The sequence below is a fragment of the Streptomyces clavuligerus genome, from assembly GCF_005519465.1.
Taxonomy (GTDB): Bacteria; Actinomycetota; Actinomycetes; order Streptomycetales; family Streptomycetaceae; genus Streptomyces; species Streptomyces clavuligerus.
Genome location: NZ_CP027858.1, coordinates 5,562,672 through 5,678,014, shown reverse-complemented (window position 1 = coordinate 5,678,014; position 115,343 = coordinate 5,562,672). Strand labels below are relative to the sequence as shown.

At 72.6% G+C, this 115,343-nt stretch carries 93 protein-coding genes, 2 tRNA genes and 2 pseudogenes (1 of these 97 only partly in view); 38 read left to right on the top strand and 59 right to left on the bottom strand.

Going from position 1 to position 115,343, the window contains the following annotated elements:
* The 5 genes from CRV15_RS23960 to CRV15_RS23940 all read right to left on the bottom strand — a co-directional run.
* Positions 1-487, bottom strand: partial view of a helix-turn-helix transcriptional regulator gene (locus CRV15_RS23960; protein WP_003958008.1) — the 5' portion only. Its footprint begins 470 nt before the window's first position; only the first 487 of its 957 coding nucleotides appear in the window; the start codon lies at positions 485-487; its stop codon lies beyond the left edge, outside the window.
* A gap of 218 nt (positions 488-705) precedes the next feature.
* Positions 706-1,077 carry an FKBP-type peptidyl-prolyl cis-trans isomerase gene (locus CRV15_RS23955; RefSeq protein ID WP_003958009.1) on the bottom strand — a complete coding sequence of 124 codons (372 nt, stop codon included), beginning with the start codon at positions 1,075-1,077 and terminating at the stop codon, positions 706-708.
* Positions 1,078-1,252: 175 nt separating this feature from the next.
* Positions 1,253-2,212, bottom strand: coding sequence for an FKBP-type peptidyl-prolyl cis-trans isomerase (locus CRV15_RS23950; protein ID WP_003959848.1), 960 nt, complete (start codon positions 2,210-2,212; stop codon positions 1,253-1,255).
* A 183-nt stretch (positions 2,213-2,395) separates the two neighbouring features.
* Complete coding sequence (gene pafA, locus CRV15_RS23945) at positions 2,396-3,757, bottom strand: Pup--protein ligase (protein WP_003958011.1); 1,362 nt, start codon at positions 3,755-3,757, stop codon at positions 2,396-2,398.
* An 82-nt stretch (positions 3,758-3,839) separates the two neighbouring features.
* Positions 3,840-5,135 carry an MFS transporter gene (locus CRV15_RS23940; protein WP_003959849.1) on the bottom strand — a complete coding sequence of 432 codons (1,296 nt, stop codon included), beginning with the start codon at positions 5,133-5,135 and terminating at the stop codon, positions 3,840-3,842.
* A 137-nt stretch (positions 5,136-5,272) separates the two neighbouring features.
* Between CRV15_RS23940 and CRV15_RS23935 the strand changes: the two genes are divergently transcribed.
* Positions 5,273-6,391, top strand: a complete 1,119-nt coding sequence (locus tag CRV15_RS23935) for a LacI family DNA-binding transcriptional regulator (RefSeq protein ID WP_003959850.1) — start codon at positions 5,273-5,275, stop codon at positions 6,389-6,391.
* 162 nt (positions 6,392-6,553) lie between these two features.
* Here the strand turns inward: CRV15_RS23935 and prcA are convergent, their stop codons facing one another.
* The 6 genes and pseudogenes from prcA to arc all read right to left on the bottom strand — a co-directional run bounded on the left by prcA (position 6,554) and on the right by arc (position 12,473).
* Positions 6,554-7,366, bottom strand: coding sequence for a proteasome subunit alpha (gene prcA, locus CRV15_RS23930; RefSeq protein WP_003958014.1), 813 nt, complete (start codon positions 7,364-7,366; stop codon positions 6,554-6,556).
* Between the two features lie 51 nt (positions 7,367-7,417).
* Entirely contained in the window at positions 7,418-8,263 is an 846-nt protein-coding gene (gene prcB, locus CRV15_RS23925) for a proteasome subunit beta (protein ID WP_003958015.1), read from the bottom strand.
* Positions 8,215-8,406, bottom strand: a pseudogene (locus CRV15_RS23920) (endonuclease domain-containing protein); the annotation flags it as partial. The pseudogene CRV15_RS23920 and the gene prcB, both read right to left, overlap by 49 nt.
* A 160-nt stretch (positions 8,407-8,566) precedes the next feature.
* The gene (locus tag CRV15_RS23915) at positions 8,567-8,785 is read right to left on the bottom strand and encodes a ubiquitin-like protein Pup (protein ID WP_003958017.1); all 219 of its coding nucleotides are present in this window, start codon (positions 8,783-8,785) and stop codon (positions 8,567-8,569) included.
* 151 nt (positions 8,786-8,936) lie between these two features.
* Positions 8,937-10,448 (bottom strand): depupylase/deamidase Dop, encoded by a 1,512-nt coding sequence (gene dop, locus CRV15_RS23910; protein ID WP_003959854.1) that lies wholly within the window; start codon positions 10,446-10,448, stop codon positions 8,937-8,939.
* 258 nt (positions 10,449-10,706) lie between these two features.
* A complete protein-coding gene (arc, locus tag CRV15_RS23905; RefSeq protein WP_009995599.1) occupies positions 10,707-12,473 on the bottom strand; it encodes a proteasome ATPase in 1,767 nt (588 codons plus the stop codon).
* 263 nt (positions 12,474-12,736) lie between these two features.
* Between arc and CRV15_RS23895 the strand changes: the two genes are divergently transcribed.
* A complete protein-coding gene (locus CRV15_RS23895) occupies positions 12,737-13,048 on the top strand; it encodes a ferredoxin (RefSeq protein WP_003959856.1) in 312 nt (103 codons plus the stop codon).
* A gap of 108 nt (positions 13,049-13,156) precedes the next feature.
* On the opposite strand, the gene CRV15_RS23890 is transcribed toward CRV15_RS23895, so the two are convergent.
* The 3 genes from CRV15_RS23890 to CRV15_RS23880 form a co-directional block, all read right to left on the bottom strand.
* Positions 13,157-13,735, bottom strand: a complete 579-nt coding sequence (locus tag CRV15_RS23890; protein ID WP_009995601.1) for a hypothetical protein — start codon at positions 13,733-13,735, stop codon at positions 13,157-13,159.
* A 245-nt stretch (positions 13,736-13,980) separates the two neighbouring features.
* Positions 13,981-14,871, bottom strand: a complete 891-nt coding sequence (locus tag CRV15_RS23885; protein WP_003959858.1) for a tRNA (adenine-N1)-methyltransferase — start codon at positions 14,869-14,871, stop codon at positions 13,981-13,983.
* A 132-nt stretch (positions 14,872-15,003) separates the two neighbouring features.
* Positions 15,004-16,254 (bottom strand): site-2 protease family protein, encoded by a 1,251-nt coding sequence (locus CRV15_RS23880; RefSeq protein WP_003959859.1) that lies wholly within the window; start codon positions 16,252-16,254, stop codon positions 15,004-15,006.
* Between the two features lie 91 nt (positions 16,255-16,345).
* Here CRV15_RS23880 and CRV15_RS23875 point away from each other — a divergent pair, with 91 nt between their 5' ends.
* On the top strand, positions 16,346-17,224 hold the full coding sequence (locus tag CRV15_RS23875; protein ID WP_230864098.1) for a RecB family exonuclease: 879 nt from the start codon (positions 16,346-16,348) through the stop codon (positions 17,222-17,224).
* Positions 17,225-17,297: 73 nt separating this feature from the next.
* Positions 17,298-17,972: a response regulator gene (locus CRV15_RS23870; RefSeq protein WP_009995606.1), complete on the top strand. Its 675-nt coding sequence runs from the start codon at positions 17,298-17,300 to the stop codon at positions 17,970-17,972.
* A 113-nt stretch (positions 17,973-18,085) separates the two neighbouring features.
* Here CRV15_RS23870 and CRV15_RS23865 read toward each other — a convergent pair whose 3' ends face one another.
* From CRV15_RS23865 to metH, 4 genes are all read right to left on the bottom strand, one after another.
* Complete coding sequence (locus CRV15_RS23865; protein ID WP_009995607.1) at positions 18,086-19,672, bottom strand: ABC transporter substrate-binding protein; 1,587 nt, start codon at positions 19,670-19,672, stop codon at positions 18,086-18,088.
* A gap of 547 nt (positions 19,673-20,219) precedes the next feature.
* Complete coding sequence (locus CRV15_RS23860) at positions 20,220-20,951, bottom strand: HAD family hydrolase (protein ID WP_003959863.1); 732 nt, start codon at positions 20,949-20,951, stop codon at positions 20,220-20,222.
* 209 nt (positions 20,952-21,160) lie between these two features.
* Complete coding sequence (locus CRV15_RS23855; RefSeq protein WP_009995608.1) at positions 21,161-23,215, bottom strand: glycosyltransferase family 4 protein; 2,055 nt, start codon at positions 23,213-23,215, stop codon at positions 21,161-21,163.
* Between the two features lie 245 nt (positions 23,216-23,460).
* Complete coding sequence (gene metH / locus CRV15_RS23850; RefSeq protein ID WP_003958472.1) at positions 23,461-26,985, bottom strand: methionine synthase; 3,525 nt, start codon at positions 26,983-26,985, stop codon at positions 23,461-23,463.
* 250 nt (positions 26,986-27,235) lie between these two features.
* Here metH and CRV15_RS23845 point away from each other — a divergent pair, with 250 nt between their 5' ends.
* The 5 genes from CRV15_RS23845 (at position 27,236) to CRV15_RS23825 (ending at position 33,356) form a co-directional block, all read left to right on the top strand.
* On the top strand, positions 27,236-28,000 hold the full coding sequence (locus CRV15_RS23845) for an IclR family transcriptional regulator (RefSeq protein WP_009995612.1): 765 nt from the start codon (positions 27,236-27,238) through the stop codon (positions 27,998-28,000).
* A 425-nt stretch (positions 28,001-28,425) separates the two neighbouring features.
* Complete coding sequence (locus CRV15_RS23840) at positions 28,426-29,211, top strand: MIP/aquaporin family protein (RefSeq protein WP_003958474.1); 786 nt, start codon at positions 28,426-28,428, stop codon at positions 29,209-29,211.
* A gap of 71 nt (positions 29,212-29,282) precedes the next feature.
* Complete coding sequence (gene glpK, locus CRV15_RS23835) at positions 29,283-30,824, top strand: glycerol kinase GlpK (RefSeq protein ID WP_003958475.1); 1,542 nt, start codon at positions 29,283-29,285, stop codon at positions 30,822-30,824.
* Between the two features lie 15 nt (positions 30,825-30,839).
* A complete protein-coding gene (locus CRV15_RS23830) occupies positions 30,840-32,450 on the top strand; it encodes a glycerol-3-phosphate dehydrogenase/oxidase (RefSeq protein WP_003959867.1) in 1,611 nt (536 codons plus the stop codon).
* 201 nt (positions 32,451-32,651) lie between these two features.
* Entirely contained in the window at positions 32,652-33,356 is a 705-nt protein-coding gene (locus CRV15_RS23825; RefSeq protein WP_009995613.1) for a FadR/GntR family transcriptional regulator, read from the top strand.
* Positions 33,357-33,384: 28 nt separating this feature from the next.
* Here the strand turns inward: CRV15_RS23825 and CRV15_RS23820 are convergent, their stop codons facing one another.
* From CRV15_RS23820 to CRV15_RS23800, 5 genes are all read right to left on the bottom strand, one after another.
* A complete protein-coding gene (locus CRV15_RS23820) occupies positions 33,385-34,410 on the bottom strand; it encodes an ABC transporter permease (RefSeq protein WP_003958480.1) in 1,026 nt (341 codons plus the stop codon).
* 121 nt (positions 34,411-34,531) lie between these two features.
* A complete protein-coding gene (locus CRV15_RS23815) occupies positions 34,532-36,145 on the bottom strand; it encodes a sugar ABC transporter ATP-binding protein (protein WP_003959869.1) in 1,614 nt (537 codons plus the stop codon).
* Complete coding sequence (locus CRV15_RS23810) at positions 36,142-37,182, bottom strand: sugar ABC transporter substrate-binding protein (RefSeq protein WP_003959870.1); 1,041 nt, start codon at positions 37,180-37,182, stop codon at positions 36,142-36,144. Before CRV15_RS23810 ends, CRV15_RS23815 begins: the two co-directional genes overlap by 4 nt.
* A 92-nt stretch (positions 37,183-37,274) precedes the next feature.
* Positions 37,275-38,063, bottom strand: coding sequence for an SDR family NAD(P)-dependent oxidoreductase (locus CRV15_RS23805; RefSeq protein ID WP_003958482.1), 789 nt, complete (start codon positions 38,061-38,063; stop codon positions 37,275-37,277).
* On the bottom strand, positions 38,060-39,379 hold the full coding sequence (locus CRV15_RS23800; protein WP_003958483.1) for an enolase C-terminal domain-like protein: 1,320 nt from the start codon (positions 39,377-39,379) through the stop codon (positions 38,060-38,062). The genes CRV15_RS23805 and CRV15_RS23800 overlap by 4 nt, the downstream gene beginning before the upstream one ends.
* Positions 39,380-39,831: 452 nt before the next feature.
* Here CRV15_RS23800 and CRV15_RS23795 point away from each other — a divergent pair, with 452 nt between their 5' ends.
* Positions 39,832-41,031 carry a PAC2 family protein gene (locus CRV15_RS23795; protein ID WP_003959871.1) on the top strand — a complete coding sequence of 400 codons (1,200 nt, stop codon included), beginning with the start codon at positions 39,832-39,834 and terminating at the stop codon, positions 41,029-41,031.
* Between the two features lie 116 nt (positions 41,032-41,147).
* On the opposite strand, the gene mshC is transcribed toward CRV15_RS23795, so the two are convergent.
* The 4 genes from mshC to CRV15_RS23775 form a co-directional block, all read right to left on the bottom strand.
* A complete protein-coding gene (mshC, locus tag CRV15_RS23790; RefSeq protein ID WP_003959872.1) occupies positions 41,148-42,377 on the bottom strand; it encodes a cysteine--1-D-myo-inosityl 2-amino-2-deoxy-alpha-D-glucopyranoside ligase in 1,230 nt (409 codons plus the stop codon).
* Between the two features lie 844 nt (positions 42,378-43,221).
* On the bottom strand, positions 43,222-44,043 hold the full coding sequence (locus tag CRV15_RS23785; protein ID WP_044972154.1) for an SCO1664 family protein: 822 nt from the start codon (positions 44,041-44,043) through the stop codon (positions 43,222-43,224).
* Positions 44,007-44,597: a DUF3090 domain-containing protein gene (locus CRV15_RS23780; protein WP_003959874.1), complete on the bottom strand. Its 591-nt coding sequence runs from the start codon at positions 44,595-44,597 to the stop codon at positions 44,007-44,009. The genes CRV15_RS23785 and CRV15_RS23780 overlap by 37 nt, the downstream gene beginning before the upstream one ends.
* Positions 44,598-44,660: 63 nt before the next feature.
* Positions 44,661-45,359: a histidine phosphatase family protein gene (locus CRV15_RS23775; protein ID WP_003959875.1), complete on the bottom strand. Its 699-nt coding sequence runs from the start codon at positions 45,357-45,359 to the stop codon at positions 44,661-44,663.
* 96 nt (positions 45,360-45,455) lie between these two features.
* Between CRV15_RS23775 and CRV15_RS23770 the strand changes: the two genes are divergently transcribed.
* On the top strand, positions 45,456-46,460 hold the full coding sequence (locus CRV15_RS23770) for a magnesium and cobalt transport protein CorA (protein WP_029182858.1): 1,005 nt from the start codon (positions 45,456-45,458) through the stop codon (positions 46,458-46,460).
* Between the two features lie 24 nt (positions 46,461-46,484).
* Here CRV15_RS23770 and CRV15_RS23765 read toward each other — a convergent pair whose 3' ends face one another.
* Together CRV15_RS23765 and CRV15_RS23760 are read right to left on the bottom strand one after the other, a co-directional pair.
* A complete protein-coding gene (locus CRV15_RS23765) occupies positions 46,485-47,273 on the bottom strand; it encodes a ferritin-like domain-containing protein (protein ID WP_003959877.1) in 789 nt (262 codons plus the stop codon).
* Between the two features lie 167 nt (positions 47,274-47,440).
* Complete coding sequence (locus tag CRV15_RS23760) at positions 47,441-48,490, bottom strand: LLM class F420-dependent oxidoreductase (protein ID WP_003959880.1); 1,050 nt, start codon at positions 48,488-48,490, stop codon at positions 47,441-47,443.
* A 187-nt stretch (positions 48,491-48,677) separates the two neighbouring features.
* Here CRV15_RS23760 and CRV15_RS23755 point away from each other — a divergent pair, with 187 nt between their 5' ends.
* Together CRV15_RS23755 and CRV15_RS23750 are read left to right on the top strand one after the other, a co-directional pair.
* Positions 48,678-49,658, top strand: a complete 981-nt coding sequence (locus CRV15_RS23755) for an aldo/keto reductase (RefSeq protein ID WP_003959881.1) — start codon at positions 48,678-48,680, stop codon at positions 49,656-49,658.
* Complete coding sequence (locus tag CRV15_RS23750; RefSeq protein ID WP_003959882.1) at positions 49,655-52,441, top strand: helix-hairpin-helix domain-containing protein; 2,787 nt, start codon at positions 49,655-49,657, stop codon at positions 52,439-52,441. Before CRV15_RS23755 ends, CRV15_RS23750 begins: the two co-directional genes overlap by 4 nt.
* 101 nt (positions 52,442-52,542) lie before the next feature.
* Here the strand turns inward: CRV15_RS23750 and CRV15_RS23745 are convergent, their stop codons facing one another.
* The gene (locus tag CRV15_RS23745; protein WP_003959883.1) at positions 52,543-53,328 is read right to left on the bottom strand and encodes a hypothetical protein; all 786 of its coding nucleotides are present in this window, start codon (positions 53,326-53,328) and stop codon (positions 52,543-52,545) included.
* 47 nt (positions 53,329-53,375) lie between these two features.
* On the opposite strand from CRV15_RS23745, the gene CRV15_RS23740 reads away from it, so the two are divergent.
* Positions 53,376-53,564: a DUF5703 family protein gene (locus CRV15_RS23740; protein WP_003959884.1), complete on the top strand. Its 189-nt coding sequence runs from the start codon at positions 53,376-53,378 to the stop codon at positions 53,562-53,564.
* 129 nt (positions 53,565-53,693) lie between these two features.
* Here the strand turns inward: CRV15_RS23740 and CRV15_RS23735 are convergent, their stop codons facing one another.
* From CRV15_RS23735 to CRV15_RS23725, 3 genes are all read right to left on the bottom strand, one after another.
* Positions 53,694-54,494, bottom strand: coding sequence for a chaplin (locus CRV15_RS23735; RefSeq protein WP_003959885.1), 801 nt, complete (start codon positions 54,492-54,494; stop codon positions 53,694-53,696).
* Between the two features lie 136 nt (positions 54,495-54,630).
* Positions 54,631-54,864 carry a chaplin gene (locus CRV15_RS23730; protein ID WP_003957548.1) on the bottom strand — a complete coding sequence of 78 codons (234 nt, stop codon included), beginning with the start codon at positions 54,862-54,864 and terminating at the stop codon, positions 54,631-54,633.
* A 178-nt stretch (positions 54,865-55,042) separates the two neighbouring features.
* On the bottom strand, positions 55,043-56,368 hold the full coding sequence (locus CRV15_RS23725; protein ID WP_003959886.1) for a M20/M25/M40 family metallo-hydrolase: 1,326 nt from the start codon (positions 56,366-56,368) through the stop codon (positions 55,043-55,045).
* A gap of 226 nt (positions 56,369-56,594) precedes the next feature.
* Here CRV15_RS23725 and CRV15_RS23720 point away from each other — a divergent pair.
* Together CRV15_RS23720 and CRV15_RS23715 are read left to right on the top strand one after the other, a co-directional pair.
* Positions 56,595-56,682, top strand: a tRNA-Leu gene (locus CRV15_RS23720).
* A gap of 64 nt (positions 56,683-56,746) precedes the next feature.
* Positions 56,747-57,676, top strand: coding sequence for a pseudouridine synthase (locus tag CRV15_RS23715; protein WP_003957546.1), 930 nt, complete (start codon positions 56,747-56,749; stop codon positions 57,674-57,676).
* On the opposite strand, the gene CRV15_RS23710 is transcribed toward CRV15_RS23715, so the two are convergent.
* The gene (locus CRV15_RS23710; protein ID WP_003957545.1) at positions 57,660-58,289 is read right to left on the bottom strand and encodes an MBL fold metallo-hydrolase; all 630 of its coding nucleotides are present in this window, start codon (positions 58,287-58,289) and stop codon (positions 57,660-57,662) included. The two genes, CRV15_RS23715 and CRV15_RS23710, sit on opposite strands and share 17 nt — an antisense overlap.
* Entirely contained in the window at positions 58,289-59,374 is a 1,086-nt protein-coding gene (locus CRV15_RS23705; RefSeq protein WP_003957543.1) for an S-(hydroxymethyl)mycothiol dehydrogenase, read from the bottom strand. Before CRV15_RS23705 ends, CRV15_RS23710 begins: the two co-directional genes overlap by 1 nt.
* 230 nt (positions 59,375-59,604) lie before the next feature.
* Between CRV15_RS23705 and phsA the strand changes: the two genes are divergently transcribed.
* The gene (gene phsA / locus CRV15_RS23700; protein WP_003959887.1) at positions 59,605-61,533 is read left to right on the top strand and encodes an O-aminophenol oxidase PhsA; all 1,929 of its coding nucleotides are present in this window, start codon (positions 59,605-59,607) and stop codon (positions 61,531-61,533) included.
* 242 nt (positions 61,534-61,775) lie between these two features.
* On the opposite strand, the gene CRV15_RS23695 is transcribed toward phsA, so the two are convergent.
* Positions 61,776-63,236 (bottom strand): amino acid permease, encoded by a 1,461-nt coding sequence (locus CRV15_RS23695; RefSeq protein ID WP_003957538.1) that lies wholly within the window; start codon positions 63,234-63,236, stop codon positions 61,776-61,778.
* Positions 63,237-63,695: 459 nt separating this feature from the next.
* Positions 63,696-64,418: a FadR/GntR family transcriptional regulator gene (locus CRV15_RS23690; protein WP_003957536.1), complete on the bottom strand. Its 723-nt coding sequence runs from the start codon at positions 64,416-64,418 to the stop codon at positions 63,696-63,698.
* Between the two features lie 153 nt (positions 64,419-64,571).
* On the opposite strand from CRV15_RS23690, the gene CRV15_RS23685 reads away from it, so the two are divergent.
* Both CRV15_RS23685 and CRV15_RS23680 read left to right on the top strand, forming a co-directional pair.
* On the top strand, positions 64,572-65,090 hold the full coding sequence (locus tag CRV15_RS23685) for a gluconokinase (RefSeq protein WP_003957534.1): 519 nt from the start codon (positions 64,572-64,574) through the stop codon (positions 65,088-65,090).
* Positions 65,091-65,234: 144 nt separating this feature from the next.
* Complete coding sequence (locus tag CRV15_RS23680; protein ID WP_003957533.1) at positions 65,235-66,632, top strand: GntT/GntP/DsdX family permease; 1,398 nt, start codon at positions 65,235-65,237, stop codon at positions 66,630-66,632.
* A 114-nt stretch (positions 66,633-66,746) separates the two neighbouring features.
* On the opposite strand, the gene CRV15_RS23675 is transcribed toward CRV15_RS23680, so the two are convergent.
* Positions 66,747-68,402: an FAD-binding dehydrogenase gene (locus CRV15_RS23675; RefSeq protein ID WP_003957532.1), complete on the bottom strand. Its 1,656-nt coding sequence runs from the start codon at positions 68,400-68,402 to the stop codon at positions 66,747-66,749.
* Between the two features lie 256 nt (positions 68,403-68,658).
* Here CRV15_RS23675 and CRV15_RS23670 point away from each other — a divergent pair.
* The 5 genes and pseudogenes from CRV15_RS23670 to CRV15_RS23650 form a co-directional block, all read left to right on the top strand.
* Positions 68,659-69,174, top strand: a pseudogene (locus tag CRV15_RS23670) (NUDIX hydrolase); the annotation flags it as partial.
* A gap of 208 nt (positions 69,175-69,382) precedes the next feature.
* Positions 69,383-69,781: a YidH family protein gene (locus CRV15_RS23665; protein WP_003957530.1), complete on the top strand. Its 399-nt coding sequence runs from the start codon at positions 69,383-69,385 to the stop codon at positions 69,779-69,781.
* Positions 69,778-70,110: a DUF202 domain-containing protein gene (locus CRV15_RS23660; protein WP_003959893.1), complete on the top strand. Its 333-nt coding sequence runs from the start codon at positions 69,778-69,780 to the stop codon at positions 70,108-70,110. The genes CRV15_RS23665 and CRV15_RS23660 overlap by 4 nt, the downstream gene beginning before the upstream one ends.
* A 177-nt stretch (positions 70,111-70,287) precedes the next feature.
* The gene (locus tag CRV15_RS23655) at positions 70,288-71,310 is read left to right on the top strand and encodes a phosphotransferase family protein (RefSeq protein ID WP_003957528.1); all 1,023 of its coding nucleotides are present in this window, start codon (positions 70,288-70,290) and stop codon (positions 71,308-71,310) included.
* 9 nt (positions 71,311-71,319) lie between these two features.
* Positions 71,320-72,534: an acyl-CoA dehydrogenase family protein gene (locus tag CRV15_RS23650; RefSeq protein ID WP_003957527.1), complete on the top strand. Its 1,215-nt coding sequence runs from the start codon at positions 71,320-71,322 to the stop codon at positions 72,532-72,534.
* A 56-nt stretch (positions 72,535-72,590) separates the two neighbouring features.
* Here CRV15_RS23650 and CRV15_RS23645 read toward each other — a convergent pair whose 3' ends face one another.
* Together CRV15_RS23645 and CRV15_RS23640 are read right to left on the bottom strand one after the other, a co-directional pair.
* A complete protein-coding gene (locus tag CRV15_RS23645; protein ID WP_009995632.1) occupies positions 72,591-73,184 on the bottom strand; it encodes a TetR/AcrR family transcriptional regulator in 594 nt (197 codons plus the stop codon).
* A 137-nt stretch (positions 73,185-73,321) separates the two neighbouring features.
* Positions 73,322-74,104 (bottom strand): SDR family oxidoreductase, encoded by a 783-nt coding sequence (locus CRV15_RS23640; RefSeq protein ID WP_003959895.1) that lies wholly within the window; start codon positions 74,102-74,104, stop codon positions 73,322-73,324.
* A 210-nt stretch (positions 74,105-74,314) separates the two neighbouring features.
* Here CRV15_RS23640 and CRV15_RS23635 point away from each other — a divergent pair, with 210 nt between their 5' ends.
* Together CRV15_RS23635 and CRV15_RS23630 are read left to right on the top strand one after the other, a co-directional pair.
* A complete protein-coding gene (locus CRV15_RS23635) occupies positions 74,315-75,589 on the top strand; it encodes an exo-beta-N-acetylmuramidase NamZ family protein (protein ID WP_003957523.1) in 1,275 nt (424 codons plus the stop codon).
* A 129-nt stretch (positions 75,590-75,718) separates the two neighbouring features.
* Positions 75,719-77,107 (top strand): hypothetical protein, encoded by a 1,389-nt coding sequence (locus CRV15_RS23630; RefSeq protein ID WP_003959896.1) that lies wholly within the window; start codon positions 75,719-75,721, stop codon positions 77,105-77,107.
* A 539-nt stretch (positions 77,108-77,646) separates the two neighbouring features.
* On the opposite strand, the gene CRV15_RS23625 is transcribed toward CRV15_RS23630, so the two are convergent.
* On the bottom strand, positions 77,647-80,535 hold the full coding sequence (locus CRV15_RS23625) for a penicillin acylase family protein (protein WP_009995634.1): 2,889 nt from the start codon (positions 80,533-80,535) through the stop codon (positions 77,647-77,649).
* Positions 80,536-80,798: 263 nt separating this feature from the next.
* Between CRV15_RS23625 and CRV15_RS23620 the strand changes: the two genes are divergently transcribed.
* Positions 80,799-81,410 carry a hypothetical protein gene (locus CRV15_RS23620; RefSeq protein WP_003957518.1) on the top strand — a complete coding sequence of 204 codons (612 nt, stop codon included), beginning with the start codon at positions 80,799-80,801 and terminating at the stop codon, positions 81,408-81,410.
* 254 nt (positions 81,411-81,664) lie between these two features.
* Here the strand turns inward: CRV15_RS23620 and soxR are convergent, their stop codons facing one another.
* Entirely contained in the window at positions 81,665-82,165 is a 501-nt protein-coding gene (gene soxR, locus CRV15_RS23615) for a redox-sensitive transcriptional activator SoxR (protein ID WP_003957517.1), read from the bottom strand.
* Between the two features lie 164 nt (positions 82,166-82,329).
* Between soxR and CRV15_RS23610 the strand changes: the two genes are divergently transcribed.
* The gene (locus tag CRV15_RS23610) at positions 82,330-82,791 is read left to right on the top strand and encodes a MaoC family dehydratase (RefSeq protein ID WP_003957516.1); all 462 of its coding nucleotides are present in this window, start codon (positions 82,330-82,332) and stop codon (positions 82,789-82,791) included.
* 85 nt (positions 82,792-82,876) lie between these two features.
* Here the strand turns inward: CRV15_RS23610 and CRV15_RS23605 are convergent, their stop codons facing one another.
* Together CRV15_RS23605 and CRV15_RS23600 are read right to left on the bottom strand one after the other, a co-directional pair.
* Positions 82,877-83,506 (bottom strand): TetR/AcrR family transcriptional regulator, encoded by a 630-nt coding sequence (locus tag CRV15_RS23605; protein WP_003957514.1) that lies wholly within the window; start codon positions 83,504-83,506, stop codon positions 82,877-82,879.
* Between the two features lie 317 nt (positions 83,507-83,823).
* Positions 83,824-85,317 (bottom strand): CitMHS family transporter, encoded by a 1,494-nt coding sequence (locus CRV15_RS23600; protein ID WP_003957513.1) that lies wholly within the window; start codon positions 85,315-85,317, stop codon positions 83,824-83,826.
* Positions 85,318-85,655: 338 nt separating this feature from the next.
* On the opposite strand from CRV15_RS23600, the gene hmgA reads away from it, so the two are divergent.
* The 3 genes from hmgA to CRV15_RS23585 are packed head-to-tail and all read left to right on the top strand — an operon-like array spanning position 85,656 to position 89,057.
* The gene (gene hmgA / locus CRV15_RS23595; protein ID WP_003959901.1) at positions 85,656-87,014 is read left to right on the top strand and encodes a homogentisate 1,2-dioxygenase; all 1,359 of its coding nucleotides are present in this window, start codon (positions 85,656-85,658) and stop codon (positions 87,012-87,014) included.
* 49 nt (positions 87,015-87,063) lie between these two features.
* On the top strand, positions 87,064-87,816 hold the full coding sequence (locus tag CRV15_RS23590) for a GntR family transcriptional regulator (RefSeq protein ID WP_003957510.1): 753 nt from the start codon (positions 87,064-87,066) through the stop codon (positions 87,814-87,816).
* A complete protein-coding gene (locus tag CRV15_RS23585; RefSeq protein WP_003959903.1) occupies positions 87,813-89,057 on the top strand; it encodes a CaiB/BaiF CoA transferase family protein in 1,245 nt (414 codons plus the stop codon). The genes CRV15_RS23590 and CRV15_RS23585 overlap by 4 nt, the downstream gene beginning before the upstream one ends.
* Before the next feature lie 80 nt (positions 89,058-89,137).
* On the opposite strand, the gene CRV15_RS23580 is transcribed toward CRV15_RS23585, so the two are convergent.
* A complete protein-coding gene (locus tag CRV15_RS23580; RefSeq protein ID WP_029182860.1) occupies positions 89,138-89,401 on the bottom strand; it encodes a hypothetical protein in 264 nt (87 codons plus the stop codon).
* A gap of 392 nt (positions 89,402-89,793) precedes the next feature.
* Entirely contained in the window at positions 89,794-90,603 is an 810-nt protein-coding gene (locus tag CRV15_RS23575; protein WP_003959906.1) for an SGNH/GDSL hydrolase family protein, read from the bottom strand.
* Between the two features lie 250 nt (positions 90,604-90,853).
* On the opposite strand from CRV15_RS23575, the gene CRV15_RS23570 reads away from it, so the two are divergent.
* Positions 90,854-91,990, top strand: a complete 1,137-nt coding sequence (locus CRV15_RS23570) for a DUF5925 domain-containing protein (RefSeq protein ID WP_003959907.1) — start codon at positions 90,854-90,856, stop codon at positions 91,988-91,990.
* An 825-nt stretch (positions 91,991-92,815) separates the two neighbouring features.
* On the opposite strand, the gene CRV15_RS23560 is transcribed toward CRV15_RS23570, so the two are convergent.
* Positions 92,816-93,193, bottom strand: coding sequence for a GntR family transcriptional regulator (locus tag CRV15_RS23560; RefSeq protein WP_003957505.1), 378 nt, complete (start codon positions 93,191-93,193; stop codon positions 92,816-92,818).
* Positions 93,194-93,351: 158 nt separating this feature from the next.
* Between CRV15_RS23560 and CRV15_RS23555 the strand changes: the two genes are divergently transcribed.
* On the top strand, positions 93,352-93,852 hold the full coding sequence (locus tag CRV15_RS23555) for a ribonuclease FAU-1 family protein (protein WP_003957504.1): 501 nt from the start codon (positions 93,352-93,354) through the stop codon (positions 93,850-93,852).
* Positions 93,853-93,925: 73 nt separating this feature from the next.
* Here CRV15_RS23555 and CRV15_RS23550 read toward each other — a convergent pair whose 3' ends face one another.
* The 3 genes from CRV15_RS23550 to CRV15_RS23540 are packed head-to-tail and all read right to left on the bottom strand — an operon-like array spanning position 93,926 to position 96,963.
* Positions 93,926-95,419 (bottom strand): tripartite tricarboxylate transporter permease, encoded by a 1,494-nt coding sequence (locus tag CRV15_RS23550; RefSeq protein ID WP_003957503.1) that lies wholly within the window; start codon positions 95,417-95,419, stop codon positions 93,926-93,928.
* Positions 95,420-95,422: 3 nt separating this feature from the next.
* Entirely contained in the window at positions 95,423-95,983 is a 561-nt protein-coding gene (locus tag CRV15_RS23545) for a tripartite tricarboxylate transporter TctB family protein (RefSeq protein ID WP_003957501.1), read from the bottom strand.
* A complete protein-coding gene (locus tag CRV15_RS23540; RefSeq protein WP_003957500.1) occupies positions 95,980-96,963 on the bottom strand; it encodes a Bug family tripartite tricarboxylate transporter substrate binding protein in 984 nt (327 codons plus the stop codon). Before CRV15_RS23540 ends, CRV15_RS23545 begins: the two co-directional genes overlap by 4 nt.
* Positions 96,964-97,090: 127 nt before the next feature.
* Here CRV15_RS23540 and CRV15_RS23535 point away from each other — a divergent pair, with 127 nt between their 5' ends.
* Positions 97,091-97,780, top strand: a complete 690-nt coding sequence (locus tag CRV15_RS23535) for a response regulator (protein WP_003959911.1) — start codon at positions 97,091-97,093, stop codon at positions 97,778-97,780.
* 75 nt (positions 97,781-97,855) lie between these two features.
* On the opposite strand, the gene CRV15_RS23530 is transcribed toward CRV15_RS23535, so the two are convergent.
* Positions 97,856-97,930, bottom strand: a tRNA-Val gene (locus CRV15_RS23530).
* A gap of 151 nt (positions 97,931-98,081) precedes the next feature.
* A complete protein-coding gene (locus CRV15_RS23525) occupies positions 98,082-98,510 on the bottom strand; it encodes a pyridoxamine 5'-phosphate oxidase family protein (RefSeq protein ID WP_009995646.1) in 429 nt (142 codons plus the stop codon).
* A gap of 941 nt (positions 98,511-99,451) precedes the next feature.
* Here CRV15_RS23525 and CRV15_RS23520 point away from each other — a divergent pair.
* From CRV15_RS23520 to CRV15_RS23510, 3 genes are all read left to right on the top strand, one after another.
* On the top strand, positions 99,452-100,429 hold the full coding sequence (locus CRV15_RS23520; protein WP_003959914.1) for a lytic polysaccharide monooxygenase auxiliary activity family 9 protein: 978 nt from the start codon (positions 99,452-99,454) through the stop codon (positions 100,427-100,429).
* A 284-nt stretch (positions 100,430-100,713) separates the two neighbouring features.
* Positions 100,714-101,811: a hypothetical protein gene (locus CRV15_RS23515; protein ID WP_003959915.1), complete on the top strand. Its 1,098-nt coding sequence runs from the start codon at positions 100,714-100,716 to the stop codon at positions 101,809-101,811.
* Positions 101,812-102,032: 221 nt separating this feature from the next.
* On the top strand, positions 102,033-102,899 hold the full coding sequence (locus CRV15_RS23510) for an alpha/beta fold hydrolase (protein ID WP_078564411.1): 867 nt from the start codon (positions 102,033-102,035) through the stop codon (positions 102,897-102,899).
* A gap of 81 nt (positions 102,900-102,980) precedes the next feature.
* Here the strand turns inward: CRV15_RS23510 and fxsT are convergent, their stop codons facing one another.
* From fxsT to fxsA, 5 genes are read right to left on the bottom strand one after another with little or no spacing between them, the layout of a single operon-like run.
* Positions 102,981-106,925 (bottom strand): FxSxx-COOH system tetratricopeptide repeat protein, encoded by a 3,945-nt coding sequence (gene fxsT, locus CRV15_RS23505; protein ID WP_003959917.1) that lies wholly within the window; start codon positions 106,923-106,925, stop codon positions 102,981-102,983.
* Positions 106,909-108,309: a TIR-like protein FxsC gene (locus tag CRV15_RS23500; RefSeq protein WP_003959918.1), complete on the bottom strand. Its 1,401-nt coding sequence runs from the start codon at positions 108,307-108,309 to the stop codon at positions 106,909-106,911. The genes fxsT and CRV15_RS23500 overlap by 17 nt, the downstream gene beginning before the upstream one ends.
* A 44-nt stretch (positions 108,310-108,353) precedes the next feature.
* The gene (locus CRV15_RS23495) at positions 108,354-109,286 is read right to left on the bottom strand and encodes an AAC(3) family N-acetyltransferase (RefSeq protein WP_003959919.1); all 933 of its coding nucleotides are present in this window, start codon (positions 109,284-109,286) and stop codon (positions 108,354-108,356) included.
* Positions 109,279-111,912: a radical SAM/SPASM protein FxsBH, inactivated beta-hydroxylase extension form gene (gene fxsBH / locus CRV15_RS23490; protein WP_003959920.1), complete on the bottom strand. Its 2,634-nt coding sequence runs from the start codon at positions 111,910-111,912 to the stop codon at positions 109,279-109,281. The genes CRV15_RS23495 and fxsBH overlap by 8 nt, the downstream gene beginning before the upstream one ends.
* A 20-nt stretch (positions 111,913-111,932) precedes the next feature.
* Positions 111,933-112,094 carry an FxSxx-COOH cyclophane-containing RiPP peptide gene (gene fxsA / locus CRV15_RS23485; protein ID WP_009995654.1) on the bottom strand — a complete coding sequence of 54 codons (162 nt, stop codon included), beginning with the start codon at positions 112,092-112,094 and terminating at the stop codon, positions 111,933-111,935.
* Between the two features lie 227 nt (positions 112,095-112,321).
* On the opposite strand from fxsA, the gene CRV15_RS23480 reads away from it, so the two are divergent.
* Entirely contained in the window at positions 112,322-113,275 is a 954-nt protein-coding gene (locus CRV15_RS23480; protein ID WP_003959921.1) for a DUF4231 domain-containing protein, read from the top strand.
* 97 nt (positions 113,276-113,372) lie between these two features.
* On the opposite strand, the gene CRV15_RS23475 is transcribed toward CRV15_RS23480, so the two are convergent.
* Together CRV15_RS23475 and CRV15_RS23470 are read right to left on the bottom strand one after the other, a co-directional pair.
* A complete protein-coding gene (locus CRV15_RS23475; protein WP_029182861.1) occupies positions 113,373-113,858 on the bottom strand; it encodes a hypothetical protein in 486 nt (161 codons plus the stop codon).
* A 162-nt stretch (positions 113,859-114,020) separates the two neighbouring features.
* Positions 114,021-115,280, bottom strand: a complete 1,260-nt coding sequence (locus CRV15_RS23470) for a S1 family peptidase (RefSeq protein WP_009995657.1) — start codon at positions 115,278-115,280, stop codon at positions 114,021-114,023.
* Between the last annotated feature and the right edge of the window lie 63 nt (positions 115,281-115,343).

Below are 115,343 nucleotides of genomic sequence, written 5' to 3'. Positions count from 1 at the left end.
TCACGGGCCTGCGGTCACGGCAGGCGAGCATCAGCGGCTCGAACGCGGCCTCGTGCACGGGGATGCGCGGCTCCAGGGCGCTCTGCCGGTCGTCGAAGGCGTCCTCGGCCTCCGGCATGCCCGCCGCGCGCAGCTTCTGGAGCGCGCCGCTGGCCGCGCCCGCGAGCCGCGCCTGCTGCCACACCCGGGCGGCGAGCCCGAGCGCCGCCGCCTCCTCCACGTCCAGGGTGATCGGCGGCAGCCGGTTGCTGTCCCGGCGGGCCAGATAGCCCACCTCGCCGTCGAGGTTCTCGACGGTCTCGATCACCAGCCCCAGCTCGCGGAGATCGTCCTTGTCCCGCTCGAACATCCGGTTGAAGGCGTCGTCGGACGCCGCCTCCAGATAGGCCTCGATGGACGCCCGCAGCTCCCGCTTGCTGAGCGGACGCCGTGTCCCCAGCAGGCACAGTGCCAGATTCATCAGCCGCTCGGCCTTGGCAATGGCCATCGACGCCCCGCACCTCTTCCATCGAACCGCTTCCGCCCCGGACGACCGTACCGCCCACGGGTCCCGGGACAAAGCCGAGGCCCGTGCTCCGGTGGAGCACGGGCCTCACACATTCCTCCGCACCGCGCGGACCAGCGGGAATCCACCGAGGGCGGGCGGAAGCGGTGCCGAGGGCGCGCCGCGGCCGGGGCCGCGGCGGTTCACCCCTGGGGCGTGGATCAGACGGCGAGCAGGTCGACCACGAAGATCAGCGTCTCGCCCGGCTTGATGGCGCTGCCCGCGCCGCGGTCGCCGTAGCCCAGGTGCGGCGGGATGGTCAGCTCGCGACGGCCGCCGACCTTCATGCCCACGACACCCTGGTCCCAGCCCGCGATGACCCGGCCGCCGCCCAGCGGGAAGCGGAACGCCTGGCCGCGGTTCCAGGAGGCGTCGAACTCCTCACCGGTGGAGAAAGCCACGCCGACATAGTGGACCGAGACCGTCTGGCCCGGCTGGGCCTCCGCGCCGTCGCCCTCCCAGATGTCCCTGATCTTCAGCTCGGTCGGCGCCTCGCCACCGGGGAAGTCGATCTCGGGCTTCTCGATGCTCACGGACACTGCTCCTTGATAGATCTGCACGAACAACCGGGACAGTCTGCCACCTCGGGCGGGCGCGCCCCGCCCCGGCACGGCCCGGACCCCGCCGGACCACCGGCCACAGGCCCGTCGGGGCCGCCCCGCCGCGCTCCCGCCGGACCCGGTCGCACCGGCCCGGCGGGCCCCGGGGTCAGCCCTTGTCCAGCAGATCCACCACGAACACCAGCGTCGAGTCCTTCGGGATGTTGTTCTGCTGCTTGTCGCCGAAGCCCTGGTCCGGCGGCAGCACCAGCAGCACCCGGCTGCCGACCTTCTTGCCCACGAGCCCCTGCTTCAGCCCCGGCACCGTCACCTGCGCCAGCGGCCAGGTCGGCGTGGTCTGCGTACGGTAGGTGCTGTCGAACTGCTCGGCGCCCTTCCAGACATAGCCCTGGTAGCGCACGAGCACACTGTCGGTCTCGGTCAGCTCGGGGCCCGAGCCCTCCAGGACGTACTCCGCCACCAGCTCCTTCGGCGGCGTCGACGACGGGATCTTCACCGAAGGGGCCTGGCCGTCGGTGTTCGTCCCGACCACCGGGAGCGCGCTGTCGGTCTGCGGCACCTCGGTGCCCTTGGCGGAGAGCGGGATCGACTTGGCCTCCACGATGTCCATCACGAACACCAGCGTGGAGTTGGCCTTGATCCCGGGCTGCTCCTTGTCCTTGTAGGCCAGGGCCGGCGGGATCGACACCTCCAGCCTGCTGCCGACCTTCTGTCCGTCCAGCGCCTTCTGCCAGCCCTCGATGACCCCCTGGCCACCGACCGACACCTCGAACGGCTGCTTCCGGTCAAAGCTGTTGTCGAACGGCTCCGTGCCGTCCCAGACCTGGCCGAGGTAGTTCACCTTGGCCAGGTCGCCCTTCTTGAGGACGGCGCCCTTGCCCTCGGAGATGACCTCGATCTTCAGCTCCTTCGGGGGCGCCCCCACGCCCTTCGCCAGCGTCGGCTTCTCCCCGAACTTCGCACCCGCGGTGATCGCGGGCAGACCGCCCTGCGCCACCGCGCCGCTCGTGGACGGGTTGGAGTCGGAGCCCTTGTTCTCCTCGCTGCCGCACGCCGCGGTCGACAACAGCAACGCGGGGACGAGCAGCAGACCGGCGATTCGGCGCACGTGTTCCTCAGATCTCAGATGTCGGATGGATCATCCCCGACACTCTAGGACGTGACCGGGGCCCGGCACGAGAAACGCACGGGGCCCCGGTCGCGTTCCCACCCGAGGGCACGCACGGGCACACGGACACACGAGAACCGGACATCCGAGCGGAGCCCGTTCCGCGCCGGGCGGCCGCCGGTCTCACATTCCGGCGATCAGCTTCTCCACCCGGTCGTCCACCGAACGGAACGGGTCCTTGCACAACACCGTCCGCTGCGCCTGGTCGTTGAGCTTCAGATGCACCCAGTCGACGGTGAAGTCACGGCGCTGCTCCTGCGCCCGGCGGATGAAATCGCCGCGCAGCCGGGCCCGGGTGGTCTGCGGGGGCACCGACTTGCCCTCGAAGATCTTCAGATCGTTGCAGATCCGCGCCGCCTGGCCCTTCCGCTCCAGCAGGTAGTACAGCCCCCGTCGACGGTGGATGTCGTGATACGCGAGATCTATCTGCGCCACCCGGGGGTGCGACATCGTCATGTTGTGCTTCGCCCGATAGCGCTCGATGAGCTGGTACTTGATGACCCAGTCGATCTCCGTCGCGATCCGGTCCAGATCCTGGGTCTCGATCGCGTCGAGCGTACGGCCCCACAGCTCCAGCACCTGTTCCACGGTGCCGGTGCGGATGCCCCTGCGCTCCACGAAATCCACGGCCTTGTCGTAGTACTCGCGCTGCACCTCCAGCGCGGACGCCTCCCGGCCGCTCGCCAGCCGCACCTTGCGCTGCCCCGTGATGTCATGGCTGACCTCGCGGATCGCGCGGATCGGATTCTCCAGCGTGAGGTCCCGCATCACCGTGCCCGCCTCGATCATGCGCAGCACCAGATCGGTCGCCCCGACCTTCAGCAGCATGGTCGTCTCGGACATGTTCGAATCGCCCACGATGACATGGAGCCGCCGGTAGCGCTCCGCGTCCGCGTGCGGCTCGTCCCGGGTGTTGATGATCGGGCGCGAACGCGTCGTCGCCGAGCTGACACCCTCCCAGATGTGCTCCGCCCGCTGGCTGACGCAGTACACCGCGCCCCTCGGCGTCTGGAGCACCTTCCCCGCCCCGCACAGCAGCTGCCGGGTCACGAGGAAGGGAATGAGAATGTCCGCGAGCCGGGAGAACTCACCGTGCCGGGCCACCAGATAGTTCTCGTGGCACCCGTAGGAGTTCCCCGCCGAGTCGGTGTTGTTCTTGAAGAGATAGACGTCTCCCGCGATCCCCTCCTCGTGCAGCCTGCGCTCGGCGTCGACCAGCAGACCCTCAAGAATCCGCTCGCCCGCCTTGTCATGCGTGACCAACTCGGTCACATTGTCGCATTCCGGTGTTGCGTATTCCGGGTGCGAACCCACATCGAGATACAGACGGGCACCGTTCCTCAGGAACACATTGCTGCTGCGGCCCCATGACACGACTCGGCGGAAGAGGTACCGCGCCACTTCATCAGGGGACAGCCGGCGCTGTCCCCTGAAGGTGCACGTGACGCCGTACTCGTTCTCCAGCCCGAAAATGCGGCGGTCCATGTCTGAACATTACGCCTCAGAACCAGAGCTGAAACCGGGTTCGGCGGCCGCATTACGATCATTTTCCGCTGACCTGGCGGCGTCAGTGCCCCGGGACGCCCCCCGACGGGGCGGCGGCACCCCGGGAAGCCGCCGGAACGGTGAGCACCCGCGCCGTCGCCAGAAGCACCAGCAGCGCGGCCACGCCGCCGCCGCCCGCCACGGCGAAGCCCCACGCCGTCGCGGCGCGTTCCACGACCGGGCCCGCGACCGCCGTGCCCGCGGCGGCGCCCACGCCGAAGGCCGTCACCAGCCAGGAGAACGCCTCCGTCACCGTCCCCTTGGGGGCGTGCCGGTCCACGACCACGAACGCGCAGGCCAGCGCCGGTGCCAGAAACAGGCCGGAGACCGCCGCCAGCACCATCATGGGCGCCACGCCCGGCGTCAGCGTCAGCGGCAGATAGCCCACCGCGAGCAGCGCCACCAGCACCCGCAGCCGCCGCTCCGGGGCGCCCGCCCAGGAACGCGCCCCATAGGCCACACCGCCCACCAGCGCGCCGAAGCTCAGCGCCGCCAGCAGCCCGCCGTACACGGCCTCCCGCCCGTGGTCGTCCGCGTAGGCCACCCCGGCCACGGTGATCGCCCCCAGCGCCGTCCCGACGAAGAAGAACGAGCCCAGCAGCGCCAGCAGCCCGCCCGAGCGGAGCGCCCCCAGCCAGTGCGCCTCCCGGGGCGCCGAGCGCCACACGAGCGACGGCCGCGAGGTCACCACCGCCAGCACGCCCGCCACCCCGATCGCGTTGATCACCAGCAGCGCGGCGCCCGCCGACCACCAGGAGACGAAGAGGGTGACGAGCAGGGGTCCGACGGTGAACATGACCTCCTGCGCCACGGCGTCCAGCGCGTAGGCCCGGTGCACCCGGTCCTGGCGCACCAGCACGCTCGGCCACAGCGCCCGCAGCCCGCCCTCCAGCGGCGGCGTGAACAGCCCGGCGACCACCACGGCCGCGTACGCCAGCGGCAGCGAGTCCATGCCCGCGACCGCCAGCGCCACCATCCCCAGCGCCGACAGCACCACGGCGGGCAACTGCACCCGCAACTGTCCGTACAGGTCCACCGCGCGCCCCAGCAGCGGCTGGCCCACGGCCGTGGCGATCCCGTACGCCGCCGCCAGACCGCCGGCGAGGCCGTAGCCACCGCCCTCGGAGCGGGTGAACAGGACGAGGGCCACCGGGCCCGTCACATGCGGCAGCCGCCCCACGAGCGTGCCGGTGAGCAGCCGGGCGGCGTACGGGGCCCGCAGGACGGCGCCGTAGCCGACGGCCCCGCCGTCGCCGCCCTCCCCGGCGGCGGGGCCGCCTCCGGTGTCCTCGGTGGTCCCGACGGCGCCCGCACCCATCCCGTACCCCTCTCCACTCCCCGGCCCACCCGGAGTTTTACGTATAACGTCGCAGGGTCCATACGTACCATGAGCCCAGTCCACGGGTCCACAGCACACAGCGGGTCCACAGCACAGCAGGAGAGGGAGCCGGCGTCATGACACACGGGGCCCGACGGCTCGGCGACGGGCGGGAGCGCGCGCCCGCCCCCGGCGACGGCACCGGCACCGGCACCGGCGGCCCGGCGCACGCGCCCGGGGACGGGGCCCGGGCCGCCCGGCCCACCAGCCGCGACGTCGCCCGCGCCGCGGGGGTCTCCCAGGCCACCGTCTCCCTGGTCCTCGGCGACAAGTGGCGCGGCCGGGTCTCCGAGCGCACCGCGGACACCGTCCGCGACGCCGCCCGCGCCCTCGGCTACCGGCCCAATCTCGCCGCGCGCCAGCTCCGCCTCGGCCGCACCCGGACCGCGCTGCTGGTGATCCCGGCGCTCACCAACGAGTTCTTCGCCCGTGTCTACACCGGGGCCGCCGGGGTCGCCGACCGCCATGGCTTCGGCGTCGTCGTCTACCCCTCCCCCGATGTCGTCGGCCCGGCGAAGGACCCGTTCCCCTCCGCCCGTACCGCCCTCGACGGGGTGATCGCCTCCTCCATGGCCGCCTCGGTGCTCAGCGCGCTCCACGACAGCGGTCTGCCGCTGGTGATGCTGGACAGCGACCCCGCCGACCCGGGCGCCGCCGCCCACGTCAACCTGGACATCGCCGACGGCGTCCGCCAGGTCGCGGGCCATCTCCTCGGCCTCGGCCACCGCGAGATCCTGCACCTCGCCTCGGACATCGACTCGTGGACGTTCCACACCCGCGCCCGCGCGCTCGCCGCCGCGCTCGGCGCCGTCCCCGGGACCACGCTGCGGACGGTCCGGTCGCCCTTCACCGTGGCCGCCGCCCGCCGGGCGGCCGAGCACGCCCTCACGGTCCCCGGGTCCCGGCCCACCGCCGTCGTCTGCGACGGCGACACCCAGGCCGCCGGGGTCTGCAAGGCCGCCCGCAGGCTCGGGCTGCGCGTCCCGGAGGACATCTCCGTCACCGGCTTCGACGATCTCGCCCTCGCCACCGCCGTCGAACCGGAACTCACCACGGTCCGGCTGCCCGCCGAGGAGGTCGGCGAACGCGGGATGCGGGCCCTGCTCGACCTCCTCGACCGCCGCCCGCCCACCGGCGGCGACCTCCCGGTCGGCCTCGTCGTGCGGGGCTCCAGCGGCCCCGCGCCCCGGCGCTGAACCACGCCGCCGCGCCCCCTCGGCCGCACCGGACCCCTCGGGCCGCCGGAGGCGGGGCGCCACCGGACACGGCGATGCCCCGGCTCCGGGCTCGTGACCACGAGCCGGAACCGGGGCATCCGCCGAGATCGGCCGGAGTGCCGGAAGGGCCGGTCGAACGGGTTACGCCCCGCTCCCGCCGCCCTCCGGCGCGTCCGGCGCACCCTCCGCCGGGGCATCCGCCGAGGCGTCCGGCGCGGCATCCGCCGACGGGTCCGCCTCCTCCTCGCCCGCGCCCTCGCCCGCCAGCAGCCGCGTCAACTGCCGGCCGGTGATCCGCTTGAACTTGCGCTGCTGCGGACGCGTCCGGTCCAGCACCGCCACCTCCAGCCGGTCGGCCGGGATCTCGCGATCCGCGCCGTTCGCCTGGTTCGACAGCGCCTGTACGGCCAGCTTCAGCGCCTCGGCGAGCGACATCCCGTCCCGGTGCCGCTGGTCCAGGAACGCGCTGATCTGCTCCGCGTTCCCGCCCACCGCCACCGAGCCGTGCTCGTCCACGATCGATCCGTCGTGCGGCAGCCGATAGATCTGGTCACCCTCCGGAGTCGCGCCGACCTCCGCGACCACCAGCTCCACCTCGTACGGCTTCTCCGCCGCGCTGGAGAAGATCGTGCCCAGGGTCTGCGCGTAGACGTTCGCCAGACCGCGGGCGGTCACATCGTCGCGGTCGTAGGTGTATCCGCGCAGATCCGCGTAGCGCACCCCGCCGATCCGCAGATTCTCGTACTCGTTGTACTTCCCGGCAGCCGCGAAACCGATCCGGTCATAGATCTCGCTGAACTTGTGCAGCGCCCGGGACGGGTTCTCACCGACAAAGACAATGCCGTCGGCGTACTGCAGCACCACCAGGCTGCGGCCACGGGCGATGCCCTTCCGAGCGTATTCCGCCCGGTCCTGCATGGCCTGTGCGGGCGAAACATAGAACGGCGTCGTCACCGGTTATCCGTCCCTTTCTGTCTTCAGTGGCTGAGGAAACATCCGCACGGCTCAGAGCAACGCGGCACGCGGCCCGTCGGGCTGGTCGAGGCGGCGCTCCACGACCGCGCGCGCCACCGCGGAGGACTCCTCCTCCGAGAGCCTGCGCGCACCCTCGCCGTCGATCACCGTGACGAGCGGATAGATCCGCCGGGCCACGTCCGGACCGCCCGTCGCCGAGTCGTCGTCCGCCGCGTCGTAGAGCGCCTGCACCACCAGTGTGGTGGCCTGCTCCTCCGTCAGATCGGGGCGGTAGAGCTTCTTCAGCGAGCCCCGGGCGAAGACCGAACCCGAGCCGGTGGCCGCGAAGCCCTGCTCCTCGGAGCGCCCGCCGGTCACGTCGTACGAGAAGATCCGGCCCTTCTCACGGTCCACGTCGTACCCCGCGAAGAGCGGGACCACGGCGAGGCCCTGCATCGCCATCCCGAGATTGCCCCGGATCATGGCCGACAGCCGGTTGGCCTTGCCCTCCAGGGAGAGCTGGGTGCCCTCCACCTTCTCGAAGTGCTCCAGCTCCAGCTGGAAGAGCTTCACCATCTCCACCGCGAGACCGGCGGTGCCCGCGATGCCCACGGCCGAGTACTCGTCGGCCGGGAAGACCTTCTCCATGTCCCGCTGGGCGATCATGTTCCCCATCGTCGCCCGCCGGTCACCGGCGAGGACCACGCCCCCGGGGTACGTGGCCGCGACGATCGTGGTCCCGTGCGGCGCCTCGAAAGCGCCCTGCACCGGGGGGAGCGCTCGCCGTCCGGGCAGCAGCTCCGGGGCGTGGTCCCCCAGGAAATCCATGAAGGAGGAGGAGCCAGGCGTCAGGAAGGCAGCTGGTAGACGCCCGGTGCCACGAGTATTGGCTTCCACGGGTTCCCTTCCGAGTAGGCGGCAGCCCGGCGGACGGCGCCGGGGTCGTCCCCCAACGTGCCGATGGCCGAATTGCAGTTGAAGCACAGTACGCCACGGACCTTACCCGTCCGACGGCGATGATCCACATGTGCGGGTGGGGCGGTCGCCCCGGGAGCGGGGCCGGTGGCCCGCCCGCCGGTTTCCGGATTCCGATGTGCGGCCCCCGGATTCCGGATTCCGGCCGCGGGGGACTCACGGGAGCGGAGGAGTCCGCCCACGGCCCGTGCGCCACCCCTCGACCATTAAAGCGGACATACCGCCTTATTCTCCACCCTTTTGCACAAATGACCGCACGAAGTCCTCAGCATTTTCCTCCAGGACATCGTCGATTTCATCCAGCACCGATTCGACGTCGTCGGACAATTTCTCCTGGCGTTCCTTGAGGTCTTCCGAAACCTGCGCATCCTGCGCCTGCTCCTCGACCTCCTCCGTGGAACGCGTGGCCTTCTGCTGTCCGCCGCCGGTGTCCTTGGTCGCCATGTCCCTCACCCCGCTCGCTCTGCCCTGACGTGAGTTCGTTCCTGTCGAGATCAGACCCTACAAGCCAGGTCCGACATCGGCCCCGCACTTTCCACAACGTCCGGAGACCCTTCGGATGATTCCCGGAGATGATTCCCGACCGGAGGCCCTTTTAGCCGCCCGAAAGCACCCGGACCAGATCTTCCGCGGTCCGGCACCGGTCCAGCAGGTCCTTGACATGGCTGCGCGTGCCGCGCAGCGGCTCCAGGGTGGGGACCCGTTGCAGGGAGTCACGGCCCGGCAGATCGAAGATCACCGAGTCCCAGGAGGCGGCGGCCACGTCGTCGGCGTACTGCTCCAGACAGCGCCCCCGGAAGTAGGCGCGGGTGTCCTCGGGAGGCCGGGTACGGGCCTCGGTGACGGCCTCCTCGTCCAGCAGCCGCTTCATCCGGCCCCGGGCCACCAGCCGGTTGTAGAGGCCCTTCTCGGGGCGTACATCCGCGTACTGGAGGTCGACGAGGTGCAGCCGGGCGGCGTCCCAGCCGAGGCCGTCGCGGCGGCGGTACCCCTCCATCAGCTCCTTCTTGGCGATCCAGTCCAGCTCGCCGGAGAGGCTCATGGGGTCGTTCTCCAGCCGGTTGAGCGTGTCCTCCCAGCGGGCGAGCACATCCTTGGTCTGGTCGTCGGCGTCCGCGCCGAACCGCTCCTCGACATACTTCCGCGCCAGCTCGTAGTACTCCATCTGGAGCTGGACGGCGGTGAGTGTCCGGCCGCTGCGCAGCGTGACCAGGTACTGGAGGCCGGGGTCGTGGGAGATCTGGTGGAGGGTGCGGACGGGCTGGTCGACGGCGAGGTCCACGGCGATGAAGCCGTCCTCGATCATGGAGAGCACCAGTGAGGTGGTGCCCAGCTTCAGATAGGTCGAGATCTCCGAGAGATTGGCGTCCCCGATGATCACATGGAGGCGCCGGTACTTCTCGGCGTCGGCGTGCGGCTCGTCGCGGGTGTTGATGATCGGGCGTTTGAGGGTGGTCTCCAGACCCACCTCGACCTCGAAGTAGTCGGCCCGCTGGCTGATCTGGAAGCCGTGCTCGTGGCCGTCCTGGCCGATGCCGACCCGGCCGGCGCCGGTGACGACCTGGCGGGAGACGAAGAACGGGGTCAGATGGCGCACGATGTCCGAGAACGGGGTCTCCCGCTTCATCAGGTAGTTCTCGTGCGTGCCGTAGGAGGCGCCCTTGTTGTCGGTGTTGTTCTTGTAGAGGTGGATGGGCTGGGCCCCGGGGAGCTGGGCCGCGCGCTCGGCGGCCTCGGCCATGATCCGTTCGCCCGCCTTGTCCCAGAGGACGGCGTCCCGGGGGTTGGTGATCTCCGGGGAGCTGTACTCGGGGTGGGCGTGGTCGACATAGAGCCTGGCCCCGTTGGTGAGGATCACATTGGCGAGGCCGATGTCCTCGTCGGTGAGCTGGCTGGAGTCGGCCGACTCCCGGGCGAGGTCGAAGCCCCGGGCGTCCCGCAGCGGGTTCTCCTCCTCGAAGTCCCACCGCGCCCGCCGCGCCCGGTGCATCGCCGCCGCGTAGGCGTTGACGATCTGGGACGAGGTGAGCATGGCATTGGCGTTGGGGTGCCCGGGGACGGAGATGCCGTACTCCGTCTCGATTCCCATTACGCGCCGTACGGTCATGCGGCCCTCCTTGCCCTGCGCCGCGCCCGTCCGGGGGCGGCGCTCAAGTACCGCTGGTGCTCCGGTGCGCCTGCGGTGCCCGTCCCCGCGGTGCGCGACCCGGCGGTACCGAAGAGCCTAGAACGGCTCCGTGCTGCTGGGGAGATCGTTTCCGTCTTTCCGCGCGGTGGCCCGTGGGGCCCGGCGGACCGGTGCGCCGACCGGGGGAAAGACACCGGCTGCGGGTGCCCCGGCCGGGGCACCCGCAGCCGGTGTGCATTACAGGTACTGGCCGGTGTTCGCGACCGTGTCGATGGACCGACCGGTGTCCGCGCCTTGTTTTCCGGTGACCAGGGTACGGATGAAGACGATCCGCTCGCCCTTCTTTCCGGAGATCCGGGCCCAGTCGTCGGGATTGGTGGTGTTCGGCAGGTCCTCGTTCTCCTTGAACTCGTCCACGCATGCCTGGAGGAGATGGGAGACGCGGATGCCTTTCTGGTGGTGGTCGAGAAATGCCTTGATGGCCATTTTCTTCGCCCGGTCCACAATGTTCTGGATCATCGCTCCGGAGTTGAAGTCCTTGAAGTAGAGGACTTCCTTGTCCCCATTCGCGTAGGTGACCTCCAGGAAGCGGTTCTCCTCGGTTTCCGCGTACATCTGCTCCACGACCGACTGGATCATGGCATGGGCGGCGGCTTCCTTGGAGCCATTGTGCTCCGCGAGGTCGTCCCCGTGCAGCGGCAGGGTCGCGGTGAGGTACTTCGCGAAGATGTCCTTCGCGGCCTCGGCGTCTGGGCGCTCGATCTTGATCTTCACATCGAGGCGGCCGGGGCGCAGGATCGCGGGGTCGATCATGTCCTCGCGGTTGGAGGCGCCGATGACGATCACGTTCTCCAGGCCCTCGACGCCGTCGATCTCGGCGAGGAGCTGGGGGACGATGGTGTTCTCCACGTCCGAGCTGACACCGGAGCCACGGGTGCGGAAGAGCGATTCCATCTCGTCGAAGAAGACGATGACAGGGGTGCCCTCGCTCGCCTTCTCCCGGGCCCGCTGGAAGACCAGCCGGATATGGCGCTCGGTCTCGCCGACGTACTTGTTGAGGAGTTCGGGGCCCTTGATGTTGAGGAAGTAGCTCTTGCCCGCGGGCTGCCCCGTCACCTCGGCGACCTTCTTGGCGAGGGAGTTGGCGACCGCCTTGGCGATGAGCGTCTTGCCGCAGCCGGGCGGGCCGTAGAGCAGGATGCCCTTGGGGGGCCGCAGCTCGTGTTCCTTGAAGAGGTCGGGGTGGAGATAGGGGAGCTCGACCGCGTCGCGGATCAGCTCGATCTGGTCGCCGAGGCCGCCGATCTTCTCGTAGTCGACGTCGGGGACCTCTTCGAGGACCAGTTCCTCGACCTCGCTCTTGGGCACGACCTCGTAGACGTAGCCGGAGCGGGGTTCGAGGAGGAGGGCGTCCCCGGGGCGGACGGTGGTGCTCAGCAGGGGCTCCGCGAGGCGGACCACGCGCTCCTCGTCGGTGTGGCCGACGACCAGGGCGCGCTCGCCGTCCTCCAGGACCTCCTTGAGGGTGACGATGTCCCCGGCGCGCTCGAAGGCCATGGCCTCGACCACGTTGAGCGCCTCGTTGAGCATGACCTCCTGGCCCCGGCGCAGCTCGTCCACGTCCACACTGGGGCTGACGTTGACCCTGAGCTTGCGGCCTCCGGTGAAGATGTCGCAGGTGTCGTCCTCGTTGGCGTGCAGGAAGACTCCGAAGCCGGCCGGCGGCTGGGCGAGCCGGTCGACCTCCTCCTTGAGGGCCACGATCTGGTCGCGGGCCTCACGGAGGGTGTTCGCGAGCCGTTCGTTCTGTGCGGACACGCCGGCCAGGTTGGTCTGGAGCTCGACGATGCGCTCTTCGAGAATCCTCGTGTGGCGCGGAGAGTCGGCGAGCTTGCGGCGCAGGACGGCGATTTCCTGCTCCAGATAGGCAACCTGACCGGCGGGGTCTTCGGACCCCCGCCCCGGCCGGATGCCGCGGTCGATGTCGTCGTCGTGGGCTGCCACGGTCCTCACCTCCTCCAAGGGGAGCTGGACGCTTTCTGACCCTACCTGCGTGGGTGGTGATTGAAACCCATAGATCAGAAAGACGGTAGGGGCGTGTCCGATCTTCACCCTTGCGCTTCCCTCACCCGAGGGGAATACCCACCCACCAACATCGGAAAGCGGGCGGTTGTAAGGTCGAAGTGTTCAACACCCGTCAGGGCTGGCGCGACTTGCTTCACAGCGGGTCGGGCAGGTCCGGTCCGACGCAGGAAACGGCAGGAGATATGACCGTGCAGCACGAGGCCCCGTCCGATGGCCCCGCGGAGGCTCTGGAGGTCTGGATCGACCAGGATCTCTGCACCGGGGACGGGATCTGTGCTCAGTACGCCCCCGATGTGTTCGAGCTGGACATCGACGGTCTGGCCTATGTGAAGAGCACGGACGACGAGCTGTTGCAGGAGCCGGGGGCGACGGCGCCGGTGCCGCTGCCGCTGCTGCGGGACGTGGTCGACTCGGCGAAGGACTGCCCCGGGGACTGCATCCATGTCCGCCGGGTCGCGGACCGGGTCGAGGTGTACGGGCCGGACGCCGAGTAGCCGCGCGGGCACACGGCGTTCGACAGGGGCCTCGTGCCGGGTTTCTCCCGGGGCGGGGCCCCTGGCCGTGCCTCCGGTGTGCCCCTCCGGGGTCCCGCCGGACGGGGCTCAGAGGGCCTGGGGCGGGCGCTGGAGGGTACGCAGGAAGCTGCCGTCCTGCCAGGTCCACCGGGCACGCTCGGTCAGGTCGGGGCAGCAGCTCGGGACGTCGGGGGACGAGTAGCCGAGCAGGGTCGCGGTGACGGCTCCGTCGCGGACCGCCAGGCTCTGGGCGGTCTGCCGGCTCTCGGGGGCGAGCAGGGTGGCGACGAGGCGCGGGGCGCCGGTGCGGTCGGCGGTAAGGACATAGACGCCGGTGGGCGGGGTGCCGGAGCCCGCGGCGCAGCGGGCGGCCACGACGGTCTCGGGGCGGCGGTCGCCGTCGAGGTCACCGGTGGCCCGGCCGACCAGGGTGCTCTTGATGTTTCCGCAGTTCAACGGGAGGGTCACGGCCGAGGGGTCGGGGGCGGCCGGGGTGGCGGCCGGGCTCGGGCCGGGGCGCTCGGCCGCGGTGTCCTTCGCGGTGGCGGGGTCGGGCTGGAGCAGCGCGGCGAGGGCGACGACGGCGGCGGTGGCGGCCGCGGTGGCGAGCCAGTGCGCGGGGCGGGTGCGGGTGTGTGCGAGGTCCGGGGCGTCGGCGGGCTGCACGGGTGAGGATCTCCTGTGACAGGGGTGGCCTGCGGGGCGGTGTCGGGTGGGAGATCTGCATCGTGCCACAGCGCACGGCCGCGGGACGGCCCGGGGACACGGGCCCCGTGTCAGGGTTGTGTAACCGTCCCGGCCGGTGAACGCGCGGCCGCCGCCGCCGAGTTCCCCCTGGCGCGGGGGAACTCGGCGGCGGCGGCACGGTGTTGTCCGGTCATCCGGTCCGGGCAGGCCCGGCACCGGGGTGTTCAGCTGTTCTTGTTGGGGCCCTCGTAGTCCTCACCGTAGGCGCCCTTGGCGGGACGGCGGCGGCGCATGGGCGGCTCCACCCCGTCGGCGAGCCGGCGGGCGGTGACGAGGAAGCCGGTGTGGCCGATCATGCGGTGATCGGGGCGGACGGCCAGGCCCTCGACATGCCAGTTGCGGATCATGGATTCCCAGGGCTGCGGCTCGGCGAAGCACCCGATCTCCCGGATGGACTCGACGGTCCGGGCGAGCTGGGTGGTGGTGGCCACGTAGCAGCAGAGGATGCCGCCGGGGACGAGCGCCTTGGAGACGGCCTCCAGGCACTCCCAGGGGGCGAGCATGTCGAGGATGACCCGGTCGACCTCGGTGTCGCTCAGGTTGTCCTGGAGGTCGCCGACGGTGAGCTGCCAGGCGGGGTGCGGGCCGCCGAAGTAGCGCTCGACGTTCTGCTGGGCGATCTCGGCGAAGTCGGCACGGCGCTCGTAGGAGTGGAGCATTCCGTGGTCGCCGATGGCGCGCAGCAGGAAGGCACTGAGGGAGCCCGAGCCCACGCCGGCTTCGACGACACGGGCGCCGGCGAAGATGTCGGCGAAGGCCAGGATCTGCCCCGCGTCCTTGGGGTAGACCACGGCGGCGCCGCGGGGCATGGACAGGACGTAGTCGGGGAGCAGGGGGCGCAGCGCGAGGTAGGCGACGTTTCCCGTGGTTCGGACAACACTGCCCTCGGGGGAGCCGATCAGCTCGTCGTGCGGGAAGGAACCCTTGTGGGTGTGGAAGTTCTTCCCGGCTTCGAGCGTGAAGGTGTAGTGGCGTCCCTTGGGGTCGGTGAGCTGGACCTGGTCCCCGACTGTGAAGGGCCCGCGTCGGCGGGCGGCACCGGTCGGTTCGGACATGTGACCAGGGTACCGGGCGTGGGGCCGGGGTGTGGACGGGGGCGGCGGGGCCGCCGGGACGGGCCCGGTCGGGGCCGCCGGGACGGGCTGCTCGGGGCCGCCCGGCGGCCGGGCCGGGGCGGGCCGGACGGATCAGCGGGGGCGGGCCATGGCGGCGACGAAGGCGCGTTCCACATCGGCGGTGGAGAGGACCCCGTAGATCTCCCCGGTCTTCTCCACGACGAGGTACTCGGTGGCGGGGGACGCGCGGAGCCGGTCGAGCAGGTCCTCGCCGGAGAGGTCGGCGGGGACGCGCATGCCGTCGGTGAGGTCCTGGGCGAGCCCGCTCACCGCGACCCAGGGGCGGCGGTGCTCGGGGATGCCGACGATCGCGGTCTCGCGGACGAGGCCGGTGGGGTGGCCGTGGCCGTCGACGACGACGAGGGCGCGGGCCCCGGCCTCGTTGGCGCGGCGCAGCGCCTCGGAGAGGGGGGTGTCGGACTCGACGGGGACGGCGCGCCGGGTGAGGGTGCGGGCGGCGAGTTCGGGCAGGTGTTCGCGGAGCCGGGCCACCCGGAGGCTGTTGCCCGCGCCGGTCCAGATGATGGCGGCGAGGATGGCGGCGAGGAGCGCGTCGGTGACGGTCTGGGTGCCGCCGATGTCCTGGGCGGGGTTGCCGAGGGCGCCGGTGTGGGTGAGCAGGGGGAGGCCGATGAGGACGGCGACGGCGAGGGCGCGGCCGACCCAGGCGGCGGCGACGGTGCCGCTCATAGGCTTGCCGGTGATCTTCCAGACCACGGCGCGGAGCATGCGCCCGCCGTCCAGCGGCAGGCCGGGGAGCAGGTTGAAGACGGCGACGATCAGGTTGGAGATCATCAGTCCGGCGAGCAGGACACCGGGGACGGTGCCGGGTTCGACGGTCTGCATGCCGAGGTAGAAGACGCCCGCGAGGACGAGGGAGAGCAGCGGGCCGACGAAGGCGAGGACGAACTCCCGCCCGGGGGTCTCGGACTCCTTCTCGATCTCGGAGACGCCGCCGAAGAACTGGAGCTGGATCCGGCGCACGGGGAGCTTGAAGCGGAGGGCGGCGACGGTGTGGGCCAGCTCGTGGACGAGTACGGAGGCGTAGAAGGCGACGGCGAAGAAGAGCGAGACGAGGTAGCGCGCGTTGCCGAGTTCGGGCAGGACCCGGTCGAGCTGGCCGCCGAAGACCCAGGTGATCAGGGCGGCGACCAGGAACCAGCTCGGGGCGACGTAGACGGGCACACCGAAGATGCGGCCCATGAGGATGCCACCGCCGGGGCCGTCGGGGCGCTTGGGCCCGGTGCCGGGGCCGTCCGGCCCGGTGCCCTGGCCGTGGGCGCGGGCGCGCTCGGGCTGGTCGGGTGTGCCGTCCTCGTTCACGGGGTCCCTTCGGGGTGTGCGGGGCGATGCGGTACCTCTTCCGTCGATGGTATTGCGCCCGGTGTCAGTGGCGGGCCGTAGGGTCGTGGTCATGAGTACGGGTGAGGGGTCGGCCAGGGGCGCGGCCACGGGTGCGCCGCCGGTGTCGTTGTCGCCGTCGCGGGCGAGCGACTTTATGCAGTGTCCGCTTCTGTATCGGTTTCGGGTGATCGACCGGCTGCCGGAGCGGCCGAGCGCGGCGGCGACGCGGGGCACGCTGGTGCACGCGGTGCTGGAGCGGCTCTTCGACGCCCCGGCGGCGGAGCGGACGGCGGGCAGGGCGCGGTCCCTGGTGCCGGGCCAGTGGGACCGGCTGCTGGCGGACCGTCCCGAGCTGGGTGGGCTGTTCGAGGGCGATACGGGGGGTGAGCGGCTGGCGGGCTGGCTGGCGGAGGCCGAGGCCCTGGTGGAGCGGTGGTTCTCGCTGGAGGACCCGACGCGTCTCGAACCGGCCGAGCGGGAGATGTTCGTCGAGGTCGGCCTGGATTCGGGGCTGCGGCTGCGGGGCGTGATCGACCGGGTGGACGTGGCGCCGACGGGCGAGGTGCGGATCGTCGACTACAAGACGGGGAAGGCGCCCCGCCCGGAGTACAGCGAGGGCGCGCTGTTCCAGATGCACTTCTACGCGCTGGTGATCTGGCGGCTGAAGAAGGTGGTGCCGCGCCGGCTCCAGCTCGTCTATCTGGGCAGCGGTGACGTCCTCACGTACGACCCGGTCCCGGCGGACCTGGAGCGGGTGGAGCGGAAGCTGCTGGCGCTGTGGGACGCGATCCGGCGGGCGACGGAGACGGGCGACTGGCGGCCGCGGCCGACCAAGCTGTGCGGCTGGTGCGACCACCAGGCGGTGTGTCCGGAGTTCGGGGGCACTCCGCCGGTGTATCCGCTGAGCGTGGTCCCGGCGCCGTCCCCGGGCGGGGATGCGGAGGGCTGAGGCGTTTCCCCGGGCGCGGGCCGTGCGGGGGGGTCAGGGCAGAATGGGGGCGACCGAGTGTGAGGAGTTGCCCGTGGCCATCCGCGTCCTGCTGGTCGACGACCAGCCGTTGCTGCGTACCGGTTTCCGCATGATCCTGGAGGCCGAGCAGGACATCGCGGTCGTCGGGGAGGCCGGGGACGGCCTTCAGGCGCTGGACCAGGTGCGGGCGCTCCAGCCCGATGTGGTGCTGATGGACATCCGGATGCCCCGGATGGACGGGGTGGAGGCGACCCGCCAGATCACCGGTCCTGGCCGGGACGGTCCGGCGAAGGTGCTGGTGCTGACGACGTTCGACCTGGACGAGTATGTCGTGGAGGCGCTGCGGGCCGGGGCGAGCGGCTTTCTGCTGAAGGACGCTCCGGCGCATGAGCTGGTGCAGGCCATCCGGGTGGTCGCGGCGGGCGAGGCGATGCTCGCCCCGAGCATCACCCGGCGGCTGCTGGACAAGTACGCGGGCCATCTCCCCTCGGGCGAGGAGCCGGTGCCGGACACGCTGAATTCGCTCACCGACCGTGAGGTCGAGGTGTTGAAGCTGGTGGCGCGCGGTCTGTCGAACGCGGAGATCGCGGCGGATCTGTTCGTCAGCGAGACGACGGTGAAGACCCATGTGGGCCATGTGCTCACCAAGCTGGGGCTGCGGGACCGGGTGCAGGCCGCGGTGTACGCGTACGAGAGCGGGCTGGTGCGCCCGGGCGGCCAGCAGTAGTCAGCGGCCGGCGGCGGTCCTGTACGACGGCGGCGGCGGTCCAGGTGGACCGCCGCCGTCGTCGTGTACGGGTGCCCGCTCGGCCGGGGCTTCCCCCGGGTGCGGGCGGCGGGTCAGTTCCCGCTGTTGTCCAGCTCCCAGAGCTGGAGGTCGGAGCTGCCGTTGAGCAGCCGCTCGACGCCGTTGATGCCCTTGCGGGAGGCGACGTACTGCTTGCCCTGCCAGAGCGGGAGGACGGGGACGTCCTCGGCGACGATCTGCTGGAGCCGGGCGAAGGTCTCGGCGGCGGCGGTGCGGTCGGCCTGGCGGCGCGACTGGGGGATGAGCTTGCGGGCCTCGGCGCTGACGTACGGCGAGCCGAGGAAGTTGTCCTTCTCCAGGAAGGGCGCGATGTAGTTGTCCGGGTCCGGGAAGTCGGGGACCCAGCCGAGGCCGTAGACGGCGTAGTCGCCGCGCTGGCCGGCGGCGCGGAACGCGGACCACTTGTCCGTGCCCTTGGCGGTCGCCTTGAAGAGCCCGGAACGGTTGAGCTGGTCCCGGATGACCTCGTACTCCTTGGCGTTGTACCGGTCGGAGGCGTAGTGGATCGTCACCTCCACCGGGGTGCTGATCCCGGCGTCCCGGAGGGTGGAGCGGGCCTTGGTGATGCTCGGGTCGCCGTACTTGTTGTAGAAGGCGTTCTTGTGGGCGCCGACGCTCGCGGGGATGAGCGAGTACAGCGGCTCGGCGGTGGCGTTGTAGACCTGACCGGCGATCTGGCCCCGGTCGATCAGGGTGGCCATGGCCTGGCGGACGGCCTTGTCCTTGACCGACGGGTGGTCGGTGTTGAAGGCCAGGTACTGGATGGAGAGCCCGGGCAGCTCGGTGAGCTTGACGTCCTTGCTCTGGTTGTCCAGCATCTCCTTGATGTGGGCGGCGGACAGCTCCCGGGTGGCGACGTCGATCTCGCCCTTCTCCAGCGCGCGCCTCATGGCGCCGGAGTCGGGGAACACCCGCAGCTCGACCTTGTCGTTCCGCAGGTCGATATCGCCGGTGTAGTGCTTGTTCCTGCTGAAGACGACCTTGCTGACATCGCCCTTCTCGGCCTGCGTCTTCATCGTGTACGGGCCGGAGCCGTCGACCTGGAGGCCGTCGCGGAGCTTGGCGGCGTCGTACTTCTTCTTGCTGACGATGGCCGCGGCGGGGGTGGAGAGCTTGAACGGGAAGGTCGCGTCGGGCGTCTTCAGATGGAAGACGATCTCCCGCTCGCTCTTGACCTCGATGGTGTCGACGTTCGACAGCAGCGCGGCGGCACCGTTGCGGTCGTTGATGCCGATGATGCGCTCGATGGAGAACTTGACGTCCTCGGCGGTGACGGCGGAGCCGTCGGAGAACTTCAGCCCGGAGCGGAGCTTGCACCGGTAGCTCTGGGAGGCGTTGTCGGTGAAGTCGCAGGACTGGGCGGCGTCCGGGACGGGCGCGCCGCCGCCGCGCGGGGCGTGCATCAGCGTCTGGAGGGTCTGGCGGAGGACGTTCCAGGAGCCGGTGTCATAGGCGAAGGCCGGATCGAGGGGCGCGGGCGAGTCCTCGCCGACGGTGATCCGATCCGTGGTGCCCACGACCATGGCGTCACCGCCGCCGCTCTCCGTACTGCCGCAGGCGACGAGGACGGGGGCGAGCAGGCCGACCACGGCCGGCAGCACCAGAGTCTTACGGTTCATCCTGGACGTTCTCCTCATCCGGCACCGGGATTTCAGCCTGTACGGAAGGTTCCGCCACGACCGCCCGGTGGGACGGTCCGATCGGTCCGGGACGGCAGGGCTGTCGGCCCTGGTTCACGGCGGCGGTGCGACCGCCGAGGCGTGTCCGGGGTCGGGGTGCGGCGAAGACCCGCGATGAGATTAGTCGGCGTACGGAGAGGGGGTTGACCGGGCCGCCGAAGGGTCGTATGCGCTGGGTGACCGGCCGTGTCGACATATGGATGACGGCGTTCAAGAACGTTTCGTACACCGCTTGATGAATGCGGACACAACACCCCTCCCGGGGTGGCGCATGAAGAGCCCGCGAGAGGGGTCGGAGCCGGGCCGGGAGGGGGTTCGGTGACGAAAGTCACGCCGCCGATCTTCCCCAGGCACCTGGATCGGTGCAGTTCAGGGCGGTGCGGTGGGGAAGTGACCAGGGAACGGCGGAGTGCCGGAGGATACGGAGGGTGACGGGACGGCGCCGGGCTGACGCGCCCGCGGCCCGTCAGCCGGAGGCGGTGACCCGTCAGCCGGACGAGGTGACCAGGGCCCGGAGCACACCGAGGTCGACCTCTTCGAGGGAACGGACCACCAGCCGCCCCTCGGCGGGGGCGATCGGGGCGACGGAGGGAACGGCGACCACCCGGCAGCCCGCGGCCTCGGCGGCGGCGACCCCGGTCGCGGTGTCCTCGATCACGGCGCAGCGGACCGGGTCGGCGCCCAGGCGGCGGGCCGCGAGCAGATAGGGGTCGGGGTGCGGCTTGGTGCGGGGCACCTCGTCCCCGGCGACCGAGAAGGCGAAGTGCTCCGGGCCGAGGGAGGCGAGGACCCGGTCGATGATGCGGCGGTGGGAGGCGGAGACCAGGGCGGTGGGCACCCGGTGGGCGGTGAGTTCGGCCAGCAGCTCCCCCGCGCCGGGCATCAGGGGCACCCCGCGGCCGATCCTGGCCTCGAAGCGGTCGTTGAGCAGCACGGTCAGCTCGGGCAGGGCGATGTCGGCGCCGGTGGCCTCGATGAGGTAGCCCGCGCTGCGGCTCATGGGGCCGCCGACGACCACGTCCCGCCAGCCCTCGTCCAGCCGGTGTCCGAGGTCGGCGAAGACCTCGACCTCGGCGTCCCACCAGAAGCCCTCGGTGTCGACGAGGGTGCCGTCCATGTCGAGGAGGACGGCTTCCAGGCCCGGGGCGGCGCCGCGCGGCCGGCGGTCCGGGCGGACCTCGGCGGGGCGGGGCGGGGACACGGGGACCGTGCTGGTCATCGGCACACCTCCGGAAGGGACGAGAAGGCCGGTCCCGCTCCCGCGGCTGTTCCCGGGGGGCGGCGACCGGCCTGCGCTGGACCGACCAGTGTACGTCTCGTGCGTCCGGGGTGCGCTGCCGTGGCGCGAGGGGCCCGGCGGAGGCGGCGGCGGGCCCCCGGGGGCCCCGCTGGGACGTCTCAGGGCGCCTCAGTGTGTTTCAGGACATCTCAGGCGTCCGCCGGGGGCAGGTCGACCACGTTCACGGAGAGGTCGTTGTGGACGGTGTAGTAGGGCCGTACCCGGGCGCGGCCCCGGGAGGTCTCCTCGATCACCGTGATCGGGTAGACATGGACGTCCTTGCGGTCCTTCACATCGCCGAACCAGGCGCCCACCCGGACCGGGGCGCTCACCCCGTCCACGTTCAGATACAGGTCCCACAGGTCCTGCTCGGCGAAGCGGTGGGCGGCGGGGGCCCCGGTGTCGACCGTGAAGCGCACGGCGCCGTCCGGCAGGGTGGCACAGGGCAGCTCGATCGCCAGCTCGGCCCCGCCGCGCAGCCGCAGCACGGCGGAGCGGGCCGCCTCGGTGGTGCCGTAGAGACGGCAGGTGACGGTGATCCGTCCGTCGCCGACGTCGACGCGCTCGGTCTCCGCGTGGACGGGGGCCCGGCGGACCCGCAGGGCGAGGTAGCCGTCGACGGTGGTGTACGGCGTCCGGGCGGTCACGGGGGTGGTGGTCACGGGCGGCCGGTCCGTCACCAGGAGGCGGTTGTCCACCAGCCGGGAGCGCAGCCGGTTGCGGCTGCCGTCGGCGCGCAGCAGATGGAAGTCCCAGGTGTCCTGCTGGAGCGGGGTGCCGTCGGCGAGCTGGGCCGCCTGGCCCGCGGTGCTCTGCCGCACCGGCAGGGACACGGTGTCGACGCGCTGCTCGGCCTTCTTCTCGCCGCGCCGCTCCAGCAGGACGGTGCCGCCCACCGGGCGGGACTCGGGCGTGGGGCGGATGTCGATCGCGCCGGACCGGAGGCAGACGAGCGCCGCGGCGGCGGACTTGACGGGCTGGGGCGCGGCCGGGGCGGCGGCCGGGGCGGACTCGGCGGCGCGCGGCTTGAGCAGCCGCCGCAGCCCGCCGAGGGTGCGCCGGACCGGGCTGGTGCGGCCCTTGCGGAGCTGTTCGAAGAGTTCGTCGTAGCGGGCGGCGACGGCGGCGGGGTCGAAGCGGGCGGCGTTCCTGCGGGCGGCCTCGCCCATGGCGATCCGCTTCTTCTCGTCGCCGATGAGGTCGAGCAGGGCCGCGGCGATGGCGTCGGTGTCGCCGACGGGGACGAGCCGTCCGTCCTTGCCGTCCCGGATGATCTCCCGGGGGCCGAGCGGGCAGTCGGTGGAGACGACGGGGACGCCGCAGCGCATGGCCTCGACGATGGTCATCCCGAAGGACTCGCTCTCGGAGGTGACCGCGGCGATGGAGCCCTTGACCCACTCCGCCTCGATCGGGGAGGCGAGGCCCATGAGGTGGACCTGGTGGAAGAGGCCGAGTTCGTTGATGAGCTTGCGCAGCTTGGCGCGCTGGCTGCCGTCGCCGTAGATCCTCAGGTCCCAGTCGGGGTGTTCGGCGGCGACCTTGGCGAAGGCGCGGACGAGGTCGTCGTAGCGCTTGACGACAGCGAGCCGGCCGGCCGCGACGACGGTCTTCGGCCGGCCGGTGCCGGGGGCGACGAGGGGTTCGGGCACGCTGTTGGGTATGGAGAGCACCGGGAGGCCCGGGATCTTCATCTGGGCGCGGTAGTTGTCGGCGTCCGCCTCGGAGACGGTGACGAAGCCGTCGAGCCGGGGGTAGTGGGCGCGCAGCTCGGCCCGGAGCGGCTCGGGGTGCGAGGCGAGGGTGACGTGCTCCTGGCCGATGCGGAGGGTGTGTTCCTCGGTGAGGGCGGCGACATAGACGTTCATGCCGGGGCGGGTGCCGATGGCGACGTCGGGCTTGGCCTTCTTGAAGTACTCGGCGACCTTGCGGTCGCACAGGGCGCTGTACTGGCGGTAGCGGGTCTCGGACGTGGGGAAGATCTCCGCGGGGGTGTCGCGCGCGGCGGCGTGCTCCTCCGAGCGGGTATCGACGAGGGGGACGACCCGGACCCGGGGGTCGATGGGGAAGAGCGTGGTGTCGCGGTCGCGGAGGACGGACACAATCTCGACCTCGTGGTGGTCCGCCATCGCCGTGGCCAGGTTGATGGTGGTCCGGTTGGTACCGCCCAGGCCGTAGATGTTGTGTATCAGAAAAGAGATCTTCATCGGGTCTCCGCCGTTTTCCAGCCCCACGGTGCCGCCCGCCGCGGTCCGTGGGGGCTTCCGGCAGCCGAGCGGTGGACAGCCCGGGTCAGCGGGGGCTGCCACCTGGCGCGGATCTTACGTCAATGGTTCAGCTGTGCGATCCCCGGGCTTCCCCGGGGCCACGGCGGTCGCGGGGACCGCCGTGACCGCCGTGACCGCCGCGGCTCCCGGGGATCACTGGGGATCACCGGGGGCACCGGGCGTCCTCAGCGCGCGTTGAAGTACTTCGCCTCCGGGTGGTGGATGACGATGGCGTCGGTGGACTGCTCGGGGTGGAGCTGGAACTCCTCCGAGAGCTGGACCCCGATCCGCTCCGGCCGGAGCAGGTCGGCGATCTTCGCCCGGTCCTCCAGATCGGGGCAGGCCCCGTAGCCCAGGGAGAAGCGGGCCCCCCGGTACTTCAGGGCGAACATGTCCTCCACATCGGCGGGGTCCTCCCCGCCGAAGCCCAGCTCGGCGCGGACCCGTGCGTGCCAGTACTCGGCGAGGGCCTCGGCGAGCTGCACGGACAGACCGTGGAGTTCGAGGTAGTCGCGGTAGGAGTCGGCGGCGAACAGCTCGGCGGTGGCCTCGCCGATCCTCGATCCGACGGTGACGACCTGGAGCCCGACCACATCGGTCTCGCCGGACTCCTCGGGGCGGAAGAAGTCGGCCAGGCAGAGCCTGCGGCCCCGGCGCTGGCGGGGGAAGGAGAAGCGGGTGCGCTCGGAGCCGTCCTCGTTGAGGAGGATGAGGTCGTCGCCCTTGGAGACGCAGGGGAAGTAGCCGTAGACGACGGCCGCCTCCAGCAGACCGCGGGTGTGGAGCTGGTCGAGCCAGCCGCGCAGCCGGGGCCGCCCCTCGGTCTCGGCCAGCTCGGCGTAGTCGGGTCCGTCGCCGGTCCGGTTCTGCTTGAGGCCCCACTGCCCCTTGAAGAGGGCGCCCTCGTCCAGCCAGGAGGCGTACTCCTTGAGCTGGATGCCCTTGATCACCCGGGTGCCCCAGAAGGGCGGGGTGGGGACGGGATTGTCGATGGCGACGTCGGAGCGCACCGTGCCCTCCTCGGCCGGCTCCTCCACCACGACGGCGGTCGCGGCGGGGCGGACCCTGCGCTGCTTCAGCTCGGGGAGGGTGGCGCCGGGGACACCGCGCTTGACCGCGATGAGGGCGTCCATCAGGCGCAGCCCCTCGAAGGCGTCGCGGGCGTAGCGGACCTCTCCCTCATAGATCTCGTGGAGGTCCTGCTCCACATAGGCGCGGGTGAGGGCGGCGCCGCCGAGGATCACCGGGTAGTCGGCGGCCAGCTTGCGCTGGTTCAGCTCCTCCAGGTTCTCCTTCATGATCACCGTGGACTTGACCAGCAGGCCGGACATCCCGATGACATCGGCGCGGTGCTCCTCGGCGGCTTCGAGGATCGCGGACACGGGCTGCTTGATCCCGAGGTTGATCACGTTGTAGCCGTTGTTGGAGAGGATGATGTCGACGAGGTTCTTGCCGATGTCGTGGACGTCGCCGCGGACGGTGGCGAGGACGATGGTGCCCTTGCCCTCGGCGTCGGACTTCTCCATGTGCGGTTCGAGGTGCGCGACCGCCGTCTTCATGACCTCGGCGGACTGGAGGACGAACGGGAGCTGCATCTGGCCGGAGCCGAACAGCTCGCCGACGACCTTCATGCCCTCCAGCAGGGTCTCGTTGACGATGTCGAGGGCGGGCCGGGTCAGCAGCGCCTCGTCGAGGTCGGCTTCGAGACCGTTCTTCTCGCCGTCGATGATGCGCCGCCGCAGCCGCTCCTCCAGCGGCAGGGCCGCCAGCTCCTCCGCCTTGCCCGCCTTGAGGGACTTGGCGGTGGCGCCCTCGAAGAGCGCCATCAGCTTCTGGAGCGGGTCGTATCCCTCGGCGCGCCGGTCGTAGATGAGGTCGAGCGCGGTGGCGACCTCCTCCTCCTGGAAGCGGGCGATGGGGAGGATCTTGGAGGCGTGGACGATCGCGGAGTCCAGCCCGGCCTTGACGCACTCCTCCAGGAAGACCGAGTTGAGCAGGATGCGGGCGGCCGGGTTGAGGCCGAAGGAGATGTTGGACAGACCGAGGGTGGTCTGCACATCGGGGTGGCGGCGCTTGAGTTCGCGGATGGCCTCGATGGTGTGGATGCCGTCCTTGCGGGACTCCTCCTGCCCGGTGCAGATGGTGAACGTGAGGGTGTCGATGAGGATGTCCGACTCGCGGATGCCCCAGTTGCCGGTGAGGTCGGCGATCAGGCGCTGGGCGATCGCGACCTTGTGCTCGACGGTGCGGGCCTGGCCCTCCTCGTCGATGGTGAGGGCGATCAGCGCGGCGCCGTGTTCCTGGGCGAGCCGGGTGACCTGCGCGAAGCGGGAGTCGGGGCCGTCGCCGTCCTCGTAGTTCACGGAGTTGATCACGGCCCGGCCGCCCAGCTTCTCCAGCCCCGCGCGGATCACCGGGACCTCGGTGGAGTCCAGCACGATGGGCAGGGTGGAGGCGGTGGCGAAGCGGCCCGCCAGCTCCGCCATGTCCGCGACCCCGTCGCGGCCCACGTAGTCGACGCAGAGGTCGAGCATATGGGCGCCCTCGCGGATCTGGTCGCGCGCCATCTCCACACAGTCGTCCCAGCGGGCGGCGAGCATGGCCTCGCGGAACTTCTTGGAGCCGTTGGCGTTGGTGCGCTCGCCGATGGCCATGTACGCGGTGTCCTGGCGGAAGGGCACCGTCTGGTAGAGGGACGCGGCGCCCGGCTCGGGGCGGGGCTCGCGCACCGCGGGGACGAGCCCGCGGACCCGTTCCACGACCTGCCGCAGATGCTCCGGCGTCGTACCGCAGCAGCCGCCGACGAGGGAGAGGCCGTACTCGCGGACGAAGGTCTCCTGGGCGTCCGCCAGCTCCGCGGCCGACAGCGGGTAGTGCGCCCCGTTTTTGCCGAGGACGGGCAGGCCCGCGTTGGGCATGCAGGAGAGCGGGATGCGGGAGTGGCGGGCGAGATAGCGCAGGTGCTCGCTCATCTCGGCGGGGCCGGTGGCGCAGTTCAGCCCGATCATGTCGATGCCCAGCGGCTCCAGCGCGGTGAGCGCGGCGCCGATCTCCGAGCCGAGCAGCATGGTGCCGGTGGTCTCGACGGTGACGGAGACGATGAGGGGCAGCGTGGTGCCGGTGGCCTCCAGGGCGCGGCGGGCGCCGAGGACGGACGCCTTGGTCTGGAGGAGGTCCTGCGTGGTCTCGATCAGCAGCGCGTCGGCGCCGCCCGCGATCATGCCCTCGGCGTTGCTCTGATAGGCGTCGCGGAGGGCGGTGTAGGGGGCGTGGCCGAGGGTGGGGAGCTTGGTGCCGGGGCCCATGGAGCCGAGGACCCAGCGCTGGGCGCCGGTGGACGCGGTGTACGCGTCGGCGGTCTCCCGGGCGATCCGGGCGCCCGCCTCGGACAGCTCGTACACCCGCTCGGGGATGTCGTACTCGCCCAGGGCAGCGAGGTTCGCGCCAAAGGTGTTGGTCTCGACGCAGTCCACACCGGCGTCGAAGTACTCGGCGTGCACCGACCGCACGATGTCCGGCCGGGTGACGTTCAGGATCTCATTGCAGCCTTCCAGATCCTGGAAGTCCTCCAGTGAGGGGTCCTGCGCCTGGAGCATGGTGCCCATCGCCCCGTCGGCGACGACGACCCGGGTCGCGAGAGCCTCGCGGAGGGCATCGATCCGGGACCGGGCGTCGGCGGACGGGGCGGAAGGGGTCGGCAGCGTGGCCATGGAATGTGCTCCCTGGGATGCGACGGCTGTCGGCTTTGCGTCCTCCGGCGGGAGGGCGCACGGCCCCAGCCTAACCGGGCCGCGCGCGGGGCGGCCGGGGTGTCCCGGTGGACGGACACCTCGTGGCCTGGGGGTTCCCGGGGTTTCTGTGGGCGGCCGGTCGCGAGATACTTCACTCCACCATGACCATGGTCGACATCGACCAATGGTGTTCAGCATTGTCGAATCGCAGTGGGGAAGGGTCGATCCGATGGCGAAGAACATCCAGTCGCTGGAGCGCGCGGCGGCGATGCTGCGGCTGCTCGCGGGCGGCGAGCGCCGGCTGGGCCTGTCGGACATCGCCTCCTCGCTGGATCTCGCCAAGGGGACGGCGCACGGGATTCTGCGCACGCTCCAGGCGGAGGGGTTCGTGGAGCAGGACCCGGCGTCCGGGCGGTACCAGCTCGGCGCCGAGCTGCTGCGGCTCGGCACGGGCTATCTGGACGTCCACGAGCTGCGGGCGCGCGCCCTGGTGTGGACGGACGACCTGGCCCGGTCCAGTGGGGAGAGCGTCCATCTGGGCGTGGCGCACCAGCACGGGGTGCTGATCGTCCACCATGTCTTCCGCCCGGACGACAGCCGTCAGGTGCTGGAGGTGGGGGCGATGCAGCCGCTGCACTCGACGGCCCTGGGGAAGGTGCTCGCGGCGTACGACCCGGTGACGCACACGGAGGCCGCCGAGATGGAGCGGGAGCCCTTCACGCCCCGGACGGTGACGGAGACGGCCGCGTTCGAGTCGGTCCTGGCACTCACCCGGGCGCGGGGCTGGGGCTCCGACGTCGAGGAGACCTGGGACGGGGTGGCGGCGGTGGCGGCGCCCATCCACGACCGACGGCGGATGCCGGTGGGCGCGGTGGCGATCACGGGCGCGGTGGAGCGCGTCTGCGACGGCCGTGAGCTGCGGTCCGAGCTGGTGGCGGCGGTGCGGGACTGCGCCCGCGCGGTCTCGCGGGACTTGGGCGCGGGGCGGTTCTGAGGGTCGGGCCGCCCGGCCCCCGGTACGGGGCCGGTGCTCGACCGGTTCCCGCGCTCCGGGCCGGGCGGCCTGCGGGGCCCCGCGCCACAAGCCCGCGAGGGCACGGCTTCGCAAGGGTGATTTCCGGCCATACCGCCGGACGGCAGGGGCCGCGGCTCCCCCGGCTGCCACGGTGCCGCGCCGGGGATTCGGGGCCCTCGGGGCGCATCATCGATAACGATCAGGTTTTCGGTCACACGACCCTTGACGGCTTGTTTACGAGGGGTAAAACTGCCGTTCATCGGTCGGCATTGTCGAACACCTACCGGAAATACCCGTTAGAGTGTGGCAAGGGCCAAGGGCCGGCAACGCCCTCACCTGAGGGCGCGGACCACCGGAGGGACCCGGGGTTCGCCTTCCCCTGGACGAAGGACAAAGGAGTCGCGGTGTCCAGCTCCGACATCTTTATCGGCGAGACGATCGGAACGGCTGTTCTGATCCTGCTCGGCGGCGGCGTGGTCGCCGCCGTCAGCCTCAAGAATTCCAAGGCGCGTGGCGCAGGCTGGCTGGCCATCACCTTCGGGTGGGGCTTCGCCGTCATGACGGCCGTCTACATGACCAGCGCCCTGTCCGGCGCGCACCTCAACCCCGCCGTCACCTTCGGCATCGCCATCAAGGACGGGACCTGGGCCAACGTCCCCGTCTACATCGCCGGCCAGCTCCTCGGCGCGATGATCGGCGCCGCCCTGGTCGTGGTGGTCTACTACGGCCAGTTCATGTCCCACCTCAAGGACCCCGAGATCGTCGGCAGCCAGGCCGCCAAGCCGATCGAGGGCCCGCACGGCGGCACCAAGGCAGGCCCGGTCCTGGGCATCTTCTCCACCGGCCCCGAGATCCGCGTCGTCTGGCAGAACCTCGTCACCGAGATCATCGGCACCACCATCCTGGTCCTCGCGGTGCTCACCCAGGGCCTCAACGCCGAGGGCAAGGGCCTGAGCACCCTCGGCGCCCTGATCACCGCCTTTGTCGTCGTCGGTATCGGCCTCTCGCTGGGCGGTCCCACCGGGTACGCCATCAACCCCGCCCGTGACCTGGGCCCCCGTATCGTCCACGCCCTGCTGCCGCTGCCCAACAAGGGCCGCTCCGACTGGGGCTACGCCTGGATTCCCGTCGTCGGCCCGCTGGCCGGCGGTGCGCTCGCCGCGGGTATCTACAATCTCGCGTTCGCCTGAGCAGTGATCCGTATCCGTACTCCGTACCGGTACAGCCGTCGTATCCCCACCGACCTCAGCAGGAGCATTCCGTGAGCGACACCCCCACCACCGCCTCCCACGGGCACGGACCGTTCATCGCGGCCATCGACCAGGGCACCACCTCCAGCCGCTGCATCGTCTTCGACAAGGACGGCCGGATCGTCTCGGTCGACCAGAAGGAGCACGAGCAGATCTTCCCGAAGCCGGGCTGGGTCGAGCACAACGCCACCGAGATCTGGACGAACGTCCAGGAAGTCGTGGCGGGCGCCCTCGACAAGGCCGGCATCACCCCCGCCGACGTCAAGGCGATCGGCATCACCAACCAGCGCGAGACCACGCTGATGTGGGACAAGGCCACCGGTGAGCCCGTCCACAACGCCATCGTCTGGCAGGACACCCGCACCGACGCGCTCTGCAAGGAACTGGGCCGCAATGTCGGGCAGGACCGTTTCCGCCGGGAGACCGGCCTCCCGCTGGCGAGCTACTTCTCCGGCCCGAAGGTCCGCTGGCTGCTCGACAACGTCGAGGGCCTGCGCGAGCGCGCCGAGCGCGGCGAGATCCTCTTCGGCACCATGGACTCCTGGGTCATCTGGAACCTGACCGGCGGAGTCGACGGCGGAGTCCACGTCACCGACGTGACCAACGCCTCCCGCACCCTGCTGATGAACCTCCACGGCCTCCACTGGGACGAGAAGATCCTCAGCTCCCTGGAGATCCCGGCGGCCGTGCTGCCCGAGATCCGCTCCTCCGCCGAGGTCTACGGCCTCGCCAAGGGCGGCGTCCTGGACGGCATCCCCGTCGCCTCCGCGCTCGGCGACCAGCAGGCGGCCCTCTTCGGCCAGACCTGCTTCTCCGAGGGCGAGGCCAAGTCCACCTACGGCACCGGCACCTTCATGCTGATGAACACCGGTGGCACGCCCGTCAACTCGTACAACGGGCTGCTGACCACGGTCGGCTACCGCATCGGCGACCAGGACCCGGTCTACGCCCTGGAGGGCTCCATCGCGGTCACCGGTTCGCTGGTGCAGTGGATGCGGGACCAGATGGGCCTGATCAAGTCCGCCGCGGAGATCGAGACGCTGGCCCTGTCCGTCGAGGACAACGGCGGCGCCTACTTCGTCCCGGCGTTCTCCGGTCTCTTCGCCCCGTACTGGCGCTCCGACGCCCGCGGAGTGATCGCCGGACTCACCCGGTACGTCACCAAGGCGCACATCGCCCGTGCCGTGCTGGAGGCCACCGCCTGGCAGACCCGCGAGATCACCGACGCCATGACGAAGGACTCCGGCGTCGAGCTGGCCGCGCTCAAGGTCGACGGCGGCATGACCTCCAACAATCTGCTGATGCAGACCCTCTCGGACGTCCTGGACGCACCCGTGGTGCGCCCGATGGTCGCCGAGACCACCTGCCTCGGCGCGGCCTACGCCGCCGGTCTGGCCGTCGGTTTCTGGCCGGACACCGACGCGCTGCGCGCCAACTGGCGCCGGGCCGCCGAATGGACCCCGCGCATGGACGCCGACGTGCGCGAGCGCGAGTACAAGAACTGGCTCAAGGCCGTCCAGCGGACCATGAGCTGGATCGACGAGGAAGACTGACGAGGAGCAAGCCATATGACCACCCTGCAGAGCGTCCCCGCCCTCGGGACGCACCCGGCAGCGGGCTCCCTCCCGAGCCGTGCCGAGACCCGGGAACAGCTGTCCAAGGCGTCGTACGACCTGCTGGTCATCGGCGGCGGCATCCTGGGCATCTCCACCGCCTGGCACGCCGCGCAGGCCGGGCTGCGGGTGGCCCTGGTGGACGCCGGCGACTTCGCCGGCGCCACCTCCTCCGCCTCCTCCAAGCTGCTCCACGGCGGTCTGCGCTACCTCCAGACCGGCGCGGTGAAGCTCGTCGCGGAGAACCACTTCGAGCGGCGGGCGGTCTCCAAGGAGGTCGCCCCCCACCTCTCCAACCCGCTGACCTTCTATCTGCCGGTCTACAAGGGCGGCCCGCACGGCGCCGCGAAGCTGGGCGCGGGCGTCTTCGCGTACTCGGCGCTCTCCGCGTTCGGCGACGGCGTCGGCCATGTCATCAGCGCGGCCAAGGCCCAGCGCGACGTGCCGGAGCTGCGGACGGAGAACCTGAAGGCCGTCGCCGTCTACGGCGACGACCAGATGAACGACGCCCGTATGGCGCTGATGACGGTCCGCGCGGCCGTCGAGGCGGGTGCGACCGTCCTCAACCACGCCGAGGTCACGGGGCTGCGCTTCACCCAGGGCCGGGTGACGGGCGCGGAGCTGAAGGACCGTCTCGACGGCACCGAGTTCGGCGTCGGCGCCCGGCTGGTGCTCAACGCCACCGGCCCGTGGGTGGACCACCTGCGCCGGATGGAGGACCCGGACGCGGCCCCGTCGATCCGTCTCTCCAAGGGCGCCCACCTGGTGCTCAAGCGCACCTCCCCGTGGAAGGCCGCGCTGGCGACCCCGATCGACAAGTACCGCATCACCTTCGCCCTCCCCTGGGAGGACATGCTGCTGCTGGGCACCACGGACGAGGAGTTCGAGGGCGACCCGGCGGATGTGACGGTGACGGAGAAGGACACCGCCCAGATCCTGGACGAGGCCGCCTTCTCCATCCGCGACCAGCAGCTCTCCCGCGATCTGATCACCTACTCCTTCGCGGGTCTGCGGGTGCTGCCGGGCGGTCCCGGCGACACCTCGAAGGCCAAGCGGGAGACCGTGGTGACCGAGGGCTCCGGCGGCATGCTGTCGGTGGCGGGCGGCAAGTGGACGACCTTCCGCCACATCGGCCGCACCATCATGAACAAGCTCGCCGAGCTGCCCGGCCGGCCGCTCGCCGAGGACATGGAGCCGATGTCGCGGCTGCCGAAGAAGGTGCCGCTGCCCGGTATAGCCAACCCGGACGCGGTGGCGCACCGGTTGCTCGTCGACGGCGGTACGCCCGGTCCCCGGATGGCGGCGGACACCGCCCGCCACCTGGCGACCCACTACGGCTCGCTGGCGTTCGACATCGCCCGGCTCGCCAACGACGACCCGGCGCTCGCGGAGCGCGTCCACCCGGACGCCCCCGAGATCTGGGCGCAGGTCGTCTACGCGCGGGACCACGAGTGGGCCGAGACGGCGGACGACGTGCTGCGCCGCCGGACCACGCTGACGATCCGCGGTCTCGCGACGGACGAGATCCGCGGCAGGGTGGACGGTCTGCTCAAGGACCGCGCCTGACACGGACGCGCCACGGCCGGAGGCCGGGCCCGGGACACCGCTCCCGGGCCCGGCCTCCGGTCCGTCCGGGCCCCGTTGCCCCGGTCTCCCCCTCGTCGGCGGACGGGTCCACGCGCTGGTCCCGTCCGTGTCGGGCGCCGTCCCACGCTGTACGCTCAGACCTCCGATGACTCATGGTTCATGAGGACGAGGGGGCGCGGCATGGCGGTCACCGACGAGGCGATCGAGAAGATCAAGGGAATGATCGTCTCGGGGGCGCTGCGCCCCGGGGACCGGCTGCCCAAGGAGAGCGAGCTGGCCGCCGGTCTCGGGCTGTCCCGCAATTCGCTGCGGGAGGCGGTGCGGGCGCTGTCACTGATCCGGATTCTGGATGTGCGGCAGGGCGACGGCACCTATGTGACCAGTCTCGACCCGCAGTTGCTGCTGGAGGCGCTGAGCTTCGTGGTGGACTTCCACCGCGACGACACGGTGCTGGAGTTCCTGGCCGTACGGCGCATCCTGGAGCCCGCGGCGACCGCGATGGCGGCGGCCCGGATCTCCCGCGCGGAACTGGACGAGCTGAGCGCACAGCTCGACGCGCTGGGGCCGCAGCCGTCCGTCGAGGAACTGGTGGTGGCGGACCTGGAGTTCCACCGGCGGATCGTCCAGGCGTCGGGGAACTCGGTGCTGTGCTCGCTGCTGGACGGCCTCTCGGGGCCGACGACCCGGGCCCGGGTGTGGCGGGGGCTGACACAGGAGGACGCGGTGAGCCGGACCCTCCATGAGCACCGGGCGATCCTGGCGGCGCTGCGGGACCGGGACGGGGAGGCGGCGCGTTCCTGGGCGACGGTGCATGTGGCGAGCGTCGAGCACTGGCTGCGGTCGGCGCTGCGGGGCGCCGGTCCCGAGCCGGTCGCGGGGCTCTGAGCCCGGCCCCGGACGGGGACGGCGGGTGTCAGTCCTGCCGCTCCCCGCTGGCGTAGCGGGAGATGACGAGGGCGACGATGATGATCGCCCCGTTGAGGAACTGGTTCCACAGCGCGGGCACCCCGCCGAGGGTCATCACATTGACGACGAGTTGCAGGGTGAGCACGCCGGTGAGGGCGCCGAAGAGGGTGCCCCGGCCGCCCTTGAGGCTGATGCCGCCGATGACGGCGGCGGCGAAGACCTGGAAGATCCAGCCGTTGCCCTGGGTGGCGGCGACCGAGCCGTAGTGGCCGGTGTAGAGGATGCCCGCGAAGGCGGCGAGCACTCCGGCGGCGACGAGGACGGCCCAGACGATCCGGTCGGTGCGGATGCCCGCCGCGCGGGCGGCCTCGGGGTTGCCGCCGATGGCGTAGAGCGCGCGCCCATGGCGGTGGTAGGCGAGGAACAGCCCCCCGGCGGTGAAGAGGGCCAGGCAGATCCAGACGGCGGCGGGCGCGCCGAACCAGTCGGTCTTCCCGAGGTGGCGGAAGGACTCGGGGACATCGGTGATCGACTTGCCCTCGGTGATGCCGACATGGAGCCCGCGGAGCATGGTGAGCATGCCGAGGGTGGCGATGAACCCGTTGACGTGCAGTTTGAGCATCAGAAAGCCGTTGACGGCGCCGATGGCGGCCCCGGCGAGCAGACAGACGGGGATGGCGCTCCAGGGGGGCAGGGCGTCGAGTCCCGCGAACCGGCCCCCTTCGGCGGGCAGCACCAGCCACATGGCGAGGACGGGCGCGATGCCGATGGTGGATTCGAGGGAGAGGTCCATCCGGCCGCAGATGAGGACGAGGGCCTGGCCGAGGACGAGCAGGCTGAGTTCGGAGGACTGCTGGACGACGCCGATGAGGTTGTCCGCGGTGAGGAAGACCGGCGAGACGACGAAGCCGATCAGCATCAGGACGAGGACGACGGGGACGAGCGACAGATCGCTCCAGCGGATCAGGCTCAGCCGGGAGACGGCGGGGCCGGTCCGCCCGGCGGTGGTGGTGGTCGGTGTCGTTCCGGTCATCGCCGCTCCCGCGTGCTCGTCGCTGCCGTCGCCGCCCCGCGCGCCCGGCGCGCCCTGGCCGTCGGCCCCGCCGCCGTTCCCGCCGCCGTTCCCGCCGCCGCTGCCACCGCCACAGCCGCCGTCATGCCCGGTCCCGTTCGGTGGCGTCGTCCCCGGGTCCGGGCGGCCCGGTGACGGCGTCGGCCGCGCCCTCCATGGCGGAGACCAGCTCGCGGTCGTCCCAGTCGCCGTCGAAACGGGCCACCACCCGGCCGTGGAACAGGGCGAGGACCCGGTCGCAGACGCGCAGATCGTCGGGTTCGTCGGAGACGACGACGGCCGCGCGCCCCGCGTCGGCGAACTCCCGGACGACGGTGAGCAGCGCGTTCTTCGAGGCGACGTCGACTCCGGCGGTGGGCCGCAGGGCGATCAGGGCGCTCGGCCCCCGGGCCAGCGCGCGGGCCACGACGACCTTCTGCTGATTGCCCCCGGACAGGGCGTCGACGTCCTGTCCGGGGCCCTCGGTCCTGATGTCCAGCGAGGTGATCATCTCCTGGGCGAAGGCGCGGGCGCGCGCGGGCAGGACCATCCCCCAGGGGCCGAGCCGTCCGGCGACGGTGAGGGTGGCGTTCTCGGCGACGCTGCGGCCGGGGACGAGCCCCTGGTGGTGGCGGTCCTCGGGGACGCAGCCGATGCCCGCGTCGAGGGCGTCGGGCACGCTTCCGGGCCGGACCTCGCGGCCGTGCACGGCGACCCGCCCGGCGGTGGGGGCGCGCAGCCCGGCCAGGGTCTCCCCGATCGCGACGGTTCCGGAGGAGGCGCTTCCGGCGAGGCCGAGGACTTCCCCGGGACGCACGGCGAGGTCCAGCGGCTCGTAGACACCGCTGAGGGCGAGCCCTTCGGCCGCCAGCACGGGCACGGGCGCCTCCTCCCCCTGCTCCGCCGGGGACCGCCGGGCGGTGGTCCGGAAGCGGTCCCGGCCCGCCGCGCCGCGGGTGTCGCCGGTCATGGCGGCGATCAGCTCGGACCGGGCGAGGTCCGCGACGGGGGCGGTGAGGACATGGCGGGCGTCACGGTAGACGGTGACGGCGGTGCACAGCTCGTACACCTCCTGGAGGTGGTGGGAGATGAAGAGGAACGCCACGCCCCGGGCGGAGAGTTCGCGGAGCCGGGTGAAGAGCCGGGCGATGCCGGGGGCGTCGAGCCGGGCGGTGGGTTCGTCGAGGACGACGATCCGTGCGCCGAAGGACAGCGCGCGGGCGATCTCCACGAACTGCCGCTGTTCGACGGTGAGGTCCCGGACCCGCGCGCGGGGGTCGGCGTCGACCCCGTAGGCACCGAGGAGTTCCGCCGCGCGGCGCCGCAGCCCGCGCCAGCCGATGAAGGGCCGGCCGGGTTCGTAGCGGCCGAGGAAGAGGTTCTCGGCGACCGTGAGATCGGGGACGGTCATGGGTTTCTGGTGGACGCAGGCGACCCGGGCGCGCCAGGCCGCGGCGTCGCCGTGGGAGGGCGCGGGCGCGCCGCCGAAGCGGACCGTGCCCGCGTCCGGGCGGTGGAGCCCGGTGACGACGCCGACCAGGGTGGACTTCCCGGCGCCGTTGCGGCCGACGAGGGCGTGGGACTCGCCGGGGGCGACGGTGAGCCGTACCCCGTCGAGCGCGAGGGTGGGCCCGAAGCGTTTGACGATGCCCTCCGCGTGCAGGGCGGGCGGTCCCGCGAGGTGCCCGTGCGGTGGGTGCGGTGCGGGGCCGGTCACGGCCGCCCCGGCTTCTCCAGCCGGTTGGCCCAGAGCGCGGGGTCGTCCACGTTCTCCCGGGTGACCAGGGGCGCCGGGAGCTGGTCCTCCAGACCGCCGGGGATGCGCACGACGGTGGAGCCGTGGTCGGTGGGGCCGGTGCTGAACGTCTTTCCGTCCAGGGCCGCCCGGGCGTAGAACAGCGCGTACTCGGCGTACAGGTCGGCGGGCTGGGAGACGGTCGCGTCGATCTTCCCGGCGCGGATGGCGTCCAGTTCCTCGGGGATGCCGTCGTTGGACACGATGGTGAGGTGGCCGGGGGCGCCCGCGGGCTTGAGCAGCTTCTTCTGTTCGAGCAGGGCGAGGGTGGGCTGGAGGAAGACGCCGCCCGCCTGGAGGTAGAGGCCGTTCAGATCGGGATGGGCGGCGAGGGTGGCCTGGAGCTTGGCGGAGGCCACGTCGCCCTTCCAGTCGGTGGCCAGCTCGAAGACCCGGATGCCGGGGAAGTCCCGTTTCATACAGGAGCTGAACGCCTCGGAGCGGTCCCGGCCGTTGATGGACGAGAGATCGCCCTGGAATTCGGCCACCTTGCCCCGGCCGCCCAGCCGCTCGCCGAGGAACCGGCACGCCTTCTCCCCGTAGGCCCGGTTGTCGGCGCGGACGACCATGTAGACCTCCCCCTGGTCGGGGCGGGTGTCGACACTGACGACCGGGATCTTCCGCTCCGCCAGGGTCCGCAGCGACTCGGTGATCGCCCCGGTGTCCTGGGGGGCCATCACCACGGCCCTGGCGCCCTGGTCGGTGAGGGTCTGCACATTGGCGACGAGTCTGCCCACGTCGTTCTGGGAGTTGGTGAGGGGAAGCGCCTCGACGGTGCCGTCCTCGACGCCCTTCTCGATGTAGCCCTGGTAGGAGTTCCAGAAGTCGCTGTCGCTGCGCGGCAGATCGATGCCGACCCTGGCCGCTCCCGCGCCGCCGGGGTCCCGGTTGCAGCCGGTGAGGGCGGTGCCCGCGAGGAGTACGGCCAAGACGGCGGCCGTGGTCGTACGCGCTCTCATCTGTCCTGTCCCGTCCTTCGCTGGTCGGCGGCTGCCGCTCGGCTGTTCACGGCCGGCCGGTCCCTGGGGGGCGGTGGGGTCCGGGGCGGCCGTCACGCGGGGGGTCTGAGCCGCAGTCCCTGCATACCGCCGTCGACGGCGAGGGCCGTCCCGGTGACCGCGGCGGCGGCGGGCGAGGCGAGATAGGCGACCGCGGCGGCGACCTCGTCCGCGCCGACCAGCCGCCCGGTGGGCTGGCGGTTCTCCAGGGCGGCCCGTTCGGCGGCGGGGTCGTCGGCGAGATCCAGCAGCCGCGCGACCCAGGGGGTGTCGGCGGTGCCCGGGTTGACGCAGTTGACCCGGACGCCCTCCCGGACGTGGTCGGCGGCCATGGCGAGCGTGAGCGAGAGCACCGCGCCCTTGCTGGCGCTGTAGAGGGCCCGCTGCGGCAGCCCGGCGGTGGCGGCGATGGAGCAGGTGTGGGTGACGGACACGGCGCCGGGGCGCCCGGTGGCGGCGGCCCGCAGATGGGGCAGGGCGTGCCGGGCGACCCGGACCATCCCGAGCAGATTGACGTCGAGGACATGCCGCCATTCCTCGTCGTCGTTGTCGGTGACGGTGCCGACGGCGCCGATGCCCGCGTTGGAGACCACGGTGTGCAGTCCGCCGAAGGTCTCGGCGGCCCGGTCGACGGCGTGGCGGACGGCGTCGTCGTCGGTGACGTCGGCGGTGAGGGCGAGGGTGCCCCCGGGGGCGCCGGAGGTGTCCCGGTCGAGGACGGCGACCTGTGCGCCGCGGGCGGTGAGCAGCCGGGCGACGGCGGCGCCGATCCCGGAGGCGCCTCCGGTGACCAGGGCGCCGAGCCCGGCGAACTCCGGTGCCCCGGCCGGGGTTCCGGTCATGGCGTGGCCTCCTTCGCGGCCCGGCGGTCCCGCCAGACGGGCCCTTCGGGGAAGCGGTGCGCGGCGATCGACTCGGGGAGCATCCGGGCGGAGAAGCCGGGGGCCCGGGGGGCGACATAGCGGCCCCGGTCGACCACCACCGGGTCGGTGAAGTGTTCATGGAGGTGGTCGACGTACTCGATGACCCGATCCTCCCAGCTTCCGGAGACGGCCACATAGTCGAACATGGCCAGATGCTGGACGAGTTCGCACAGGCCGACACCGCCCGCATGAGGACAGACCGGGACACCGTACTTGGCGGCGAGCAGCAGGATCGCCAGGTTCTCGTTGACCCCGGCGACGCGGGCCGCGTCGATCTGGACGAAGTCCACGGCCCCGGCCTGGAGGAGCTGTTTGAAGACGACCCGGTTGGCGACGTGCTCCCCGGTGGCGACCTTGACGGGCTGGCCGCGGCGGACGGCGGCGTGGCCGAGGATGTCGTCGGGGCTGGTGGGTTCCTCGACCCAGTGCGGCCGGTAGGGGGCGAGGGCCCGCATCCAGCGGACGGCGTCGGCCACGTCCCAGCGCTGGTTGGCGTCGACGGCGATGCGCACCGAGGGGCCGACGGCGGCACGGGCGAGCCGCATCCGGCGCACGTCGTCGTCGATGTCCCCGCCGACCTTCAGCTTGATCTGGCCGAATCCGCTGGCGACGGCCTCCTTGGCGAGCCGGACGAGTTTCTCGTCGCTGTAGCCGATCCAGCCGGGGGACGTGGTGTACGCGGGGTAGCCCTCGGCGCGCAGCCGGGCCGCGCGGGCGGTGCGGCCGGGTTCGGCGGCGCGCAGCAGGGCCAGGGCTTCGTCCCGGGTGAGGACGTCGCTCAGGTAGCGGAAGTCGACGAGGGAGACCAGGTCCTCGGGGGACATGGTGGCGAGGAACTCCCAGACGGGCAGTCCGGCGTGGCGGGCGGCGAGATCCCAGGCGGCGTTGATCACGGCGCCCGCCGCCATGTGCATCACGCCCTTCTCGGGGCCGAGCCAGCGCAGTTGGGAGTCGTGGGTGAGGTCGGTGTGGAGGGCGGCGAGGGAGGCGGCGGCGACGGGCGCGGGGCGGCCGACGACATGGGGGCGCAGCGAGGCGATGGCCACGGCGGTGACATCGTTGCCACGGCCGATGGTGAAGCAGAGGCCGTGGCCCTCGGCTCCGTCGTCGGTGCCGATCACGACATAGGCGGCCGAGTAGTCGGGGTCGGGATTCATGGCGTCGGAGCCGTCGAGCTCTTCGGACGTGGGGAAGCGGATGTCGTGGACCTCGAACCGGGTGACGGTCGGACTCATGGGTTCACTCCCGAACGGTTCCGAGGGAAAGGACCACCGAAATCAACGGAATTCACCGAGAACGTCTGAGAACGCTGCGGGGTGCCTGGAGCAACGCTGGTATCGCTTGGTCATCCGATGTATAGCGCCGCCCTCTCGGTACCGTCCAGGGTTTTGCCGAAAATTCCGGACGGACAGCTCGGATGAATACAGAGGGCTTCTTCCCGGGGACATGCCGACGCCGGGAAGAGGGCACGGGTGAGGGAGGAAGCCGGGGGAAGCGGCGGAGAACCTGGGGAGGGGATGTGCGCGAAGGGAGCGGCGGGGTCCGCCCCGCCGGTGCCGGGGCAGGCCCCGCCGGGCTCGGGGCGCGGCCGGGAAGTTCACCCGCCCGTGCACGAGGGCTGCGGTGATGTGCCTGGTTAGCCGTAAGGTTGGGGCGTACGAGAGGGATCGTCGGAAGGAGGCACTGGGTGATCGAGCTCGCGGGGGTACCCGAGCTGATCGACCCGGTCATGGTGGCCGCGTTCGAGGGCTGGAACGACGCAGGCGACGCGGCCTCCACAGCGGTCGCGCACCTGGAACGGGAGTGGAAGGGCGAGGTGTTCGCGGCGCTCGACGCCGAGGACTACTACGACTTCCAGGTCAACCGGCCCACGGTGTGGCTGGACGGCGGAGTACGGAAGATCACCTGGCCGACGACACGGCTCTCCGTGGTCCGGGTCGGCGGTGATACGCCACGTGACCTGGTGCTGGTACGGGGCATAGAGCCCTCCATGCGCTGGCGCTCGTTCTGCAACGAGATCCTGGGGTTCGCCCATGAGCTGGGCGTGGAGATGGTGGTGATCCTGGGCGCGCTGCTCGGGGACACCCCGCACACCCGGCCGGTGCCGGTCAGCGGGATCACCTCCGACCCCGATCTGGCCAGAACGATGGATCTGGAGGAGACCCGCTACGAGGGGCCCACCGGGATCGTCGGCATCCTCCAGGAGGCGTGCACGCACGCCGGGGTGCCCGCGGTGAGCCTGTGGGCGGCGGTGCCGCACTATGTGTCGCAGCCGCCGAACCCCAAGGCGACGCTGGCGCTCCTCAACCGGCTGGAGGATCTGATCGGGCTGCGCATCCCGCTGGGTGAGCTGCCCGAGGACGCGCGGGCCTGGCAGCTCGGCGTCGATCAACTGGCCGCCGAGGACAGCGAGGTCGCGGAGTACGTCCAGACGCTGGAGGAGGCGCGGGACACCGCGGAGCTGCCCGAGGCGTCCGGCGAGGCGATCGCCCGCGAGTTCGAGCGGTATCTGCGGCGGCGGGACGGCGGACCGGGCGGGGACGGCGACAGCGGGAGCTTTCTGCGGGACAGCGGGCTGAACCGGCCCAAACCATCCCGGTCCGAGGCTCCCGGCACCCCGGAACCGTCGGGACCTGCGGAGCCTTCCGAGGCCGCGGACACGCCGGACACGACGGCTGCGGCCGACGCGGCGGACCAGGCGGCTCCGCCCGGGGGGAAGCCGTCCGGCCGCCCCGCGCGACGGAGACCGAAGTCCGCGGGCGGGCCGTCCGGCAAGGACCCGGCGCGCGACGGGGGCGACGGAGCCGACGAGGGCGGCCCGGACGGTACGGACGCCCGGGATGCCACGGGCCGCCCGGACGACGGCGGTCCGGCGCGGGACCAGTAGCGCGCGAGCCATGCAGCGGAGGGGGTGCCCATCGGGCACCCCCTCCGCTGTCGTCCCGTTCCTGGCCCCGTCCGGCCGGACGGGGCCAGGAACGGGTCAGCCGGTCCGGCGGCGGATCAGAGCGCGACGCCGAGCAGCGCGTCGACGGCCCGCGAGACCAGGCCGGGCGCGCCCTCGTCCGTACCGCCCCCGTCGTTCTGCCGGGCGGCCCAGCGGTCGACGGCGGCGAGCGCGGCCGGGGCGTCCAGATCGTCGGCCAGGGCCGTACGGATCTCCGCCAGCAGCGCGTCGGCCGGGGGCCCGTCGGGCCGGGAGACGGCGGCGCGCCAGCGGGCCAGCCGCTCCACCGCCTCCTGGAGGACGCCGTCGGTCCACTCCCAGTCCGCGCGGTAGTGGTGCGCGAGCAGGGCGAGCCTGATCGCGGCGGGATCGACCCCGTCCCGGCGCAGCGCCGAGACGAAGACCAGGTTCCCCCGCGACTTCGACATCTTCTCGCCGTGCAGGGCGACCATGCCCGCGTGGACGTACGCCTGGGCGAAGGGGTGCTCGCCGGTGAGCACCTGGGCGTGGGACGCCCCCATCTCGTGGTGCGGGAAGACGAGGTCGGAGCCGCCGCCCTGGACGTCGAAGCCCATCCCGAGGTGGTCGAGCGCGATGGCGACGCACTCGATGTGCCAGCCGGGCCGGCCCGGGCCGAGGCCGCCGCCGTCCCAGCTCGGCTCGCCCGAGCGGGCGGCCAGCCACAGCATCGGGTCGAGCGGGTTCTTCTTGCCGGGGCGCTCGGGGTCGCCGCCGCGCTCGGCGGAGAGCAGCCGCATGGCCGCCGCGTCGAGGTGGGAGACCTCGCCGAAGTGGGGGTCGGACTCGACGGAGAAGTAGATGTCGCCGTCGAGTTCATAGGCGGCCCCGGCGCCGAGGAGGCGCTCCACGAGCGGGACGATGCGCGGTATGGCCTCGACGGCGCCTATGTAGTGCTTCGGCGGGAGCATCCGCAGCGCGGTCATGTCCTCGCGGAAGAGCGCGGTCTCCCGCTCGGCGAGCCGGGTCCAGTCCTCCCCGTCGCGCAGGGCGCGCTCCAGGAGGGGGTCGTCGACGTCGGTGACGTTCTGGACGTAGTGAACCTGCCGCTTGGTGTCGAGCCACACGCGCTGCACGAGGTCGAACGCGTTGTAGGTCGCCGCGTGCCCCAGGTGGGTGGCGTCGTACGGCGTGATGCCGCAGACATAGATACGGGCGACGGGACCGGGCGTGAGCGTGATCGCTCCGCCGGTCGCGGTGTCGTGGATCTGGAGGTCGCGGCCCGTGCCGGGCAGGGCGGGGACCTCAGAAGCGGGCCAGGCATGCATGCATCGAGACTAACCGGACACGTGATCCACCCACGAACCGGATCGCGCCTCCAGACCGATTGTCCGCTCTTGTGGCTTCGGCGCCGGGGGGACGGGTGGCCGGGAAACGGAACACTCCGGGAGGAACAGGCCGAGCGGGTGCGGACCGGTCCAACAGAACTCGGGGGAGATGGCGGACATCTCGCCCGAACGGCGACGGCCGGAGACGGCGGGAGGCGGACCGGGGGCCGGGGTCGGGGCCAAAGCTCGGCCCCGGGGCCGGGAGCCCGCGCCGGGACCTCGGACCGGGGCCGGGGCATCGCGGGCCCCGGGGTCAGACGGGGGACCAGGGACCACGGCCGGAGCCGGACCGGGACCGGGGTCGAGCCGGGACCGAAGCGGTCCGCGCCCGGCTGCCCGACCGGGGCCGGGAATCACGCCCGGTTCCCGGACCGGGGGCCAGGGCATCGCACCCCGGGTCGGACCGGGCGCCAGGGACCACGGACCTGGGCCGCGCCCGGAGCTCGGCCCCGGGGGCTGGGAGCCCGCGCCGGGACCTCGGACCGGGACCGGAGGACCACGGCCGGGGCCGGGCCGGGGGCCAGGGCATCGCGGGCCCCGGGGTCAGACCGGGGACCAGGGACCCCGGCCGGGGTCGAGCCGGGGCCGGAGCGGTCCGCGCCCGGTTCCCGGACCTGGGCGGGGGAATCGATCCCGGGGTCAGACCGGGGGCCGGGGACCACGGCCGGAGCCAGACCGGGACCGGGGTCGAGCCGGGGCCGGAGCGGTCCGCGCCCGGCTGCCCGACCGGGGCCGGAGGCCCACGCCCGGTTCCCGGGCCTGGGCCGGGGAGTCGATCCCGGGATCAGACCGGGGGCCAGGGGATCGCGGGCCACTCGCCGGAGGGCTCCGGGTGGGTCCCGGCCGCCCGCAGGGCCCGCACCCGCTCGCGCACCGCGCCCACCTCCGCCGGGGTGAGCAGCCCGGCCAGCCGCTCCCCGAGCGGTCCGCCGTCGGCGAGCGCGGCGGACAGCCCCGCGAGGGCGGCCGGCGCCTCGGCGGGCAGGGGCTCCCCCGCCCAGCCCCACAGCAGGGTGCGCAGCTTGTCGTCCACGTGGAAGGTGACCCCGTGGTCGATCCCGTAGAGCCGGCCGCCGGACGCCGGCAGCAGATGGCCGCCCTTGCGGTCGCCGTTGTTGATCACGGCGTCCAGGACGGCGAGGCGCCGCAGCCGGGCGTCGTCGGCGTGGACGAGGAGAGCGGTGCGCCCCTCGCCCAGTTCGGCGGGGCCGACCGCCTTCCAGCCCTCCTCGGGCTCCTCGCCGTCGACCAGGGCGAGCAGGGTCACCGAGGGGTCGGCCTCGATCCAGAGCTGGACCATGCCCTCGCCGTAGGGGCCGTCCCGGAGCACCGTCGGGGGCACCAGATGCCAGCCGAGGGCCTCGGAGATCTCGTACGCGGCGACCTCGCGCCGGGCGAGGTTGCCGTCGGGGAAGTCCCACAGCGGGCGCTCGCCCGCGACCGGCTTGTAGACGCAGTGCGCCTCCTCGCCCGCGTGGGAGACGGAGCAGAACAGCACCGCGTTGGACGCCTCGCGGACCTGCCCGCGCACGGTCAGCTCGCCCCGGGCGAGCAGTTCCAGCGGAGCGGTCACACGCTCCGTCGGTATCCGTTCTGGCGCGGGCATACATGTCCTTCCGGATCGAGCGGCAGGCTGCACAGCGGGCACGGGGGCCGTCCGGCGTTCACCACGTCCAGGGCGCGCTTGGCGAAGGCGCGGGCCTGCGCCCCGGTGAGCCGTACCCGCAGCATCGGCGGGCCGTTCTCCTCGTCCTGGAGCAGCCGCTCCTCCGCCTCGGCCAGGTCCTCCTCGGACTCGGCGTCCAGCTCGACCAGTGCCTGAGCCTCGACGATCATGCGCTGTTCCTCGCCGTCCCAGGCCAGGGCCATGGTCCCGACGCGGAACTCCTCCTCGACGGGGGAGTCGAGCGGCGCGGTGTCCGCGATGTCGGCGGGCGCCACGGCGGGGACGGGAGCGTTGCCCCCGGTGCGGCGCACCACCTCGTCCAGCAGCTCGTCGATCCGCTCGGCCAACGCCGCGACCTGCGTCTTCTCCAGGGCGACACTGGTGGTCCGCCCGCCGGCGGACGCCTGGAGGAAGAACGTACGGCGGCCAGGCAGCCCCACCGTACCGGCGACGAACCGGTCCGGTGGGTCGTAGAGGAACACCTGACGGGACACGCTCTCTCCCTCAAGACTCGGGGACGACCTGCACAGCGCGCTCCACCCTACTGCGCCCGGCGATCACGGTGCGCCCGCTCCGCCCCCGACGACGGCGTCCCCGGTGTCCGTGCCCTGCTCGGGGCCGCCGCGCGGGGCGAGGTCGCCGAGATCGCCGGTGTCGCCGAGCCGCAGCAGGAAGGGGCGGGTGCGGGTGTAGCGGATCGCGGTGACGGAGCAGGGTTCCACATGGATGCGCTGGAAGAGGTCGAGGTGGAGTCCGATGGCGTCGGCCACGAGGGCCTTGATGACATCGCCGTGCGAGCACATGACGTAGACGGCGTCCTCGCCGTGGGCGGTCTCGACGCGCTCGTTCCAGTCGCGGACGGCGTCGACGGCACGGGCCTGCATGGCGCGCAGCGACTCGCCGCCGGGGAAGACGGCCGCCGAGGGGTGCTGCTGGACCACGGCCATCAGGGGTTCCCCGGAGAGTTCCCCGAGTTTGCGGCCGGACCAGTCGCCGTAGTGGCATTCGCCGATGCGGTCGTCGGTCCGCAGCGCGAGGTGCGGCCGGGCGTCCAGCAGGGGGGTGAGGGTCTGCACACAGCGTTCGAGGGGGCTGCTGACGGCGGCGGCGATCGGTACGCCGTCGAGGCGCCGGGGCAGTGCGGCGGCCTGGGCGGTGCCGCGCGCGTCGAGGTGGACTCCGGGGGTCCAGCCGGCGAGCACCCCGGCGGTGTTCGCGGTGGAGCGTCCGTGCCGTACGAGGATCAGGGTGGCCATGCCTGCCAGCGTAGGTCGTGCCGCCGCCGTCCCGGGGCCCGCCCGGGTCCGCGCTCCCCGCGCTCCGGCGTGCGCGGCCCCGCCGGGGGCGGGAGAATACGCCCTGTGATCGTGGATTGCGCCATGTACCGCGCCGGGCGCCGCACCGGGGTGCCCGACGATCTGTCGGACGCGCTCGCGGTCTGCCGCGGGCGCGGCGACACCTTTCTGTGGATCGGCACCCACGAGCCGACCGAGGACGAGTTCGCCCTCGTCACCTCCGAGTTCGGTCTGCACCGGCTGGCGGTCGAGGACGCGCTGCGGGCCCATCAGCGGCCCAAGCTGGAGGTGTACGACGGCTCGCTGTTCGTGGTGCTGAAGCCGGTGGTGTACGAACCGGAGGGCGACACGGTCACCTCCGGGGAGCTGATGCTGTTCATCGGCGACTCCTTCGTGGTGACGGTCCGGCACGGCGAGGGCGCTCCGCTGGCGGCGGTGCGGCGGCGTCTCGAGGCCGATCCCGGGGTGCTGCGGCACGGCCCGGCGGCGGTGCTGTACGCGGTGTGCGACGCGGTCGTGGACCACTACATCGAGGTGGCGGGGGAACTCCAGGAGGATCTGGAGGAGTTGGAGGAGTCGGTGTTCGCCCCGGCGGACGGCGGCTCGGGCCGGGCGGCGCGGCGCACGGCGGCGCGGATCTACGGTTTCAAGCGGCAGGTGCTGGAGTTCCGGCGGGCCGCCGGGCCGCTGGCGGAGCCGATGGCGCGGCTGGCGGGCGCCGCCGTGCCGTTCGTCCCGGAGCGGGCCCGGCTCTTCTTCCGTGATGTGGGCGACCATCTGACACGGGTGAACGAGCAGGTGGACGGCTTGGACCGGCTGCTGTCGGACATTCTGGCCGCCCATCTGGCGCAGCAGGGCGTCCAGCAGAACGACGACATGCGCAAGATCTCGGCCTGGGCGGCGATGGCGGCGGTGCCGACGATGGTGGCGGGGATCTACGGGATGAACTTCCGGTACATGCCGGAGCTGGACTGGGTGGGCGGCTATCCGGCGGTGCTGGTGCTGATGGTGGGCGTCGTGTACGGGCTCCACCGGCTGTTCAAACGGCGCGGCTGGCTCTGACGGCTCCCGGGCGGGGCCGCGGTGTCAGAGGGCGGCGGGGGCCGGGGCGGGCGGTCCGTCGAGGGCGCCGCGCCGCTCGGGCATGCTGAGGTCGATCATGCGGTGCCAGCCGCCGACGCGTTCGTACGCGTACATCCCGTGGATTCCGGCGGCGAGGGCGGCGGACTTGGCGCGGGGCCAGCGCAGCACCCGTCCGATATGGCCCATGACGGCGAGGCTCACCCCCCGGTAGACCTTGATCTCGGCGAGGGCGCTCTCGCGCAGCACCCGGTGGATGGCGCGGCCGTGGCCCCCGGCGGCGAGGCCGAGGAGTTCCTCGTGGCAGTAGGCGAGGTGGTTCTCCTCGTCGGCGCAGATCATCCGGATGGCGCGGCCGATCTCGGGGTGGTCCCCGAAGTGGCGCACCAGCATGTCCATCTGGTCCGCGGCACGCTGCTCGGTGACCCTGCTGTGGGAGAGATAGACGACGATGTCGTCCTCGGTGAGGGGTTCGTCGCGGCGGAGCTTGTCGTGGGCGAGGCCGATGCCCTGGCGCTCCAGGAGCATGGTGTAGTCGGTCTCGGGCGGTACGGGGACGGGGTCGAGTCCGCGCCTGCGCAGCAGGGCGTTGAAGATCCGGCCGTGTTTGTCCTCGTCGGCTCCGTGCCGGGCGATCTTCGGGGCGAGGACCCGCATGCGCTCGGGGACGAGGGCGGCGATCCGGCCGTTCTCCCAGCCGCCCTGGGCCTCTCCGCTGGCGGCGATGGAGCAGAAGAGCTGGAAGGCGTTGTCGTCGTCGACGATTTCCTGGAAAAGGCTGCGGGCCGAGAGCATCACTGCCACCTCCTGAGGACATCCCGGGACGAGTCAACTGCCGCGGGGTGGACCGGGCAACAGCTCGACGCGGTAAACGCCGCCGAATGGGGTAATCGGCGCTCAGCGGGATATCCCGTATCCGGTGGGGACGGGAGGCGCGCTCCCGTCCCCACCGGAAGCGGAGGTCAGGCGACCCCGGCGCGCTCCAGGGCGTCGACCCCGATCCGGAGCGCGGAGATCCGCTCCTCCTTGGTGAACCCGGCGGGCGCGAGGGTCAGTGTGGTGACCCCGGCCGCGGCATAGGCCCGCATGCCGTCGGCGATCCGGTCCACCCCGCCGAGCAGGGTGGTGGACTCGATCAGCTCCTGCGGCACGGCCGCCGCGGCCCCGTCCTTGTCGCCGGAGAGGTACTTGTCCTGGATCTCGGCGGCGGCCTTCTCGTACCCCATGCGCCGGGCGAGCTGGTTGTAGAAGTTCTGCTTCCGGCTGCCCATCCCGCCGACGTACAGGGCGGTGTACGGGCGGAACAGGTCGGCGAGCGCGGTGACGTCGTCACCGACCGCCAGCGGCACCGTCGGGCAGACGTCGAAGCCCTCCATCGTCAGACCGGCCTTCTCGCGGCCCGAGCGGATGTGGCTCAGCGCGGTGGCCTCCAGATGCGCGGCGGCCGGGAAGATCAGCAGGGCGCCGTCGGCGATCTCGCCGGTCTGCTCCAGGTTCTTGGGGCCGATGGCGGCGATGTAGAGCGGGATGTGCTCGCGCTGGGGGTGGACGGTGAGCTTGAGGGGCTTGCCGGGGCCGTCGGGCAGCGGCAGGGTCCAGTGCTCGCCCTGGTGGCTGACGCGTTCGCGGCTCATGGCGCTGCGGACGATCTCGACGTACTCGCGGGTGCGGGCGAGCGGCTTGTCGAACTTCACCCCGTACCAGCCCTCGGAGACCTGGGGGCCGGAGACCCCGAGACCGAGCCGGAAGCGCCCGCCGGAGAGGGAGTCGAGGGTGGCCGCGGTCATGGCGGTCATCGTGGGCTGGCGGGCCGGGATCTGGAGGATCGCGGAGCCGACGTCGATGCGCTCGGTCCGGGCCGCCACCCAGGCGAGGACGGTGGGGGCGTCGGAGCCGTACGCCTCCGCCGCCCAGCAGACGTCGTAGCCGAGCCTGTCGGCTTCCTGCGCGACGGCGAGATTGTCGCCGTCCATCCCCGCGCCCCAGTAGCCGAGGTTGATGCCGAGCCGCATGACCGCTCCCCTTACTCATCAGTAACGTCGGTGTTCCCGGGAGCCTAACGCGGTGAGGGGCCATTCGTCAGCGGTCAGTGGCGGGGCACACGCCCGGATGTCCGGACCCGGACGCCGGGAACGGGCCCCGCCGGGGTTGTCCACAGGCCCTTAGCCGGTGGAGCCGCGGCCAGTAGTCTCAGCGCTCATGGAGCAGAGGCATCTCGGCCGGACCGGCCTGCGCGTGTCCCGGATCGGACTCGGCACCCTCACCTGGGGACGGGACACCGATGAGCATGACGCGGCGGAGCAGCTGAAGGTGTTCTGGGAGGCGGGCGGGACGCTCGTCGACACCGCCGACGTGTACGCGGGCGGGGACGCCGAATACGTCCTCGGGCAGCTCCTGGAGCGGCTGGTGCCGCGCCGGGATCTGGTCATATCCACCAAGGCGGGCAGTGTGCCCGACCCCGACCGCCGGTTCGACGGCTCCCGCGGGCATCTGCTCGCGGCGCTGGACGACTCGCTGGCCCGGCTCGGGACCGACCACGTCGACCTCTGGCAGATCCACGGCTTCGACCACGGGACCCCGCTGGAGGAGACCCTTCAGGCGCTGGACACGGCCGTGAGCAGCGGGCGGGCCCGGTACGCGGGGGTGTCCGGCTACTGCGGCTGGCAGCTCGCCAAGGCGGCGACCTGGCAGCTCGCCGCGCCGGGCCGGGCCCGGCTGGCGGGTACCCAGCTGGAGTACTCGCTCCTCCAGCGCGGGGTGGAGCGGGAGGTGCTGCCCGCCGCGCTGGATCTGGGGATCGGGCTGCTGCCGTCGTCCCCGCTGGGGCGCGGGGTGCTGACGGGGAAGTACCGGCACGGCGTCCCGGCGGACTCCCGCGGGGCCTCGGACCTGCTCGCGCCGTTCGTGGAGCCGTATCTCGACGAGACCGCCACCGGGATCGTCGACGCGGTGGCGACGGCGGCTGACGGGCTCGCGACCAGCGCGCTCCAGGTGGCGCTGGCCTGGGTGCGGGACCGGCCCGGGGTGGTCGCCCCGATCGTCGGCGCGCGCGACGCGCGGCAGCTCGCCGCGGCGATGTCAGTGGAGGCGCTTACGCTTCCTGACGAGATCTGCCGGGCGCTCGACGATGTGTCGGCGCCCGTGCACCGCTATCCCGATCACGACTGGAGCACGCTGTGACCGCGTCTTCCCGGGGGCCGCGCCCCGAACCCCCGGCTGCCGCCACCGACGGGAGCCCGACGCCCACCGCGTCCCCGTCGCCGGACCCGGCCTCCGTGTCCATCACGTCCACCGCCGGGGCGGAAGCACCCGTGCCGGTGTCCGTGTCCGGAGGGGCGGGCGCGGACGCCCGGGACCACGCCGGCGGCGGAGCGAGGGCGGAGGACCGGGCCTCCGACGACACCACCGGCGCGGCTTCTGCCGTCGCCCCCGGGGCCGAACGGGAGGCGACCGGCGCGCCCGCCGCCGACGGGCCGTCCCCGGACCCGGGCCCCCACGGCGGGACACAGGAAACCAGCGGTACCGGGGACGACCCCCACGGAACGGAGAACGCGTCCCGCCCGGCAGCCGCCGAAGGAGACTCCGGCGACGGCACGGGCCCGGCAGGAGACACGGCACCGGGCCCGGACACCGGCACCGGGACGCCACGGACGGACCGGCAGCAGGAGACTGCCGGTACCGGTACCGAGGACGACTCCTCCGGCGGGACGGGCGGTGGCTCACCGGATGCCCCTGCGGCGGCGGCCGACGACAGCGGCACGGTGCCCGCGCCCCGGGCGGAAGGGGACACGGCCGGAGCCCCCGCCACCGGCGGACCGTCCCCGGACCCGGGCGCGCGCACCCACGATCAGGGCGCCGACGCCGAGGAGCAGCAGGCCCCGTCCGGGCAGGAGGCCGGGGCGGGCGAGGGCGCCCGGGAGGGTCGGGCCGGGGAGCTGTCGGAGGCTCAGGCGGAGCTGGCGGCGCAGCGGGAGGTGCGGGAGCGGATCGAGCGGCGGAAGGCCGAGCGGCAGGGTCCGGTCGTGAGCGGGGGCGGACTGAGCGGCACGGCCGCCGATCTGCTGGCGGCGGTCCGGGCGGTGGAGAGCGGGGAGAAGTCCGGCAACGCCTTCTACGCCCCCGCCCCGGCTCCCGTCCGCCCCGCGGCCCCGGCGGCCGGGGAACCCCGTACCGCTCCGGCACCGGCACCGGCACCGGCACCGGCACCGAACGAGGCGCCCGCGCTCCGGCCTCCGGCGGCCCTTCGGGAGGTTCCGCCGGAGGCCGTCGCTGCGGTCCGGGCGGTGCTCGTCGAGGGCGGCGCGCCCGAGGCGTTCGCGGTCCGGTGCCTGGACGTGCTCGGGGAGCAGGCCGCCGATCTGCTGCGCCAGGACCCGTGGCGGCTGCTGTCCGTCCCGGGGGTGCGGCCGGAGCAGGCCGACGGGTTCGCCCGGGCCCTGCTCGGGGACGCCTGCGGTCCGGGGGACGAGCGGCGGACGGCGGCCCTGGTGGTCTGGCGGCTGGAGGGCGCGGCCCTGGAGGGACACACGGCGCTGGAGGCGTCCGTGCTGCGCGCGGCGCTGGCCGAGCGGCGGGTGCCGGACCCGGACGGCGCGCTCCAGCAGACGATCGCGGAGGGCGTGGTGCTGGTGTTCCAGGACGGCGCCGAGGACGACGAGGGCGACGGAGCGGGCACGGACGCCGAGGACGGCGACGGGGCCGCGGCCGACGGGGAGGGCGGCGCGGACACCGCGGGGCCGGTCCTGCTGGGGCTCGACCGGTACGCGCTCGCGGAGGAGAGCCTCGCCGACGGACTGGCCCGGCTCGCCCGCTCCGGCGCGGACGCCCGCTGGGAGGCCGCCGCCCCCGAAGGGCTGGCCCGCGCGGTCGCGGCGAGCGGTCTGGTCGTCCACACCGGCGGCGAGGCCGCCCGGGCCGAGCCGGTGGCACTCGCCGGGGCCGCCGCCGGTCTCGGTCTGCGGTCCGTGGTCGCCGTCCACGGCGAGCACGGCCGCCGGGGCCTGGGCCCGGCGGCGGTCACCGTCGGCGGGCTGCTCTCGGGCGCGCAGGGGCCGGGCCGCGACGAGGACGGCGCGCTGGCGCTCGATCTGCTGGTGGTGCTCGACGCCCAGCTCTTCGATGTGGAGACGGCGGCGATGCTGGTGGAGTCGCTGCCGGACGGTGGACGGCTGCTGCTCAGCGGTGACCCGGGACAGCTCGGCGCGGTGGGCGCGGGCCGGGTCTTCGGCGATCTGCTGGGCGCCGCGGTGTGCCCCCGGGTGGCCTCCCGTACACCGGACCCCGGCCCGATCGGCGAGCTGGTGTCGGGCATCGGCATCGGCGAGCTGAACCGGGTGGAGGCCCCGGGCAAGGAGGTCGTCGTCGTGCCCGTGGGCGACGCGGGCGAGGCCGTGCACCGGACGGTGCAGCTCGTCGCGGACTCGGTGCCCCGCGCGATCGGGGTCCCGGTCGAGCAGACGCAGGTGATCACGGTGGGCCATGGTGGTGCGGCGGGCACCCGCGCGCTGAACGCGGCGCTGAAGCAGCGGCTGAATCCGGGGCCGGGCCGGTTCGCCGGTTTCGACCCGGGCGACCGGGTCGCCCACTCCCCCGCGCCCGGCCGCACCGTGCCCGGGACAGTGGTCTCGGCGGACGCGGCGGGCCTCCATCTGGATTGCGCGGGCGAACGGGTCACGGTCCCGAGGGAGCGGGTGGCGTCCGCCCTCCGCCACGGCTGGGCGCTCACGGCGCACCAGGCGATGGGCGTGCGCTGGCCCGCGGCGGTCGTGGTGCTGCCCGGGGACGCCGTGGGCGGGCTGAGCCGTCCGTGGGTCTACACGGCGTTCAGCCGGGGCGAGCGCCATCTATCCGTGGTCCACGGCGCCGATCAGGCGCTGCCCCGCGCGGTCGCGGGCATTCCGGCGCAGCCGTGCACGACGCGGCTGCGGGGCCTGCTGACGGCTCTGCTCGCGCCGGCCGACTGAGAGCGGGCGGGCCATCCACGCCGGGAGACAGCCGGGGGACAGGAGAAAGGCCCGCCCCACGCGGGGGCGGGCCTGAGCGGCCGGGCGGCGGGTCCGGGAGGTCAGTCCCCGGGGCGGGACGGGGCGGCGGCGCGCCCCCCGCCCGCCTCGTCGCCGGGGTCCTCGTCGCCGGGGTCCTCCGCACCGGGGTCGAGGTCGGCGTCCTCCGTCTCGTCGATCTCCGTCCCGTCGTCGTCGAGGTCGGCGCCGTCCTCGTCGGCGTACCCGTCCTCCTCCTCGTCGAAGACGGAGCTGACGTCGTACCGGATCACGACCCGCTGCGGGTCCGTCTGGTCGAACGGCGCGTTGAGCCACTCCCCCGGCTCCGGCAGTTCGTCCAGCGCGGAGATCCAGAGCGTGGAGTCGCCCTCCTCCAGGCCGAATTCCTTGTGCCGGGAGGAGATCTCGTCGGGCTCGTACTCACCGAAGACGAGCCCGAGCGCCGCGTGCACGCCGGTACGGGCCGCACGGCCGCGCTCCGGGGAGTCCTCGTCGGGGTCGAGGTCGGCGATGCGGCGGGCCTGGGCGAGAAGGCGTGCCGGTTCCACGACGGCGTAGTCCCGGCGGATCAGCACACTGAGGGCGCTCGGTTCCTCCGGGCCCGCGTAGGGCGGCAGGGACTCGTCCACGCCCGGGATCTCGAAGGGGGTGACCTCGTCGTAGCGGTCGTACAGGCGCTCGTCGTAGGTCTCCGCCGCGACGGCCAGGGCGTTGAACGCGTCATAGACGGCCGGGTCGTCCTCTCCCGTGCGGTTCTCGACCGCCGCCAGGTGGCGGTCCAGTGCGGCTTTGACCGCCTCGGCGGCGGCACGTACCTCGGCGGCGGTGGGCGGCGCAGCATCAGACATAGTGCAGACGCTATCCGTACCGGGCCGGTGCCCGCACAATAGATGCGATGCCGGAATACGAATTTGTCGACGTGTACGTGCCCCGCGGGGTCTCCCGAGCCGAGACGGCACGCCTGCTGACCGACCACGCCGAGTACGGCCACTGGGAGTTGGACCGGCTGAGCCTGCGCAGGGACGGCAGCCGCCGGGTCCGGCTGCGGCGGCGGATCATCCGCCAGTTGCGCGCCACCTGGTGATCCCCGCGTCCCCCTGACGGCGCCCCGGCCCCGGCCCGGCATACGGGAAGCGGGCCCCGTCGCACGGGACCCGCTTCGAGGTGTACCGGGACGTCGACGCGTCCCGGTGGTGGTGCGTACCGGTGCCGACTACTGCGCCGAGGCGCGGGCGCGGCGGTACAGGACCGCTCCCGCGAGCAGCATTCCGGCGCCGACCGGGGCGATCAGGCCGAGGGAGCCCGCTCCGGTCTCGGCGAGCTGAGCCGTGGGCTCGTTGGGCTCTCCTGGTTCCGTGGGGGTGGGCCCACCCGGCTGCACGGGGTTGCCGGGCTCCTGGGGGGGCTTGGGCGGCGCGGGCGGCTTGACTGGAGTGGTCGGCGGCTTGACCGGCGGCTCCGTCGGGGGCTTGACCGGCGGGGTCGGCGGCTTCACCGGCGGGGGAGGCGGCGGCGTCGCGGCCGACTCGTTGACGCACTCGTTGCCGAACGCGGGGTTCAGGACCCCGCCCGCGTCGACGCTGTTGCCGCAGGCGTTGACCGGTACCTCGACGGGCACCTGGACGACGTTGCCCGAGCCGACACCCGGGGAGTTCGCCGCCACACCGGTGGCCTGGGCTCCGCCGCCCTGCTCGGCCACGGGCGGAAGCCCTCCGGGAGTACCGCCGGGCCCCTGGCCCGGACCGCCGACCGGCGGCGCGGCCGGGCCGCTGGACTCGTTGACGCAGTTGTTGCCGAACGTGGGGTTCAGCAGACCGACGACGTTCACCGAGTTGCCGCAGACGTTGACGGGAACGCTCACCGGCACCTGGACGGCGTTCCCGGAGGCGACGCCGGGAGATCCCACGGCCGCCCCGGACGCGCCGGAACCGGCGTGCGCGTATCCCCCGCCGAGCGCGAGCGCTCCGCCCGCTGCCGCGATGGTGATCAGGCCCTTTCGCGTGACCTGTCGCATAGCTGTTGTCCTGCCTTCTCACAGGCCTCCGGGCGCTCTGCCCGGGAGCGGAAAATGCCGGGCGGCCCCAGAGTGCCTGGCACGCACTCGGGACCGCCCGGGTCAAAACCCGGACCCAAAGGGTCGAGTCACCACATCACGCGTTGACGCAGGTGTTGCCGAAGGCGGGGTTGAGCAGCGCGATGACGTCGATCGTGTTGCCGCAGACGTTCACCGGCACATGGACCGGGACCTGCACGACGTTGCCCGAGATGACACCGGGGGAGCCGACCGCGGCCCCCTGGGCGCCTGCGTCGGCCAGAGCGACGCCCGCACCCGCGAGCACCATGCTCCCCGTGGCAGCCGCGACCGCGACGACCTTCTTGATCATTTGTTCCTCCTAGTTGGCACTGCGGCCCCAGCCACGGGCCGCAACACCTGTAACGAAGGAGGCGGAACAGGGCTACGAGCCCGGTGTTCCTTTCACTCTTTTCAGTAAGCCACGCACATAGTGACGATTATGGGAGTGTCCTTTCGGACGGACGGGCCGGACATCACCCGATCCGGTCTCAGCACTGGTCGATGAACCGGTCAAGCACGCGCACACCGAACTTCAGACCGTCGACCGGGACCCGCTCGTCCACACCGTGGAACATCCCTGCGAAGTCCAGCTCGGGCGGGAGCTTCAGCGGGGCGAAGCCGAAGCAGCGGATGCCGAGGTCGTCGAAGGACTTGGCGTCGGTGCCCCCGGAGAGCATGTAGGGGACCGCCCGGGCGATGGGGTCCTCGGCCCGCAGCGCGCTCTGCATGGCGTCCACCAGGCCGCCGTCGAAGCTGGTCTCCAGCGCCTTGTCGGTGTGGACGTCCTCGCGCCGGACCCGGGGCCCGAGCAGCCGGTCCAGGTCGGCCAGGAACTCCTCCTCGTACCCCGGCAGAAAGCGCCCGTCGACATGGGCGGTGGCCTGTCCGGGGATCACATTGACCTTGTATCCGGCGCCGAGCATGGTGGGCGCGGCGGAGTTGCGCAGGGTGGCGCCGATCATCTTGGCGATGCCGCCCAGCTTGGCGAGGGTGGCGTCCATGTCCTCCGGGTCCAGCGGGGTGCCGAGCGCGTCGGACAGCTCGTCCAGGAAGGACCGCACGGTCTTGGTCATCCGGACCGGCCAGCGGTGGCGGCCGACCCGGCCGACGGCCTCGCACAGCTCGGTGATGGCGTTGTCGTCGTTGGTCATGGAGCCGTGTCCGGCGGTGCCGTCCACGGTGAGCCGCATCCAGTGCATGCCCTTCTGCGCCGTCTCCACGAGATACAGCCGCAGATTCTCGTTGACGGTGAAGGAGAAGCCGCCGACCTCGCCGATGGCCTCGGTGACACCCTCGAAGAGCCCGGGGTGCTTCTCGACCAGGTAGCGGGCCCCGTAGGTGCCGCCGGCCTCCTCGTCGGCGAGGAAGGCGAGGACGATGTCGCGCGGGGGCTTGCGCCCGCTGCGCAGCCGGTCCCGCACGACGGCGAGCGTCATGGCGTCCATGTCCTTCATGTCGACGGCGCCCCGGCCCCAGACGCAGCCGTCGGCGATCTCGCCCGAGAAGGGGTGGTGGGTCCAGTCCTCGGCGTTGGCGGGGACGACGTCGGTGTGCCCGTGGATGAGCAGCGCGGGCCGCGAGGGGTCCTCCCCCTCGATCCGGGCGACGGTCGAGGCCCTGCCCTTGTGGGATTCGAGGATCTGCGGTTCGAGCCCGACCTCGGCCAGCTTCTCGGCGACGTACTCCGCCGCCGCGCGCTCCCCCGGCCCCGAGTGGTCGCCGTAGTTGCTGGTGTCGATCCGGATCAGCTCACGGCAGAGGTCGACGACCTCGTCCTCGCCCGAGACGGCACGGGCCGCATTCGACTCGCTCACGCTGTTTCCTCCCGCTGTCGCTGCTGTCTTTCGCGGCCCATCCTCCCCCGCCCCGCCCCGGACCCCAAGAGCCGGTGCCGGGCCCCACCCGGCACTCACACCACCGGCCCGTCCGCCCCGCCCGCCCGAGGGCCGGGGCGGGAACCGGGGGTGTGATCGGGGGCCGCGAATGTTTGCTATGGTTTTCCTCGTCGGAACGGCCCAGCGGGCCGGGAGGACACACCCGGTCCGGGTGGCGGAATGGCAGACGCGCTAGCTTGAGGTGCTAGTGCCCTTTATCGGGCGTGGGGGTTCAAGTCCCCCCTCGGACACCAGCGAAAACCCCAGTTGATCTGGGGTTTTTCTGTTTTTGGGGTGGTCTGTTCCTAGAGTGGTCCGGTGAGACGCAGACACCACTCCCCGCCGCCCTCCCCGCTCGCCCAGCGGCAGGGGGTGGACCCCGTACGGGTCCGGCTGCCACAGGACCCGGAGGGGGCGTGGCCGACGGTGTACGCGCATTTCGTGGCGCGGTACGGCGGGGCGATCGGGGCGGCGCGGGTCGGGGAGTTGTTCGCGGAGGGGCGGATCGTCTCGGTGGACGGGGTCGTCGCGGCGGACGAACCGTATGCGGCGGGGCGGTATCTCTGGTTCCACCGGGACTTCGCGCCCGAGCCGCGGGTGCCGTTCGAGATCAGGATCGTGCACCGGGACGCGCGGCTCCTCGTGGTGGACAAGCCGCATTTCCTGGCGACCACTCCGCGCGGCTCGCACATCACCGAGACGGCGGTGGCGCGGCTGCGGCACGGGCTGGGGCTGCCGCTGCTCCAGCCCGCGCACCGGCTGGACCGGCTGACGGCGGGTCTGGTGCTCTTCGTGGTGCGGCCCGAGGACCGGGGGGCGTACCAGACGCTGTTCCGGGACCGCGGGGTGCGCAAGGAGTACGAGGCGGTCGCGGCGTACGACCCGGCGGTGGAACTGCCGCGGACGGTGCGGAGCCGGATCGTGAAGGAGCGCGGGGTGCTGGCCGCGCGGGAGGTGCCGGGCGAGCCGAACAGCGAGACCCGGATCGAGCTGCTGGAGCACCGGGGCGGGCTCGGGCGCTACCGGCTGCTGCCCGCGACGGGGCAGACCCATCAGCTGCGGGTGCACATGAGCGGGCTCGGGCTGCCGATCCTGCACGACCCGGTCTATCCGGTGGTGCGCGCGGACGGGCCGGAGGACTTCGGGCGGCCGTTGTCGCTGCTGGCGCGGACGCTGGAGTTCACCGACCCGTTCACGGGCGCTTCGAGACGGTTCGAGAGCCGGCTGCGGCTCAGTGGCCCCGTCTGATCCACTCCGCCAGGTGGGGTGCCTCGTCGCCGATGGTGGTCGGGTCGCCGTGGCCGGTGCGGACGACGGTCTCCGGCGGCAGGGTGAGCAGCCGGTCGCGGATCGACCCGACGATCGTCGGGAAGTGGGAGAAGGACCGTCCGGTGGCGCCGGGGCCGCCCTGGAAGAGGGTGTCGCCGGAGAAGACCGTGGCGAGGGCGGGGGCGTACAGGCAGACGGCGCCGGGGGCGTGCCCCGGGGTGTGCAGGACCGTCAGCGCGGTGCCGCCGACGGTGAGGACCTGGCCGTCGGCCAGTTCGCCGTCGGGGGCCCGGTCGGGGTGGGTCTGCCGCCACAGCGGCAGGTCGTCGGGGTGGAGCAGGACGGGCGCGCCGGTGGCGTCGGCGAGCGCGGGGGCCGCGTCGATGTGGTCGTTGTGGGCGTGGGTGCAGACGATCGCGCGGAGGGTACGGCCGCCGAGCGCGGTCCCGATGGCCGCGGCGTCGTGGGCGGCGTCGATGACGATCGCCTCGGAGTCGTCGCCGACGATCCAGACATTGTTCTCGACGTCCCAGGTGCCGCCGTCGAGGGAGAAGGTCCCGGCGGTGATCAGCCGGTCGATGCGGATGGTCATCAGAACCGCACCACCGAACGGATGACGTCGCCCTCGTGCATCCGGGCGAACGCCTGCTCGACGTCGCCGAGGCCGATCTCCTCGGTGACGAAGGCGCCGAGGTCGATACGGCCCTGCTGGTGGAGGTCGATGAGCATCGGGAAGTCGCGGGACGGCAGACAGTCCCCGTACCAGGAGGACTTGAGCGAGCCGCCGCGGCCGAAGACGTCGAGGAGCGGCAGTTCGAGCTTCATCTCGGGGGTGGGGACGCCGACGAGGACGACGGTGCCCGCGAGGTCGCGGGCGTAGAACGCCTGGCGGTAGGTCTCGGGGCGGCCGACGGCCTCGATGACGACATCGGCGCCGAAGCCTCCGGTGAGGTCACGGATGGCTTCCACGGGGTCGGTGGTGCGGGAGTTGACGGTGTGGGTGGCGCCCATCGCCTTCGCCGTCTCCAGCTTGCGGTCGTCGATGTCGACGGCGATGATCCGGGCCGCGCCCGCCAGCCGGGAGCCGACGACGGCCGCGTCACCGACGCCGCCGCAGCCGATGACGGCGACCGAGTCGCCGCGGCCGACCTGTCCGGTGTTGATGGCGGCGCCGATGCCCGCCATGACGCCGCAGCCGAGGAGGCCCGCGACGGAGGGGGCGACCTCGGGGTCCACCTTGGTGCACTGGCCCGCGGCGACCAGGGTCTTCTCGGCGAAGGCCCCGATGCCGAGCGCGGGCGACAGCTCCGTGCCGTCGGTCAGCGTCATCCGCTGCCGGGCGTTGTGGGTGTCGAAGCAGTACCAGGGGCGACCGCGCAGACAGGCCCGGCAGCGGCCGCAGACCGCGCGCCAGTTGAGGATGACGAAGTCCCCTGGCTCCACCTCGGTGACACCGGGGCCGACGGCCTCGACGACCCCCGCGGCCTCATGGCCGAGGAGGAAGGGGAAGTCGTCGCTGATCCCTCCCTGCTTGTAGTGGAGATCGGTGTGGCAGACCCCGCACGCCTGCACCGCGACCACGGCCTCGCCGGGTCCGGGGTCGGGGACGACGATCGTCTCCACCCGTACCGGTTCGTCCCGGCCGGGCGCGACCACACCGAGCACCTGCTGCACCATCGTTTACCTGCCCTTCTTCGTCCATCTCTCGACGACCACTATGGCGCGTGGGCTGTCACGCCGCCGCGCCGCGGTGGCTGGGATGCACGTTACACATGGGGCCGCACGAGCGATTTTTCAGCCAATCTGACTGGAATGGGAGACTCCGCACGCCTCACACGAGTCTGACGTGATGCGGGACTTCTTCTGTTCCGTGCACCTTGCACGTGATCGAACATACGGGGGAACGTATGACCGAGATCGCCGAGTTCACCAACGAGGTCACCAGCCATGTCGCCGACCGTGTCGGCGACACTGCCGCCGAGGGCATCACCGACGACGTCATCGAGCGGGCGCGGGCCGCGGCCGACAGCGGCAGAAGCCGGGAGCTGACACCGTTCAGCGACCCGCTGCCGGTGCCGGACGTGCTCCGGCCCGACGAGCCGGACGTCCGCAAGGAGATCGAGATCGCCCTGCGGCCCACCTGGGTGCGGATGCACTCCCAGCTCCCTCCCACCCTGATGTGGGGGTACAACGGCACGGTGCCGGGGCCGACCGTCGAGGTACGGCGCGGCCAGCGCATCCGGATCGCCTGGACCAACCGCATCCCGCCGGGGAGCGCCTACCCGGTCACGGCCGTGGAGGTGGGGATCGGCGGCCAGGGGCAGCCCCTCCCCCACAACCGGCCGGGCCGCGAGGGCGTCCGGGCCAGCCGGGAGGTGGCGGCCCTGCCCGCCTGGTCCGTGACCCATCTCCACGGAGCGCAGACCGGCGGGGGCAACGACGGCTGGGCGGACAACGCCGTCGGCTTCGGGGACGCCCAGCTCTCCGAGTACCCCAACGACCACCAGGCCGTGCAGTGGTGGTACCACGACCACGCGATGAACATCACCCGCTGGAACGTCTACGCGGGCCTGGTGGGCACCTATATCGTCCGGGACGACGAGGAGGACGCCCTCGGGCTGCCCGGCGGGGAGCGCGAGCTGCCGCTGATCCTCGCCGACCGCAATCTCGACACCGACGAGGACGGCCGGCTCAACGGCAGGCTGCTGCACAAGACGACCGTCCTGAATCCGAGCCACCCGGAGACGGGCAAGCCGGTGACGCTGCCCTTCCTCGGCCCCTACTCCACGGTGAACGGGGTGATCTGGCCCCATCTGGAGACGGATGCCGCGTGGTACCGCTTCCGGCTGGTCAACGCCTCCAACGCCCGGATCTACAACCTGGTCCTGGTCGACGAGGACGGCGACCCGGTCCCCGGGGTGATGCACCAGATCGGCAGCGACGGCGGACTGCTGCCGCGGCCGGTGCCGGTGGACTTCACCGGTGGGGCGCCGCTGATTGTGGCCCCCGCCGAGCGCTTCGACCTCCTGATCGACTTCCGCAGGCTGGCGGGGCGGAGGGTCCGGCTGGTCAACAAGGGACGCAATCAGCGCCCCGGGGTCCCCGACCTGGCGGACAGCGTTCCGTACCCCCAGGTCATGGAGTTCCGGGTGGGCCGGGCCAAGGAGCACGACCCCTTCGTCCTGCCGCCGGTGCTCTCCGGCTCCTTCCGGCGCTACACGCACGACGACCTGGAACACGGGCACCGGCTGATCGTGCTGACGCCCCCGGCGACCGTCGGCGGCGGCGGGCACCCCGAGATCTGGGAGATGCGGGAGATCCCGGACGCGGGTGTCCGGCTGCCCGCCGAGGGGGTGATCCAGGTCCAGGGCCCGGACGGCAAGCTGCGGACCTATCGGCGCACCTCGCGGACGTTCAACGACGGCCTGGGCATCACCATCGGCGAGGGGACCCATGAGCAGTGGTCGTTCCTCAATCTGGGGGTGCCGACCCATCCGATGCACATCCATCTGGCGGACTTCCAGATCCTGGCCCGTGAGGCGTACACGGTCGGCGGCTTCGACCCGGCGATCGGCGGGACCCGTACCCCGGTCGTCTTCGATCCGGCCCGCCCGATCCCGGTACCGCCGAACGAGCAGGGCTGGAAGGACGTGTTCCGGGTCACGTCGGCGGAGCTGGTGAAGGTGATGGGCCACTTCGACGGGGCGTACGGGCGGTTCATGTACCACTGCCATCTGCTGGAGCACGAGGACATGGGCATGATGCGGCCGTTCGTCGTGATGCCCCCGCAGGCGCTGAAGTTCGACCACGGCACAGGGCACGGGCCCCACCACTGAGACACGGGCGCCACGGCCGGACGGCGGTCCGCCACGGTCCGCTCCCCCGGACGTGGCGCCCCGCGGCCGGGCGCCCGGGTCCCAGCGCACGAGGCCGAGCGCACGGGTCCCAGCGCACGGGGTCGGGTGCCCGGAGGCCCGGGCGTACGGGGCCGGGCGTGGAGAAGCCCCCCGCGACGGTGTGCGTCGCGGAGGGCTTCGAGGCGCGGGCGGCTCCGCCGGGGCGGGCCGTGAGCCGCGGGTCAGCCGACCTTGCGGGCCTCCGCGATCTCGGTCACCCGGTTCCGCACCATGAACCAGCCGCCGACGAGCGCCGCGGCGATCAGCGGCAGGAACATCACGGTCGTCCGGCCCACACCGCCGCCGGCCCACATCAGGACCACCACGGAGGCCAGGAAGACCAGGGTGACGATCTGGGTGTAGGGGGCCCAGGGGAGGTGGTACGAGGGCCGGGTGACCCGGCCGTCCTGCGAGCGGCGCCAGAAGATCAGCGAGCAGAGCATGATCATGCCCCAGGTGCCCAGGATGCCGATGGAGGCGAGGTTGAGCACGATCTCGAACGCCTCGCCGGGCATCACATAGTTCAGCCCGACGCCCGCGACACCGAAGGCCGCCGTGAGCAGCACACCGCCGTAGGGCACCTGCCCCTTGTTCATCCGGCCGGTGAACTTGGGCGCGGAGCCCGCCATCGCCATCGAGCGCAGGATGCGGGCGGTGGAGTAGAGCCCGGCGTTCAGGCTGGACAGGGCCGCGGTCAGGACCACGAGGTTCATCACGCCCGCGGCGCCGGGGACGCCCAGCTTGTCCATGACGGTGACGAAGGGGCTCTCGTCGCCGGAGTACGCGGTGTACGGCAGCAGCAGGGCGAGCAGCACCACCGAGCCGACGTAGAAGACACCGACCCGCCACATGATCGAGTTGATGGCGCGGGGCATGACCTTCTCGGGGTTCTCGGTCTCGCCCGCGGCGACACCGCACAGCTCGACGGAGGCGTAGGCGAAGACGACACCCTGGATCACCAGCAGCATCGGCAGGGCGCCCGCGGGGAAGATGCCTCCGGCGTCGGCGACGGTGGAGAAGCCGGGGGTGTGGCCACCCACGTCCTGCTGGGTGACCAGCAGGAAGATACCGACGAGCATAAAGCTGACCAGCGCGGCGACCTTGATGATCGCGAACCAGAACTCCATCTCGCCGAAGTACTTCACCGAGATCAGGTTGGCCGCGAGGACGACGGCCAGCGCTATGAGCGCCAGAATCCACTGCGGAATGTCGCTGAACATCGCCCAGAAATGGGCGTAGGTCGCCGCGGCGGTGATGTCGGCGATACAGGTCGTGGACCAGTTGAGGAAGTAGAGCCAGCCCGCCGTGTAGGCGCCCTTCTCACCCATGAATTCACGGGCGTAGGAGACGAAGGCGCCGGAGGAGGGGCGGTAGAGCACCAGCTCACCGAGGGCCCGTACGACGAAGAAGGCGAAGACACCGCAGACGGCGTAGGCGATGGCCAGCGAGGGCCCCGCGTCCGCCAGCCGCCCGCCCGCGCCGAGGAAGAGTCCGGTGCCGATCGCTCCGCCGATCGCGATCATATTGATATGGCGGGACTTGAGGTCCTTGCGATAACCGGCGTCACCGGCATCGACATGCGGAGAGCTGGTCGCGGGAGACCCGGTCGCCGGCGCTTCGGCCGCGCTGGTGCGTTCGCTCATGGGGGGAGATTCGCCTTCGTGTGTGGTGCAAGGGTCATCAGCAGCCCTGCGATTCTGGCAGTGCTCCAGGTCACACAGACACAGATCTGAGGTATTTCTGAGGTTGCGGACTGGTAAATCAAGGATTCAGGGAATGTAAACCGTGGCAGTAAATCACGGCTCAAGGACGTTCCCGATCACTGCGGGGGCCCCGAGGGGCCGGGCCCCTTGGGGCGCAAGGGGCCGGGGTGACGGGATGTGACATTCGCGATGCGGTCGGCGGCCCGTTGTACGGGGTGCAACGGCCTTTCAGGGCATACCTGGGCCGATGTTGAGAATTCACCCATCGATGGGCCGGGCGGCGGGACCGCGGGACCGCAGGGCGGGACCGAGGGCTCAGCGGGCGCCGGAACCAGGGGTTCGGCGGGGTGACGGCTCAGCGCGGGCGTGAGCGGGGCGGCGGCCCGCAGGACCGGCGGCTCAGCGGGCGCCCGGGTCGGGGGCGAGGACGTCCAGCTCGGCGAGGGCGCCCACGGCGATCTCCCGGGTGATCCGCTCGGCCCGCTCCGCGTCCCCCTCCCGCACCGCCTGCGCCACCTCGACATGGAGGGTCACCGCGGCCGGGTCCGGGTCGTCGAACATCACCTGGTGGTGGGTGCGCCCGGTGAGGATCGCGGCGACCACGTCGCCGAGCCGGGCGAACATCTCATTGCCCGAGGCCGTGAGGATCACCCGGTGGAAGGCGATGTCGTGCGCCAGATACTCCTCCAGCCGCTGCCCCCGGGAGGTCTCGACCATCCCGAGCGCGCAGTCGGTCAGCTCACGGCACTGCCGGGAGGTGGCACGGCGGGCGGCGAGCCCGGCGGCGACCGGCTCGATCGCCGACCGGAGCACGGTCAGTGAACGCAGTTGCCGGGGCCGGTCGCTCCCCGCGAGCCGCCAGCGGATGACCCGGGGGTCGTAGACGTTCCACTCCTCGATGGCGCGGACGGTGACCCCGACCCGGCGGCGGGACTCGACGAGTCGCATCGACTCCAGGACCCGCACCACCTCGCGGACCACCGTGCGGGAGACGTCGAAGCGCTGGGCGATCTCCTCCGTGCGCACCACGCTGCCCTGTGGATACTCGCCCGCGGTGATCGCGAGGCCGAGTGTGTCGAGCACCTGCTCATGGAGGCCCTGACCCTGGCCCGCTGTCGTCATGGATCAAGGGTACGGGGCGGCCTCCGGGAAGAAAAAGTATGACGTTTAGATCTCATCCTCTTGAATAAGTCATACCTAATGGGTTTCAGTAGCGCGACAACCGATGTCGACGCCGTGGTCGGCACCGGTGTGACGGAAACAGCGAGGCATCTCATGAGCACCCCTCAGGTCGTCGTGGTGATGGGCGTGGCGGGGACCGGCAAGACCACGATCGGTCCCCTGCTCGCCGAGTCCCTGGGCGTTCCCTACGCCGAGGGCGACGACTTCCACCCCCCGGCGAACATCGCCAAGATGTCCTCCGGCACCCCGCTGGACGACGACGACCGCTGGCCCTGGCTGGACGCGATCGGCCACTGGGCGCACAGCCGGGCGGGTCTCGGCGGTGTGGTCTCCAGCTCCGCCCTCAAGCGCGCCTACCGGGACCGGCTGCGGGCCGCCGCCCCGGGCGCCGTCTTCCTCCATCTCACCGGCGGACGTGAGCTGATCGAGCGGCGGATGTCCGAGCGGACGGGCCACTTCATGCCCACGGCACTGCTCGACTCGCAGTTCGCGACCCTCCAGCCGCTGGAGGAGGACGAGGCGGGCCACGCGGTCGATGTCTCCGGCACCCCCGAGGAGATCGCCGCACGGGCCGTCGCCGCCCTGCGCCCGGAGCCGGTCACCGGGCGCTAGCCCGGACCGGGAGCCACCGGGACCGGCAGCACGGCGCGGACCGCGCCGGACGGCCCCGGACCCCGCACCCCCGCCGTACCCCCGGCAATCCCCTGTATTTCCCGTACCACCTCCCCCTTCGCACCACCTCACCAAGGAACCACCGTGACCAGTCTCAGCGTCGAGATGCTGGCAGCGGACGCGACGGCGCCGATCACCTCGGCGGGCAACGCCCAGCTGGGCATCGCCGTCCTCGCGGGCATCGCCGTCATCGTCCTGCTCATCACCAAGTTCAAACTGCACGCCTTCCTGGCGCTGACCATCGGCTCGCTGGCGCTGGGCGCCTTCGCGGGCGCCCCGCTCGGCAAGGCCATCGAGTCGTTCTCCAAGGGCCTCGGCTCGACGGTCGCCGGTGTCGGTGTGCTGATCGCGCTGGGCGCGATCCTGGGCAAGCTGCTCGCCGACTCCGGTGGCGGTGACCAGATCGTCGACACGATCCTGGCGAAGGCGAACGGCCGCACCATGCCCTGGGCGATGGTGCTGATCGCCTCGGTGATCGGTCTGCCGCTCTTCTTCGAGGTCGGCATCGTGCTGCTGATCCCCGTGGTGCTCATGGTCGCCAAGCGCGGCAACTACTCGCTGATGCGGATCGGCATTCCGGCCCTCGCGGGTCTGTCCGTGATGCACGGCCTGGTGCCCCCGCACCCCGGCCCGCTGGTCGCGATCGACGCCCTCGACGCCAACCTGGGCATCACGCTCGGCCTCGGTGTGCTCGTCTCCATACCGACCGTGATCATCGCCGGTCCGCTCTTCGCCAAGTACGCGGCCCGCTGGGTGGACATCCCCGCCCCGGAGAAGATGATCCCGGCGCGCCCCTCGGAGGACCTGGAGCGCCGCCCCGGCTTCGGCGTCACCGTCTTCACGGTGCTGCTGCCGGTGGTCCTGATGCTGGCCAACGCGCTGGTCGAGATCGTTGTCGACAACCCCGAGAACCCGGTGCAGAAGGTCACGGACGTCATCGGGTCCCCGATGATCGCGCTGCTCGCGGCCGTGCTCGTGGGTCTGTTCACGCTGGGCCGCGCGGCCGGTTTCACCAAGGAACGGCTCTCCTCCACCGTCGAGAAGTCGCTCGCCCCGATCGCGGGCGTGCTGATGATCGTCGGCGCGGGCGGCGGTTTCAAGCAGACGCTGATCGATGTCGGCGTGGGCCAGATGATCCTGGACTTCTCCGAGAACTGGTCGATCCCGACCCTGCTGCTCGCCTGGCTGATCGCGGTGGCGATCCGGCTGGCGACCGGCTCGGCGACCGTGGCGACGATCTCCGCCGCCGGTCTGGTCGCCCCGCTGGCAGTGGGCATGTCCTCGACCGAGTCCGCGCTGCTGGTGCTGGCCATCGGTGCCGGTTCGCTCTTCTTCAGCCATGTCAACGACGCCGGGTTCTGGCTGGTCAAGGAGTACTTCGGGATGGACGTCGGCCAGACGATCAAGACCTGGTCGGTGATGGAGACCATCATCTCGGTGGTCGGCATCGTCCTGGTGCTGCTGCTGTCGCTGGTGCTGTAGCCGGCGGGTGACAGACCCTCCGCGAAGGGGCGGGACGGAACGCTTCCGTCCCGCCCCTTCGTGCTCCGGGCGGGCGGCGGTCCCGCCGTCGCCGCCGCCGGAGACCTCCGGGTGTCAGCCGACGGCCTTCGCCGCGGACCGGCCCGCCGCCCGCCCGGAGAAGAGGCAGCCGCCGAGGAAGGTGCCCTCCAGGGAGCGGTAGCCGTGCATGCCCCCGCCGCCGAACCCGGCCGCCTCCCCCGCCGCGTACAGCCCCTCCAGCGGGCGGCCGTCGTCCGCCAGCACCCGCGCGGACAGGTCGGTCTCCAGCCCGCCGAGCGTCTTGCGGGTGAGGATGCCGAGCCGTACGGCGATCAGCGGCCCGGCCGCCGGGTCCAGAATCCGGTGCGGGGCGGCCGTGCGCACCAGCCGGTCGCCGAGATAGGCGCGGGCCCCCCGGACGGCCATGACCTGGAGGTCCTTGGTGAAGGGGTGGCGGATCTCCCGGTCCCGCGCGACGATCTCCCGCCGCAGATCGGCCTCGTCGATCAGAGCCTCGCCGGTGCGCTCGTTCATCCCCCGGACCAGCGCGCCCAGATCGCGTTCGACGACGAAGTCCGCGCCCCGCTCCATGAACGCCCGTACCGGGTCCGGCACCGCCGTACGGGCCCGTCCCAGCACACCGCGGACCGACTTCCCCGTCAGATCGGGGTTCTGCTCGGAGCCCGACAGCGCGAACTCCTTCCCGATGATCCGCTGGTTGAGGACGAACCAGGTGTGGTCGTGGCCGGAGCGCATGATGTGCTCCAGCGTGCCGAGGGTGTCGAAGCCGGGGAAGAGGGGGACGGGCAGCCGCCGCCCGAGCGCGTCCAGCCAGAGGGAGGACGGGCCGGGCAGGATGCGGATGCCGTGCCGTTCCCAGACCGGGTTCCAGTTCTCGATGCCCTCGGTGTAGTGCCACATCCGGTCGCTGTTGACACGGCTCGCCCCCACCCGCTCGGCGACCCCCAGCATGAGCCCGTCCACATGGGCGGGGACCCCGTGCAGCAGCCGCCGGGGCGGGGTGCCCAGCCGCTCGGGCCAGTGGGCGCGGACCAGTTCCTGGTTGCCGCCGATGCCGCCGGAGGCGATGACCACGGCCTGCGCCCGGAGTTCGAAGGCGCCGACGACCTCCCGGCTGCTGGGTGCGCCGCGCTCGGCGGCGGAGGTCTCCAGGATCTCGCCGCTCACGGTGTCGACGGCGCCCGCCGCGGTCCCGAGGCCGGTGACACGGTGCCGGAAGCGCAGATCCACCCGTCCCCGGGCGGCGGCCTCACGGACCCGGTGGGCGAAGGGGGCGACCAGACCGGGCCCCGTGCCCCAGGTGATGTGGAAGCGGGGGACGGAGTTCCCGTGCCCCCGGGCGTCGTAGCCGCCGCGCTCGGCCCAGCCCACGACCGGGAAGAACCGCACTCCCCGCCGGCGCAGCCAGGCTCTCTTCTCCCCGGCCGCGAAGTCGACGTACGCCTCGGCCCAGCGCCGGGGCCAGCGGTCCTCCGGGCGGTCGAAGCCCGCGGTGCCCAGCCAGTCCTGGAGCGCGAGTTCCCGGCTGTCCCGAATCCGCAGCCGCCGCTGTTCGGGCGAGTCGACGAGGAAGAGCCCGCCGAAGGACCAGTGCGCCTGGCCGCCGAGCGAACCCTCCGGCTCCTGGTCGAGCAGGATGACCTTCCGTCCGGCACCGGCCAGCTCCGCCGTGGCCACCAGCCCGGCCAGACCGGCCCCGATCACGATCACATCAGCGTCGTACGCCATGGCATCCATCCTTGTCCGGCGGGTGTCGGCGGGTCGGCGGACCGCCCGGTGCGATGATCGGTCCGATCCTCCGTACGGCTCGGTAACCCGTCAACGGTTTCGGCGCGGTCACCGGGGACCCACCGACAGAATCAGGATGACGGCCATGAACACCGCTGACGCCACCGGCCCGAACGGCCCCGCCGGACCCGCCGGCCCCTCTGATCCTGACGGTCCCTCCAACAGCACAGGCAACAGCACAGGCGCCACGGAGGCCATGGGTCCCGCCGACCCGGCCGAGGAGCTGCTCGACCTCGTCGACGCCGACGACCGGGTGACCGGGCAGGCCCGCCGGGGCGAGGTCTACGCCCGGGGGCTGCGGCACCGCTGTGTCTTCGTCCTGGTCACCGATGCCGACGGCAAGGTCTTCGTCCACCGCAGAACGGCGTCCAAGCTGGTGTTCCCCTCGTTGTACGACATGTTCACGGGCGGGGTCGTCGGGGCGGGCGAGAGCTACGACGACGCGGCGCTGCGGGAGGCCCGCGAGGAGCTGGGGGTGGCGGAGCTGCCCCCGCCCACCCCGCTGTTCCGCTTTCTGTACGAGGACGGGGCCCGGGGGCTGTCCTGGTGGGCGGCGGTCTATGAGGTGCGCTGCGCGCTGCCGGTCCGGCCGCAGCGGGAGGAGGTCGCCTGGCACACCTTCCTGTCGCGGGACGAACTCCGGCGGCGGCTGACGGAGTGGGAGTGGGTGCCGGACGGGCTGGCGGCGTACCAAAGGCTCCTCACGGCCCGGGGCGAGAACGGAGCCGACGGAGCCGACGGGGCCCGCACCACGGACGGGACCCCCACCACGGACGGGGCCTGCGGTACGGGCGGGGACGGGGCCGACAGGACCGGCGCCGGGGACGGGGACGGAGGCTGACGGGCCCGACGGGGCCAGCGGGGTGGGCGGGCCGGCGGGCGGAATACCGCGACCGATCATCCGACCGTACGATCGAAGCGTGAGCGACCTCGTACGGAGCCTGCGGCTGTGGTTCTCGCCGCAGCGGGTGCGCGCGGAGGGCGAGACCCCGGACTACCGGTTCTCGCTCGCCAACGAGCGCACCTTTCTCGCCTGGCTGCGCACCGCGCTGGCGCTCATCGGCGGCGGTTTCGCCGTCGACCAGTTCCTGCCCGATCTGCGGTTCGGGGTACGGGCGGGCCTGGCGCTCGCGCTGCTGGGCGCGGGGGTGCTGTGCGCGCTGCGGGCGGTGAACCACTGGGTGCGGTGCGAACGCGCGATGCGCCGGGGCGAGGATCTGCCGGTGTCCCGCTTCCCCGCGCTGCTGGGGCTCGTCGTCGCGGCGGTCGCGCTGGCGATGGTGGCCGTCGTCCTGCTCGGCCGGGAGGGCGGGCGGTGACGGGTCCGGGGCGCGCCGGGCCCGGGGTCCGGGACCCGGGGCTCCAGCCGGAGCGGACCCGGCTGGCCTGGCGCAGGACGACGCTGGCCTTCACGGTGGCCGGGGTGCTCGCCGTCCGTCAGGTCCTGACCGGCGACAGGGGTGGCCGGGCGGCGCTCGCCCTGGCGGCGGTGGTCCTGGTGTGGGCGGCCTTCCTGGTGCTGGCCCAGCGGCGGCTGCGGCTGCTGGGCGGCGGTCCCGTACCGGTGGCGCTGTCGGCGCGGAACGCGCTGGGCGCGGCGGCGGCCGTCGTGCTCCTCGCGGCCCTCGCACCGCTGATGATCCTCTGAGCCGCCGGGCCCGGGCCGGGGCCCCACCCGCCCGGCCTGCCGCGTCACCCACCCGGCCCGATGGGCCCGACTTGTCCGGCCAAACCCCCCTGACCTGGGAGCTCTTCCTGCACTGGACGACATACCGACTGGTCGGTCATCATATGCGGGCCCACCCGTTCCCCCGGAGGTGCCCCGATGAGCCCCGTCTCCACGCCAGGACTCGACCCCGAGCGGCTGCGCGACCATCTCCACCGGGAACGCCCCGGCCTGGTGAGCGGACCGCTCAGCGCCCGGCTGATCCAGGGGGGCCGCTCCAACCTCACCTACCGTGTCACGGACGGGGTCCGGCGCTGGGTCGTCCGCCGCCCGCCGCTCGGCCATGTGCTCGCGACCGCCCATGACATGAGGCGCGAGCACCGGGTGATCAGCGCCCTGGCCCCCACCGCCGTCCCGGTGCCCGAGCCGGTGCTGCTGTGCGAGGACGAGTCGGTCGCCGGAGCGCCGTTCTATGTCATGGAGTTCGTCCCCGGCACGCCCTACCGGTCCGCGGACGAGCTGACCCGGCTCGGCCCCGAGCGCACCCGGCAGGTGGTGCTCGGACTGCTCGACACCCTGGTCGAGCTGCACTCCGTGGACCCCGGCGCGGTGGGTCTCGGCGACTTCGGCCGCCCCGAGGGCTTCCTCGACCGTCAACTGCGGCGCTGGGGCAAGCAGCTCGCCGCCTCCCGCAGCCGGGAACTGACGGGCATCGAGGAGCTGCACGGGGCGCTGGGCCGGGCGCTGCCCCGTTCCGCCGCGCCCACCGTCGTCCACGGCGACTACCGGCTCGACAACGTCCTCGTCGGCGTGGACGACCGGATCACGGCGGTGCTGGACTGGGAGATGTCCACGCTCGGCGACCCGCTGACCGACCTCGGGCTGCTGACGATGTACAGCACGGTGGTCGACCTGCCCGACTCCCCGGTCACCAGCACGGCGAACGCGCCGGGCCACCCCGGCACGGAGGAGCTGATCGAACGGTATGCCGCCCGCTCCGGCCGGGACACCTCCGCGATCTCCTGGTACACGGCGTTCGCCTGGTTCAAGCTCGCGGTGATCCTGGAGGGCATCCACTACCGCTACACCCTCGGACAGACCGTCGGCGACGGCTTCGACCGGATCGGCTCCATCGTCCCCGTCTTCATCGAGCACGGCCTCACCACACTCCAGGAAGGCTGAATCCCACCCATGGACTTCGCATTCGACGCGCGTACCGAGGAACTGCGGGCCGCCCTGCTCTCCTTCATGGACGAGTGCGTCCACCCGGCCGAGGAGAGGGCCCAGGAGCAGCGGGCCCGGCTGGCCTCGCCGTGGGACACCCCGGCCGTGGTGGAGGAGCTGAAGACGGAGGCGCGCAGGCGGGGGCTGTGGAACCTGTTCCTCCCGGACGCGGAGTACGGGGCGGGGCTGACCAATCTCCAGTACGCGCCGCTCGCGGAGATCACCGGCCGCAGTCCGCAGCTCGCCCCCACCGCGCTGAACTGCGCCGCGCCGGACACCGGGAACATGGAGGTGCTGGCGCAGTTCGGGGACGGGTTCCAGCGCGAGCGGTGGCTGGAGCCGCTGCTCGCGGGGGAGATCCGTTCGGCGTTCGCGATGACGGAGCCGGAGGTGGCCTCGTCGGACGCGACGAACATCCGGACCCGGATCGAGCGGGTGGGCGACGAGTACGTCGTCAACGGCCGCAAGTGGTACATCTCCGGGGCGATGAACCCGGAGTGCCAAATCTTCATCGTCATGGGCAAGACGGACCCCGGGAACACCGACCTCCGCCGTCAGCAGTCGATGGTGCTGGTGCCGAGGGACACCCCGGGGGTGACGGTGCGCCGGGCGATGCAGGTCTACGGGTACGAGGACCATGCCCACGGCGGGCACGCGGAGATCGTCTTCGAGGATGTCCGGGTGCCTCGCTCGTATCTGATCGGCGAGGAGGGCGGGGGCTTCGCGATCGCCCAGGCGCGGCTGGGTCCGGGCCGTATCCACCACTGCATGCGGCTGATCGGGATGGCGGAGCGGGCGATCGAGCTGATGTGCCGCAGGTCGCTGGCGCGGACCGCCTTCGGCGGGCCGATCGCCGACCAGGGCGTGGTGCAGGGGTGGATCGCGGACGCGCGGGTGACGGTGGAGCAGTTGCGGCTGCTGGTGCTGAAGACGGCGTGGCTGATGGACACCGTGGGGAACAAGGGGGCGCACACCGAGATCCAGGCCATCAAGATCGCGACGCCGAGGGCGGTGCTGGAGATCCTGGACCGGGCGGTGCAGGTGCACGGCGCGGGCGGGGTGAGCCAGGACTTCCCGCTGGCGGAGCTGTGGGCCGGTGCGCGGACGCTGCGGCTGGCGGACGGTCCGGACGAGGTCCATCAGCGGTCCCTGGCCCGGCGCGAGCTGAGCCGCCACCGCTGAGCCGGCCCGCCCCCGGCCGGAGGAGTCCGGCCGGGGGCGGGTACGGGACGGGCGGCTCAGGGCCGCAGGGCGCGCATCAGCAGATCGGCGAGGTGGTCGGCGATCTGGCGCTTGGTGAGCGCCCCGTCGGGCCGGTACCAGGTGGAGAGGTGGTGGACCGAGCCGAAGTGGTAGTCGACCACGAGATCCGCCGGGGTGGCCGTGGAGAAGACGCCCGCCCGCTGCCCCTCCTCCACCAGGGCCCGGAAGCGCTCGTGGTAGCGGCGCCGCTCGGCGCGTACCTGCTTGTGCTTCTCCGGGCTCAGATGGTGCATGGAGCGGAAGAAGATCAGGGCGTCGTCGAGGTTGTCGATGGTGGTGACGACGACATCGGCGGCGGCGGCCCGCAGCCGGACCTCGACGGGGTCGTCCGCGTCGGCGTAGGCGTCCAAACGCTCCTGCTGGACCCTCAGCAGCCGGGCGTAGACCTCGTGCAGCAGGTCTTCCTTGGAGCCGAAGTAGTGGTAAAGCGCCCCCTTGGTGACCCCGGCGGCCTCGACGATCTCCTGGACGGAGGTGCGGTCGTACCCGCGTTCGGCGAAGAGGCGGGTGGCGGCGGCGAGCAGCCGCCTCGGTACGGGGGTGCCGTCCCCGCCCGTCGTTCTGGCCATGGCCGCCACCGTCCTCTCGTTCCTGTGCCGTGCGCTCGGCGCCGGCCGTACCGGTGCGCGGGGCACGGACGCGGCGGGTGCGGCCCCGCTGGGCCGGCCCGGGGCGGGGAGGTGTCCCCGCTGGGTAGATCTTCCCATCAGCCGTGTGCCGCAGACCCGGCGGGACCGGCCTCCCAGGTCCGCTGGATGCCGTTCATCCCGGTGAGCCAGTGCTCGGGGTCGGTGGCGCGATTCCGATAGAAACCGGCCACCTCGGGGTGGGGCAGGATCAGGAAGCGGTCGGCGCCGATGCCCTCGAAGAGGGCGTCGGCGACGGCCTCGGGGGCGATGGCGGTCGGGACGAGCACGAGATCGCCCGCCGACCCGGTGGTGGCGAGCATGTCGGTGCGGACACCCTGCGGGCAGATGGCGTGCACCGAGAGACCGCGGTGGCGGTAGGTGAGGGAGAGCCATTCGGCGAACGCGTAGGCGCCGTGCTTGGAGACGCTGTAGGGGGCGGCGCCGATCATGGTGAGGAGTCCGGCGGCGGAGACGGTGGAGACGAACCGGCCGCTGCCGCGCTCCAGCCAGTCGGGCAGCAGGGCGCGCACCGCGCGGACATGGGCCATGACATTGACGTCCCAGGCGGAGGCCCAGATCTCCTCCGGGGCGAAGGCGTCGCCCGGGGACGGCAGTCCGGCGTTGGCGCAGTAGATGTCGACGGTGCCGCCGAGTGCCTCCCGGGCCTGCTCGACGACGGCGGAGGCGTCGCCGGGGACGGCGACGGCGCCGATCTCCGCGGCGACGGCCCGCGCCTTGTCGGCGTCGATGTCGTTGACGACGACCCTGGCCCCCTCGGCCGCGAACCGGCGGGCGAGTGCGGCGCCGATGCCGCCGCCCGCTCCGGTGACCACTGTGCCCGCTCCCGCTACCGCGCTCATCGCTCTCCCCGATTCCTGCGCCGTCGGCCTCTGCCACCGGGCCCGTACCCGGTCGCGACCGCAGCATACTAACCAGTCGGTATGACAGGGGCCAGCGCGGAATCGCGCCGCCGGGATCGTTCCGTACGGACGTACGGCGCGCTAGCGTGCGCAGCCACGGGAGACACCGGTGGGACACCGGGAGACATCCGGCCGGAAGGGGTCAGTCCGATGAGTCTGTCCAGACGGGGGCTGCTGGCCGCCACGGGGGCGATGGGTGCGGTGGCGACGGGCGGCCCGGCCGCCGCCACGGAGCCGCCGGGGGCGGCGCCCGGCACGGCGGCGCGGGGGCGCCGGCAGGTGCGGACCGGGTTCGACCGGCTGGCCGCTTCCGGCTACGCCCTGCTGGCCGGGGAGCGGGTGGGGGTGATCACCAACCCGACCGGGGTCACGGCCCGGCTGCGGCACATCGTGGATGTGATGCACGCCGACGAACGGGTGGAGCTGACCGCCGTCTTCGGGCCCGAGCACGGCTTCCGGGGGACGGCGCAGGCGGGCGGCTCCGAGGGCCGCCACGACGACCCCGCCACCGGGCTGCCCGTCTACGACACCTACCGGCTGAGCGGACAGCGGCTCGCCGACGTCTTCACCGCGTCGGGCGTGGACACCCTGGTCTTCGACATCCAGGACGTGGGCGCGCGCTTCTATACCTACATCTGGACGCTGTACGACTGCATGCGGTCGGCGGCGCTCGCGAGGAAACGATTCGTCGTCCTCGACCGTCCCAATCCGGTGGGCGGGCGGGCCGCGCTGGGTCCTGTGCTCGACCGGGCGTTCGCCTCGTTCGTGGGTCTCGAACCCATCGCGCAGGTCCACGGGATGACCGTGGCCGAGCTGGCCCGGCTGTTCAACGCGGAGTTCCTGGCGGAGCGTCCGGTGGAGCTGGAGACGGTGTGGATGTCGGGCTGGCGGCGCGCCGACCTCCATGACGCGACGGGGCTGCCGTGGGTGCCGCCGAGCCCCAATATGCCCACGCCCGACACGGCGCTGGTGTACGGGGGCACCTGTCTGTTCGAGGGGACCACCCTGTCCGAGGGGCGGGGGACGACCCGGCCGTTCGAACTGCTGGGCGCGCCGGGGGTCGACCGCCGCTGGGCGGAGGCGGCGAACGCGCTGGAGCTGCCGGGGGTGCGGTTCCGGGAGGCGTACTTCGTTCCGACGTTCTCCAAGCACTCCGGGGAGACGGTGGGCGGGGTGCAGGTGCACGTCCACGACCGGGAGGTCTTCGACCCCGTGCGCACCGGGATCGGACTGCTGGTGACGGCCCGGCGGTCGTGGGACCGCTTCGGCTGGGTCCGGGAGGGCGAGTGGATCGACCGGCTCACCGGCTCCACGCGGGTGCGGACCCTGATCGACGCGGGGGCGGACACGGATGAGGTGGTCGGGGCGTGGCAGCCGGACCTCGCCGCGTTCCGGCGGCTGCGGCGGCGCCATCTGCGGTACTGAGCCGGGCCCGCACCCGCGCACGGGCGACTCCGTCGACAACAAGCCATCCCGGGTATGGCCGTTCCGCTCCTGAGGGGGGATGCTTCTGGCAGATACGGACGTATCGGGGGTGGAGCGGCCATGCCGGAAATGAGCGTAGGTCCTTATCAGGAGGTCTGCTTCGGGCCGGAAGGCGATACGGACGGGGCGGAGCTGGCCCGGCTGCTGGCGCTCGACTGTACGGATCTGGTCATGTTCGCGCATGGCCGGAACAACTCCTCCGGCGAGGCCACCCGGCTGTTCTCATCCTTCTTCGCCCCCTTCCCGGAGCTGCTGGAGCCGGGGGTGCGCATGGCGTACGCGGGGATCGTCTGGCCCTCGATGCGCTTCATGGACGAGCCGATACCCGAGGTCGACGCCGTGGCGAACGGCGTGCCGCCGGTGGTGGCCGCGCTGCCGTGGGAGAAACGGACCGTTCGGCACGGGCAGCGGTGGGATGAGCATCCCGCGCTGGATTCGGCCACCCGACTGGCGCTCCAGGGGCTGTTTCCAGGCCATGGGGAGACGGTGGCCCGGCTGGCCGCCCTGCTGGAGGCGCGGCCCGGCGAAGCGGAGGCGTTCCTGGAGTTCGGCCGGCTGACCCGGCGGCTGGCCCAGGCCCCGCCGGGCGGTCTGGGGAACTGTTTCGGCCAGGATCTCCCCCATGACGAGCAGGGGCCGCCCGCGCTGCTGTACGAGGACGCGCTGACCCTGTGCCGGGAGTTCGCGGCGGCGCTGGGGGCGGCCCGCCCGGGTGGCACCGCCCTGCGGACCGGGCACGGCGTCCGGGCGGCGGCCGGACCGCGCCCGGGCACCGGCGCGCCGCGGTCCGGCACCGACCCGCTGTGGCACGGCGCCAGGGAACTGCTCCGCCAGACCACGTACTACGCGCTCAAGCGCCGCGCCGGGGCCGTCGGCGAGCTGGGGCTCGGCCCGCTGCTGGGCCGGCTCGCGCGGTGCCGCCCGGAGTTGCGGGTCCATCTGGTGGGGCACAGCCAGGGCGCCCGGCTGGTGGCCTTCGCCCTGCGCGGGCTGCCCGACGGGGTACGGAACGTGAAGTCGGTGACCCTGCTCCAGGGGGCGTTCTCGCACTACGCGTTCGCGCCGAGCCTGCCGCACGCCGCCCAGTGGTCGGGGGCGCTGCGGGCGATGGAGTACCGCGTCGACGGCCCGGTGGTGGCGTGCTACTCGCGGTACGACAGCGCGCTCGGCGTGCTCTATCCGCTGGCCTCCCGGCTCGCACGGGACGAACGGAACGGCTTCGGCCGGGACCGCCGCTGGTGGGCCGTCGGCCATGACGGGCTGCGCGCGGTGTCCTCGCCCTCGGTCCGGCTGACCCTGGCCGAGGCCCTGGGCCAGGGCATGCCCCGCTCCGGGTACGTCAACGTCGACACCGCCGCCGTGGTCCGCCACGGCGCGCCCCCGTCCGGCGCCCACGACGACATCTGCCACCGCGAACTGGCCCGCGTGGTGGTCGCGGCGGGCCGCGTCGGCCACTGACCCGGGGCCGGGGCCCGCCCCGGGACCTCCGGGCCCGCCGGGCACGGGCCCGCACACCGACCGCCGGGCACCGGGCCGTACCGGATGCCGGGCACCGGACCCGGGCGGGGCGGCCCCGAAGGAGCCCGTACCCCGGACATCCGGCGCCGATGGGGAGGGCTCAGACGCGGGCTCGGCGGCACCACCCCGACTCCTGCTATCGGGCAGATACCCGGGCACGGGAAGGAACGGGCGCGCGACCCCGCACCCACCGCCAGGACCGGATGCGGCATCAGGCACTGCCCGGGCGCCGTCCGCGGCAGCGGCGCCGGGGAACCCGGGCACGCGACCCGAGGCGCACCGGATGCCGGGCACAGGACCCGGGCGGTCGGCGCGGTGCCGGGCCGGGCGGCGGAGGGCGGATCGGGCGCCGGAGCGGCGGGGCCGGAGCGGCGTCGGGAACGCTCCGCCGCTGGGGCCGGACGGGGCAGCCGGGCCCCGCTGGACACGGGCGCCATACCGGGCGACGGCCGCGCCCGCGGGCACGGGACCGGCCGGTGTCAGCGGTGGGCGGGGAACTCGATCACCTGCTGGTACGTCGGGCGGTTCTGCCAGGGGGACACCGGGTGGGTGATGCCGCCCAGGGCCCGGTGGGCGATGGCGTCGGCGCACCACTGGTCACCGGCGGCGCAGTGGTCGTCACCCGGGTAGACCTGGTCCGGCGTGCGCACCGTCGCCTGTTCCAGGGTGGTCAGGAGCGCCTGGCGGCAGTCGGCGAGCACACCGCCGCCGCAGTAGGGGCGGGCGAGCGGTCCCTGGACCGGGCGGCCGAGCACCCGGCGCAGATCCTTGTCGACAAATCCCCACCAGCCGTACTGGAAGGCGGAGCCGCCATGGGCCCCCGTCGGCCCATGGGCGGCGGACGGCGACTCGTCCACGGGGAGCTGCGCGGTGAGCGCCCCGTACAGCTCCTCGCCGAGTCCGGGCCGGAACTCGGCCGCCACCAGCAGCGGCCACCAGGCGTCCAGGATCCGGATGGCCTCGGGGTGCGCGTAGCGGCGGGAGCCGGGGGCGGTCTCCTTGCGCCGGGCGCCCGCCTCCCGCCAGGCGTCGAGGCGCTGGATCGCGGTGGCGAGCCGGGGGTCGGTGACCGGCTGGGAGCGGAGTACGGCGAGCAGGTCGGGCAGGATCTCCTCGCCGCGCAGGTCGGTGACGGCCGCCTCGGCCATGGCCCGGGTGAGCGAGGCCCTGGTGACCCCCCGGGCCGCGACCAGCCGGGCCACCCGGCGGTCCAGCAGATCGCCCCGGTGCACGGAGCCGAAGCCGGGGACGGCCGTCGCGTACCCCTCGGCCTGCCGGTTGTTCCAGGAGATGTAGTAGTCCTGCCCGATGGAGCGGGGGTGCTCCTCGAACGGGGTGTACGCGGCGGTGCCCGCGACCGGGTCGTAGCCGCGCCACTCATGGGCGGGTACGGCGGTGACGGGCAGCGCGGGGTCGATGTCCGCGGCGCGTACGGGGTTGTCCCCGCTGTTGAAGTAGGCGGTGGTGCGGGAGTCGGCGTAGAACCAGTTGAAGGCATAGCCCACGCGGTGGACGGCCCGTTGGAAGGAGGCCGCGTCGGTGATCTGCTCCGGGTCGTTGAGCAGTTGGAATCCGATGATCGAGTCGGCCTCGTGCCGGTAGGTGCTGCGCAGGGCGGTGTACGCGACCGGGGTCCCGTTCACCGTGGCCCGATGGGTGACCAGGCCGTACGCGGTGCGCCAGACCTGCATCCGGTACGAGCCCACGGCCGTGGAGTCGGCGACGGAGGGCCGCCAGGCGTTGCGGCGCTCCAGCTTCTCCATGGGGACGCACCGGCCGCGGTGGAGGTAGTGCGACGCGTCCGGGGCCGGGGTGCCGCCCGAGGGCGAGCACAGTTCCACGGCGTAGGTGTCGGTCAGGTCCTGGGCGGCGGAGGTCGCGGACCAGGCGTAGTCCCGGCCGCGCCCCATCTGGACATACATCCCGACCCCGGCGAAGGAGACGCCGCGGGCGGAGATCCCGGGGCCCTGGAGCTCCTGGACCATCAGGAGCTGGGGCGCGAAGTAGCCGGTCTGCGGGCCGAAGACGGCGAGGGGACGGCCGCTCGCGGTGTGTTCCCCGGAGACCATCAGGGCGTTGGACATGCCCCGCCCGGGGGCGAGCGAACCGGGGGGCAGCACACCGTCGTCGTGTGTCCCCCGCAGGGGTTCGAGCCGCTTCGGCGCCGCCACCCGGGTCCTGGCGGGGGTGGCGGCGGAGCCCGTGCGGTCGTGCACGAGCTGCTCCCGGACGACGGAGCCGGGGTCGGGCAGGGCGATGCCGCGCGGGGACGCGGGCTTCCCCGCGTACGGGAAGCGGGTGCCGTCGTGGACGGTGAGCACGGCCTCGGGGTCCTCGCGCTGGCGGAAGGACTCCCAGACGGCCGTGCCCTCGGCCACCCCGTAGCGGCGCTGGGCGGCGAGCAGGGAGAGCGCGGACTCGACCTCGCCGCCGCCTCCGCCGCCGAACTGCCCGCCGACGACGGAGGCGATGGCGATCAGATCGGTGAGGGTGAAGGGTTTGATCTCACCCGCGTTGGTCACGGAGTCGATGTGTCCGGTGAGGACGTATTCGCCGGGGAAGTACCGCCCGTTCTTGGACTGGACGCGGTAGGCGTTGATGCCGTCGAGATACGCCTGCGCGTCCGCCATGGCCAGTCGGCCGCGCTCGCCCCCGGTGGTGCGGATGTACTCGATCTGGGCCAGGTAGTCGGCCTCGGTGTAGGGGGCCTGGGACCAGAACTGCTGTTCCAGGCCCTGATTGGCCAGGGCACCGCCCGCGAACGGGGTGAGGTCGCCCTTGCCGATGTGCCGGAAGAGGTCCATCATCCACAGCCGGTCCTGCCCGGCCGCGTACCCCGCGCCGAACTCGGTTCCATAGCGGGTGGTGCCCTTGATGTGGGGGATGCCGCTCTTCCGGTCCCGGGTGACGGTGACCTCGGGGTGCGGTCGGATCACCGACTCGATCTGGTCCTGGGGGACGCCGAAGGAGGCGTCGTTGAAGAAGTCGCCGAGGGTCTCATCGGTGAGACCGCCGGCTCCGCCGACCAGGGAGGTATAGCGGGCGAGCTGGTCGGAGCTGTGCGCGGGCCGGGTACCGAGGGTGCGGTGGGCGAGGATGTCGGCCAGGGTCGCGTTGCCGTTCTGACCGGGCGGCAGGATGTCGGCGCACTGCCCGGCGCAGAGGTCGCCGTCGACGGGGACCGCAGCGGGGGCCGGTGCGGCGGCGGTGGCCCGCGCCGGGGCGGAGAGCAGCCCGGCGGCGAGCGCCAGTACGGCCGCGGTCGCCGCGACCCCGGTCCGCGCGGCCCGCCGGGTGCGGACGGAGAGCCACCCGGTGCGGACGGCGGGCCCGGTGCGGACGGCGGGCACCGACCGCGGGGCGGACACCGCCGGTGCGGTGGTTCCGTCCGGCCCCCCTCGCCCGTCAAGTCCGGCATGTCGCGTACATCCGATGCGTCCGGTGCGTCGTCGTCGCATGGCTCGCCCCTCGGCTGGGAGACAGACGCCGCGGAGGTTACCGACGGTAAGTTCATGAGGTAAGACACCTGCACGCCACCTTTTCCGAATCACCACACTTCTACGGAGCCGAAGCGGGCACCTGTACGTCCAAACCGCAACGCCGATGTACCAGCGACGGAGGTGGCAGTGCGATGGCCGGTTTTCGGAGTCTCGCGAGACAGGTCCGCGACACGCGGAGCGACCTGGCGCTCAGGCGCTACTCGCTGCGCAAGTGTCTGGAGCGTTTCGCCCCTTATGGGCACCGGGCGACCTGGGACCATCTGTGCCACAGGCACAGAATCCACCCCGAGGACAGGTCACCCGACCCGGTGCGGCTCGTGGCCGCACTCGACGAGCTGGAGCGGGCGCGGGCCGTCTGGCTCGCGTACGAGGAGAGTTTCGCGGACCGCCGCAGGCGGGAGAAGTACGACGGTCTGCGCCGCCCGTCGGCCGACGACGAGTGGCACCGGCGCGCCCGGGGCGGCAACGGGGTGGCACGGTGCGACACCCCGGCCGCCCACCCCTCGGCCCCGCTGGACGAGGTACTGCGCCGACTGATCACGGCGCTGGAACGGGGCCCCGGCACGGCGTGCCCCGTCTGCACGACCACGGTCATCGTCTGGCGCCAGGACCTGGCGCACGAGCCGTGGACCGGACCGGTGTGCACGGGCTGCGGCATAGTGGTGCCCCGTCCGGCACTGACGTCGGAGGCCCTCGCGGCGGCCAAGCGCGCGGCACGCGAGGCGCTGGTGTCGGCCGCCTGAGACCGCGGGCGGGACGGCGGAGCGGCACAACGGGGGAACGCCCCGGGGGACCGGTGGCCCGAGCGCACACGGGGGCGGGCCGCCCCGATCCGGAACCAGGGGCAGGACGACGCGCACGCAGATGCCCCCGTACGGGAGACCGCGCCGGGTGTCCGGCATCCGACGGGAACGAGACCGCCCGGCCACACCCCGCCCGGCACGCCCACGCGTCGCAGCGGACCCGGGACGCACCCGCCCACCCGTGTGCCGTGCCCTCAGCCGCCGCTCCGGCCCCGGCCCGGCTCCGGGCCCTGCTCCGGGTAGCGGACCGGCATCAGCCGAGATCCGGCCATGCTCCGTCCGAAGGTGTCGTCGGGGTTGGAGAGCACACAGGTCTCCAGCGACAGACAGCCGCAGCCGATGCACTCGGTGAGATGGTCCCGCAGCCGGTGCAACTGGGTGATCCGGTCCTCCAGCTCACGGCGCCAGGTGCGGGAGAGCCGGGCCCAGTCCTCCCGGTCGGGTGTGCGTTCGTCCGGCAGTTCCGCGAGCGCGTCCCGGATGGTGGCGAGCGGAATCCCCACCCGCTGGGCGGCACGGACGAAGGCCACCCGGCGCAGCGTGTCCCGGGTGTAGCGGCGCTGGTTCCCCGAGGTGCGGCGGCTGCTGATGAGCCCCTTGGCCTCGTAGAAGTGCAGCGCGGACACGGCGGCGCCGCTGCGGGCGGAGAGCTGACCGACAGTCAGCTCCTTGATCTGATCGGTGGAGTCGGGCACCCCGTCAACCCTAGTGGCTCCTCGTTGACAGCCGTCCGCCGTCGGACCATGCTGAGCCCACGCGGGCTGAGCGAGCGCTTAGGTTCTATGGGGCGCGGGCCCGGGAGACATCGGCGGAGACCGGGGTGGCACCCGCCCCGGACCGGGAGGCAGGGATGAGCGACATGGCCGGACCGAGGATCTTCACCTCCGCCGACGAGCTGCGGGCGGCGGTCGGCGAGCAGCTCGGACACAGCGACTGGCTGGAGATCGACCAGCGGCGGATCGACCTCTTCGCCGAGGCGACCGGCGACCACCAGTGGATTCATGTGGACGCCGGGCGCGCGGCCGAGGGACCGTTCGGGACGACCATCGCCCACGGCTATCTCACCCTCTCGCTGCTGCCCGCGCTGGTCCCCCAGGTGATGCGGGTCGAGGGCGTCACGATGGGGATCAACTACGGCACCGACAAGGTGCGCTTCCCCGCCCCGGTGCCGGTGGGCTCGCGGCTGCGGGCGACGGCCGTGCTCACGGAGGTCAGGGAGGCGGGCGGCGGGGTGCAGGTGACGACGGCGGTCACGGTGGAGCGCGAGGGCGGCGAGAAGCCCGTCTGCGTGGCCGATTCGGTGTCCCGCTACTACTTCTGAGCCCCGCCGCCGCGCTATCCGCCGCGCCCCGGGCCGGGGCCACCGCCCCGGCGCCCGGCCGCGGGTCCGGCCCCCGCCGCCCGGCTCAGACCGCCGGCCGGGCGGCGACCATGCGCAGGACGAGGTCGGCGTAGAGCGCGCCGACCTCCTCGGGGGTGCGGGCCCCCCGGGTGTTGAACCAGCGCGCCACGTCGATGCAGAGCGAGAGCACGGCCAGCGTGGTGCCGGGCAGGTCGGGGACGTCGAACTCGCCCGACTCCACCCCCTCCCGCAGGACGCCCCGCAGCACGGCACCGCTGCGGCGGCGCAGCTCCACGATCTCGGTGCGGTGCTCCGGCGAGAGCGCGTCCAGCTCGTACTGCACCACCCGGGCGGTGTCATGGCGCCAGGCGTGCCAGCGGACGAAGGAGCTGACGGCGTCCGCCAGCCGCTCACCGGGGGTGCCCGGGCGCGCGGCGGCGGTCTCCAGGACCTCCAGCGCCCGTTCATGGCCGATGCGGCTGATGCGGTGCAGCAGCTCTTCCTTGGTCCGGTAGTGGATGTAGAGCGCCGCGGGGCTCATCCCGGCGCGCCCGGCGATGTCCCGGGTGGTGGTCGCGTGATATCCGCGCTCGGCGAATGCCTCCACGGCGGCGACCAGCAGCTTTCTCGCCGCTTCGGGGGTGACCTCACCCCACGGCACCTCATCGCCGGTCGTGTCGTCGGCCGTGCCCATGGCTCGCCCTTCCTCGTGTGCGGCTCCCGGGGACACCATACCCCGGGAGGTGAGCAAGCGCTTAGGTCACGGCGCGTGGCCCGCGTCCCACCCCGCGCCGGGGGCTCGCCCGAAGCGCCCCGGGGCCGGTGTGCCGGGCGCGTGCGGAGCACAGCGCCCCCGTACCGCGGGCGCCTGCCCCTGGGGGGACCGATGGGACCGGTCTCCGGCAGGAAGGAGGGGCTGACACCGGGGGTGGACCGGTGCCGCGCCGGTGCGGTACGGGGGCGGTACGGGGCCGGACCCGGGGAACCACCCCGGGCCCGGCGCGGAGCGGGTCAGATGATGCCGAAGGCGACCCCGGCGGCCAGCACCACCAGGGAGGTGAGGGCGGCCCACTTCACGGTGAACCGGGTGTGGTCGCCGAACTCGACCTTCGCCATGCCGACGAGGACGTAGACGGCGGGCACCAGCGGGCTGGACATGTGGAGCGCCTGACCGACGAGGGAGGCACGGGCGATCTCCAGCGGGGAGACCCCGTGGGCGGCACCCGCCTCGGCGAGGACGGGCAGCACACCGAAGTAGAAGCCGTCGTTCGACATGAAGTAGGTGAGCGGCAGGCTCAGCAGACCGGTGACGATGGCCATGTGCGGGCCCATGCCCTCGGGAACGGCCCCGACCAGCCAGTCGGCCATGCTCTTGACCATGCCGGTGCCGGTGAGGACCCCGGTGAAGACGGCGGCGGCGAAGACCATGCCGGCGACGTTGAGGACATTCTCCGCGTGGGCGCCGATCCGGGCCTTCTGCTCGGCCATGTTCGGGTAGTTCACGGTGAGGGCGAGGGCCGCGCCCAGCAGGAACAGCACCGGGATGGGCAGCAGCTCCATGATCATCGCGGTGAGGAGGGCGATGGTCAGTCCGGCGTTGAACCAGTAGAGCTTGGGGCGCAGGGTGGGGCGGTTGGGGTCGAGACCCTGGAAGCCCTCCTCCACCTGGGCGGGCCCGTCCACGGCGTCCTCATCGGAGCCGGTGCCGGTGCCGGAGGAGCCGGAGCCGGCGGCCTGTCCCGCGCCCTTCGCGCCGCCCGCGCCCTTGCCCTTGCCCTTCGCGCCCTTGTTCTTGGCACCCTTGCCCGCGCCGGACGCGGCCTTGGCGCCGCCGCCGACCTTCACCAGCGCGTCACCCTGCTCCGACGACAGCACCTCGTCCAGCGAGAGATAGCCCAGCCGCTTGCGCTCCCGCAGACCGAGGACGTACGCCAGGATGAAGACGAAGAGCAGTCCCACGGCGAGCGCCGGGATCATCGGGACGAAGATGTCGGCGGCGTCCAGCTTGAGCGCCGTCGCCGCGCGGGCGGTGGGACCGCCCCAGGGGAGGGTGTTCATCACACCGTTGGCGGTGGCGGCGATACCGGTCATCACGACCAGGCTCATCTTGAGCCGCTTGTAGAGCGGGTACATCGCCGAGACGGTGATCATGAAGGTGGTGGAGCCGTCGCCGTCCAGCGAGACGATCGCGGCCAGCAGCGCCGTACCGACCACGACCCGCATCGGGTCGGCCTTGCAGAAGCGCAGGATGGCCCGGACGATCGGGTCGAAGAGGCCGACGTCGATCATCACACCGAAGTAGACGATCGCGAACATCAGCATCGCGGCGGTGGGAGCGAGGTTGCCGACGCCTTCGATGACGTAATCACCCAGCTCGGCACCCTTGCCGACGAGCACGCAGAAGAGCGCGGGGATGAGGACCAGCGCCGCGATGGGCGACATCTTCTTCATCATGATCAGGACCAGGAAGGTCGCGATCATCGCGAAGCCGAGGATTGTCAGCATGGGCTACCTAACGTTCATCCTTGAACTCCCACCGGAGCGGCGGTCCGGATGACGTTAGGTCGCGTCAAAAGCTGTTAACAAGATGTTGACGCGTGAGCAATACGAGCAAAACCCCAGGTGAACCACTAAGTGCCCAATCTCGGACCCCGAGGGTGCCACCCGGGGCCGCCCCGGCCCCCGCCGCCGGCCGGGCACAGCCCTCCCCGACCCCTCCCCCGGCCCGGCCCCCGCCCGCGCGGGGTTTCCCGCCGATCCGGTCGTTGACGGACCGGGCGCGCAATCCTACGGTGACCCATAGGATTCCTTTTGGGCTTTTGGGCTTTCCAGCGGGAGCGGCGATGAGCGGCATCGAACGGGCCAGGCAGACCACCGAGGCCATGGAGCGGGCACGCAAGACGGCCGAGGGGCTCGGGTACTCCCCCGGCTTCGGCAACGAACACAGCTCGGAGGCGGCCCCCGGCGCGCTCCCGGTGGGGCGGAACTCCCCCCAGCGGGCCCCGCTCGGCCTCTACGCGGAACAGCTCAGCGGCTCCGCCTTCACCGAGCCCCGCGCCCACAACCGCCGCACCTGGCTCTACCGCATCCGGCCCTCCGCCGCGCACCCGCCGTTGCACCGGATCGACAACGGGGCGCTGCGCGGCGCGCCGTTCACCGAGACCGTCCCCGACCCCAACCGGCTGCGCTGGGACCCCTTGCCGGAGCCCGCGCCGGGCACCGACTGGCTGGCCGGTCTGTGGACCCTCGGCGGCAACGGCGACGCGGCCCGGCGCACCGGTATGGCCGTGCACCTCTACCACGCGAACGCGCCGATGACGGGACGGGTCTTCGGTGACGCCGACGGCGAGCTGCTGATCGTCCCCGAGCTGGGCGGGCTGCTGCTCGTCACCGAACTCGGCGCCCTCGCCGCCCGCCCCGGCGAGGTGGCGCTGATCCCCCGCGGGGTCCGCTTCCGGGTCGAGCTGCTGGACGAGCGGGCCCGCGGCTATGTCTGCGAGAACCACGGCCGCCCCTTCGTCCTGCCCGACCTCGGTCCGATCGGCGCCAACGGGCTGGCGAACGCCCGGGACTTCCGCGCACCGGTGGCCGCGTACGAGGACCGTACGGAGCCGGTGGAGGTGGTCACCAAGTTCTGCGGCAATCTGTGGGCCGCGGAGTACGACCACTCCCCCCTCGACGTGGTCGCCTGGCACGGCAACCATGTCCCCTACGTCTACGACCTGCGCCGCTTCAACGCGATCGGCTCGATCTCCTACGACCACCCCGACCCCTCGATCTTCACGGTGCTGACCTCGCCGTCCGACACCCCGGGGCTCGCCGGGGTCGACTTCGTGGCCTTCGTCCCGCGCTGGCTGGTCGGGGAGGACACCTTCCGGCCGCCCTACTTCCACCGCAATGTGATGAGCGAGTACATGGGCCTGATCGAGGGCGCGTACGACGCCAAGTCGGCGGGGGCGGGCGGCTTCGTCCCGGGCGGCGGCTCCCTGCACAACATGATGTCGGCGCACGGCCCCGACCGGGAGACCTTCGACCGGGCGAGCGCGGCCACGCTCCGGCCGCAGAAGATCGACGACGGCCTGGCCTTCATGTTCGAGACCCGCTGGCCGCTGACCGCCACCGCGCGGGCCGCGGGCGCCGACCACCTCCAGAAGGGGTACGACGGCGTATGGCAGGGTCTTGAGCGACACTTCCCGTCCTGATCCCTCCCCGCCGGGAGCGGATCTCCCGCCCGGAGAGACGGAGCCCGCCGTGACCTCCTCCTTCGCCCCCGACTCGGTGGTTCTCAACCGCAAGCTGCCGTTGTGGTACCAGGTCTCGCAGTCCCTGCGGGCCTCCATACTCGGGCGCGGCCCCGACGCCTCGTTGCGGCTGCCCACCGAGGAACAGCTCGCCGCGCACTACGGGGTGAGCGTGCTGACCATGCGCCAGGCCCTCAAGGAGCTGGAGGAGGAGGGGCTCATCAGCCGCCACCGCCGGCGCGGCACCTTCATCGAACCGGGGGCCCGGCGGTGCGCCCCCCGCAGGCTGCTGGGCTCGATCGACGCGATCGTCGCCCAGCAGTCGGGCGAGCGGACCGCGGTCCTCGGCCATGGCCCGGTCCCGGTGCCCGGGGAGATCGCCGAGCACTTCCCCGGCCTCACCGAGGTGGTCACCTACCGCAGGCTGCGTTCGGACGGCGAGAGCGGCGAGCCGACCAACTGGGCGGAGAACGCGGTCCGCCCCGATGTGGCGGCCCGGCTGGACGTGGCGGACCTTGAGCGCTGGCCGATGACGAAGGTGCTGCGGGACGCGGTGGGGGTGCGGATCAGCAGGATCACGGACACGGTGGAGGCACGGCTCGCCGACCCGGTGACCGCGCACCTGCTCCAGGTGCCGCTGCTCAGCCCGATCCTGCACTACACGGGGGTGACGTACGACGAGGACGGCCGGGTGGTGGACGTGGCCCGGATCCACTACCGGGGGGACCGGTTCTCCTTCTCGGTGACGGTGGCCGCCGAATGAGCCGTGCGGACGGCACCCGCGGCGGGGGCCCCGCGCAGCCGCCCCGGCCGCCGCAGCCGTTGCCGCTGGAGGGGATCACCGTCGTCGCCGTCGAACAGGCCGTCGCCGCCCCCTTCGCCACCCGTCAGCTCGGCGATCTGGGGGCGCGGGTGATCAAGGTGGAGCGCCCCGACGGCGGGGACTTCGCCCGGGGGTACGACACCGCCGCGCGCGGCCTCGCGTCCCACTTCGTCTGGTGCAACCGGGGCAAGGAGTCCGTCGCCGTCGATCTCAAGGACCCCCGGGGACTGGCCCTCGTCCGGCGGCTGATCGCGGACGCCGACGTCTTTGTGCAGAACCTCGCCCAGGGCGCGGCGGCCCGGCTCGGCCTGGACGCGGCCACACTCTGCGCCGGGCACCCCCGGCTGGTCGCCGTGGACATCTCCGGCTACGGGGCGGGGGGCCCGTACGCCCACCGACGGGCCTACGACATGCTGGTGCAGTGCGAGGCGGGCCTCGTCTCGGTCACCGGGACGGCGGAGCACCCGGCGAAGGCGGGCATTCCGGCCGCCGACATCGCCGCCGCGATGTACGCCTTCTCCGGGGTGCTCGCGGCGCTGCTGCGCCGGGGCGTCAGCGGGCGCGGCGGGCCGGTGGAGGTGTCGATGCTGGACGCGCTGGCCGAGTGGATGGGCCATCCGCTGCACCACGGGATGCACGGCGGCGAGCCCCCGGCACGCACCGGGGTCGCCCATGCGGTGATCGCCCCGTACGACGCGTATCCGACGGCGGACGGCGGCCAGGTGCTGCTGTCGGTGCAGAACGACCGGGAGTGGCGGCGGCTCGCCGAACGGGTGCTGGAACGGCCGGAGCTGGCGGACGACCCCCGCTTCGCGAGCAATCGGGCCCGTACGCTGCACCGTGCGCGGACGGACGAGGCCGTGGCCGGGGCGCTGGGGAGGCTGACAGCCGCGGAGGCGGTGGAACGTCTCGACGCGGCGGGCATCGCGTGCGCGCGGCTCAACTCCGTGGCGGATGTGGTGGCGCACCCCCAGCTCGCGGCGCGGGACCGCTGGCGGGAGACCCCGTCACCGGCCGGGCCGCTGCGGGCCCTGTTGCCGCCGATCGGGCTGCCGGGCGGTCCGGAGCCGCGGATGGGCGCGGTACCGGCGCTGGGTGAGCACACGGAGGCGGTGCTGAGGTCACTGGGGGTGACGGAGGCGGAGTCGCTCGCGTTGCGCCGGGACGGTGTGGTCGCCTGAGCGGCGGGCGACCCCGGTGGTGACACGTGACGGGAGGCACGCGTGTGGGGGAGGCGTGCCGACCGGGCGGAGGACGAGAGTCAGCGGCGGCTGCCGAAGAGCGAGCGCCGCAGTCGGCGCAGCGGCGCGAAGAGGGCGACGCCGCCCTTGCCGCGGTCGCGGTCGTGCCGTACGTCGCGCGAGGTCAGCTCGCGCATCAGCGAGGTGGCCTCGACGGCGTCCCGCTGGGGCACGGCCGGTCCGCCGAGCACCGACAGATGCCGGTCCAGGCGACTGCTGGTCGCCTGACTGCCGCAGGTGATCGCGGGCACCCGCGGCCTGCTGCGCACTGTTATCCGTTCCATGACCATCCCACCGTCAGTCCCACTGTGACTCCGCCGTGATCCCCACCCGTGTCACATACCCGGCTCGGGCAGACTAACCCTATCGTCCCGCCCGGGCAGCCGTGTATCCCGCCCACGGGATTCACCACGGACGCAGGCGAGTTGACCCTCGGGCGATGAATCCCGCTGATTCCGGGGCGAGTTGGACAGTTGGTGGGCTTCACCCGCTGATTCTTCCCGGCGTCGGCCGGGCGCACGCGCCGGGCCGGGAATTCGGCGTGATCACGCTCACACCGCGGACATGGAGGCCCCGCCGCACACGAAGGCCCCGCGCCGGACACGGGGTCCGGGCGCGGGGCGGGGTTCCGGGGCCCGGCTGCGGGGACCGGGCGCGGGACCGGGGTCCGGACCGGTCAGGCGCGTGAGCGGAAGGCGGGCAGATAGCCGCCGGACTGCCCGCTCGCGGTGGGGTGGTACGACTCGCCGATGTTCAGCCAGTTCACACTGTGCAGCCAGGAGTCGCCGGAGCAGATCTCATGGCCCGTGAAGTGCGGCACGACGTCGGCGAAGTCGAAGCCGTGGTTGGCGGCCCTCTTGGCCAGCGCGGTGTTCAGATGGTCGGCCCCGCCGTTGATCGCGCGGCGCTCGTTCTCGCTCAGACCGGCGAGGCAGCCTCCGTTGAGCTGATAGAAGCGGGGGTAGCCGAGCACGACGACCCGGGCGGAGGGCGCGCGGGAGGAGATGGCGTTGTAGACGCTGTCGAGACGCCCCGCGAGCGTCGCGTCCACGAACGCTCTCGCCTGGTTGACCCGGTTGATGCAGTTGGCCTCGGACTGGAGGACACAGGTCGTCATCACATCGGCGAAGCCCGCGTCGTTGCCGCCGACGGAGATCGAGACCAGGTCGGTCGAGGCGTTCACCGGCCCGAGCTGTTTGCTGGTGACATCGCTGGTGATGGCGCCGGCGCAGGCGGTGAAGCCGAAGGAGGAGGGCGAGTTCGCGGCTGCCCAGAGCTTCGGGAAGGCCCGGTTGCTGCGCTTGCAGTCACCGCTGGCGCTGTCGTAGCCACCGGCGCCGAGGCCAGAGGAGTAGGAGTCACCGAGGGCCACATAGTCCACGGGGGCGGCGTTTTCGGCCGCCTGCGCCTGGGCGGCTCCGGTGAGAGCGAGGGCGGCTCCTAGGAGGAGCGAGGACGAGAAAGCCGTGATGCGCGACAGTTTCATGCCGACCTCTCCAGTAAGCAGGATCGCTGCGTCACGCTCGTTTTACCAGCCAGATGCAGCCATCCGGAAGTGTCCATGCCAAGGATTCGCCATGACTTTGACGGCTTGTCACACACCGCCGCGGCCAGGAGTTCTCCACATGTGAACGGGCAAAGCGGCCCAGAGCGAGCATAGAAGACAGATCATCAATGGCAGAGCGTCCCGGGCAAAACTCCGTGCGCCGAGCCGCCCCGTGCCGGATCATGGGGCCATGTCTGTCCCAGAGCCTCAGTCGGAGCGCATGGCCACCGCACCCGTACCCCCGCAGCACGCCGTCCCGGTCCGGATCACCCTCGACGACAACGACTCACCGACGGATGTCATCGACGCGCTGTTCCTCGGCCGATTCACCAGTGGCGAGCAGCCGTACGCCCATGGCCACCAGGTCGAACGGGTCAAGCGCGACGCCGATCTGCTGCCGCCGGGGGCGAGGGTGCTGCGCTCCGCGCGGGACGACGACCGCCGCGCCGTGCTCGCCGAGGGCGAGGGCTTCACGGTGCTGGTCTCCCACTGGAACCGGGGGGCCGATGTCACGGTCACGGCGGTCAGCGCCGAACTCGCCGAGCGGATCGTCAAGGAGTCGACCGCGGACGCGGAGGACGAGCCGGAGCCGGAGCCGGACGATGTGACGATGGGTTTCTGGTACGTCTCCCCGCGCCGGGGCCCGTACCGCACCACCCGCCCGATCAGCGCGGGCCCCTGGGAGGAGATCCGGCGCAACTACACCGCGCCGGTGGCCGAGGCCATGGACCGGCTGATGAAGGTCACCCCCGACGACATCGCGGGCCGGCTGCTCCTGCTGCACGGCCCGCCGGGCACCGGGAAGACCTCCGCGCTGCGCACGCTGGCCCGGTCCTGGCAGGACTGGTGCCAGGTGGACTGTGTCCTCGACCCGGAACGACTCTTCAGCGACGTCGGCTATCTCATGGACATCGCGATCGGCGAGGACGACGAGAGCACCGGCAAGGAGCGTTGGCGCCTGCTGCTGCTGGAGGACTGCGACGAGCTGATCCGCGGCGAGGCCAGGCATATGGCGGGACAGGCGCTGTCCCGGCTGCTCAACCTCACCGACGGGCTGCTCGGCCAGGGCCGCAATGTCCTGGTCGGCGTGACCACCAACGAGGATCTGGAGCGGCTGCACCCGGCGGTGGTCCGGCCGGGGCGCTGTCTGGCCCGGATCGAGGTGGGTCCGTTGACCCACGCGGAGTCGGTGGGCTGGCTGGGCCGGGAGGAGGGGGTGGGACGACAGGGCTCCACCCTGGCGGAGCTGTACGCGCTGCGCCGGGGCACCGGCCCCGCGTCCGTCCCCGGGCAGAACGACGGCGCGGACGCCGGGCTGTATCTCTGAGCACCCGACGCCGCCCCGGGGCATGCGAGCCGAAGCGACGCCTCCCGCGCCCCGCCCCCGCGTGGACGATCGCCCGGCCCCTCCCGGGCCGAAGGGGGTGCCCCAGCCCCTGCGTCCCCGATCCACACGTGGACGACTGCCTCCGCCCCGGGCCGAGCGAGCCCGTACCCGCCCCTTGGGCCGGGCGATGACCCCCATCCCGGGACGGTTCCCCCGGGGCCGAGTGAGCCCTCGCCCTCTGCCCTGCGCCGTCCCTGCCCGGGCGTTGGCCCCGGCCCTGCGGCGAGTGGGCCGCAGGGGTGCCGCAGACGCCGAGAGCGAAGAGCGCGCGCAGACCCCTGAGACGACCGTTTGCCTCGCCCCGGGGGGAGTGAGCCGTGGGGACGCGTGGCTGCCGAAAGCGGAGAGCGTGCGCCCGCCCCTTGGGCCGGGCGTTTGCCTTGGCCCTGCGGGCGAGTGGGCCATGGGGCGCGTGTCCGCCGGGAGCTGAGAGCGCGCCCCCGCCTTCTGGGCCGGGTGATTGGCTTGGCTTCGGGGCGAGTGAGCCGAGGGGGCGCGTGGCCGCCGAAAGCGGAGAGCGCGCCCCCGCCTCCTGGGCTGGACGTCTGCCTTCGCCCTGCGGCGAGTGAGCCGAAGGGGTGCCGCGGGTGCCGAAAGTGGAGAGCGCGCGGAGGTTCCGAGGAACGAGGAACCGAGCACGGTCGACCGTCGGCGCACGCTTCAGCACCCCGGAGGCGAACCGAGCCACAAAAAAGGGGGCGTCCGTCGGCGCACGCTCTGGCACCCCGGAGGCGAACCGAGCCACAAAAAAATAGGGGGCGCTCCTCAGTCGTCGCCGTAGACCGCGCGGATGGCGTCCCGGGCGGCGGCGTGGGCGGTGTCCCGGTCCGCGCCGAGCCGTCGGGCGCGCTCGGCGAAGCTCTTCGCGGCGGCGGCGAGTTCGCGGGCGCCCGCGCCCTGTGCCGCCGCGACGAAGGTACCGTTGCGGCCCCGGGTCTCGACGACGCCGTCGGCCTCCAGGGCGCGGTATGCCTTGGCGACGGTGTTCGCGGCGAGGCCCAGTTCCTCCGCGAGGCCGCGCACGGTCGGCAGCCGGTATCCCACCGGCAGCGCTCCGGAGCGGGCCCGTTCGGAGATCTGGGTCCGTAGCTGTTCGAAGGGGGCGGTGGCCGATGCGGCGTCGATGACGATCTTGAGGGTCACGTCCCCGATTCTCCCCCAGCCGCCGGGTGTCCGGCGGAAGGTCCGCGATCCGCGCGACACGGGCCCCGCCCGCGCGTTCACCCGTTGCCCCGTTCCTTCGTTTCTTCGTTTCTTCGTTTCCTCGATCCCCGTTTCCCCGATGTGCCGGGAGGTTCACGATGACAGCACCGCCGACGGTGACGGTCCGCTTGCTCAAGGCGGGCCGGGAGAAGGTCGTCTACCGGGCGGCCCTGCTGACCGACGACGGCACCCACATCGTGGTACGGGCCCCGTGGACGATCCCCGTGCGCGACCTCGGGTTCGTCCGCTTCGAGCCGGGTGACGTCTTCACCGAGCACTTCTGGCGCGACCGCTGGTACGCGGTGAAGGAGGTGCGCACCGGGGACGGGGCGCTGAAGGGCTGGTACTGCGACATCGCCCTGCCCGCCCGGCTCACCGGCGCGGAACTGGTCTCCGAGGACCTGGAGCTGGATCTGTGGGTGTCCGGCGACGGCACGTCGGTGCTGCGGCTGGACGAGGACGAGTTCGCGGCGAGCGGTCTCGCGGAGCGCGACCCCGAGGCGGCCGGGCGGGCGCGGGCCGCGCTGGACGAGCTGGAGGCCCTGGTGCGGGCGGGACGGCTCGGGGAGCTGCTGGAGCGGCCCGGCGGCGCCCGCTGACGCCGGGTGTCCGGCACGGAGAACACCCTCCCCGCGACCGGGTGCGGCCGCGGGGAGGGTGTGTGGGGGGTTATCAGGAGTGGCTACGGCGCCGGACCACCAGCTTCTTCAGCAGGGGCCAGGCGAGCAGGATGGCGATGATCACGTAGACCGTCACCGAGAAGGGCGTGTTGACCAGGCCGGTGACGCTGCCGTCACTGATCTGGAGCGCCCGGCGGAGCTGCTGCTCGGCGGACGGGCCGAGGATGACACCGATGACGGCGGGCAGCACGGGCAGTCCGTACCGCCGCATCCCGAAGCCCAGCAGACCGATGATGAGCAGGATGACCAGGTCCAGGGCTTCGCCGCCGACCGCGTAGGCGCCGACACCGGCGAAGAAGAGGATGCCCGCGTAGAGATAGGGACGCGGAATCCGCAGCAGCTTCGCCCAGACGGGGGCGAGCGGCAGGTTGAGCGCCAGCAGCAGCACCAGGCCGACGAAGAGCGAGGCGATCAGACCCCAGACCAGGTCGGGCTCGCGCTCGAACAGCAGCGGTCCGGGCTGGATGCCGTACTGCTGGAAGGCGGCGAGCATCACCGCGGCGACGGCGGTGGTGGGCAGGCCGAGGGTGAGCATCGAGACCAGGGTGCCCGAAGCGGAGGCGGAGGCCGCCGACTCGGGTCCGGCCACGCCCTCGATGGCGCCCTTGCCGAACTCCTTCTTGTTCTTCGAGAGCCGCTTCTCCGTGACATAGGAGAGGAAGGTCGGGATCTCCGCGCCGCCCGCCGGGATGGCGCCGAAGGGGAAGCCGATGAAGGGTCCGCGCAGCCAGGGCTTCCAGGTGCGCTTGACATCGTCCTTGCCCAGCCAGGGGCGGCCGACGGGGATGGGGGCGGTGGCGCCCCGGCGCAGATGGGCGGCGACCCACAGCGCCTCGCCGATGGCGAAGAGGCCCACGGCGACGATGACGACGTCCACGCCGTCGGCGAGGTGGAGGTTGCCGAAGGTGAGCCGCTGCTGTCCGGTCATCGAGTCGAGCCCGATGAGGCCGATGGTCAGACCGATCAGCAGGGAGGCCAGTCCGCGAATCCGGGAGGAGCCGAGGACGGAGGTGACCGCGATGAAGGCGAGCACCATGATGGCGAAGTAGTCGGGGGCGCCGATGTCGACGGCGAGTTCGGCGACGGTCGGGGCGAGCGCGACCAGCAGCAGGGTGCCGATCAGACCGCCGGTGAAGTGGCCTATGGCCGCGGCGGCGAGCGCCTGGGAGCCCCGTCCGGACTTCGCCATGGGGTTGCCCTCGATCGCGGCGACGACGGCCGCGCTCTCACCGGGGGTGTTGAGCAGGATCGAGGTGGTGGAGCCGCCGAACATGGCCCCGTAGTAGATACCGGCGAACATGATGAACGCGCCGGTCGGTTCGAGTCCGTAGGTCACGGGCAGCAGCAGGGCCACCGCCATCGCGGGACCGATACCGGGCAGGACGCCGATCGCGGTGCCGAGCAGTACACCGATCACCGCCCAGAGGAGGTTGATCGGCGTCAGCGCGGTGCCGAAGCCGTCGATCAGGGAGTTGAGAGAGTCCATCGGCTAGAGCACCCCCATCAGCGGGCCACCGGGGAGCGGAACGCCGAGCAGATTGTTGAAGAGGTAGTACGTGACCAGGGAGAGCGTGGCGGCGATCAGCGGATCGCGGTCGAAGCTCCGGCTGCCGAGGGCGAAGGCGGCACCCCAGAAGAGGAGCATTCCGGAGATGGGGAAGCCGAGCGGGCCGATCAGCACCGCGAAGCCGAGGAAGACTCCGGCGAGCAGCAGCACGGTGCGCCAGTCGCTGGGCTCGCTCAGGTCGATGTCCTCGCCCGACTCCGCCTCTCCGCGGCCGCCGCGCAGCACGTCGACGGCGAGGAGTACGGCGATGACCAGCAGTCCGATGCCGACCGCGATGGGGACGGTGCGGGGGCCGACGGGGCCGCGCTGGGCGATGTCGACGTCCATGGTGAGGGCGTCGCCGAGGACGAGCACACCGATGGCGAAGAGCAGTACGCCGACGCCGAGTTCGGAGCGTTCGCGCAGCCAGGAGCCGCGGGAGGCGGCACCGGGGCCGGTCGAGGTCTGCTCCGTCGGGGTGGCGGGCGTCTCCTGTGAGTTCACAGTCCCAGCTCCTTCAGCACCGAGTCCACGCGCTTGTCCTGCTCGTCCAGGAAGTCACCGAATTTCTCGCCGGTGAGGAACGCGTCGTTCCAGCCGTGCTTCTTCAGCGATTCCTTCCACTGCGGGGAGGCGTGCAGCTTCTCGACGAGGGTGACGAGCTTGTCCCGCTCGGCGTCGGTGAGCCCGGGGGGCGCCACGATGCCGCGCCAGTTGGTGAACTCGGTGTCGATGCCCGCCTCACGCAGGGTGGGGGCGTCCAGGCCGGGGACCCGCTCGGGTCCGGTGACCGCGAGCAGCCGCAGCTCCCCCGCCTTGATCTGGTCGAGGTACTCGCCGACGCCGGAGACGCCGAAGGCGACCTTGTTGCCGAGGATGGAGGCGAGGAGTTCGCCGCCGCCGTCGAAGGGGATGTAGTTGACGGTCTTGGGGGCGATGCCCGCCGCCTGCGCCATCAGCATGGGGGCGAGGTGGTCGGGGCCGCCGGGCGAGGAGCCGCCGCCGACGGGCAGCTTGCCGGGGTTCTTCTTCCAGGCGGTGACGAGGTCCTGGATGGACTTGTACGGGGAGTCCTTGGACACGACCACGATGTCCTGCTCCTCGGTGAGCCGGGCGATCGGGGTGGTGTCGGCGAGGGTCTTGGGCGCCTTGTTGGTGTGGACGGCGCCGACGACGCCGAGGCCCATGGACATCGCCAGCTTGCCGTTGCCGCGCTCGTTGACGAGCTGGGCGAGGCCGACGGTGCCGCCGGCTCCGGGGAGGTTGAAGACCTCGATGTCGGAGGTGAGGTCGGCGTCCTCCGCGTTCTTGGCCGCGGTGCGGGCGGTGATGTCGTAGCCGCCGCCGGGGGTGTTGGGGACCATGATCCGCAGGCCGGGGATACGGGTACCGGAGTCGGAGCTTTCGCCTTCGCTCAGCAGTGGCGGCCCCACGAACACCAGCAACGCCGCCCCGAGCACGGCGAGGGGAGTGCGCAATCGCACGTGAGCCGCCTTTCGGTGGAAGTGATGTGAAGTGGCCCACATGTTGCCTGCGCGTTAAGAAAGTGTCTCTCTTCCGGAATCAACGGACGTTGTGGTCATTGTGGTCGCGCCTTAGCGTGTGCCCGTGATGAACGTGCTGGTGGTGGACGACGACTTCATGGTCGCCAAGCTGCACAGCCGCTATGTGGCCTCCACGGCGGGGTTCCGGGTCGCCGGAGTCGCGCACAGCGGTGCGGAGGCCCTGAGCGCGGCCGAGCGGCTGCGGCCCGACCTGGTGCTGCTCGATATCTATTTGCCCGATATGGATGGATTGATGGTGCTACGGGAGCTGCGGGCCGCCGAGGCGCTGGACACGGCGCGGCCGAGCGCGGACGCCCTGTTCATCACGGCCGCCCGGGACGCGGGGCTGGTCCGGGCCGCGCTGCGGGCGGGGGCGCTGCACTATCTGATCAAGCCGTTCAACCAGTCGGCGCTCCAAGAGCAGTTGCGTCATGTCGCGGCGCTGCGGTCACGGTTCGACCGCCTCGGCGAGGCCCGCCAGGAGGACGTGGACCAGATCTTCGGCACCCGGCCGCCGGGCTCGCGGGAGCTGCCCAAGGGGCTCGCGGCGCACACGGCCGAGCTGGTGGAGCGGATTCTGCGGGAGCACCGGGGGGATCTGTCGGCGACGGAGTGCGCGGAGGCGGGGTCGCTGTCCCGGGTGAGCGCGCGGCGGTACCTGGAGTACTTCGCGGAGACCGGGCGGGTCGAGGTGAGCCTGCGCTACGGCGGCACGGGCCGCCCGGAGCGGCGGTACCGGCTGGTGGGCGGGGGCTGAGCGGCGGCCCGCCGCTCAGCGGGGCGTCGTGGCCCGGGGCCACGACAGCCGGGGCCCGTCCAGGAAGGAGAGAGGGGCGGGGCGGCCGGATTCGAACCGGCGTCCTCCTCCATGTCGTGTAGGCGCACTGCCTCTGTGCTACGACCCCGCCTTGACGATCATCCTAACGGGCGGCGGGCGCGGGCCGTGGACGCGGGTGGGCACGGCGGCGCGATGCGCCCGGCGCGGGTGGGCACGGCGGCGCGGGTGGGCACGGCGCACCCGGCGCGGGTCCGGCACCGGCACCGCACGGGCGGTCCGGTCAGACCGGCCCCAGGTCGGCGCTGTTCCAGCGCTGGGGCCGCATCTGGATGATCACCTGGTCGCCCAGCTCCTTCTCCACGAACTCGACATAGGAGGCGACTTTGCGGGCGGGAAGATAGCGGGCGCTGATCTCCGCCACATGCCGACGGGTGGCCGGACAGGTGCCGACCACGGGTCCCTCGACGGAGACATAGCGCACGGTGGGCCGCTCCCGGTCGACCAGCAGCGAGAAGCGGCCCGCCCGGGCGATGAGCCGCTCCTTCCGGGAACCGAGACCGGTCATGATCCAGACATCGCGGCCAGGGGCGTAGTGGTACCAGACCGGTACCGTGAGCGGCGCCCGCCCGTCGTCTCCCGCGTTCACCGCCAGGGCCGCGATATGCGGTTCCGCCAGGAACTGCTGGCGCTCTTCACGGGTGAGGGTCACGGATGACTCCTTCGCTCGGTCCACCGGTCGTGCCGGTCCGGGGCCGGGTGTGATCGTCGGCTGGTAATCGTCCCGCTGACGAGGCAAAGCTACAGGTCCCGGGCGAGGCCCGAATCGGACTCGGCCAGTGCGCGGGCCGGGAGTTGACCGTATTCCTCCCCTGGTCCCTCCCCTGGTTCCTCCCCCGGCCATCACCCGGTGATGCGTGCGCGCGGACGTGGTCGCGCGCAGGCCCCACCCGCGCGCGAGCCGGGTGGCGCACCGGGCTCCGGCGCCCGTGCGGACACCGTGCGGGCGCGGTCGGCTCCCCCTCACCACCCCGGCCCCGGACGCCCCGTCCGTTCGATCGGGAACCGCAGGCCCCGCTCCTGGCCGAACCCGGCGCGACGGCCCTGGGGCCCATGCCCCACCGCCCCGGAAGCCGCCCGCGTACTCCCGCCGGACCGGTCCGGGTCTCCCCTCCTGGCGGCCCGGACCCTCCCGTCCACGGGCCCGGCGGGTCGATCCGGAAGCACGCTTTCCGCACGCTCGCACCGGAAGGTGACGAGCCGGTACAGACCAGCCCCGACCGGTTCATCCGGACGGGCGAGGGCGCTCCACGTACATGGTTGACCACTGCACGTCCACCCCGGCGGTACGCCCGCCCCCTGGGCCTCGTCCGCAGGTCACAGCGGTGCGCTCGGTTACCTTCGCGAACGTCCCACAGGCTCCCCGCCACGGCTCGGCCGGTCCTCACCACGGTTTCCTCAGCCGCCGCTTAGCGCTTCCTTAAGGCAAGGATAAGGACCGCGCCCCGGTCCCTCTCCCTGGCGACTCCCCGGTTTCGAACAGCTAACTTGCTGCTCACCGGGGCTGGTTCGAACAAGTGCCGACGAGTCCGTACGTCCGGCGCGAGCTGTCGGACCGGCCCCGGAACCCCCCACTCATCAAGGAGAGTTCCCATGACCACTCGCCGCACGGCGGCCGTCGCCGCCGCCCTGGGTGTCGTCCCGCTCGCCCTGACCGCGCTGACCGTGACGCCCGCCGCAGCCCACGGCTCGATGCTCGACCCGGTCAGCCGGGTGTCCGCGTGTTTCGCCGAGGGCCCGGAGAGCCCGGACTCCGCCGCCTGCAAGGCTATGGTCGCGGCCGGGGGCACCCAGCCGCTGTACGACTGGAACGAGGTGAACATCGGCGACGCCGCGGGCCGCCACCGCCAGATCATCCCCGACGGCAAGCTGTGCAGCGTCGGCCGCGACAAGTACAAGGGCCTCGACGCGCCCCGCGCCGACTGGCCCTCCAGCCCGATGGCCGCAGGCAGCAAGACCTTCCGCTGGCGGGCCACCGCCCCCCACCGGGGCACGCTGGAGCTGTACATCACCCGCGAGGGGTACGACCCGACCAAGCCGCTGAAGTGGTCCGACCTGGAGGCCCAGCCCTTCGCCAAGGTCACCGACCCGCGGCTGGAGAACGGCTCCTATGTCTTCGACGGCCAGGTGCCGAACCGGACCGGCCGTCATCTGATCTACTCGATCCTCCAGCGCTCGGACTCCCCCGAGGCGTTCTACACCTGCTCCGACGTGGTCTTCGGCGGCAAGGCCCCGGCCGGGGCCCCGGCGGCCCAGGCCCCCAGCGAGAACGCCATCGAGCAGGGCGCGGGCAACTCCTCCGTCGACCACGGCGGCCACGGCGGTGACACCGCGGCCGAGAAGAAGGCGAACGCCGAGCACGTCGCCCAGCGGACCGGTGGCGGCAACGCCCCGCAGACGCAGGTCGCGCACACCACCGAGCTGGCCGCCACGAGCGAGCAGGCCCTGGCCGAGACCGGCGGCGACAGCACCAGCATGTACATCGCCATCGGCGGTGCGGCGGCGCTCGCGCTCGGCGCGGCCGGGATGTTCGCCTCCGCCCGCCGCCGGGCCGGCGGATCGGCCATCTGACCCGGCCTCCAGGGACCGCACCCCCGGCCGGACCCGCACCCCCGGCCGGACCCGCGCCCCGGGCCGGGGCGCGCTCACTCCCCGAACGCGCCCCGGCCCGGCACCGGCACCGCCCGGAGCCACAACCGCCCGGTGCCGTCGCCACCGGGTGCCCCGACCGCCGGGGGTCCGTCCGCCACCACGGCCGGACCCCCGGTCCGCGCCCGCCCTGCCCGGGGCGGGCGCATCGGCCATTCGGCCGCGTACCGCCTGCGTACGGGCCCCGGGCCACGGAGCGTGGGGCCATGAAGCGCACATCGGACGGCCCCCCGGACGGCGCCTCCACGGCCGGACCCGCCGCGCCCACCGGCTTTCTCGCCGAGGTCAGGGACGCGGTGAGCGTGCGGGCCGCCCTGCTCGTCATCGGGGTGCTGCTGCTCCAGCTCGCGTTCATCACCTCGTACATCGGCGCCTTCCACGAGCCCAGGCCCCATGAGGTGCCCCTGGCGGTCGCCGCCCCGGACCCGCTGACCACCGCCGGGACCGTGCGCGGGCTCGCCGCGCTGCCCGGCGATCCGCTCGACCCCCGGGCCGTGGCGGACGAGGCGGAGGCCCGGCGGCAGATCGAGAACCGGGACGTCGACGGGGCCCTGATCGTCGACCCCCGGGGCACCACCGACCGGCTGCTGGTCGCGAGCGCGGCGGGCGCCTCCCTGGCCGACGCGCTGGCCGGGGCCGTCGGGGCCGCCGAACAGCGGCAGGGGCGGACGGTCCGGGTGACCGACGTCGTGCCCAACGCCGCCGGGGACGCGCGCGGACTCTCCTCGTTCTATCTGGTCATCGGCTGGTGCGTGGGCGGCTATCTGTGCGCCGCGGTCCTCGCCATCAGCGCCGGGGCCCGGCCCGCCAACATCCACCGGGCCCTGATCCGGCTCGGGGTGCTGCTGCTGTACTCGATCGCCGCCGGGCTGCTGGGCACCGTGATCGCCGGTCCCGTCCTTCAGGCGCTGCCGGGCGGCGTCGCGCCGCTGTGGGGCCTCGGCACCCTGCTGGTGTTCACGGTCGGCGCGATCACCCTCGCCCTCCAGGGGCTGCTCGGCATCGTCGGGATCGGGCTGGCCATCGCGCTCGTGGTCGTCCTCGGCAACCCCAGCGCGGGCGGTGCCTACCCCTGGCCGATGCTGCCGCCGTTCTGGAGCGCGATCGGACCCGCCCTGCCACCGGGCGCGGGCACCTTCGCCGCCCGTTCGATCAGCTACTTCCACGGCCATGCGGTGGGGGGCCCGCTGCTGGTCCTCGCCGCGTGGGCGGTGGCGGGCTCCGTGGTCACCCTGGTGTGCGCGACGGCCCGCACCCTCACCGGCGACCGGCCCGCCGCCCCCGCCGGGACCACGGCCCCGTGAACCGGCCGGGCGGACACGGCAGGTGATGGGGCGGATACGACGGGTGCTCACGGAGTTTCCACCGAGCCCGGACCGCATAGGTGCGCCCATTCGGCGGTAATCCCCGAATAGCGGCCCGGACGGACGCCCCGGCGGCGTGGCAGGGCCGACACTGAAGGGGTGAGGCAGTGCCAGAGGCCCACGAGGACCCGGACGACGGCAGACGGCGAAGGGGGCGGGGGTTGCGACATCGGGTGCGCACGTCCGACGGGCGGCATCTGATGGTGGAGCGGCTGGGGGATCCGCACGGCAGGCCCGTCTTCCTGCTGCACGGCACCCCCGGCTGCCGACTGGGCCCGGCGCCGCGCGGCATGGTGCTCTACCAGCGGCGCACCCAGCTCATCGCCTATGACCGCCCCGGCTACGGCGGTTCGGACCGGCTGCCCGGGCGCAGTGTCGCCGATGTCGCCCGGGATGTCCGGGACATCGCCGACGAGCTGGGGCTCGACCGGTTCGCGGTGGTGGGCCGCTCGGGCGGGGCCCCGCACGCGCTGGCCTGCGCCGCGCTGCTGCCGGAACGGGTCACCCGGGCCGCCGCGCTGGTGACGCTGGCACCCCGGGACGCGGCCGGACTCGACTGGTTCGAGGGGATGGCGGCCTCCAACGTCCTGGAGTACACCTTCGCGTCGGACCACCCGGACGTGCTGACCGAACGGTTCATCCTGCGGTCGGCCCAGATCCGCGAGGACCCGATCCGGCTCCTCAACGACCTGCGCAAGGAGCTGACGGAGTCGGACCGGATGGTGGTCCAGGACGCGGGGGTGCGCGGCATGCTGCTGCGCAACTACCAGGAGGCGCTGCGGACCTCGGCGTACGGCTGGATCGACGACGCGCTGGCGTTCAGCAGCCCCTGGGGGTTCGACCCGGCGGACATCAAGGCCCCGGTGATGCTCTGGCACGGGGAGAAGGACGTGTTCTCCCCGGTGGGGCACTCGCGCTGGCTCGCGGAGCGCATCCCCGGGGCGACAGCGGTCCTGGAGCCGAGCGCCGCGCACTTCGACGCGCTGCACGCGCTGCCCCGGGCGCTGACCTGGCTGGTGGAGGAGTGAGCGCCGGGGGCGGCGCGCCGTACGCGCCGCCCCCGGCACCCGCCGCTCCGGTGGACGCCGTCCGGCGCGCGGAGCGACGGCTCAGACGGCGAGCGGTTCGAGGTCGCGGTGCACCCGCCGCTCGTCCCGGGCCAGCCGGGCCAGCGCGTGTTCCTCACCGAGCTGACGGGTCAGCTCCTCCACGGTCTCCGTGCGCAGCCGGGCCGCCTCCGCCTTGCGCCCCAGCCCGCCCAGGGTGACCGCGACGTTCGAGGTCACGCCCAGCACCTCGGGGTGGTGCGCCCCCAGCGCCTCGCGCAGCCGGGTCACCGAGCGCTGCTCGATCTCCAGCGCCTCCGCCAGGGCCCCGAGGTCCGCCTTGGCGTTGGCGAGGTTGATGGTGCTGTAGAGGTAGTGCGGATGGCCGTCGCCGAGGACTTCCCGCATCTGGACGCCCACCGCGGTCAGCAGCTCCTCGGCCGCCTCCGGGTCGCCGCAGCCCCACTGGTAGATGCCCAGGTTGTTGATTGCCGCGAGGGTGTACGGGTGCCGCTCCCCCGGCATCACCCGGTACTGGTCCACGATCTCCTGGGCCAGGTCCCGCGCGGCGACGGGTTCCCCCGCCGCGAAGAGATCGGCCGCGAGGTTGAGATCGCAGGCGAGGGAGTCCGGGTTGGCGGAGGTGTAGCGGGAGCGGTAGCGGTTGCGGGTGGCCGTGGTGAGCCGCCGGGCGTCGTCGAGGCGGCCCGCCCTGCGCAGCGAGACGGCCAGGCTCTTGGCCGCCGCGAGGGTACCCGGAAAGGTCCGTCCGAGCCGCTGCTTGTACAGCTCGTAGGTCCGGGCGAGCACGGTCACGGAGTCGTCGTACCGCCCCATCTCGCGCAGGTCGCGCGCGAGGGAGGTGGCGGAAGAGAGGGTGTACGGGTGTTCGGCGCCCAGGACTTCCGTCCGCCGGTCGAAGACGTCCTGGTCGATCTCGCGGGCCCGGGAGTACTGGCCCATCATCCGCAGATTGAGCGCGAGGTTGTTGGCGGCGGCCAGGGTACGGGGGTGGGACTCGTGGAAGATCTGGCTGAAGCCGTCGTGGGCCTCCCGGGCCAGCTCCATCGCCCTGCTGTAGTGGCCGAGGGTGCCGAGGTCCATCGCCAGTCCGCTGGTGGTCATATAGGTGTGCGGATGGGTGGCGCCGAGCACCCGCCGCTGGCGCTCCAGGGTCTCCTCGTCCAGCGTCCTGGCCTCCTTGTAGCGGCCCTGGGAGCGGTAGAGGTTGGAGATGTGGAAGCAGAGGTAGAGGTACTGGAGGTCGTCGGTGCCGAGCATGGCCCGCCAGTCCTCGCGCACCTCGTCGGCGATGCCCCGGGCGGTCACCCAGTCGCCGCGCTTCCACAGATAGCGGACCCGGTCGATGAGGAGCCTGCGGGTCTCGGGCTCGGTGCAGTTGTGCGCGTCCGACGGGGCCAGATGCGGCCAGATGGTGGCGAACCGCTCCCAGGTGCCGGGGTTGTCGATCGGCTCGTCGTCGTCGGGCCGGGCCCCGGCGAGCACCCGGTGGACGGCGTGCCGGGCGTCGCGCTGCTCCTCCTCGGTGAGCTGGGCCCGGATCACCGCCTGGACCAGCCGGTGCACCTGGATGCTGTTGTTGACCTGGTCGACCTTGGCGAGGGCGAACCGGCCGATCTCCCGGATCACCCGGCCGAGCACCAGCTTCTCCTGGAGGGAGGCGTCGTACGGCTTGAGGGCGTCGATCATCTCCTTGCTGTAGAGGAGGTTCGCGGAGATCGGCTCGGGGGCGAAGAAGGCGCAGAGCTGAAGCAGCCGGACCGCCGCAGGTGAGCGCTCCTTCAGCTTCTCGATGGAGACGTTCCAGGTGGCGGCGACCGGCTCGGGGTAGCCCGCGGGCTGGTTGAGGGCGAGCACGCTGGTGGCCTGCTCGCGCAGCCGGTCCAGATACTCGGCGACCGGGGTCGCGGTCTCGGCGATCCAGGCGGCGGCCTGCTCGACGGCGAGCGGCAGATCGCCGACGGCGGTGGCGACCTGGTCGGCGTCCTCGGTGGTGAGCCCGCGGGCGCGCCGCTGGAGGTGTTCGACGGACTCCTCGCGGGTGAAGACGTCGATGGCGAGGGCGTCGCCGTACTGCGACCAGGTCTGGTTGCGGGAGGTGACGAGGATATGGCCGGGGCCCTGGGGCGGGAAGAAGCGTTTGAGCTGCTCGGGGTCGTCGGCGTTGTCGAAGACCAGCAGCCAGCGGGCGTGGGGCGCCCCGCGCCGCAGCAGGTCGATGGCCTCCTGGGAGGCGGCGGCCATGTCCTCGCCGCCCTGGGCGCCGAGCCGGACGGCGAGTTCGGCGAGCCCGGCGATGACGTCGTCGGGCTGTTCGGCGGAGATCCACCAGACCAGGTCGTAGTCGGCCATGAAGCGGTGCACGTACTCGATGGCGACCTGGGTCTTGCCGACGCCGCCGAGGCCGTAGAGGGTCTGCGGCTGGGGCAGCACGGCGGCCACCGACATCCCGCCGCCGAGCCGGTCGCGCATCTGCTCCAGGGCGGTGGAACGGCCGGTGAAGCCGGGGTTCCGGGGCGGCGCGTTCCAGATCTTGGGGACGGTGCCGGGGAAGCGCGGTCCGGGTGCCTGGCCGGTGTCGGCGAGCTGGACGGGGCGGTCGAGTGCGCGCAGCAGGGCGCCGGTGGCCTGGGCCTCGTCGAGCCGGAAGAGGTCGACGGGGTTGCGGTCGATGTAGGGCGCGCTGAGCCGGACGTCGCCGACCCGGACGGGGAGGAGGTGGTGGCGCGAGCCCCCGGCGTCCTCGGCGGAGGTCCGCTGCCACAGCTCGACCGCCCGGGGGGACTTGAGATAGGCGGCGGAGAGGAGCACCACGGTCCGGGTGGGGTTCTGGGCGGGGTGCTCCTCGTCGGCGGTGCCGGGCCCGGCGGAGACGTCCCGGGGGACGACCCGGAATCCGGCCTGGGTGAGCAGGGACTCGATCCAGTCGGCCCACATCCGGTTCTCGGCGACATAGCTGAGGAACAGATCGGCGGGGAGCGCGGGCCTGCGCCGGGTGAAGGCGTCCTTGATCCGCAGCCGGATCTCGTCGTTCATCGGGGGCATGGCGGTGATCTGCTGCCCGGTGACGACGGCGGTGAGCCGTTCGAAGGCGGAGAGCAGGGAGTTGGTGAGTCCGGTCTCGTCACCGAAGGTGGCGAGGGTCTCCTCGTAGGCGTAGTAGGGGCGGTAGGGGATCTCCACGGCGCCCCAGTAGGAGGTGAGTTCGTCGCCGCTCAGTCCGGTGGGGAAACGGTCGAACTTGACCCGGGCCAGGGCCCGTCCGGCGTCCGCCTTCTCCTTCTCGCCCTCGTCGATGCGCATGGGGACGGGGTAGATCCGGATGCCGCGTCCGCCGTAGCGCTCGTCGATCTGGCGGGCGACGGCGGCGGCCCCGTCGATGGACTGGTCGCTGAGGGTGAAGCAGTCGACCAGGATGTCCGGGAGATGGACGGTGCAGATGTCGGCGATGTCGCTCAGCCCGGTCCGGCTGTCGATGAGGACGTAGTCGTAGTGGGCCTTCATGTCCTCGCGCAGCGCGTCGAAGAAGAGGCCGCCGCCGAGCCGGTCGTAGAAGTTGTCCCAGTCGAACGTGGAGACGGTGGCGGAGTACTCGCGGTTCTGCCGGCCCGCGGAGACGAAGTCCAGGGTGCCGCCGCCCGGGAACTCCCAGCCCAGGTTCTCCGGGGTGAGGGAGACGGCGTGCGGCTGGATACGCGCGTAGTCCACGTGCCAGTCGTCCCGGCGGCCGGTGTCGGGTGTGATGGCGGCCCAGGCGTACTCGGTGATCAGATCGATGACCCCGGTGGTGGCCCCGAGGGTCGAGGGGTCGAGAAAGGGATGGAAGAAGCGGTGCAGTCCGGGCGCCTCCAGATCCCAGTCCACGGCGAGGACGCGCTGCCCGTTGGCGGCGAGGATCCATGCCGTGTTGGCGAGGGCCATGGTGCGGCCGGTGCCGCCCTTGTACGAGTAGAAGGTGACGATGCGTCCGTCACGACTGGCTGTCATCCGTGTCCTCCGCATCGGGGGGTGTGCCGCGGGTGGCGCTGGTGCAGGGGGTGGAACCGAAACCGGCCGTGGGACCGGCGAGCCGGGCCCGGACGGGGCGGATGGCCCCGGGCGACGGGCTGGGTGCGAACGCGGTGGCGTGCCGCAGATACTCCTGTGCCGCCGCCTCCACGACCTGGGGCAGGATCTGCCCGAAGGCCTCCATGCTGAAGACGCCGCGGGCGGCGGCGCGGCAGGCGGCACGGCCCTGGCTCATCTGGTGCGGCATGGTGCGCTCCAGTTTCTCGACGAGCTGGGCCTCGGATATCCGGCTCTGCGGGTCCTCCCGGTTCCAGGCCACGACGACGCCGACCCAGGGCCTGGGGGTGGCGTCGAAGGCGGCCAGCCGGGCACAGCGGTCGTCGTCCTCCAGGGCCCACCGGTCGACCAGCAGGATCTCGGGCCGGCCGGGCGGCTGGCCCGGCGCGGGCGGCAGCTCGTGGTCGAACGAGGAGACGGTGGCCTGGTAGTCGAGCGAGCGGACGAGGTCCTGGGCGATATAGGCGAGCGGTCTGGCCGAGTCCGGGTGGTACGGGTTCCAGTCCTGGGACTGCTTGCCGTAGTAGTCGGGGGCGCGCCCCTCCGGCAGGTCGTGGCGGGTGGGGGCGGCTATCGTCAGATGCATGGGGCGGGACGCGCCACTGGTCCTGCCGAAGGCGGAGGGCGCGAGTCCGTAGTCGACGGGGCTGCCGGGGGCGACCCGGGTGGAGTCGGCCACGCTGACGATACGTTTGGCCAGCTCGTAGACGGCCGCCTCGTACTCCTCGGCGAAGATGCGGAGTTTGATGAGGCCGTAGAGGCCGTCGGTGACATAGCGGTCGCCGAAGTCCCGGTGGTTGAACTGGAGCCGCTTGGCCGGTCCGGGCATGTGCTCCGGCGGCATGGGGACCCAGAGCGCGGGCACGATGGCCTCGGCCGAGCGATTGTGCTTGGCCTGGTGGTAGATCGCCCGCTGGGCGAAGGCGTACCACTCCTTTCCGCACATCTCGCTGGCGAAGTAGCGCGGGGAGAAGAGCGGGACGAAGACCCGGCAGGTGGCGAGCGCTTCGCCGAGCCGTTCCGACCAGCCCTCACCCGAACGGATCTCCCGGTCCATGAATCCGGCGGGGGCTCCCGCCGGAAGGTCGGTCATGGCCATCACATGGCCGCACAGATCCCGGAAGAGCCGTTCCACCCACATGTCCGGATCGGGGCCCCCGCCCCCGTACCGAGGAGTATGTGCATAACTCAAGAAAAAGTACGGCCGATGGTCCGGCGCACGTTGCGCTGAATCCGACACACGACCCCCGTCCTGTGTGAACACCCGCCTCCGCGCCCTCGTTCCGTTCGGGCACGGCGATGCCATCATTCTGGAGCGCGCTCCAGTTCCGACCCCCGCTGTCCTGTCGTTCAGTGCCGTTTTTCAGTCATCCACTCCACCGCGTGATCAACGGCGGCCCGGAGCGGAAAGAGAAGCGCCGAACGGTTTCCCAGACGTCCCTTCCGTGCCATTCCCCTGGTGAACGCGGCGCCGATCGCGCCGAAGTCGCTGTCGTCGAGGCGGACGTCCTCGTACTCCGTCCATTTCTTACCCCCGTCGGGCGTCGGAACTACACAACGATACGTCCGAAGGGGCGCGTTGACCCGGTATTCGGCGAGATGAAATGCGGTGCAGACCTCGAATCCCACATTGATCATCAGAACGTGCGCGGCGGCGCGGTAGAGAGCGCCCAGCGGGGAGTTCTCGCCGAGGTGCGAGTGGAGCGGATGGTGCGCGAGCAATTCCGCGGCGTGGTGTCCGACGGCGGCGAACGAGGTCTGCGGATGGGCGGAACGGACGGCTCCGGGGGCGGTGCGGACAGACTCGGCCAGCCTGCCCATGCCCTGGCTCGGGGTGGTGGCCGCGTCGAAGGGCGGCATGGCCGCGCGGAAGGCCCGTGCCCCGTCCGGGGTGAGGCCCGCGACCAGGGCGCGGTAGGCGTCGGACGTGTCGGAGTTGGCCGCGGTGAAGGCGGGGACGACCAGGGTGCCGCCGGGGCCGAGGGCGTCGGTGAGCGCCTGCCGGAGGGTGTCCGGGGGGACCCCCGTGCCCCGGAGCCCGGCATGGACCAGCAGGGTCGTGCCGGGCCGCACGCCGAGGGCGCGGAAGGAGCGCGCGAGGTGTGCGCGGCCGGGTCCGCCTCGCGCGGCCGTGCTTCCCCTTGGCCGGATGCCGTCCACGGGGGCGGTGCGGACGGAGGGCTCCGGGGCGGCCCGGAGCAGGCCCGGTGAGCCGTCCGGCGGGAGCGGCCGGACGGCGGGGGCGGGCGGCACGGCGGCGGTGGGCGGGTCCGGCTCAGCCATGGCCGGGGGCCGGCGGTCCGGCCGGTCCCGCTCCGGTCCCGTCCAGGGCGGGCGCGGGGGGAGCCCCGGGGGCCGGGGCGGACGGGGCGGCATCGGCGGGGGCGGACAGCGCGGGGACTCCGTCGACGGGGGCGGAGGCCGGGGCTCCGGGGAAAGGCGCTTCCGAGGGGGGAGCCACCGGAGCCGGGACGCCGCCCGTCGGGCCTCCCGGAGCCGGAGCCGCCGGAGCCGGGGCCCCAGCGGAAGAAGGGGCCGGGGCCTCCGGGACGGGCGCTCCCCCGGCAGGGGCTCCCCCCGTCGGGGATGCCGGGCCCGCAGCGCCGGGGCGGGCCGGGGCGGCCCCGGGGCGGTCGGCCCGTTCCGCCGGTTCCGTCAACTCCTCCCGGAGCCGGGCGAGGAACCGGTGTCCGGCGACGGACAGCTCCGGCGCCCCGTCGAGGGCGTCCAGGGCGGCTCGCGCGGGAGCGGCCGCGCCGGGGTCCAGGGCGGCGAGGGCGACCCGTTCCACGGCGCCCGCGAGCAGTTCGGAGACGGGGACCTCCGCGCCCTCCTGCCACGGGGCCGGATACCGCCACCAGCCGTCCTCGGCGTACAGGTCGCACACGTCGAGCAGGGCCGCGAGCCGGGCCGCCGCCAGACCGCGCAGGAGCAGGGCCGCCAGCTCGCCGGGGGTGCCCGGCAGCGCGAGCCCCAGCGCACCGTGGCCGTGCCCGCCGACGGCCGCCTCGGATGTGGCGGACCGGCCGGGGACCGGCGCCGCGGCGCGGGTCCCGGGGTCCAGCGGGGTGAGCGTCGTCAGCGCGGCGGCGGCCTCGGCGGCCTGCCGGGGGGCGGCCCGGAGCAGCAGCTCCCATGCCCCGGTCAGCCGTTCGTCCCACGCGGCGGCCTCGGCCCCGGTGAGCCGCCCCCGTACCGGCGGACCGAAACAGTCCCGGTGGGGGTCGAGATCGTCGAGGAGCAGCAGGGGCGCACCGCCCCGGCCGCCGACCGTGCGCACCGGGTCCCAGCGCTCGTCGGCGGCGGCCGGGGAACCGAGCGCGACCCGGATCGGGGGGCGGCCGTCGGGCGTGACCGAGAACCCCCCCTCCTCGGCCCGGATGTCCGCCTCCCCGGACGCCCCGGAGCCGCCGAGACGCAGCCGTCCGAGCGCGGGGAGCTGGAGCACCCCGTTCTCGTACACCACCCGGACGGGGGTGGGGTCGCCCGCGCGGATCAGGGCGGCGGCGAGATGGGCGGAGAGCCGCAGGGCCTCGGGGACGGCCCCGGGGCGGTCCGCCGCGAGCGCGGCGAGGGTGCGGCGCAGCCAGGTGTGGGTGTAGGGGTGGGCGCAGACGGCGTCGAGAGGCCCGCCGTCGGTGTCGAGGGCGAGGGCCAGCTCCCAGGCGCGGTCCCAGGCGGCGCCGCCGCGCCCGGCGAGTTCGGTGTGGAGCAGGGCGAGCAGGATCCGGGTCAGCTCCCGGTGCTCGGTCCGCAGGGCGGCGGTGGAGGTGACGGCGGCGGGGATCAGTCCGGGCGCGGCGCGCCGTTCGACCCCCCGGATCAGTGCCTCCAGGTCGGCGCAGTAGACGGAGGTGTGGTCGAAGCCGTGGGCGGCGCCGTAGCGGTGGGTGTAGAGGCCGCCGCCGCAGGAGCGGACCACGGGGCAGCGGCGGCAGACGGCGCTGACGCCGTCGAGCCCCTGCTGCCGGGCCTGCACCCCGGGGTGCGAGGCCACCAGGTCGAAGGGGTGGGTGAAGACGTCGAACCCGGTGGCGGCGGCGCCGTCGTAGGCGCTCTTGAGGGAGTCGACCTGTTCGAGGGTGCCGTCGGTCTCCACGACGACGAGATCGGTGGGGGCGAGCCCCAGGGACTCGGTGAGGCTGGGTCCGCCCGCGAGGGTGGAGAGGACGGAGTCGAAGAGCCGGACGGGCAGCGGCCGCCCCTGGGCGTCCCAGCGGTCGAAGACGGTCAGCAGCCAGTCGGCGTAGGCGGTCGGCGAGCCGTCGGGGCGCTCGGGCGGGGTGTCCCAGGTCGCGTGCGGCAGCAGGAAGTCGATGCGCGGGGGCTCCAGCGCGGCGAGCGCGTCGTACACGGCGACGGGGTCGTTGGCGACGTCGATCGTGCAGAGGAGCCCGAGGTAGAGGTGGCGCCAGCGTTCCTCGCGGAGCAGGGAGAGCGCCCTGAGGACGAGGGGGTGGCTGGTGCGTCCGTCGGCGAATCGGCGGTGCCGGTCGTTGGCGGCGCGGTCCCCGTCGAGGGAGACACCGACCCGGACCCCGAATTCGTCGAAGAGTTCGAGATAACGGGGGCCGAGTTGTAGACCGTTGGTGTGAATACGCAGGTCCAGCGCGGCCACTCCGTCGAGTGCGGAGGTCAGTTCCGCGCAGACCCGCCGCAGCCGCTCCGTGCCCGCGAGCAGTGGCTCCCCTCCGTGCAGGATCACCGACACGGAGGGCAGGGCATGGTTCTTGGCATGCTCGGCCAGTCGCAGAGCTGTCCAGGAAATCGCCTCATCGGTGATGGCCCTGGGACGGTTACGCCAACTGTGGTCGGCGTGCTCGTAGATATAGCAGTGGTCGCATGCGAGATCGCATCTGCTGTGGACCTTCAGAACGATCTCACGGAATGGGACCAGGGGTCCTTTCATTCCGTCAGTCTAGGGGCAGGCTAGAGGGCGGAGTTGAACGTGGCCGGGCGCCGGCTCCCGTCGGTGACGGGCAGAACGCGGGCCAGCTTGCGGGCCGCCTCGCCGGAGCGGACGTCCATCCGGCCGAGCGGGACCCGGCTGTGCTGCGCCGCGGTGAGGGGGGTGGTGTTCCGAGTGTTCATCGAGCGCGCTCCTTGTGTGCGTTTCCAGAGCTGTTCACCGCGCACCATTGCGATGGCGGCGGCACGACTTTACTCTCAAGCCCACTCCCGGCGCCGCCGCATGTGCACATGCCTCCGGCTGTTTTCCCCACATTCCCGCAGGCCGAGCAGGAACGGATCGGCGAATGATCACGGAGCGAGCAATTCCGTCCAACGAGTGACAAGCACGGCCGCAGACAGGGGGAGAGATGACCGGGACTTCCGGCGCCACGGGGAGCGTCGTCTTCCGCAACACCGACCTTCCCGCGCTCTTCCACCATGCCGACGCCGTGGCCGTCGCCCGGCAGCGCGAGGCGGTCGGCTCCGTCCGCGTCCGGCTGTTGCTCCTGGTGGTGGGCGCCGTCGCGGTGGCGCTGCCGTCGCCGCCCGCCCCCGCCGACACCTTCCGCGTCACCGGCGCGCTCGCGGTGCTCGCGTACGCCGGGGTACTGCTGACGGGCTATCGCGCCGCCAGGCGCCGGGCGGCGTCGCAGTGGCAACTCAACCGCTCGGCGGCGGAGTTCATCAAGTCGCTGTGCTGGCGCTACGCCGTCCATGGGACACCCTTCGACACGCGGTCCGAAGGCTCCGGGACGGACTCCGGGGCCGCGGACCCGCTCTTCGCCGAACGGCTTGAGGAAGGCTTGCGGGAACTGGCCAAGGTGGGCTGGGAGGACCCGCGGCCCGCCGACGGGTCCCTGGCCGGGGCGGAGCTGATCACCCCGGCGATGCGGCGGCTGCGCGCGGAGTCCTTCGGGACGCGCCGCGACACCTATGTCCGCGACCGGCTGATCGAGCAGCGCAACTGGTACCACCGCAGCGCGGAGCACTCCCGCAGGTCCAGCCGGATGTGGGCGTCCGCGGTCGCGCTGCTGACACTGCTCGCCCTCTTCCTCTCGCTCCTGCACACGGTCGGGGTCGCGGAGAACGCCGGGTTGACGGGGGCGCTGTCGGCGGCGGCGGCCGGGTGCGCCGCGTGGACCGCCTTCCGCCGTCAGCAGCCGCTGATCGCGGCGCACTCGCTGGTCGAGAAGGACCTGGCGGCGATGCACTCGGCGATGGAGGTCTCCGTCACCGGCGCGCAGTGGCCGTCCGCGGTGTACGAGACCGAACGTATGGTCTCGCCGCAGCACACCGACTGGCTGGTGCGGCACCGCGGCTGACCCGGCGCCGGACCCAGTACCCCGGCAGCCGGGGACAGGCGGGGACGGGAGGGGACAGGCAGGGACAGGAGGGGACAGGAGGGGACGCGGGCGCGGGTCAGGGCCGCTCAAGGCCCGCGCGCCAGATGACGGTCACCGGAACGCCCTGCTCCCGGGCGTAGCGCACGATGTCGGCGGTGCCGCCGAGGCCGCGCGCGGGGGCCCCGTCCCAGACCGCGAGCAGCCGGTCGCAGTGGTCGGCGATGTACGCCCCGGCCGCGTAGTACGCCTCGCCCGTCGAGCGCGGGAAGCCGAGGCGGACCTCCCGGGCCGCCCGGCCCCTCAGCTCCTCGAACCGGGCGAGTTCACCGGGGGCGCCGAAGTCCTCGGTGTAGTTGCCGCTGGGGATCACGGCGGTCAGCTCGGCCCCGTGTTCCAGCGCGAGATCGGCGAACAGCTGATCGGCGCCGACCGCGAGACTGGAGTACGCCTGGAGCGCCCCCGCCCCGGTGTGTCCGTGCAGCGCGGTCCGCAGCCCCACGCGGATGTGGTCCAGGGCCTCCCGGGGGATGAACCGGTGCCCGGTGATCCCGATGCGCCTCACAGCATCCCACCCCTTCCGCTGCTCCCCCCGCCCGGTCCCGGCCCGCCGCGGGCTTCCGTCCGTCCGTGCCATGGTCCGCTCCTCCCGCCCCGGCGTCGAGTCCGCGTCCGGGCCGCGGGGACGGGTCCCGGCCCTCCCCGGTGGCGTGGGTGCGCGCCGGGCTCAGTAGACCGTGACACCGAGCCGGGCGAGCGCCGGGGCGACCGGCTGGAAGTACGTCACCCCGCCGGTGGCGCAGTCGCCCGTGCCGCCGGAGACGATGCCCACGGCCAGCGGGCCGGAGTGGAGCGGGCTGCCGCTGTCGCCGTTCTCGGCGCAGACGTCGGAGCGGATCAGACCGGAGACGATCACTCCACGGCCGTAGTTGACGGTGATGCCGACGCCGGTGACCGTGGACCGGGCGACCCCGCTGACGCCGCCGCGCCGGGTGACGGACATGCCGACACGGGCGTGGGCCACGCCGGTGATGTCCACGCGGCCGACCTTCCCGGGGCGCGGCACCGACGGGTTGTCGTAGCGGATGAGCCCGAAGTCGGCGCCGGGGAAGTGGGTGGCGACCGCCGGGCCGACGGCGGTGCGCAGGGCGCTGTCGGCGTACCAGGTGGCCGTGGCCACGGTGCAGTGTCCGGCGGTGAGGATGTAGCGGGCCGAGCCGCCGCGGACGTTGAACCCCGCCGAGCAGGTCCGGCCGAGGGTGTGGACGCGGTCCCCGCCGCCGGTCAGCTCCGTGAGCACACCGGGGGCGCGCTCCACGCGCAGCAGGGCGGCGTAGGGCCCGGCGGCCGATCTGATGCGGGCGAGGGCGGCGGGGGTGACGGTGGCGTCGGCGGTGAGGACCACCCGGCCGGCCACCGGGTCGGTGTACCAGGCGGTGCCCGCCACATCGGCGGTGTGTACGGCGTCACTCGCGGCGGCGAGCGCGTACGGCCCCGCGCGCGTGCCGGGGGCGGCGGCGGCGGGGGCGGTCAGCACGGCCACGGCGACCAGACCGGTGAGCACCGCCGCCGGGCGCAGCCATCGCGCCGTGATCCCCCAGGGCCGAAAGGGCCGGGAGCGGGAGGGCCAGGACGGTCGGCAGAGGTGCGGGATCGTCCAGATGTGCCCGCCGGTACGGGAGTGCCCGGTGGTGGACGCGTATCCGGCGGAAGAGGCGCGGACGGTGGCAGGTGCGTGCCCCGTGGCAGGCGCGTGTCCCGTGGTGGACGCGTGCTCCGTGGTGGACGCGTGTCCCGTGGCAGGTGCGTGCCCGGTGGGAGAGGTGCGGACGGTGGTGGACACGTGCCCGGTGGTGGAGGAGTGCCAACCGGGGCACAGGGCGCCGGTGTGCCGGGGCGGGGCGGTGTCGCGGCCCCCTCCGGTGACGAGGGCGGTCGGCGCGGAGGGGACAGGGGTCCGTAAGGGGGTGGTGCGCTCGGTCCTCACGTGGCATTCCTCCCGGAGGGATTCAGGGGCCCGGTGTGACGTCCGCGACCCGTGAGGCGCCGT

Coding starts and splice junctions, on each gene's coding strand:
- CRV15_RS23690 (WP_003957536.1), bottom strand. CDS start 64,418: ATGACGACAGCGGGCCAGGGTCAGGGCCTCCATGAGCAGGTGCTCGAC.
- CRV15_RS23895 (WP_003959856.1), top strand. CDS start 12,737: ATGACCGTGCAGCACGAGGCCCCGTCCGATGGCCCCGCGGAGGCTCTG.
- CRV15_RS23685 (WP_003957534.1), top strand. CDS start 64,572: ATGAGCACCCCTCAGGTCGTCGTGGTGATGGGCGTGGCGGGGACCGGC.
- CRV15_RS23495 (WP_003959919.1), bottom strand. CDS start 109,286: ATGGCTGAGCCGGACCCGCCCACCGCCGCCGTGCCGCCCGCCCCCGCC.
- CRV15_RS23735 (WP_003959885.1), bottom strand. CDS start 54,494: ATGCGACAGGTCACGCGAAAGGGCCTGATCACCATCGCGGCAGCGGGC.
- dop (WP_003959854.1), bottom strand. CDS start 10,448: ATGACCGTACGGCGCGTAATGGGAATCGAGACGGAGTACGGCATCTCC.
- CRV15_RS23575 (WP_003959906.1), bottom strand. CDS start 90,603: ATGAAACTGTCGCGCATCACGGCTTTCTCGTCCTCGCTCCTCCTAGGA.
- CRV15_RS23820 (WP_003958480.1), bottom strand. CDS start 34,410: ATGACCGGAACGACACCGACCACCACCACCGCCGGGCGGACCGGCCCC.
- CRV15_RS23875 (WP_230864098.1), top strand. CDS start 16,346: ATGAGTACGGGTGAGGGGTCGGCCAGGGGCGCGGCCACGGGTGCGCCG.
- CRV15_RS23570 (WP_003959907.1), top strand. CDS start 90,854: ATGTCTGTCCCAGAGCCTCAGTCGGAGCGCATGGCCACCGCACCCGTA.
- CRV15_RS23800 (WP_003958483.1), bottom strand. CDS start 39,379: ATGAGTCCGACCGTCACCCGGTTCGAGGTCCACGACATCCGCTTCCCC.
- CRV15_RS23480 (WP_003959921.1), top strand. CDS start 112,322: ATGACCGGGACTTCCGGCGCCACGGGGAGCGTCGTCTTCCGCAACACC.
- CRV15_RS23730 (WP_003957548.1), bottom strand. CDS start 54,864: ATGATCAAGAAGGTCGTCGCGGTCGCGGCTGCCACGGGGAGCATGGTG.
- CRV15_RS23915 (WP_003958017.1), bottom strand. CDS start 8,785: ATGGCGACCAAGGACACCGGCGGCGGACAGCAGAAGGCCACGCGTTCC.
- CRV15_RS23520 (WP_003959914.1), top strand. CDS start 99,452: ATGACCACTCGCCGCACGGCGGCCGTCGCCGCCGCCCTGGGTGTCGTC.
- CRV15_RS23805 (WP_003958482.1), bottom strand. CDS start 38,063: ATGACCGGAACCCCGGCCGGGGCACCGGAGTTCGCCGGGCTCGGCGCC.
- CRV15_RS23855 (WP_009995608.1), bottom strand. CDS start 23,215: ATGAAGATCTCTTTTCTGATACACAACATCTACGGCCTGGGCGGTACC.
- CRV15_RS23555 (WP_003957504.1), top strand. CDS start 93,352: ATGACAGCACCGCCGACGGTGACGGTCCGCTTGCTCAAGGCGGGCCGG.
- CRV15_RS23640 (WP_003959895.1), bottom strand. CDS start 74,104: ATGAGCGCGGTAGCGGGAGCGGGCACAGTGGTCACCGGAGCGGGCGGC.
- CRV15_RS23550 (WP_003957503.1), bottom strand. CDS start 95,419: ATGGACTCTCTCAACTCCCTGATCGACGGCTTCGGCACCGCGCTGACG.
- CRV15_RS23695 (WP_003957538.1), bottom strand. CDS start 63,236: ATGAGCGAACGCACCAGCGCGGCCGAAGCGCCGGCGACCGGGTCTCCC.
- fxsT (WP_003959917.1), bottom strand. CDS start 106,925: ATGACAGCCAGTCGTGACGGACGCATCGTCACCTTCTACTCGTACAAG.
- CRV15_RS23650 (WP_003957527.1), top strand. CDS start 71,320: ATGGACTTCGCATTCGACGCGCGTACCGAGGAACTGCGGGCCGCCCTG.
- CRV15_RS23860 (WP_003959863.1), bottom strand. CDS start 20,951: ATGACCAGCACGGTCCCCGTGTCCCCGCCCCGCCCCGCCGAGGTCCGC.
- CRV15_RS23935 (WP_003959850.1), top strand. CDS start 5,273: ATGACACACGGGGCCCGACGGCTCGGCGACGGGCGGGAGCGCGCGCCC.
- pafA (WP_003958011.1), bottom strand. CDS start 3,757: ATGGACCGCCGCATTTTCGGGCTGGAGAACGAGTACGGCGTCACGTGC.
- CRV15_RS23515 (WP_003959915.1), top strand. CDS start 100,714: ATGAAGCGCACATCGGACGGCCCCCCGGACGGCGCCTCCACGGCCGGA.
- CRV15_RS23865 (WP_009995607.1), bottom strand. CDS start 19,672: ATGAACCGTAAGACTCTGGTGCTGCCGGCCGTGGTCGGCCTGCTCGCC.
- metH (WP_003958472.1), bottom strand. CDS start 26,985: ATGGCCACGCTGCCGACCCCTTCCGCCCCGTCCGCCGACGCCCGGTCC.
- CRV15_RS23675 (WP_003957532.1), bottom strand. CDS start 68,402: ATGGCGTACGACGCTGATGTGATCGTGATCGGGGCCGGTCTGGCCGGG.
- CRV15_RS23705 (WP_003957543.1), bottom strand. CDS start 59,374: ATGGTGCAGCAGGTGCTCGGTGTGGTCGCGCCCGGCCGGGACGAACCG.
- CRV15_RS23585 (WP_003959903.1), top strand. CDS start 87,813: ATGAGCCGTGCGGACGGCACCCGCGGCGGGGGCCCCGCGCAGCCGCCC.
- hmgA (WP_003959901.1), top strand. CDS start 85,656: ATGAGCGGCATCGAACGGGCCAGGCAGACCACCGAGGCCATGGAGCGG.
- CRV15_RS23940 (WP_003959849.1), bottom strand. CDS start 5,135: ATGGGTGCGGGCGCCGTCGGGACCACCGAGGACACCGGAGGCGGCCCC.
- CRV15_RS23765 (WP_003959877.1), bottom strand. CDS start 47,273: ATGCTCTCGGCCCGCAGCCTTTTCCAGGAAATCGTCGACGACGACAAC.
- CRV15_RS23785 (WP_044972154.1), bottom strand. CDS start 44,043: ATGCCCGCGCCAGAACGGATACCGACGGAGCGTGTGACCGCTCCGCTG.
- CRV15_RS23825 (WP_009995613.1), top strand. CDS start 32,652: ATGGCGGTCACCGACGAGGCGATCGAGAAGATCAAGGGAATGATCGTC.
- CRV15_RS23645 (WP_009995632.1), bottom strand. CDS start 73,184: ATGGCCAGAACGACGGGCGGGGACGGCACCCCCGTACCGAGGCGGCTG.
- CRV15_RS23580 (WP_029182860.1), bottom strand. CDS start 89,401: ATGGAACGGATAACAGTGCGCAGCAGGCCGCGGGTGCCCGCGATCACC.
- CRV15_RS23710 (WP_003957545.1), bottom strand. CDS start 58,289: ATGACCATCCGCATCGACCGGCTGATCACCGCCGGGACCTTCTCCCTC.
- CRV15_RS23500 (WP_003959918.1), bottom strand. CDS start 108,309: ATGGCATCGCCGTGCCCGAACGGAACGAGGGCGCGGAGGCGGGTGTTC.
- CRV15_RS23885 (WP_003959858.1), bottom strand. CDS start 14,871: ATGTCCGAACCGACCGGTGCCGCCCGCCGACGCGGGCCCTTCACAGTC.
- CRV15_RS23745 (WP_003959883.1), bottom strand. CDS start 53,328: ATGTCTGATGCTGCGCCGCCCACCGCCGCCGAGGTACGTGCCGCCGCC.
- CRV15_RS23845 (WP_009995612.1), top strand. CDS start 27,236: ATGGCGAAGAACATCCAGTCGCTGGAGCGCGCGGCGGCGATGCTGCGG.
- CRV15_RS23600 (WP_003957513.1), bottom strand. CDS start 85,317: ATGCTGACAATCCTCGGCTTCGCGATGATCGCGACCTTCCTGGTCCTG.
- CRV15_RS23635 (WP_003957523.1), top strand. CDS start 74,315: ATGAGTCTGTCCAGACGGGGGCTGCTGGCCGCCACGGGGGCGATGGGT.
- CRV15_RS23755 (WP_003959881.1), top strand. CDS start 48,678: ATGGAGCAGAGGCATCTCGGCCGGACCGGCCTGCGCGTGTCCCGGATC.
- CRV15_RS23775 (WP_003959875.1), bottom strand. CDS start 45,359: ATGGCCACCCTGATCCTCGTACGGCACGGACGCTCCACCGCGAACACC.
- fxsBH (WP_003959920.1), bottom strand. CDS start 111,912: ATGAAAGGACCCCTGGTCCCATTCCGTGAGATCGTTCTGAAGGTCCAC.
- CRV15_RS23810 (WP_003959870.1), bottom strand. CDS start 37,182: ATGAGAGCGCGTACGACCACGGCCGCCGTCTTGGCCGTACTCCTCGCG.
- CRV15_RS23740 (WP_003959884.1), top strand. CDS start 53,376: ATGCCGGAATACGAATTTGTCGACGTGTACGTGCCCCGCGGGGTCTCC.
- fxsA (WP_009995654.1), bottom strand. CDS start 112,094: ATGAACACTCGGAACACCACCCCCCTCACCGCGGCGCAGCACAGCCGG.
- mshC (WP_003959872.1), bottom strand. CDS start 42,377: ATGCATGCCTGGCCCGCTTCTGAGGTCCCCGCCCTGCCCGGCACGGGC.
- CRV15_RS23760 (WP_003959880.1), bottom strand. CDS start 48,490: ATGCGGCTCGGCATCAACCTCGGCTACTGGGGCGCGGGGATGGACGGC.
- CRV15_RS23655 (WP_003957528.1), top strand. CDS start 70,288: ATGAGCCCCGTCTCCACGCCAGGACTCGACCCCGAGCGGCTGCGCGAC.
- CRV15_RS23605 (WP_003957514.1), bottom strand. CDS start 83,506: ATGGGCACGGCCGACGACACGACCGGCGATGAGGTGCCGTGGGGTGAG.
- CRV15_RS23620 (WP_003957518.1), top strand. CDS start 80,799: ATGGCCGGTTTTCGGAGTCTCGCGAGACAGGTCCGCGACACGCGGAGC.
- CRV15_RS23630 (WP_003959896.1), top strand. CDS start 75,719: ATGAGCGTAGGTCCTTATCAGGAGGTCTGCTTCGGGCCGGAAGGCGAT.
- CRV15_RS23610 (WP_003957516.1), top strand. CDS start 82,330: ATGGCCGGACCGAGGATCTTCACCTCCGCCGACGAGCTGCGGGCGGCG.
- CRV15_RS23535 (WP_003959911.1), top strand. CDS start 97,091: ATGAACGTGCTGGTGGTGGACGACGACTTCATGGTCGCCAAGCTGCAC.
- CRV15_RS23830 (WP_003959867.1), top strand. CDS start 30,840: ATGACCACCCTGCAGAGCGTCCCCGCCCTCGGGACGCACCCGGCAGCG.
- phsA (WP_003959887.1), top strand. CDS start 59,605: ATGACCGAGATCGCCGAGTTCACCAACGAGGTCACCAGCCATGTCGCC.